The organism is Salinivibrio sp. YCSC6 (assembly GCF_004916735.1).
GTDB lineage: Bacteria > Pseudomonadota > Gammaproteobacteria > Enterobacterales > Vibrionaceae > Salinivibrio > Salinivibrio proteolyticus.
On sequence record NZ_CP039516.1, the window covers coordinates 2,535,530 to 2,650,872 of the forward strand.

A 115,343-nucleotide genomic window follows, 5' to 3' on the forward strand; every position below is an offset into this window, starting at 1 on the left:
GCTCGCATGGTTTTAACCAGGTCATAGGGGGCACACAGTTCCGTGATATCGCTAGCATCGACATGGACAGAGCCATTGCGGCTGACTTTTGCCCCAAGGCGCGATAATAGCGCCATAGTGGTATCGATATCGCGCAGTTTAGGCACATTGGCCACTTCAACAGGCTCTTCAGCCAACAGTGAAGCAAATAAAATAGGGAGAGCTGCATTTTTCGCGCCGGAAATGGCCACGTCACCTTTAAGCGGGCCATTGCCCGTCACTCGAAACTTTTGCATCTGACCCTCTTACAACTGCATCAGCTTTTTATCGCGCGCCCACTCTGCGGGGGTCATCGCTTTAATGCTCACAGCATGAATATCGTTACGCGCAATGTGCTCCATCAGCGGACCGTAGATGGTTTGCTGTTTTTTCACACGCGACATCCCGTCGAACATCTCTGCCACGGCAACCACTTCAAAGTGGCTTCCGTCGCCTTTCACGTGCAGCTCGTCTAGTGACAGAGCCGCGTCTAAAATGGCTTTAACTTCGCTCGCTTCCACGTTTAAACCCCTTCTTGATGCTCAGCATCGTCAAAAAATGCCTCGATGTTGCTTAGCGTCAACAACAGTTTGAGCTGCTCTGGCATGCCACTGTAGCGCACGGTCTGACCTTTATCTTTCAAGGCTTTATCCAAGTGCAACAACATGGCCATGCCGGCAGAGTCGACGCGAGATAGCCCGCTTAAATCCAGGCTCAGCGCCGAATCATTGGGTAGCCACTGGCTACGCTGGCGCCAAAAAGCGGGCACTGTGTCACGATCTAACCGTCCTGACAAGTGGTAATGCTGTCCGCCGCTGGTAGTTAACTCGACACTCATGACTCGCCCTGTTTCTGTTTATCCTCGCGACGAATCGGTTTTGCTGCCAGCTCTTTGAGCTGTTCAATCACAGAATCAATGCCATCACGACGCAGCGGCGCTTTCCACTCTGATTGTTTAGATTGGATCATACTCACCCCTTCCGCCGTTACGTCATAGGCTTGCCAATTTCCTGTCCGAGTATTTTTACGCAGGCTGAAATCAAGGCGAATCGGCGGACGTGAGGAATCGGTGATATCCACGCGCACTTTAACAATCTTGTCGTCATCACCAATGGCTTGGTCACGTTGCACGTTGACATCTTGGTTGTCGTACTCGAGCAGGATTTGTGCGTAGGAGGCAATCATGTATTCGGTGAATGCCTCGGTGAATGCATCACGCTGTTCGGGGGTGGCTTGGCGATAATGCTGCGCACCTAGCACCAACGACGCCGCATAGCGGGTGTGGATATAGGGCAGTAGTTCGTCTTTGACTACGTCACGCAGCAAATCCGGATCGGCGCGGAACAAGGTGCGATCTTTACGCAGGCGAGTAAAGGTGTTGTCAGCCACTTGCTCAATCAACCGGTAGGGGTTAGTTTGGTCCACCGGCTCACTGGCATGCACAAACGAACTGACACTGGCGACAAACACGATCAGCGCTGATGACAGTGTGATCAAAACCTTTTTCATCTGATTACTCCTTATCGCCCACGCTATACAAGAACTGTCCAATCAAGTCCTCGAGTACCAACGCAGATTTGGTGTCTTCTAACTTACCGCCGTCTTCAAGGTAGCCAATGCCCAATGCTTCATCGACAAACCCAGGCGTAATACCAATGTACTGCTCACCGAGTAAGCCTGCGGTGTAAATCGACGCTGAGCTCGACTCAGGGAAATATCCCGCACTGCTGTTAATCTGTAGGGTGACTTTTGGCACATAGGTTTCTGCATCCAGCGAGATAGCCGTCACCTGCCCCACGGTCACGCCCCCGACTTTGACCGGTGAGCGCACTTTCAGGCCACCAATATTGTCAAATTCTGCGGTTAAGGTGTAGGTATCCGCTCGTCCCCAACGTTGAACATCCGCTACCTGGAACGCCAACACCAATAATGCTGCAATCCCTGCGATGACAAAGCAGCCTACCCAAAATTCTGTTTTTCGACTCTGTTGCATGATTAATTCCCAAACATGAGTGCAGTAAGGACAAAGTCAAGGCCAAGTACGGCCAATGAAGAGTGCACCACAGTGCGTGTGGTGGCGCGGCTGATACCTTCCGAGGTCGGCGTGGCATCGTAACCGTTAAACAGGGCAATCCAAGTCACTGCGATAGCAAATACCACACTTTTGATCAGTGCGTTGCCAACGTCATAACCCAAATCGACCGATGCTTGCATCACAGACCAGAAACTACCGTGGTCGATGCCTTTCCAGTCTACCCCGACGAGCTCACCGCCCCAGATACCCACCAGCATAAAGATCACCGCCAACAACGGCATCGCAATCACACCGGCCCAGAAGCGCGGTGCGATCACGCGGCGAAGCGGGTCAACCGCCATCATCTCTAAGCTGGATAGCTGCTCGGTGGCTTTCATCAGACCAATTTCCGCGGTCAGCGCTGAGCCAGCCCGTCCGGCAAACAGCAGTGCCGTTACTACCGGACCTAATTCGCGTAACAGCGACAAGGCGACCATTTGTCCAAGGCTGGTTTCCGCACCAAAGTCGGACAACACTAAATAGCCTTGCAAACTCAACACCATGCCAATGAATAGGCCAGATACGATGATGATCGCCAATGAGCGAACGCCCACCGAGTAAAGCTGTTTAATCAAGAGCGGAAAAGTCTTGCTCGGCTGTGGTTTGCCCACCAGCGCGCCGGTCATCACAAAGGTGGCGCGTCCCATCGACTCGGCCACGCCCATCGCGCGGCGACCCACATCCGCAATCTGCGTTTTTATCACCGGTAAATCTCCTGCTCTAGCTGACCCGCAGGATAGCGGAATGGTACAGGGCCATCTGCGTGCCCTTCGAGGAATTGTTTGACCCAAGGATCTTGATTATCACGCAGCGATTGCGGGGTGCCACTGGCGATGATCCGGCTGTCTGCCAACAGATAGACCTTGTCCGCGATGCTCATCACTTCAGGCACATCGTGGGACACCACCACGCAGGTCAGGCCCAAGGCTTGGTTAAGCTGACGAATCAAGGTGACCAAGACTCCCATGGTAATAGGGTCCTGCCCCACAAACGGCTCATCAAACAAAATCAGTTCTGGGTCGAGGGCAATGGCACGCGCCAGTGCGGCACGGCGGGCCATCCCCCCAGAGAGATCACTGGGCATTAACGCGGCCGCCCCGCGAAGTCCTACCGCCTCAAGCTTCAACATCACAATGGTATGAATGAGGGATTCATCCAACTGCGTGTGCTCACGCAAGGGAAAGGCCACATTGTCAAACACCGACATATCGGTGAACAAGGCGCCAGATTGAAACAACATGCTCATCCGTTGGCGCACATCAAATAAACGACGACGCCCTAAGGTGGGAATATTGTGGCCATCAAAAACAATGTCGCCGGCATCAGGCTTTAGCTGGCCAGCAATCAAACGTAATAGGGTTGTTTTACCGATGCCAGATGGTCCCATGATGGCGGTCACCTGACCACGCGGCACCTGCAAATCAATATGATCGAAAATGCACCGGCTGCCCCGTGAGAATGTCATCCCGTTAATATCTATCAGGCTCTGTGCTGCCATTGCCGCATTCTCATGGTTAGATAGGATAAAAATTAAGTGGCTGATAATAAGGCGTCCCCTATGCTAACACAAGCAACGCCCGCTCCCTGCCTGATAGGACGTGATATAGCCCTGATAATGGCAGTATAGCCATTCACCCGCTCAGCGAGGAAGAATGGCCTATATGGACCGAAAAAGTGCCAACGAGTTCCCGTTCATGAATGAAAAGCGACGCATTCACGGCGATGGTGGGGGCTTTTCGCTTCACATTTGCCACGTTAGCCGTCAGAATTGCACCTCATTTACGCCAATTAAAAAACGCAAAGGACAGGTGTCATGGTAGAAGCGGTTGCCATACTTATTGTGGGATTAGTGTTACTGGTTTGGAGTGCTGACCGACTCGTGTTCGGTGCGGCCGCGATCGCGAAAAACTACGGCGTCTCTCCTCTTGTGATCGGCATGACGATTCTGGCCATGGGCTCTTCCGCGCCTGAAATGATGGTATCGGCCAATGCCGCGCTCGCGGATAAAACCGACACCGCAGTGGGGAATGTTTTAGGGTCAAACATTGCCAACATTGCCCTCATTCTTGGCTTTACCGCCCTGATTAAGCCTTTGTCGATTAGCTCTATCATTTTGCGCCGCGAACTACCATTAATGTTGGCGGTCACCTTGCTCGCCGGCGCCCTTTTGTGGAACAACCACCTCGGCTTTTTCGAAGGCGTGGGTCTGTTGGTCTTATTCGTGGTGTTTATCCTTGCCATGATCAAAATTGGCAAAGACTCAGGCGGGACCGATCCTATGCTGGCGGATCAGGAATCGGACATTCCGCAAGATGTCAGTAATCTAAAAGCGGTCATGTGGATTTTAATCGGTCTGCCTTTGCTCTTGCTGTCGTCCGATCAAGTGGTCGACTCGGCAGTCACCATTGCCCAATACTTTGGTATGAGCGACTTGGTGATTGGCTTAACCATCATTGCTATCGGCACCAGCCTGCCCGAACTCGCCGCCTCGATTGCCGGCGTGATGAAAGGGGAAGACGATCTCGCTGTCGGCAATATTATCGGCTCGAACGTGTTTAATATCTTGGCGGTGATGGGGATCCCAGGCTTGCTCAACCCATCACCAATCAGTGAATTTGCAATGGGGCGGGATTACTACATCATGCTCGTTCTCTCTGTGATGCTACTTATCTTCGCATTAGGCAAATCACGCAGTATCAATCGCATTGAAGGGTCGATCTTTTTGATGTGTTATATCGCCTATCAAGGCTATCTCTTTGTTAACGCTGCCGCATAACGGACATGGTGATGAGTGAATTTGATTTTCGTCGCGCAGGGCTTGATGTGCTTACCATTGAGCAAGATGCGATTGCACAACTCAAAACGGCGATTGACGAGCATTTTGATGCCGCCTGTCGATTAATCTTGAACGCCACTGGCAAAGTGGTGGTGATGGGAATGGGCAAATCGGGCCATATCGGCCGTAAGATTGCAGCCACCCTTGCAAGCACAGGAACCCCTGCGTTTTTCGTCCATCCGGGTGAGGCAAGTCACGGTGACCTCGGGATGATCAATCAAGGCGACGTGGTGTTAGCCATTTCCAACTCGGGCGAAGCCGGTGAAATTCTTACCTTACTGCCGGTGATTAAACGTCTCGGGATCCCGTTAGTCTGTATGACGGGCAACCCCGACTCGAGTATGGGGCAACTCGCCAAGGTCCATCTCAATATTCACGTCCCCAAAGAGGCGTGCCCCCTTAAGCTTGCGCCTACATCGAGCACCACAGCCACCTTGGTGATGGGCGACGCGCTCGCCATGGCACTGATGCAAGCAAAAGGTTTTACCGCCGATGACTTTGCCCTGTCTCATCCGGGCGGCGCATTAGGACGCAAACTACTATTACGTATTAGCGATCTGATGCATCAAGGCGAGCGTTTACCCGTGGTGCCAGACAATGCCACCGTGCGCGATGCGTTACTGGAAGTGTCCGAAAAAGGCCTCGGAATGACCGCCGTGGTCGATGCAGAGCAACAGTTAGCCGGTGTCTTTACCGATGGCGATCTACGCCGCTTACTCGATCAACGCATTGATTTACACACCACCGCCATTGGCGAGGTGATGTCCGCCAACCCGATCACCATTGAACCGGAACTGCTGGCGGCAGAAGGACTCAAACTCATGGAGGAGCGTAAAATTAACGGGCTGCTGGTAGCGAAAAATGGCCAGCTTCTTGGCGCCCTCAACATGCATGACCTTTTGAAAGCCGGAGTAATGTAATGTCCGCACCTGTGACTGACACCTTATATGGCCCTGTTGCCACCACCCTGTTCGAACGCGCGGCGACGATCCAGCTACTGATTTGCGATGTCGATGGCGTTTTCTCCGATGGTCGCGTGTATATGGGCAATCAAGGCGAGGAGCTGAAGGCCTTTCACACCCGTGACGGGTACGGCATCAAAGCCTTGATGAACGCGGGCATTGAGGTCGCAGTGATCACAGGTCGACAGTCTAAGATTGTCGAAAATAGAATGAACGCCTTAGGGGTCCGTCATGTCTATCAAGGACAAAGTGACAAGCTAGCTGCGTACGACGATCTTTGTCAGCAATGCAACGTTGACCCTGAGCACACCGCGTATATCGGTGATGACTTGATTGATTGGCCCGTCATGGCAAAAGTCGGCCTCGCGGTCTGTGTGGCAGACGGTCACCCGCTATTACAACGACGCGCCGATCTGGTGACCCAAATTCGTGGTGGGTTCGGCGCAGTCCGTGAAGTCTGCGATCTGATCCTCGAGGCTCGAGGCGAGCTCGATCAGCATAAGGGCTTAAGCGTATGATGCAGCGGCTCAGCATGCTGGTGCTGATAGTACTGTGTGCCCTAACCGGCTATTATCTGCTTTCTCAACATGTCTGGGAGCGTACAGTACAAGTGGAGCCGGACGCAGAAAAGCCTCTGTTTACCGGTGAACAAATTAAAACCGTGCAATACAACGCCGATGGGATACGCAGCTATACCGTTGACGCTGAGCACTTAGAGCACTACGCCAATATTGATGAAACCCACTTTAACGAGCCTGTCTTGTGGACCTATCATAATGGCAAAGACGAAGAGTGGCGCATCAGTGCAAACTATGCGGTGCTGTCTGATAAGCACATATTGACGATGACAGGCAAAGTGCGAATTTTTAACTTGCTACCGAACGCGCAAATTCATTCGGTAGCCACCGAAACCGTGACGTTGGACCTGACCACGCGAGACTTTTGGTCCGACCGTCCCACCACCATCACTGGCGTTGGCTTTCAAACCGAAGGACAACGCGTGAAAGGGAACTTCGGTAACCACCAGATGGAACTGTTAAACGATGTTAAAGGCCGATATGAAACGACCCCTCGTTAAAGCACTGGCAGGTGCCATGTTGCTGTTTTCGCACTACTCATTAGCATTGAGTAGCGACACAGAGCAGCCTATTTATATTCAATCTGAGAGCCAGCATTTGGACATGGCCACCAACACGGTGACTTTTACCCAAGATGTTGTGCTGACCCAAGGTAGCATTAAAATTCTGGCCGACAAGCTGGTCGTGATCCGCCCTCAAGGCCAAGAAGGCGATGAAACCATTGAAGCGTTCGGTAAACCCGCAACCTTCGAGCAGACCATGGATGATGGTAAAAAGCTGCACGGTGAAGCCTATAAGTTGCGCTATGAAGTGGGCAACGAGTTTTTGAAAATGTCGACCAATGCCATGCTGGAACAGGCGGGTAATCAAGTCGAAGGCAATGTGATCACCTATCAAATTGATAAGCAGCAATTGGTCGCAGAAAGTGACAGCAATAAGCGAGTCACAACCATCTTGCAGCCGACCACCAAAAGCCCATCTGAGTCAGAATCGCAATAAGAGGCCCTATGGCAACGTTAAAAGCGGCCAATTTGGCGAAAAGTTATAAAGGACGAAAAGTCGTCGCCGATGTCAGTCTGGAAGTAAAATCCGGCGAGATCGTCGGGCTACTCGGCCCAAATGGTGCAGGTAAAACCACATCGTTTTACATGATCGTCGGTCTTGTCGCTCGCGACGAAGGGGCAATTTTTATCGACGATCAAGACATTAGCATTCAGCCGATGCATAACCGTTCACGTCTTGGCATCGGTTATTTGCCGCAAGAGGCCTCGATTTTTCGCAAGCTCACCGTCTACGACAATTTGATGGCGGTACTGCAAACGCGAAAATCCCTCACCAAAGAGGAGCGTCAAGATAAAGCCGAAGATTTGTTGGATGAATTTAATATTCAGCATATCCGCGATAGTCTTGGCATGGCGCTGTCAGGGGGCGAACGACGCCGTGTCGAAATTGCACGAGCCCTCGCCGCTAACCCGAAATTTATTTTACTTGATGAGCCGTTTGCAGGCGTCGATCCGATCTCCGTGATCGACATTAAAAAGATCATCGAACACCTACGCGATCGTGGCTTGGGCGTGCTGATCACCGACCACAATGTTCGTGAAACCTTGAGTGTCTGTGAGCATGCTTACATTGTCAGCCAAGGACACTTGATTGCGCACGGCACCCCTGATGAAGTGCTGAATGACGAGCACGTCAAACGTGTCTATCTCGGTGATCAGTTCAAGCTATAGTGGACTCGCTCACGCTAAAATCTGCCAATCACGGCTATAGTTATTAATAGAGCGCTTGCCCTGCATCTCAGAGCAAGCGTTTTTAACCTCATTGGTCGTTGTAAAAGGAAAGGTGTAACGCCCCTATGAAACCCACGCTTCAGCTCAAGCTTGGACAACAACTCGCAATGACACCGCAGCTACAGCAGGCTATTCGCCTGCTGCAGTTGTCGACGCTAGATTTGCAGCAAGAGATCCAAGAAGCGTTGGAAACCAACCCGCTGTTGGAACAAGACGAGGGTCAAGAACAAGAAGCCGCGGAGCGTAACGATAACGACACCACGGAAACCGCCACCGCCAGCGCCGACACGTTAGAAACCTCAGACGCCTTCGAGAAAAACGAAATGCCTGACGAGTTGCCGGTGGATACCACTTGGGATGACGTCTATAGCGCAGGGACAGGCAGTACTGGCATTGCCTCGGGCGGCGACGAGCTTCCCGTGTATCAAGGTGAAACCACCGAAAGCCTTTACGACTACCTAAAATGGCAGCTCGACCTCACCCCCTTCTCGGAGACGGATCAAGCCATTGCCTTGGCGATCATCGATGCGGTGGACGATCAAGGCTACCTGTCAGTCACCACTGATGAGATCTTAGAAAGCTTGGGCAGTGATGAGATTGAGCTTGACGAAGTGGAAGCCGTATTAAAACGTGTTCAACACTTTGATCCATTGGGTGTAGCCTCTCGCTCGCTACAAGAGTGCTTATTGCTCCAATTAGCGACATACAACCCAGAAACGCCCTGGCTGGATGAGGCACGTACCGTGCTCACCCAACATATGGATTTGCTCGCCAACCGCGACTATCGTCAACTGATGCGAGATACCCGTCTAAAAGAGCCGGATCTGAAAGCCGTGATGCAACTGATCCATAGTCTTGAGCCACGTCCGGGTAACCTGATCGTGACTAACGAAGCGGAGTACGTGGTCCCCGATGTCTCCGTGTTTAAGCACCACGGCAAATGGGTGGTTCAAATCAACCCAGATAGCGTTCCTAAGCTTAAGGTCAATGAGCAATATGCCGCTTATGGTCGTAACGGCTGTAGCCCGTCAGACAGTCAGTTTATTCGCTCCCATTTGCAAGAAGCCAAGTGGCTGATTAAAAGCCTCGAAAGCCGCAATGAGACCCTATTGAAGGTGGCCCGCTGTATTGTCGAACATCAACAAGATTTCTTTGAGTATGGCGAAGAAGCCATGAAACCCATGGTACTTAACGACATCGCCATGGACGTCGACATGCACGAGTCGACCATCTCTCGTGTCACCACCCAAAAATTTATGCATACGCCACGCGGTATTTTTGAGTTGAAGTACTTCTTCTCAAGCCACGTGAGCACGGACAATGGCGGCGAATGCTCTTCGACAGCCATTCGTGCCCTGATCAAAAAGTTGGTGGCAGCGGAGCCTGCCAACAAGCCCCTCAGTGATAGCAAAATTGCCGCCTTGTTAGCTGAGCAAGGCATCAAAGTTGCACGACGGACCATCGCTAAGTATCGGGAGTCGCTCGGTATTGCGCCGTCAAACCAGCGCAAGCGCCTGCTTTAGGCGCCTCAACAGAAGGAAGATGTGTATGCAAATCAACCTGACCGGACATCATGTCGAAATCACGCCACCAATACGCGAGTATGTGGATACAAAGTTTGCTAAACTCGAGCGCTTTTTCGAGCACATTAATAATGTCCACGTTGTGTTGACGGTCCAAAAGCTCGACCAAATTGCTGAAGCGACGCTCCATGTCAACAATGGAGAGATTCATGCTAAAGCGCAGTCGCAAGATATGTATGCGGCCATTGATGGGTTGACCGACAAGTTGGTCAAGCAATTGAGTAAACACAAAGAGAAGCTCAAACAGCATTAAGCTATGGAACTTAAAGACGTACTCACAGTGGACTGCACGCGCAGTGCCGTCCACTGTTCCAGCAAGAAACGCGCCCTTGAAATCATTAGCCAAGTGGCTGCGGACAAGTTGGGGATCAACGCGCAACAATTGTTTGAATGCATGCTAAGTCGTGAAAAGCTGGGCACCACAGGTATCGGCTCAGGGATTGCCATTCCACACGGCCGTATTACGGACAGTGATCATGCCATTGGCGTGCTGTTGCAATGTGCAGAGCCGATTGAGTTCGACGCTATCGACAAGCGCCCCGTTGATTTGCTCTTCGCGCTACTCGTTCCGGACGAACAGTGTAAATACCACCTCCAAACCCTCTCGGCCATCGCCGAAAAGCTCAATGATAAACAGCTATGCCGACAGCTTCGCAATGCAGACTCGGACCAAGAGCTGTACAATATCATGACTCAATAACGAGTAAGGGCTGACGGGAGTCTATTATGATGCTGAAAATTGTCAGTGGCCGTTCGGGGTCAGGCAAGTCTGTGGCGTTGCGGGTGCTCGAAGATCTCGGGTATTACTGCGTTGATAATCTCCCTGTGAATCTGTTGCGCGACTTCGTCACGTCGCAAGAAGATGCCGAAGCCAAAATTGCGGTCAGCTTGGACATTCGCAACCTGCCTAACGCGAATGAGCCTATTGCTGACACCCTGGCCGCGTTGCGGGAAGTGTGCGATGTCACCTTGTACTACCTGGATGCAGATGACAAGGATCTGATTAAACGCTTTAGTGAAACACGCCGCTTGCATCCCCTGTCGCGCCAAAACCTGTCTCTTGAGCAAGCCATTCAAGCCGAAAAGCAACAAATGGCGCCCATCAAAGAACATGCCGACCGCGTGATTAATACCACGGGGCTGTCGATTCACGACTTAAGTGAGTCGGTGCGCTCACTGGTATTGGGCCGCGCCAGTGGCGATTTGGTGATGGTGTTTGAATCGTTCGGTTTTAAGCATGGCTTACCCGCCGATGCCGACTATGTGTTTGATGTTCGCTTTTTGCCCAACCCGCATTGGGAGCCGACCCTGCGCCCTCATACCGGCTTAGAAAAGCCCGTACGCATGTTCCTCGCCGCGCAACCCGATGTCGCAATGGTGATTGCACAAATCAAAGGCTTTCTTGAATCTTGGCTGCCCGCATTGAAAAACAATAATCGTAGTTATGTTACCGTTGCTATTGGATGCACGGGCGGTAAACACCGCTCTGTGTATATAGCGCAATATCTGGCTGACTATTTCACGGAGCTCGGCGAAAAAGTGCAAATTCGCCATCGCACCTTGGAGCAATCGTCATGACCACCCTGCACACGGATGTGTGTGTGCGTAACCGACTGGGCTTACATGCGCGGGCCGCGATGAAGCTGGTTGAGCTGATCCAAGCCTATGACGCCACCATTGAGCTGCAAAGTGGCGATAAGCGCGCCACGGCCGATAGTGTGATGGCAATGCTGATGCTGGAATCGGCTCAAGGACAAACCATCACTCTCACCGCCACGGGTCCACAAGCCGAACCGGCTTTAAACGCGGTAAAAGCGCTGTTCGATGCCGGATTTGACGAAGAAAGTTAACCGCCCACTGCGCTGAACAGCACGCAATTCCTTTCTTATACTGACACGCAACCCATTTGTCATGCGACAGACTCCCCTGATTGCGTTAGAATTTCAGACATTGCAATGGGGGATGTTGCCTATGGCAGAAACGACAGAACAAGAACAAAGCAATCAAACCCACCAACGGCTACAAGAAGTTAGCCAACTGCTGGAACAAGGCATGTTTGTCCGCGTGCGCCGCATGTTGGAAGACATGGAGCCGGAAGACATCGCCCACCTTCTTGAGGCCTCGCCGCCCAAAGGCCGTTTAGTTCTCTGGCAACTGACGGATCCCGAAGACCAAGGTGAAATCCTCGATGAGCTGTCTGAGGATGTGAAAGACGGCATCATGGTGCGTATGGCGCCTGAGCAACTTGCCGCCGCCACCGAGGGGATGGAAACCGACGACGTCGCTTATCTACTGCGTAGTTTGCCTCAAGACGTCTCACAAGATGTGCTGGCGGAGATGGACGCACAAGACCGCGCGCGCATCCAGCAAGCGCTCTCCTACCCGGAGGACTCTGCGGGCGGGATGATGAACACCGACGTGGTCACGATTCGGGGCGACGTCACTGTGGATGTCGTGCTGCGTTATCTGCGCATGCGAGGCGAGCTACCCGATACCACAGATGCGCTTTATGTGATTGATCCGAATGGCCGACTGATTGGCAATCTACCCATTGCCGCCTTGTTAGTTAACCAACCGGATACCGAAGTGGTCGACATTATGGACGATCCGGATGAAGCCATTAGCGTGACCATGGACGATGGTGATGTGGCAAGCCTCTTTGAGCGTCGTAACTGGGTTTCAGCCCCCGTCGTCGACCAACAAAATCACCTTGTCGGCCGTATTACCATCGATGATGTGGTCGATATTATTCGTGAAGATGCCGAGCACTCGATGATGGGCTTGGCCGGTCTGGACGATGAGGAAGACACCTTTGCGCCCGCCTTTAAAAGTGCGCGTCGTCGCAGCATCTGGCTGGGGATCAATGTGCTCGCGGCACTGACCGCAGCCTCCGTGTCGAACATGTTTGAAGGCACGCTTGATAAGATGGCAGCGATTGCGGTGTTGATGACCATCGTCCCTTCGATGGGCGGTGTAGCTGGGAATCAAACCGTTGCCTTGGTCATTCGCGGGTTAGCCGTGGGTCACATTGGTGACTCCAACACACGCTGGCTGCTCGCCAAAGAAGCCACCGTCGGACTGATCAATGGCTTGGTATGGTCGATGATTATTGGCGGCGTCGTAGTGCTATGGAAAGGGAATCTTGAGCTTGGGCTGATCATTGCCGGTGCGATGATGATGAATTTATTTATCGCTGGGATTGCTGGGGTCGCTATCCCGACTCTGTTAAAAAAATACAATATTGATCCGGCACTGGCCGGTGGCATGGCATTAACTACCGTTACTGATGTGGTTGGACTCCTTGCCTTTCTTGGCCTTGCCACCCTGTTTATTACCTAATCTGACCGCGATTAAAAAAGGCGAGCCATTGGCTCGCCTTTTTATTGGGCAATGCAAAACGCTTACCGCTTACTCGTCCAAGAAGCTACGTAATGTCTCTGAACGGCTTGGGTGACGCAGCTTACGCAGTGCTTTCGCTTCAATCTGACGAATACGCTCACGCGTAACATCAAACTGCTTACCGACTTCTTCCAACGTGTGGTCGGTATTCATATCGATACCAAAGCGCATACGTAGCACTTTTGCCTCACGCGGTGTCAGACCGGCCAATACGTCATTGGTCGCCATTTTCAGGTTGTTAGACGTCGCTGAGTCCATCGGTAGCTCAAGGGTGGTATCTTCAATGAAATCGCCCAGATGTGAATCTTCATCATCACCGATAGGGGTTTCCATTGAGATTGGCTCTTTCGCAATCTTGAGGACTTTGCGGATTTTATCTTCCGGCATCATCATGCGCTCCGCCAACTCTTCAGGCAGTGGCTCACGGCCCATTTCCTGGAGCATTTGACGCGAGATGCGGTTAAGCTTGTTGATGGTCTCAATCATGTGCACCGGAATACGAATCGTCCGGGCTTGGTCTGCAATCGAGCGAGTAATCGCCTGACGGATCCACCAAGTCGCATAGGTTGAGAACTTATAACCACGGCGATATTCAAATTTATCCACCGCTTTCATCAAGCCAATGTTACCTTCTTGAATCAAATCCAAGAATTGTAAGCCACGGTTGGTGTATTTCTTAGCAATCGAAATAACCAGACGTAAGTTGGCTTCCACCATCTCTTTCTTCGCGCGACGTGCTTTCGCTTCACCGATAGACATGCGACGGCTAATGTCTTTGATACGCTCAACAGACAGGCCCGTCTCTTCTTCGATGATTTTTAATTTCTGCACACAACGACGCAGATCTTCTTCGTAACGCGCCACACGCTCTGCATACGGCTTACCGGATGATAGCGCTTCATCAATCCATGCATCGGATGATTCGTTACCGGCAAACAATTGCACAAAGGTTTTCTTCGGCATTTTGGCCTGATCGACACACAGACGCATTACCAAGCGTTCTTGGGTACGCACTTTGTCCATGGTCTGGCGCATTTCGTTAACCAGACGATCAAACTGCTTAGGCACCAAGCGGAACTGCTTGAAGGTTTCCGACAGCTCTTCGATAGACGCTTTAGTGCGGTCATCGTAACGACCATACTGGTTGATTGCCGCTTCCATATTGGAATACGTACGACGGAGCTCGCTAAACTTCTCGCGTGCAAGCTCAGGATCGATACCGACATCTTCTTCGCTATCACTATCACCATCATCGTCGTCGTCATCAGCGTCGTCGTCATCTTCTTCTGCGAGCTCTTTCTCACTCAGCTCAGAGCCGATGTGGGTGGCGGTCGGGGCCATGTCATCTTGGGTTGGATCAATAAACCCAGAGATGATGTCAGTCAGGCGTAGCTCTTCCGCTTCCACCTTATCGAACTGGTCAAGCAGTGAGGCAATCGAGGCCGGGTATTCCGCCACCGAGCACTGTACTTGGTTAATGCCGTCTTCGATACGCTTGGCGATATCGATCTCGCCCTCACGGGTTAGAAGCTCTACCGTGCCCATTTCACGCATATACATGCGCACAGGATCGGTGGTACGGCCAATTTCACTTTCCACACTGGACAGCGCTGCCGCTGCGGCTTCTACCGCGTCTTCGTCGGCCACGGTCTCAGACATCATCAATTCATCAGCATCGGGCGCGGCTTCTACCACTTGAATGCCCATGTCATTGATCATCTGAATGATGTCTTCTATCTGGTCGGAATCGACAATGTCTTCCGGGAGGTGGTCGTTAACTTCGGCATAGGTCAGATAGCCTTGTTCCTTGCCTTTTGCAACAAGCAACTTTAGCTGTGACTGCGGATTTTGATCCATAGACGATATCCAACTTCGGGTCTGAGTGAAGAATTTAGTATGCGGAAACGCAAACCGCCAATTTTAACAAATGTCGCCTTTGCTGGCTACTTTCTAAACGGACTGGCTCTGTATCAGTAGCATCAGTTCCCGCTTCTCTTCGACTGATAAGCCGACGGTATTTGACTTCGCTTGCAACTTGGCTATTTGTTGTTCGACACACTGGGCGAGTATTTTATCCAGTGAATCGCAAAAAAGTTCTGACGCATTATCATCGTCAATATAAAGATCCCAGCCGGCTAACCGCGCCAGCAAGGCTTCTTGTTTTGTCCCCCGCCAGTGCTCTAGCAACTGACCGGTAGTGATATTGGGGCGCGCTCGACAGATCTCAAGGATCGAATTGAGTAACGCCAAACCGGGCAAATCAATCGACTCCGCTGATGGCAACGGCGGTACTTCTTGGCCCAAGTACGGGTACTGGACCAGCAACGCAATCACCTCACGCATCGGCGTACGCTTAATCTCTGATTGCCCATGTACTTTAACGGGCTGTCCTTGGCGGCGGATCAAGGTCTCTAGCTGATGGTCATCCATGATGCCCAATTTCTGCCCCAGTGTATTACGCAGGTAAAGGCGTAACGTATCTCCGGGCACTTTTTCAATCAAAGGCACCGCCAAGTTCGCCAGCTTGGCTTTGCCTTCTTGGCTGCTGGTGTCGACTTGCTTAAGCAAAGTGGTGAACATAAAGGTGGAGAGGGTTTGTGCCTCATTCAACCGCTGTTCAAACCCTTCTTTGCCCTCTTGGCGGATCATCGAATCCGGATCTTCACCGTCGGGCAAAAACATAAACTTGAGCTGTCTGCCATCCGTCATGTAGGGCAGTGCTTGTTCCATCGCCCGCCATGCCGCTTCTCGGCCTGCCCGATCGCCATCGTAGCAGCAAAGTATAGTACTACTTTGCCGAAACAGGGTTTGCATATGCTCCCCTGTGGTCGATGTCCCCAGCGAGGCCACAGCGTAATCGACGCCAAATTGTGCCAGTGCCACCACATCCATATAGCCTTCAACCACGAGGATACGCTCAGGGTGGCGATAACGTTGCATCACTTCATACAAGCCATACAACTCTCGACCTTTATGAAAGATCGGCGTTTCTGGCGAGTTCAGGTATTTCGGGGTGCCATCCCCTAACACCCGTCCACCAAAGCCAATCACACGGCCTCGGCGATCGCGGATAGGAAACATCACGCGACCACGAAAACGGTCATAACTGCGACCATTGTCGTTTTCAATCAACATGCCGGCGGTGACCAGCTGGCGTTGCTCCGCTTGGCTACGACCAAAACGTCGCTTAATGGTGTCCCAATGATCAGGGACATACCCAATACCAAACTGTTTTACCACTTCACCGGATAAACCACGTTGTTTGAGATAATCCACCGCCACCTGTCCGGCTTCCGTTCGCAGCTCGCTGCTGTAGGTCCGTGCAATGGCTTCCATGGTTTCATAAATCTGACGTTTATCGTCCGTGGGAATGCTGGGGCGTGCTGTCCCGCCATTCGCTTGTTCACGGGGCACGTCTAAACCCAGTGTGTTCGCTAACTCTTCGATCGCATCGGGAAACTCCAATCGATCAAATTCCATCACAAAATCGATGGCATTACCGTGCACACCACATCCGAAGCAGTGGTAAAACTGCTTTTCTTGGCTAACGCTAAATGAAGGCGTTTTTTCGTTATGGAACGGACAACAGGCGCTGTAATTCTTGCCCTTTTTCTTGAGCTTGACCCGTGCGTCTATGATCTCAACAATGTCGAGACGTGAGAGCAAGTCGTCAATGAATGCGCGCGGGATTCTGCCTGCCATAACCTGAAATTTATAGGGAGAGAAGCAAACAAGCCGCGCCGTCCATTACGGAAAGCACGGCTTGTTGTAAGGTCTGGAAAAACTTAGCTTAAATTCGCTTTCACGAGTTGGCTAACTTTTCCCATATCAGCTCGGCCTTGGATTTGAGGTTTTAGCACCCCCATCACCTTGCCCATGTCTTGCATGGAGGCGGCGCCGGTTTTTTCAACGGCAGCTTTTACCAATGCATCGACCTCTGCTTCGCTCAGTGGTTGAGGAAGAAACTCTTCAATCACTGCAATTTCTGCGAGTTCTGCATCGGCAAGGTCATCACGACCGGCTGACTGGTATTGGGCTACAGAATCACGGCGCTGCTTTACGCTTTTTGTCAGCACCGCAAGAATGTCCTCGTCACTCAATGACTGACGGGTATCCACTTCTTGCTGTTTAATGGCTGACATCAGAAGGCGAATCGTACCAAGACGCGTCTTGTCTTTCGCTTTCATCGCCGCTTTTTGGGCATCTTTTAGACGTTCAAGCAATTCCATAGCACCTACCTAATCTGACTAAATTAGTACAGACGTACGCGACGTTGGTTTTCGCGTGCCAACTTCTTCAGGTGACGTTTTTGAGCAGCGGCTTTAGCGCGTTTGCGAACGGTAGTTGGCTTTTCGAAGTGCTCACGACGGCGAACTTCAGAAAGAATACCTGCTTTTTCACAAGAGCGCTTAAAGCGACGCAATGCTACGTCAAATGGTTCGTTTTCACGTACTTTAACTACTGGCATGTGCCTTTCACCTCAGGGGTTATCAGTTATCGCTGGCGAATTATTGGCCAGCCTTGATTAAAAATGGTGCGAAATTCTAATCCGAATAGGGGGGCATTGTAAAGCACATCTGGCGAATTACTTCCAAGCCATGTAAGATTGCGCGCACCGCCAGCCTGTGCTGGCAACGTCTTCTCGCTTCGGTCTTCACGCTCAGCGTGCTCATTTATCCTAAGCGTTCAATCTATCGGCTGTTTTCCTGAGGTTATGATGCGAATTTTAGGCATAGAGACATCGTGTGACGAAACTGGCGTGGCGATCTACGACGATCAACGCGGGCTTTTGTCACATAAACTTTACAGTCAGGTAAAGCTTCATGCCGATTATGGCGGGGTTGTCCCTGAGTTAGCCTCTCGCGATCATGTTAAAAAGACCTTGCCGTTAGTCAAAGCAGCGATGGCAGAGGCACAGCTGACACCCGCGGATATCGATGGCGTGGCCTATACCGCCGGTCCCGGATTAGTCGGTGCCCTGCTGGTCGGTGCCACCATCGGTCGCAGCCTGGCGTACGCATGGCAAGTGCCAGCGGTGGCAGTGCATCATATGGAAGGCCACTTACTTGCACCTATGTTAGAAGATACACCTCCTCCCTTTCCTTTTGTGGCGTTGCTCGTCTCCGGCGGACACACGCTGTTAGTCGAAGTAAAAGGCATTGGCGAATACCGCATTCTTGGTGAGTCGATTGATGACGCAGCCGGTGAAGCGTTTGATAAAACCGCGAAGCTGATGAATCTTGATTATCCCGGTGGCCCCTTACTGTCAAAACTGGCAGAAAACGGCACCCACGGTCGCTTCACCTTCCCGCGTCCGATGACCGATCGCCCCGGTCTCGATTTCAGCTTTTCCGGCTTGAAGACATTTGCCGCGAATACCATTGCTGCCAATGACAATGATCCGCAAACCCGTGCGGATATCGCGTATGCCTTCCAAGACGCAGTGGTGGATACGCTGGCAATCAAGTGTAAGCGAGCGTTAGAGCAATGTGGCATGAATCGATTAGTGGTTGCTGGCGGCGTTAGCGCGAATCGTCATTTACGCGACAAACTCGACACCCTCACGCGCAAACTGGGCGGTGATGTTTTCTATCCACGTCCCGAGTTCTGTACCGATAACGGCGCCATGATTGCCTATGCGGGGATGCAGCGACTCAAAAACGGGGAGCATATGGGACTGGGGGTGAAGGCACAGCCTCGCTGGCCGATTGATACCTTGCCACCCTTGACTAAATGATGCAAAAAAGCAGCCTTGGGCTGCTTTTTTTACGTCCGTTAACGTCGCCAGCGCCTGAGTACAATGGGCTTTTCCTCGCCATCGAGTAGGCGACGAATATTTTCATAGTGACGAAATAAAATCAGGCAAGAAAGCATCGCCACTGGCATCGTAAATTGCGGTTTAATCCACCAAGTGAAAAGCGGTGCCAAAATGGCGGTGACGATAGCACTTAATGACGAATAGCCAGTGATCACCAACACCACTCCCCAAGTCAGCACTAACAAGCCGGTGAGACTGAGTCCTATCGGGGCCATGGCGCCCAGCGCCGTCGCTACACCTTTGCCGCCTCGAAAATGAAAGAACACCGGATAGATGTGCCCAAGACAGGCGGCGATGCCAATCAAGCCAAGCAAAAACGGATTAATCCCGATAAGATAACTGAGCCAAACGGGGATCGTCCCTTTGAGCATGTCGCACACTAAGACCAATGCCGCGGCCGTGCGGCCGCCAAGGCGATACACATTGGTCGCGCCCGGATTTCCAGACCCTTGTTCGCGAGGATCCGGCAGACCATAGGCCCGGCACACCAGCACCGCACTGGAAACAGAGCCGAGCAAATAGGCAGCGATGATGATGGCAATGGCCAGTGCAGTCATGTGAAATTCCTAGAGTTTGTGCTGCATTCGTTGCTATAGTGCGCCCACGATCTTGATTAGACGCAACATGGATCGGAACGCATCGCGCATCCAAGTGTCAATCGATAAGCTCGATAATACGGGCTTTCTTACCACAGTGGTATCCGACCTGTCACGGAGTGTGAAAAAACATGGATTCCGTCTTTATAGAACAACTCGACGTTGTGACCACCATCGGTGTCTACGATTGGGAACAAACCATCCAACAAAAGTTGGTACTTGATATCGAAATGGCGCACGACAATCGTCCCGCCGCCCAAAGTGATGATGTCAGTTTAGCGCTGGATTATGCCAGTGTCAGTGAGGCTGTGATTGCACATGTTCAAGCCAGCCGCTGTGCACTCATCGAGCGTGTCGCCGAAGAGGTCGCCGCGCTAATCCAGTCACAATTTGGCGTCAGCTGGGTAAAAGTGCGTGTGGCCAAACCTGGCGCCGTCGCCCAAGCGCGTAATGTTGGCGTAGTGATAGAGCGAGGCACACGGTGACAAAAGCATTAGTCAGTATTGGCTCAAACATCGATCGCGACCTGCATATTCAAGCCGCGGTTAAGGCGTTACGAGCCTTAGACCCACACTGCCGTTTTTCGCGCATTTTTGAGGCCGAACCCGTCGGCTTTGAAGGGCCGAATTTCTATAACCTTATCGCTGAGCTCGACACGGCACTCGATCTGGAAACCTTTTGGCAAACCATACGCGATATCGAAAGTCGATATGGGCGACAGCGCGACGACGTTAAGTATCGCGATCGTACCTTGGACATCGATTTATTGACCTTTGGCGATCAGTGTCAGTCCAGCGGACCGGCCTTACCGCGCAACGATATTTATAAATTTGCATTCACCCTTTGGCCGCTCGCTGAACTGTGTCCCGATCAAGCAATTCCCGGGGATGGACGAACATTTGCGCAGCTTTGGCAGCAATTTGACCAAGCCCAGCCACTATGGCCTATCGAGACCCCTGCGTATTTGAAGGAATAATCATTACCATGAGCATGTTTGAAGCCTTTTTCCTTGCCCTTATTCAAGGCTTAACCGAGTTTTTGCCCATTTCCAGCTCTGCCCACCTCATTTTGCCATCGCAGATTTTTGGCTGGGCCGACCAAGGCTTAGCCTTCGATGTGGCCGTTCATGTCGGCACACTTGCCGCGGTGATTGGCTATTTCCGCCGTGAAGTTGTGTCACTGTTAGGTGCCTTTTTCGCGTCGTTCACAGGTAAACACAGCCGGGATAGTCAATTGGCTTGGATGATCGTATTGGCGACCATTCCCGCCTGCGTAGCTGGCCTGTTTCTTAAAGATTTAATTGAGCTTTACCTGCGTTCAGCGTGGGTGATTGCCGCTACCACCTTACTATTTGGCGCACTGCTTTGGTGGGCTGACCGCCATGCGCGTCAACAATGCGATGAGTACCAAACCACCCGATCGCGTGCGCTGTTTATCGGGATCGCTCAAGCACTTGCTTTGATCCCAGGTACCTCACGTTCGGGCGCCACCATTACCGCTGCGTTGATGCTAGGCTACACTCGAGAAGCCGCCGCACGGTTCTCGTTTTTGATGTCGATTCCGATCATCACCCTCGCCGGATCGTATCTGGGCTTACAGCTGGCCACCAGCCCAGTGCCGGTTGAGTTTGCCCCCATTGGGGTTGGCGTTTTGGTCTCGTTTGTCAGCGCCTATGCGTGTATTCATGCGTTTTTAAAGCTGGTCACCCGTGTGGGCATGTTACCGTTCGTGATTTACCGCCTGATTTTAGGTGTGGGTCTCATTGCGCTATTGATGAGCCAATAAAACTCGCTAATCCAATGCCATCCGAGGGCAGACCACATTGGCTGCCTTCAGGTGGTACATCTCCACCTCAGGATGGCTAAAAAAGCCCACTTCCCACGGGTTTTTCGCCACAAAACGCTCTCGTATCTCATCAAACATCATCGACGGTTTAGGTACGGTATAAACCTCGCCGCGAATAATGCTGTAGTTCCATTCAATCGCCTGTTCAAAGGTAAAAGTTGCACGGCTATCAATCGCAAAGTAACAGCGGTTGTCGCGTTTTAGCAGCAACGATTTGAAAGTACTGGGAAAGGTGATAAAGAAAATGTCATCCTCAACCGACGATAAAAACGCCATCACCGTCGTATGTGGCTGACTCGGTGCATAGGTCAAAAGCACACCGATTTTATTATCATACTCACTGTCATCCATCGCCGGGACTTGCGATAAAGGTGTGGTGGGTAACGCCACGGTCCGACGCGTATCTAACGGATAAGCATAATCAGGGGCTTGATAAGACTTCACCACGCCCATCCCATAGGCCACCTGATATTCGAGCGCATCAATCATGACCTCAAAGGCGGATGTGGCAATCACCTTGCCCTTAAACGACAAACGATACACCTTAAGGTCGGCGTCATAATCACTCACCCCGGTGCGGTTATCGAGATGTAACGTGACCCATTGACCGTCTTTCAATTGATGCCCTTTGGGAAAGATCGTGCGCAACCGGGTATCACTGAGCGGCTCCACGCCGCAAATCGACACCGCCATACTGCCCATCTTCTCTGGGGTGGAATACGTGCCTAGCACGCCCAATACACGCGCTCCAATCAGATCACGCAACGGCCTTGTGTTCATGCCTCGCTCCCTCGCTGCTCGACTAACAGCTATTAGCATGGCAGTAAACTAAAAAGGGCGCCAATCGGCGCCCTAAGGGAAGAAGTGATGGGTATTATTCGCCAGCCACTTTCATTGCATCAATAATGATTGAGCCGGTTTGAATTTGGCTGCGCGTCTCAATATCTGTGCCGATAGCAACAATATTGGCGAACATCTGGTTTAAATTCCCCGCGATGGTAATGCCGCTGACTGGATATTGGATTTCACCGTTTTCCACCCAAAAACCCGCAGCGCCGCGCGAATAATCGCCAGTGACCGGGTTCACCCCCTGCCCCATTAACTCAGTCACCAACAGACCGGTGCCCAAGGTTTTCAGCATGGCATCAGCATCTTGGCCGGTGTGGCTGACATACCAGTTATGGATACCGCCAGCGTGGCCAGTGGGCTCCATATCGAGCTTGCGAGCCGCGTAGCTGGTCGCTAGATAGGTTTTTAATACCCCTTGTTCCACGATGCGTCTGTCTTGGGTCTTGACCCCTTCGCTATCAAACGGCGAGCTGGCCGACCCTTTAAGTACGTGGGGTAACTCATTGATCGTGAGCCAGTTAGGGAAGATTTGTTCATCCTTTTTATCCAGTAAAAAGGATGATTTGCGGTATAACGCAGAGCCACTGATCGCCATCACCAAATGACCAAACAGGCCGGTCGCCACACTGGCATCAAACATCACGGGGACTTCACACGTAGCCAGACTACGTGGGTCTAAGCGCGCTACCGCGTGTTTTGCCGCTTCGATACCGACTGAGGTTGGGGTCCATAAATCGGCTTTATCGCGCGCAACCGTGTAGCTCATATCGCGCTCCATGCCATTGGCACTTTCCGCGATCACCGAGCAGCTTAGCGCCTGACGGCTGGAGGCATAACTGCCTAGCATGCCGTGGCTATTGCCATACACACGGACTCCGTAATGGCTGTCGTAACTGGCTCCATCACTGAATTTGATCCGCGAGTCATAACCTAACGCGGCTTGTTCCGCCTCAATGGCTAATGCGGCTGCAGCATCGGGCTCTGGCTCGTCAGGGTAAAACAGATCAAGATCGGGATACTCAAAGGCCATTAAGTGTTTTGGTGCTGGGCCACCAAAGGGATCCGGTGAGGTATAGCTGGCAATTTCCAACGCGGCTTCGACCGTTTTGGCAATCGCACGCTCGGACAGATCTGTCGTGGATGCGCTACCTTTACGCTGATCGCAGTAGACAGTCACTCCCAAGGCACCATCGCGATTAAACTCTACGTTCTCCACTTCACCCATGCGTGACGTGACGCTGATCCCTGTGCTTTTGGTGATCGCTACCTCTGCGGCATCACTGCGTTGCGCGGCCATGTCCAACGCACGGCTGACGGCTTGGCGTAGGTGTTGCTCTTGCTCCGCGACCTGCTGTTTTACACTCATAGTTGACCTTTCTGATTAAAATTCGAATTTAGAATACGGGGCCACGCGAGCCGGTGACAAAAAAGCCCGCGTTTGTGCGCGTTTCTTGTTAACATAAGTGTCATTGCACATTCTCATTGAGGTTGAACATGGGCCGTAAAAATAAACCTGCTCCTTGGGAGGAAGAGGAAGAAATCATCTGGGTGAGTAAATCCGAGATGAAGCGCGATATGCTCGCCCTGCAAGAGCTTGGCGAAGCGCTGGTTAAGCTCAAGCCTGCCGTGTTGGAAAAGTTTCCACTCGACGACGACTTATACACCGCCATTGTTGACGCACAACGCTTAAAAAACGAAGCACGTCGTCGCCAATTGCAATATGTCGGCAAGCTCATGCGCTCTCGCGACCCTGAGCCGATTCAAGCGGCGCTGGATAAGCTACAAAACAAGCACGCGCAACAGAGTGCTGAGCTGCATAAGCTCGAAAAGCTGCGCGACCGTGTTGTCGATGAAGGCGACGACGCTATCAACGATGTGATGTTGCAGTATCCAGAGGCCGACCGCCAACGCTTACGCCAGCTTGCCCGTCAGGCTAAAAAAGAGCGACAACAAAACAAGCCGCCCAAGGCGTATCGCGAGATCTTCCAATACATTAAAGGCTTTTACGACCAAAGCCTGTAAAACCTCACGCCAGTGTTCTCCACTGGCGTGTTTGTTTATGACTCCGTGCCACCCACTGTCATGGCATCAAGTTTCAGCGTTGGCTGACCCACGCCAACCGGCACACTTTGCCCTGCCTTACCGCAGACGCCGACGCCTCGGTCAATCGCGAGATCATTACCCACCATCGACACTTGTTGCATCGCCTCAATACCACTGCCAATCAAAGTGGCTCCTTTCACGGGCGTGGTAACTTTGCCGTTCTCAATTAAATAGGCTTCAGAGGTCGAGAACACAAATTTACCCGAGGTAATATCCACTTGTCCGCCACCAAAGTTCGGCGCATACAAACCGTGCTCAACACTAGCAATAATATCACTCGGCGTACTGTCGCCACCCAGCATGTAGGTATTGGTCATACGAGGCATGGGTAAATGCGCGTAAGATTCGCGACGGCCGTTTCCGGTCGGTGCCACTCCCATCAAGCTCGCGTTGTGCTTATCTTGCATATAGCCTTTAAGCACCCCGTTTTCGATCAGGACGTTATATTGGCCCGGCACGCCTTCATCATCGATATTGAGCGAGCCGCGACGGTCCGCCATCGTGCCATCATCAACAATGGTGCAAAGCGGTGAGGTCACTTGCTCACCGAGGCTGCCGGTGAAGACAGACGATTCTTTACGGTTGAAATCGCCCTCCAAGCCATGCCCAACCGCTTCATGCAATAGTACGCCCGGCCAACCCGCGCCTAACACCACAGGCATGGTGCCAGCAGGGGCGCCTTCTGCACGCAAGTTCACCAGCGCTAAACGAATCGCTTCATCAGCAAACTGTAACGCCGTGCTTTTTCCGTCTTGCTCTTGCAAGAACACCTCGTAACCATAACGGCCACCGCCGCCAGCACTTCCCCGCTCACGGCGTCCATCCTGCTCAACGAGCACAGACACAGATAAACGGACCAGGGGGCGGATATCCGCGGCATAGGTTCCATCCGTGGCGGCAATCAATACTTGCTCGTACAAGCCATTAATACTGGCACTGACTTCTTTCACTCGCGGCTCTTTGGCACGAATGTAGCTGTCGATTTCTTTCAGCAATGCGATTTTTTGCTCGCGGGTTAGGCTACCGAGCGGATCAAGCGGGCCATAGTATTGACCACCTCGAACCGTGCGAAAGGCACTGACTTGACCCTGCCCACCTTTGGGTGCAATCCCGCGTGCGGCGGTCGCACTTTGCATTAAGGCATCAGCGTTAAGTTGGTCCGAGTAGGCAAACCCGGTTTTCTCACCCGTGATAGCACGTACACCTACACCTCGATCGATATTGAACGAGCCGTCTTTGATGATGCTATCTTCCAAGACGAGCGACTCGTGCCACGTTGATTGGAAAAAAACGTCGCCGTAGTCAATTTGACGACCACTCAGGTGAGCCAGTGTCTCTTGGAGATGCGACTCACTGATCCCCGCAGGGCGCAATAAGGTTTCTTCGACCTGTTCCAGACTCATTCGCTTACTCTTGGTTGAGGCTATTTATGCTAGCCAAAGATAAAAAGATGATGCGCCGAGGGTGCGCTATTTCAATTGGGTTTGCAACCGAGCGTGGTCGAGCACCGGCATTTTACGGCGAATGGATTCACCGATGCTTAGATCAAGCTCCGCCCACGTCACACCGGGGTCGTCCCCTAGTGACGCGACCACTTGCCCCCAAGGGTCGATAATCATCGAATGCCCCCACGTTTGACGGCCTTTACTGTGCTCACCACACTGCCCGGCAGCAATCACCCAGCATTGGGTTTCAATCGCGCGGGCGCGCAACAATGCCTCCCAGTGCGCCTGTCCCGTAACGCGCGTGAACGCCGCCGGCACAGTTAAAATATCGGCGCCTTGCGCGCGCAACGCATGATAGAGCGGCGCAAAACGCACGTCATAACAGATGCTTAACCCCAAGCAACCAAATGGCGTGTCCACGGTGGCAAGTTGATCACCGGCTTGAAAGTAGTCCGACTCCCGATAACGTCCATGGGCATCCGCCACGTCCACATCAAACATATGGAGCTTATCGTAGCTACCTCGCAAATGTCCGGCGTTGTCGAACACCAAGCTTGCGCTACTCAAACGGCCATTGTCGTTTTGGATCGGAAAAGCCCCCACCACCAGCCAGATATCGAACTGGTGCGCCATTTCTGCCAGTTGGCGCTGGATAGGGCCATGTCCTAACGGCTCGGCATGCCGTTGGTAATCTTGTTTGTCACCAAATACCAAGGCATTTTCTGGCGTCAGTGCCAGTTTGACGCCTTGTTGATGCAACCGCTGCAAACTGGTTTGCAGTACGTCCATGTTCTGCACCGGATCGGCGCCCGAATTCATCTGGATGATGCCGACTTTCATCATGCTCACTCCTTGGCTTGTTCTGCCTGTTGGCGCAATCGTTCCGTGGCATCGGCGGGCAAGGTTAGCGCCTCTTGATTACGGGAGATTTCCCGAATATCAGGCGTACCAATCGGCCCAGTGACTTGATAGCGAACCTGTGTAAAGACATCCACAACCGGCGAAATCGCCGTGGTGACGGCCAATACGTAGAGCGCCGTTTGTGGCGTAACAGCAAACGCGCTGAGCACAGGGATCCCAGAGGTAATATCTGGCGTAAAGCGCACATCCGCGTTGACTTGGTTGCTGACCAAGTTAGCGATACCTCTGATAACCATATCACCTGCTAATCCATCCATGCGGATATTATCGGTCACCACCACGCCATTTGTGATCACCGCACGGCCCGTAATGTCATCAAACGCCAGTCCATCTTCGAATACGCCAGAAAAGTCGAGTTGGATTTTGCGTAGAATAGAATCCAAGCTAAATAAGCCCAGCAGTTTGCCCGCTCCCCCGACCCCACTGATGTAACCATCTTGGATATCGGCACGGACTTCACCATTTAAACTCGTGATATCCGCTTGCCACGGCAGTCCCCCATAAGAGATATCCGCTTGCGAGGTAAAACGCGCATCTTGGATCCCACCGCTGACCCCAAAGCGCCCCATTAAATCCGACGTGCTATCGCCATTTAACTGTATGGAGAGCGCCGTTTGATTGCGCTGATCCTCATCGATTAACCAACTGCCGCTTACCGCCGCTTGGTTTTGACCGCTCTCGATGGTCAATGAGGTTAAGTCTATGCGTTCTTCTTGCTTGTCGAGTGATGCAGAAACTCGCCCAAGTCGATAGCCTTGTAGCCACAAATCTTTGATCAATATATCGGTGGATGGCACCGCCGCCAATAGCGCCTTGTCAGCGACAGAGGCTCGGCTGTCCACCGGTGCGAACAGGGGCGCATTAGGATCGTTTTCGGCGGTATCGGCGATCATATTGATATGCCAATGATCGACATCGATCGCTAATCGTCCTCCCGTCGGCCACTGGGCGCGGCCGCTAAGCTCATTGCTACCGAGTAAGGCGTCCCATCCTTGTGGCTTTTTGCGCACAGCAAGAGACACTTGATTAAACCTCAGTTTGTCGGCATCTAAGCGAGCGATGCGTGCGTTCACTTTAGTGGGCACCGGTAAGGTCGGAAAATCACTTTGCCCTTGTGGCCATTGCGGCGTAACGTCACGCCATAGGTCACGCCACGGCATTATATCTAGCTGTGCCAAGTCAATATCCAACCGATGCCCTTGCGTCGCCAAGAGTGAAGTGGGCTGTTCGCCCACATGCCATTGGCTTGCAGTGATCACGGGACGATCGCCTTGGGTATTAACACGCGCTTGATAGCTAACCGCCGGTAACTGAATTCGCCCTTGTAGCCCTTCGCTGTTGCCCGTTGCCGCCAGCGAGGCGCTGCCGGTTGACCAACGCGATTTAGCCAGTGGCGCGGGCAATGTTGACTGCAAAGGCGTGGTGTCGATATCAACACCCAGTTGGTAGTCAAAACCGATGTCATGCAGCGTCAGGCCCAAGGTCGCCTGCCAACGGGCACCACCAGCAAGATAATCCTCGAGCGGTAACGACAGTTGAGCCAGCAAAGGGGCGACGTCCCAGTCCGCATCCAGATTAAGATCCAGCTGATAACCTGCCGCATCGGTTTGTCCGTCAAAATCGACCTTGATGGGCTGGCCCAGCCATTGGGCCGTCAGCGCCCGAGTGCGGATGGTATCATCGTCAAAGCGCAGCCTACCTGCGACATTATCCAGTTGCATGGACGGTGCCTGAATCAGCACTTGGTTCCCCGCAAAGCGCACTTCACCTGTGGCGTGCGGCTGACTGCCGTCGAGAGGGATATCGAGCGCTAAATTGGCATCTACCAATCCCTTAACTTGAACGTGCGTCAACGCCGCACCCACTGAGTCGACGAGTGGGGTCGCCAACATATAACGACGGACCGCATCCCCGGTGGCCGATAAATCTGCCGCCAGGGTTAATGTGCTATCCGGCGCCTCCATATCCGCGATATCGGCGCGAACCTGACGGCTGATCGCATCGCCAAGACGTACATGAGCGCCCTGAATGGTTAGCCGTGCGTTTTCAAACAAGAGCGCAGCATCCAATTCGGTCAGAGTAGGCCATGCGGTATTAAAACTGAATGCGCCTTGACGCAGCGGCACTCGCGCTTGGAAGACACCGTCATGTTGACGGTAGGGAAACGCATTTAACGCGCCAAACCATAAAATGTCACTGCCTTGCGCCTGCCCGCCTTGAATCGCACGAGAGAGGTAATCAGTGAGTGAATCTGGCATCGCACGGATGGGTAAATAGCGCCACGTTTGGCCTGCATCGTGCACATCGGCGTTAGCATAGAGCGCCAGAAACGGTGAACCTTGTGCAGGAATGTCTAAGCGAAACGCGCCGCGCGCCGCCAAGTCTGCCGCTTGGAGGGCAATCGCATCACTCCAAACCGTCAAAGTCTCGCCACGATCCGCCCATTGCACCGTCACCTCCCCATGTTCAAGCGGTAACGGCGCTTGAAAAAAATCACCATAGGGGAGTGATTGTTGCCCTAATGCTAGGGTCGCCTTGCCTTGATGTCCCTGACCGGACACGGTGACATTTAACCCCTCAAAGGCTGGGAAATAGCCCCATTGATTGGCGCGAATGTCAGAGAAAGAGGCTTGATAGCGCAGCGGCGTATCAGGGGACTGACTCATTGCCAGCGTGTCCACCATACCGGTCGGTGAAAGGGCGTCTATCAGTTGATGCTGACGGTCAGACTGGCTCAACAATCCAACTAACGGACGTAATGCCGCGATGTCGATGTGACGGGCATTCAGCTGCCAGTTGGACACGTTTCCTTGCCAAGATAGCTGATTGAGCGCCGGCAGCGTGGTATCCCCTTGCTGAACCCAAACCCCATCGCTATCCACACGCCATTGCTGATCCTCTCTTGCCTGCAGTTGCACGCGGCTATCTTTGATCGCCCATTGCTGCGAGGTCCCTTGCTGATCGCGCCACGTCAAAGCCAAAGTATCGACACCCAGCAAGGCATTCGCCACTTGCCCTTTCTCAACCCGCAGCCATGCATTGGCATCTAAGCGCGCATTGTCAATCGTCACTGACGGCGTGAAGCGCTTCATCAGCCACGGTGCCAAGTCCATGTTTTCGCTAGCCAGGTAAAAATCACCACTGAGCGAGTCCAACCCGTCGGTCTCGGTAAAGGCCGCATTGACGCGGATTTTTTCCAGCTCTGTCCCCGCAATCCCAATGGTGCCTTGCGCATGATGCTGGCCATTTTGATTACGCCACAACAAGTTATCGATATTCAGCGTCTGCGCCGCCAATGAAGGTGTGACAAGAACAAGCCGGGCGTTGGTGACAGAGAACTGGCCAAGGCGAGCTAAAAACAAATCTTCAAGGCGCTCACGTACCCCGGTGCTATCTTTTTTATCGGGAAGTTGACCACTGTTAAAGGTCAGCCCATCGAGAGTAACATGGGAAAACACCGGTTGACGGCGGGATAGGCTCGCAAAAACATCCAATTTTAGATCAATATGGTTTGCGGTCAGTAACGGCGGGCTGTTATCACTGGTGGTCAAGGCGACATGATTGAGTTGCAATGACGGCGTAAGGTTGCGCCATTGGCCAGCAATGGTCCCAAGACGCGCGCTAAAGCCCGTTTGCTCGCTAACCCATTGTCGTAGCGGCTCACGCACCATATCCACGTTGGGCAATAAAAAGCGCAAACCGCCAATAAAGACGGCGGTTAACAGAATAAGACTCACGACGCCAGCTAGCAACCAGCGTCCAATTTTCACGGCCCAGGTCATGGATTACATCATTACTACGTCAAACTGCTCTTGGGTATACAAAGGCTCGGATTTCACCTTTACCTGCTTGCCAATAAAGACTTCAAGCTCTGCGACTAAGTGGGAGTCCTCTTCGACCAAAGCTTCCACCACAGCAGGCGAGGCATATACCACAAATTTGTCGGCATCATAGGCACGGTTCACCCGAGTGATTTCTCTTAGCACTTCATAGCAGACGGTTTCTACCGTTTTCACCGAGCCTCGGCCTTCACACGTTGGACACTCACCACACAGCACATGTTCAATACTTTCGCGCGTGCGTTTGCGGGTCATTTCCACTAAGCCGAGTTGGGTAAAGCCATTAATGTTGGTTTTTACCCGATCATGACTTAACGCTTGTTCCAGCGAGTGCAACACGCGGCGGCGGTGTTCGTCGGTACTCATATCGATAAAATCGATGATAATAATACCGCCCAAATTACGCAGACGCAGTTGACGAGCAATGGCCCGTGTCGCTTCAACATTAGTATTAAAGATAGTCTCATCAAGGTTACGGCGCCCAACAAAGGCCCCGGTATTGATATCGATGGTGGTCATGGCCTCGGTTTGATCAATGATCAAATAGCCCCCCGACTTCAACTCCACCTTACGTTCCAACGAGCGCTGGATTTCGTTTTCGGTGTCGTACATATCAAAAATCGGTTGCTGACCATCGTAGTAAGCAAGCTTGCCGGCAAGCTCGGGGACAAATTCAGAGGTGAATTCTTCCAATGTATCATATGCTTGACGAGAGTCGACCCGAATCAAATCCAGCTCGGTGCCAACAAAATCACGCACAATGCGCTGCGCTAATGCCAACTCACCATAGAGCATGGATTTTGATTTATACCGTGCGCGCCGCTCTAAGACCTTCTTCCACAACCGTTTTAGAAAAGCTGCATCTTGCGCCATTTCTTTATCCGTCGCGCCTTCAGCCGCGGTACGGATAATAAAGCCGCCCAACTCATCGCAATAGTCACTGACAATACGTTTTAGACGACTGCGCTCCTCTTCACTTTCGATACGCTGTGACACGCCAACATGCGACGCGCCCGGCATAAAGACCAGATACCGCGACGGCAGAGTGATGTCCGTGGTCAGACGAGCGCCTTTGGTGCCCAAGGGGTCTTTGACCACCTGAACCACAATGTCTTGTCCTTGGCGTACCAATTCAGAAATATCGCGCACTTGAAATTGCTGCTTCTCATTCTCAGAGACACACTCAGTGTGCGGCACGATATCCGAGGCGTGCAAAAAAGCCGCTTTATCTAAGCCAATATCGACAAAGGCTGCCTGCATCCCAGGCAAGACACGACTCACTTTCCCTTTGTAGATATTGCCTACGATGCCGCGCTTCGCTTCTCGCTCAATATGGATTTCTTGAAGGTTGCCACCTTCGATCATCGCCACCCGCGTTTCGCTAGGTGTGACATTGATTAACAGTTCCGCACTCATGGTTTCCCCGACATCTCAAAAGGGGCCTGACGATTGATCAGGCCATAAATTGCTTGAGCAGTTGCTCGGTTTCATACAATGGCAAACCAACGACCGCGTGATAACTGCCGTCGATACGGGTGACAAACTTGCCGCCAAGGCCTTGAATGGCGTATCCGCCCGCTTTATCCATAGGTTCTTTCGATTGCCAATACGCGCGAATATCGTCATCGGTCAACTCACGAAACCACACCCGTGTCGTCACCACAGTGGTCACTTGCTTCATCGCATTGGCAACGGTCACCGCCGTCATCACTTGATGCTCACGGCCAGATAGCTGTTTGAGCATACGCGCCCCATCCGCTTCATCGCGCGGTTTTTCCAGTACCTGCTCGCCATCGACGACGATCGTATCGGCGCCTAATACAGGTAAATGACCACCGGTCTTTGCGACTCCCGCACGTGCTTTGTCTTGTGATAAACGAGACACATAAGCATAAGGCGATTCACCGGCTTTTTGCTGTTCTTCAACATCCACCACTACCCGCGAAAAGTTGATGCCCATATCGGTCAACAACGCTTGGCGTCGCGGTGAGCCTGAGGCCAGATATAAATCAATGCTCATGATATCCCTCTAACGAATTGCAAAACGACGACGCACCCGGCGGAGCAGCAAGAAAAGCCAAGGCCACAGTATAAAGTTAAGCACACCTGCCCAGAGCTGCTCTGGATTAAACTGTACGTCAGAGACGAGGTACTCCGCCCAGAACTCGATCAACTTTCCCGCGAGGGTTAACAGCGACAGTAGCAACGCTTGTTGCCAGTAAGACATGTTGCGCAAAAGTTGAAAGTTGAGCGCGACAAGATAGACCAAGATCGCCATCATTAAACCGCGCACCCCTAATGTTGACCCTAACATCAGGTCCCACAGCAAGCCCAGCACGAGTGCCGTGCCGACATTGACCCGGTGCGGCAAAGCCAACACCCAGTAGAAGGTCACCAGCAACACCCACGATGGTCGAAAAGGCGCGAGTTCGCCAGGCCAAGGCGCTGCTTGTAAGATAAGTGCAGCAATAAAAGTCAGCCAAATAACCAGATGGCCGCGAAATATTGAATTTGCCACTATTGCGACTCTCCTTTTTCGTTAGATGCCACGGCATCCTCGGGTTGAGAGCCTGCTTGTTCGCTATCTTGCTCAGGATCCGCTTGCTCAGGCGTCGGCCAGACCAACAGCAAATACCGGAGACGATCAAATTTCACCGCCGGCGTTGCCTTGACCTGAGCAAATGGCCGTTTGTTGTCAAACGAAAACTCCGTCACCGTACCCACCGGATAACCTTCCGGAAAAACACCGCCCAATCCCGACGTGACCAGCTTGTCACCGACCTTAATATCGGTACTGCTCGGAATGTTGTCCAAGCCGATATACGCTGTCGAACCCCGCCCGGAGGCAATCACTCGAATATCATTGCGCATTACCTGCACAGGAATCGCGTGGGTAGGATCGGTTAATAGCAGCACCCGACTATTGTGCGCGCCCACATAGGCAATTTGCCCCACCACACCGTGCTCATTGATCACCGGTTGGCCTTCGTAAACACCATTGGTGCGCCCTTTATCCAGCATCACTTGATGTTTATAGGGATCGGAGTCGACCGCCATAACCTCAGCGACCATTTTTCGCTCATCGCGAACAAACGGCGAGCCGAGTAACTCCCGTAAGCGTTGGTTTTCGCGCTCTGTTTGCGCTAACAACAACTGATCACTTTCAAGGCGCAATACTTGCGTACGCAGCGCCTCATTTTCGGCCACTAGACGCCGGTGAGATTGAAACTGCGTCACCAACGCATCTAGCGTGTCCCTTGGAACGTTCGACGCATATTGCAGCGGTGCAACCAGTGTATTGAGGAAATAGCGAACGCCAGCAAAGGCGTCAAGACGACTATCAGCCAGCATAAGGCTGACTGATAGTAAGAGAGCGAAAAACAGGCGTAGTTGCAGAGACGGGCCTCTGCCAAACATAGGTTTCATGATGAAAACAACCTGTTTGTTGGCACGATCACCTTAGTCTTCGCTAAAGAGGTCGCCGCCGTGCATGTCAATCATTTCAAGCGCTTTACCGCCACCGCGTGCCACGCAGGTCAATGGATCTTCTGCCACCACCACAGGGATGCCGGTTTCTTCCGTCAGCAAACGGTCCAAATCACGCAGCAGCGCACCACCGCCTGTGATCACCATACCGCGCTCAGAGATGTCAGACGCTAGCTCAGGTGGACATTGTTCTAGCGCGACCATCACGGCTGAAACAATTCCGGTCAGCGGCTCTTGCAGCGCTTCAAGAATTTCATTCGAGTTCAGGGTAAAGCTACGCGGCACCCCTTCAGCGAGGTTACGACCACGCACTTCAATCTCACGCACTTCATCGCCCGGATACGCCGAGCCAATTTCGTGCTTGATGCGCTCTGCCGTCGCTTCACCAATCAAGCTACCGTAGTTACGGCGCACGTAGTTGATGATGGATTCGTCAAAACGGTCACCACCGATACGCACCGATGAAGAGTACACCACACCATTTAGCGAGATCACAGCCACTTCAGTGGTACCACCGCCGATATCGATCACCATCGAACCTGTGGCTTCTGATACCGGCAGGCCTGCACCGATCGCCGCCGCCATTGGCTCGTCAATCAAATACACTTCACGAGCACCCGCACCGAGTGCTGACTCACGAATCGCACGGCGTTCAACTTGGGTCGAACCACAAGGAACAGCGACCAGCACACGCGGGCTTGGGCGCATATAGCTGTGATCGTGTACCGATTTGATAAAGTGCTGCAGCATTTTCTCAGTCACGTAAAAGTCGGCAATCACACCATCTTTCATCGGGCGAATGGCCGCAATGTTTCCAGGCGTACGACCCAGCATTTGTTTGGCGTCGTGACCCACAGCAGCCACACTTTTTGGCGAGCCCGCTCTGTCTTGGCGAATGGCAACAACAGAAGGCTCATCAAGAACAATGCCTTGGCCTTTTACGTAAATCAGCGTATTGGCGGTTCCCAAGTCAATCGATAGATCGTTGGAAAACATCCCGCGAAGTTTCTTAAACATGATGGTCGGTTAATCCTGCAAGCTGTGAAATCAGACAAATTGAGCTAAATGTATCAACGCGCACGGTAAGCGGCAAGATACGGCGCTGTAAACCTGAATGAGATCTGAGTTTTTTTTCATTGCGCTGTCATTTTGATGATTTTTTCATCGAAAAACATGCCAGCTTCCTATTTTGTCCACTTTGCTATTGCGACATCGGTGCCTCTTGGCAAGAGGGACGGATGACTAATTCGGTCTTCGCATGCTGTGTCGGTGTTGCTTCATAGTAACTGAGGTAACAAGACGGTGCGGGATTATCATGATACACCCACACGTAATCGACGCCGGCTTGGCTGTCATGCGGCTTGGGCAGCCAGCGCTCTTCTTCTTTAAGCACACCAATCAATTGCGGTAAGTCATTGGCTACAGGATACCCAAACTGCACATCAATGGTGACGCCTTCGACCGTCAACGTTCCGCGAGGCTGATCCGCGATATTCGAGGCTTGCGCTTGTTCATAGGTCTGTACCATCACATTATCAATGGCGCTTTTTAGCCCTTTTAACGCCGTTACGTTCGCGTCCGCCTCATAATCATAGAATTTGGGCACCGCAACAACCACAAGCAAACCTAAGGTACACAACAGAAGAATAAATTCGAGCCATGTTCGCCCTGCCTGTTGCTTACGATTCACTTGATTCTCCTCTGTTGTCATCGTTTCCCCCAGCGGCGGCGTTTCTTTTGCGCAGGATGAGGCGACATTTCCGCACCGAGTAAGCGCCCTTGTCCCCCCACGACGCCCAGCTCTTTGACCACCTGCCACTCTAGATCCGTTTCCACACCTACTGCCAAGACGTCGGTGGTAGTGGCTTCACACGCCCCCAGCATACTGCGTAAGTACAATTGGTTTTCAGGGCGCTGATGAATATTACGCACTAAGCTACGATGTAACTTGATATACGCTGGCTGAATATCTTTTACATAGTGAGTGCTCACTACTGTTCGACCAGCTTGGTCGACCACGAGTCGGCACCCTAACGCGGCTATCATTCTCAAACAAGGGCGCGCCGCGTCAAATTGCGCCACTAAGGCACCTTCAGACACTTCCACCAACAAACGATTGAGGATACTTCGGGGTGTTTGCAATAACGCATCACGCAACCAAATCACAAATTCGCGTTGACAAAGTGAGTGAACACTTACATTTATAGCATAATTGTCGATATGATCAGCGGTTTTTAACCACCACAGCGCACGGCTTACCGTCGCTTTATCAAACACCACATCCATACCGACCAACTCGACCCCAGGCCAGAATCGAGAGGCTTTTAACACCTTGCCATTTTCGTCTTTGATCCGACCTAAAAGTTCATAGTGAAGACGGGTTTTGCCATCCCGCGCATAGACAGGTTGGCGATACAGCATCGGCCCTTCCCCCGCCATCACCGATTCCAACAGCGTACGCCAGCGCACACTGCCGCGTTTGTCTAAGCGGCGAATGTCTTTGTCAAATTGCGACCAGCCGCTATGCCCTTCCAGTTGGGCCGCTCGCAGCGCACGCTCGGCTTCATCCATCAAACGACCTCGACGCTCTCCCGCCCCAAATGAGGTCATCCCCATATGGAACCAGTTGTCGGCATCCAGCGTATCTGGCGGGCTAAGCTTGTTAAGTGCGTTGGTAAGTTGAGACAAAAAGGGATGGACTTCTTCCCCAGCTTGGTTAACCAACAGAATGGCAAAATCCGAGGCAAAGTAGCGAGCCAGTACCGCATCAGGAAAGCGTTGGATCGCATTCGATAACACACTGCCCATGCCTTGAATCAGCGCATCAGCGCCTTCTTGACCCTGCTGTTCAAGCAAGTCTTCCCAATCGGCGACACGCACTAAAATCAAGCTGCCTTGGCTCGCATCATCGCTGGCTAACGTGTGCAACCGGTTATCAAACATGACCCGGTTCGCCGCCCCAGTCAGCTGATCAAGGAAAGTATTGGTGCGAATAAAGGTATCAAAGCGACTTCGCTCTTGGCGGGCTTCTTTCAATTCCTCGATTAATTGCGTCAATGCAGCACTGGCAGGAATCGGCCACTCGTGAGCATCGCCATGCTGCGCTTCGTCAAGCCTGCCAGCTAAGATTAAGCGCCCTCGCTGCTCCAAGACCTCACTGCCATAAAGCTGGCGGCGTAACCATTGGATCCCCCACGCCAAGCCCAGCACAATCACCAAAATAGCCGCGGAAAGTGACGACAGTGGCCCAATGGAGTAGGCAAACTCCGCATACGGGGGCACAAAAGTCAGCTTCACAGCAAAGCCGGGATTGTTGGCCAGCGGAATGTCTCGGGTAATCGCTTGTTGCGTGGTTGGGGCTTGATAATGAATTTGTTCGTACTGATAAAGGATGCCCGCATCGGAGTAGATAGTCAGCGAAGTGACATCACTCGCCTTGAGCATTTTAGGCAGCCAACGAGAAAAATACTGGTTGTCCCGTTGCTCGGTGGCCATTTCCTGATCGATCACTTCCACCATGCCATCCACATAGTGTGAGATAAAATCGATACCTAATTGACGAAAGCTAATTGCCCCACCGATAAATAAGACAAAAATGGCACACACCACAATCAGGGTGACAAACGCCACTAATCGATTGGTAAGCTTCATGCCGCTAACTTTGATGGCGTTGGCTGTTCTTTCCATGATTCTCTGCTGATTCAGGTCGCCTTGATGGTCGAGTAATCGGTATTATCAGGCTTGGTTATCATAATGTGAATGCTTGTCTGACGATTGGTTATCACCTTTTTCACTATTAAGAGGTTTCATGGACTGGATTACCTGCACGCAAAGCTTTATCTGTGTGGTTGAACAAGGCTCTTTGGCACAAGCCGCCACCAAGTTACACACCTCAAGTTCTGCACTGTCAAAGCGGTTAAGCTGGCTTGAGAGCCAGCTAGGCGTGCAGCTGTTAAAACGCACCACCCGAAGCCTATCGATGACCGATGCTGGCGATCTGTTTTATCAACGCGCCAAAGCGTGGGTAGATGATTGGCAACAGCTGGTCAGCGAGACCGCATCCACGTTTGGCGAAGTCAGTGGCATCCTGCGTATCGGTGCGCCATTGGTGACAGGGAACCGCTTCTTGGTCAACTTTATTGCTGAGTTTCTTGAGATCTATCCGAAAATCAAAGTCGAGTTGACCACGCTAACTCCCGGCCAATTGCCCGATCTGAATTTAGATGTGGTGATCAGCCGTGAGCTCGACTACTTCAACTCAGCCAGCTACATCGCCGCCAAGCTGTTTGATTTTCAGCCCGGCTTTTTCGCCGCTCCCAGTTACCTCGCGCGTCACGCGCCGATCACCTCACCCACGCAACTGACCGAACACAACGTCCTGCTATATGGCAATTCACACCAACCTCAAGAACGTGTTTTTGAAGACGGAACGCGCTTGCAGTTATCCGGTAACTTTGTCTCTCCCAATCCCGAAGCGCTAGTGAGTGCGGCTGTGATCGGGATGGGGATCATTCTTGGCGGCGCGGGCACCGTCCAAAAAGAGCTCGATCAAGGGTTACTGGTCCCCGTTTTGCCAACCCTGAAACAGCCCCGCACATCTGCCTATGCCTACTATCCAAAGTTGGACTACAACCATACCAAGACCAAATTATTTATCGATTTTATCAAGCAAAAAGTTAAGAATTTGTATATCTAAGGGAATACCACGGCTTAAAAAGCGATAGCGCATGCGCGGCTTTGCGCGATTTTGGAAAAAGTATTTTATTTTTTGTCTATATATCGATAACAACTGCCGCGCTAAGGTAAGGGTCTTTACTCACCTCACAAAACGGACGCGAGATCCATGTCTTACTACAATCCTAAATATCCCGACACACCGGCACTCAAACGTGCGGCCAAAAAGCGTATTCCCGCCTTTGCCTTTGATTATTTATGTGGTGGATGCCACGACGAAATCGGTCTCGCTCATAATTTTGATCGCTTTAAAGACGTCAAGCTACAGTCTGATCTTTTGGCTCCCACCCCTGACATTGATTTATCCGTTGAGCTCTTCGGCCACCGCTATGCCGCGCCCTTTGGCATTGCGCCTGTTGGCTTACAAGGTTTGATGTGGCCTAAAGCGCCTGAAATCCTTGCCAAAGCCGCACTGGAAGCCAATGTGCCCTACGTACTTAGTACCGTGTCGTCGGCAAGTCTTGAAACCATTGCCGACATTTCTGAGGGCACGGCGTGGTATCAGCTCTATAACCCAACCGATGCCAAGATCCGCGAAGATCTGATGGGCCGCATTAAGCGTGCAGGCTACAAGGTTCTCCTTGTCACCGTCGATGTACCAACCTTTGGTTATCGCCCTCGCGACATCAAAAACGGCTTAGCCATGCCACCCAAAATGAACCTACGCAATATTGCACAAATGATGCAATGTCCAAGCTGGTGTTGGCATACCTTGCTGGCGGGGGTTCCGGAAATGCAAACCCTCAAACCCTACATGCCGAAGAACATGCCCACCAGCGAGTTGGCAAACTTTATGAACAATACCGTGATGGGTGCAGTGGATTTTGAAAGCCTGAAAGTGATCCGTGACAACTGGGATGGCCCCTTGATTCTCAAAGGACTGGTCAATCCTGAAGACGTCGCTCAGGCCGTTGCCCTAGGTGCTGATGGGGTAGTGCTATCCAACCATGGAGGTCGTCAGTTAGATATCGGCGAATCGCCGCTCGATACCATTCGCACTATCGACAAAGCCTATGGGGATAAAATTAAGCTGTTGCTAGACAGCGGCGTACAAAGCGGTGGCAACGTTGCGCAGGCTATGGCCATGGGAGCCGACTTTACCTTACTGGGCCGTACCTTTGTTTATGCGTGCGGCGCCGTGGGGCATCATGGTGGCGAGCACGCGATTGAAATGCTCAAACAACAAATGACGCAAGTCATGGGGCAGCTAAAGTGTCCAACGCCGACACAACTGCCACATTTCCTCAAAGCCGGCCCCGGCGTTTAAGTTCATCAGATAAAGAAAAGCCCCGTAACAACGGGGCTTATCGCTTTTCGAGTAAACCGTTTTTTAGAACGGAATATCGTCGTCAAAGTCAGGCAGATCGTTGTACTGCTGCTGAGGTTGCGATTGTGGCTGAGATTGCGGTGCGGCTTGCTGCTGAGGCGGCTGCTGGTTGAAGTTGTTTTGTGGCTGTTGAGGCTGGCCCCACCCACCTTGTTGCTGCGACGGCTGCATTGGCTGACCTTGACCTGGTCCGGCACGGCCACCAAGCATTTGCATGCTACCGTTAAAGCCTTGCACCACGACTTCTGTTGAGTAGCGGTCTTGACCACTTTGATCTTGCCATTTACGCGTTTGCAGCTGCCCTTCAATATAAACTTGCGAGCCCTTACGCAAATACTCGCCAGCCACTTCTGCGGTCTTACCAAACAGAACCACGCGGTGCCATTCGGTTTTTTCACGCATCTCGCCAGTGCTCTTGTCGCGCCATGACTCCGAGGTCGCTAGGCTTAAGTTCGCCACTGCACCACCGTTCGGGAGATAACGGATTTCCGGATCATTGCCCAAATTACCAATCAAGATGACTTTGTTTATGCCACGGCTGGCCATAGGTGACTCCCACTCTTGTTACACGCGAAAACATTTTCGCCTACTGGATAAATAAACACGAAGTCTAGCACGAGCGCCCAAGAGGTTCGATGCTTTTCCACGCGATCTGGTTCCAGAATCTGCATTCACGCTGCGAACCTAAGAATGGTCATACGCTTACATATACGTAGACAACAAAAATAGTTTAGACTGAATAAAGTCCCCGCGTGAGCGCCTCTCTGCGCTGAATTATGCAATAATACGCACATCGGTGAGCACGCTTTACGTCAGATAAGTAGGAACTTTATGAGCAAGGCAGAAACCACGTCCGATTCTTACACACTGCTTCTCATCTCTCAGCCCAGCATGTCTGTCTCTGCATTGATCGCGTGTTTAGAAAAAGAAATCCGCGGCACCGTTGAACTCGTGAGTCCAGATACGATTCACGAAAAGCTTACCGAGCGTTCTGGGTTAGTCCTGATTGATTTAAGTGCCTTCGACGACACCGCCACCGAGCGTCTTAAACATGCACTCACACCGTATGCCGATCAGCATGTGTTTGCTCTCCTCAATGCCCATGATCTTACCGCGAAGGAATTGGCAAGCTGGCCCTTTATTAAAGGGGTATTTAAGAAAGACGATGAGCTAAGCCATCTGTGCTACGGCGTTGAGAAGATGTTCTCGGGAGAATATTGGCTCCCCCGCCACAAAATGGCGGCGCTGATTCACTACTATCAACAGCATTACCAGCAAACTATCGATGAACAAGCCATCGTGCTCACCAACCGTGAGCAAGAAATCTTACGGCATCTGGTCACAGGCGCATCGAATCAAGATATTGCCAATGCGCTTGCGGTCAGCGAGCACACGGTTAAATCGCATTTGTATAATGTTTTCAAAAAGATAAATGTAAAAAATCGCGTACAAGCTGTTTTTTGGGCGAAAAACAACTTATCGTTAATCGGATCGGTCGGGCTCGAACTCGGTCCTGACAGTTACGATGATTAATCGCGAATACATCCTCCCGATCCCAACGGCGCACTCGCGCCGTTTTTGCAATAAGGAAGTCGCAAATGGCCTTTGATGTTTTTAATGGCGATGCCGACGGGCTAACCGCACTGGTACAGTGGCGCCTCGCTTATCCTCAAAACACCACCCTCATCACTGGTGTGAAGCGGGATATTGCGTTGTTGCAACACGTCCCAGTTGAGACCGAACAGGTCAATGTGTTTGATATCTCGATGGCAAAAAACCGTCCTGCCTTAGAGGCCTTATTGCAGGCGGGAGCCAGCGTTTTTTATGCAGACCATCATGACAGTGGGCCGCTTCCGACCTCGCCGTTATTGGATGCGCACATTCATACTGCATCGAATACCTGTACCGCGCTGATTATTGACGCCCTACTCGGTGGCCAATATCGTCACTGGGCGCTCGTGGGCGCTTATGGTGACAACCTGAACCGCAGTGCTGACGCCCTAGTGAAGCAAAGCGAGATCGATGCCGCCACGCGCGACCGCCTACAGCGCTTAGGGGTGTATCTAAACTACAACAGTTATGGTGCCAGTTTGGATGATCTACTCATGCCGCCTGCGGTGCTTTATCGCCACATGGCCGGATTTGAAACACCTGACGACTTTATGCAAGCCTATCCAGATATCGTGATGGCGCTCGCGGAGGGATACCAAACCGATCGTGCTCATGCAGAACAACTTACTGCCGAGTATGACTATGCCGGTGGTGCCGTCTATCTACTACCCAATGCGCCTTGGGCGCGGCGTATCAGCGGCATGTTCGGCAATCAGCTTGCCAACCAATCGCCCGATAAAGCTCACGCGGTATTAACGCCAACACCGGATGGAGACTGGATGGTTAGCATTCGCGCCCCCTTAAACCGTCCCCTAGGCGCAGTGGCTCTCGCACAACAATTTGCCACTGGCGGAGGACGAGAAGGCGCGGCTGGAATCAATGCCTTGCCACAAACAAAGCTATCCGACTTTATATCGGCTTTCAGTCGCCACTACCCGTAAGTTTGCTCAGCCTCTTAACTCTGTCTCGCGTGAGCATGGGTAAAGAGTGTGAACTAACGCATATTCATGTCGTCAGAGTCTGGGTGAGCGATGAGTGAGGGCGTGCGTTTCGCTATACTGGAGCGATCGCGGCTTGCTTCCCTGCGCGTCGCCCAGCAAAATAATGCCCAACCTATTGCTGTGGATGGTGTATTTGATTGCCATTCACGTAAATCACGCTGCGGCCTGTATGGCCACATCAGTGACGAATAAAGGATCCAAGATGATTAACAAATGTCTGTTCCCCGCCGCCGGTTATGGTACGCGCTTTCTACCCGCGACCAAGTCCATGCCCAAAGAAATGATGCCTGTCGTCAATAAACCATTGATTGAGTACGGTGTTGATGAAGCACTTGAAGCGGACATCCACGGCATGTGCATTGTAACGGGTCGCGGTAAGCATGCGATCATGGATCATTTCGATAAGAACTATGAGCTGGAGCATCAGATCAGCGGCACCAATAAAGAAGTGCTGTTGGATGATATCCGTAACACCATCGAAAAAGCCTCGTTTACCTATATTCGCCAACATGAAATGCGTGGCTTAGGACACGCCATTTTAACCGGGCGTGAACTGGTGGGTGATGAAGCATTTGCGGTCGTGCTGGCGGATGACCTGTGTATCAACCCGGGGCATGGCGTGCTTAAACAAATGGTGGCGCTATACAAACAATTTCGCTGTTCTATCGTCGCGGTGGAAGAAGTACCCGAAGACGAGACCCATAAATACGGGGTTATTTCCGGGCAAGAGATCAAAGACGACCTTTTCCGCGTAGACAACATGGTGGAAAAACCTGACCCGGGTACAGCGCCGAGCAATTTAGCCATTATCGGCCGTTATATTTTAACCCCTGATATTTTTGAACTGCTCGAAAACACACCACCGGGCAAAAACGGTGAAGTGCAAATCACTGACGCCTTGCTCAAGCAAGCGCAAGCCGGATGTGTGTTGGCCTATAAATTTAAAGGGGAGCGCTTTGACTGTGGCAGCGTGGAAGGCTTTATCGAAGCCACTAATCACTGCTATCAAAACCTCTACTTAGGCGGCAAAAACAAAGACGAAGCCACGGTTAAAAACCCGTAACCCCCGCTCTGCGTTGCGTCTCGACGTAAGGACTTTCCACCTTGGCAAAAGGCTGTGTAAATATACAGCCTTTTTTGTTTGGTCACAGCGCCGTCTGTGCGATACTGGGCACCGGTGACCAATAAGTGAGCTGACTGAGAAGTAGGATAACAATGGATAATATCGACGTCAGAGGCGCGCGTACGCACAACCTCAAAAACATCAACCTAACTATTCCCCGCGATAAGTTGATTGTCATCACCGGGCTCTCTGGATCCGGAAAATCATCTTTAGCCTTTGATACCTTGTATGCAGAAGGACAACGTCGCTATGTTGAGTCTTTGTCGGCTTATGCGCGCCAGTTCCTCTCTTTGATGGAAAAGCCCGACGTTGATCATATTGAAGGCTTGTCCCCCGCTATCTCCATTGAGCAAAAATCAACCTCGCATAACCCGCGCTCAACCGTGGGTACCATCACCGAAGTGTACGATTACTTACGCTTGCTGTATGCGCGTGTCGGCGAGCCTCGCTGTCCGACCCATGATGTGACCTTGGCCGCTCAGACGATTAGCCAAATGGTCGATAAAGTGCTTGCCCTACCAGAGGGCAGTAAACTGATGTTGCTCGCCCCGATTATCAAAAACCGCAAAGGCGAGCACGTTAAAACTCTCGAAAACCTTGCCGCACAGGGCTTTATTCGCGCACGTATTAATGGCGAAGTCTGCGATCTGTCCGATCCACCGACACTCGAACTACATAAAAAACACACCATTGAAGTGGTGGTGGATCGCTTTAAAGTCCGTGAAGATCAACAGCAACGCTTAGCGGAGTCGTTTGAAACCGCCCTCGAGCTCACCGGCGGCAGCGCGGTGATAAGCTGGATGGATGGCGACGGCGAAGAGCTGATCTTCTCTGCCAATTTTGCCTGCCCGCACTGCGGTTACAGCATGCAAGAGTTAGAGCCACGCCTGTTTTCCTTTAATAATCCGGCTGGCGCTTGCGGCACCTGTGATGGCTTAGGCGTACAACAGTACTTCGATCCTAAACGGATTATTCAGAACCCTGCGGTCAGCCTCGCCGGTGGGGCGATTCGAGGCTGGGATCGACGCAATTTCTACTACTTTCAGATGCTACGCTCACTCGCTGATCACTACGACTTTGATCTCGAGCTGCCTTGGCAAGATCTGTCTGGCACCATTCAAGACATTCTGCTTTACGGTTCAGGCCCGAAAGAGATCGAGTTTAAATACGTCAACGATCGGGGCGATATTCGTGTGCGCAAACATCCCTTTGAGGGGATCCTCAACAATATGGAGCGTCGCTACCGTGATACCGAATCTAATGCGGTACGTGACGAGCTGGCTAAGTACATTGCGACTAAACCGTGTGCAAGCTGTGGCGGGTCACGATTGCGTCAGGAAGCACGCCATGTATTTATTGATGGCCGCAACTTACCTGAAATTTGCGAGCTGAGCATTCAACAAGCCCTCGACTTTTTTGAACAACTAACCTTATCGGGTCAACGTGCCAAAATTGCCGAAAAAGTCATGAAGGAGATCCATGACAGATTACGCTTTTTGGTCAATGTCGGGCTTAATTATCTTAACTTGTCACGAAGCGCCGATACGCTTTCTGGCGGGGAAGCACAGCGTATCCGCTTGGCGAGTCAAATCGGGGCTGGCCTGGTCGGAGTAATGTACGTGCTTGATGAACCCTCCATTGGTTTGCATCAACGAGATAACGCACGCTTACTCGATACGCTGGAGCATTTACGCGATCTCGGAAACACCGTGCTTGTGGTCGAGCATGATGAAGACGCCATTCGCGCCGCCGACTATGTGATTGATATTGGTCCAGGCGCTGGTGCTCACGGCGGACAAATCGTGGCCGAGGGCAGCCTCGACGATATTCTCAACAATGACAACTCGCTAACCGGACAATACCTCAGCGGCAAGCAGGCGATTGCCGTTCCAGAGACCCGTCGCCCTCGAGATCCCGACAAAATGTTGGTGCTTAAAGGCGCAACAGGGAACAACTTAAAACATGTCGATTTACACTTACCCGTAGGCTTATTCACCTGTGTCACCGGCGTATCTGGGTCAGGAAAGTCGACGTTAATTAACGATACCTTCTTTAAAGTGGCCCACCAGCAACTCAATGGTGCCACCACCGCCGAACCCGCGCCTTACGAGTCTATTGACGGGTTAGGACATTTCGACAAAGTGATCGATATTGATCAAAGCCCCATTGGGCGTACTCCACGTTCAAACCCAGCCACTTATACGGGGATCTTTACGCCGATACGTGAGCTCTTCGCCGGCACGCAAGAGGCTCGGGCACGCGGGTATAAAGTGGGTCGCTTTAGCTTTAACGTACGCGGCGGTCGCTGCGAAGCCTGCCAAGGCGATGGGGTGATCAAAGTAGAAATGCACTTCTTGCCCGATGTGTATGTGCCTTGTGATGTGTGTAAAGGGAAACGCTACAACCGCGAAACACTCGAAGTGCGCTATAAAGGCAAAACTATCGATGAAGTCTTGGAAATGACCGTCGAAGACGCACGTGAATTTTTCGACGCTGTCCCCGCTATCAAGCGTAAGCTACAAACGTTGATGGATGTCGGTCTGAGTTATATTCGTCTAGGCCAAGCCGCCACCACCTTATCTGGCGGCGAAGCACAGCGGGTAAAACTGGCCCGTGAGCTATCTAAGCGCGATACCGGTAAAACGCTATATATCCTTGATGAACCGACAACCGGCTTGCACTTCCATGATATTCAGCAGTTGCTGAATGTGTTGCATCGCTTACGCGAACAGGGCAACACCATTGTGGTGATCGAACATAACCTAGATGTGATTAAAACCGCAGATTGGATCATCGATTTAGGACCTGAAGGCGGTAACGGCGGCGGTGAAATCATTGCTCAAGGCACGCCAGAAGAGATCGTCAATGTGGTTGGTAGCCACACGGCCCACTTCTTGAAGCCCATGTTGGAGCGATAATGACACAGGCGTTACCCACCCACCGAGTGAAACGAAAACCGCTTACGGTGCCCTTTTTAGGGGCACTGGCGGCGTTATGGCTGATCTGTTTGCCATTGTATTCGGTCGACTTGCCGTTGGTGGGTATTCGCCATCCTGCTGCCGCTCTATCGTTACTCACGCTTAGCTTGGTATTGGGGTTCGCCGGACTGGAAGTGTGGCGACAGCACACATGGCGCGTCACTCACTTAACCTGGGCGTTAGTGGCCGCCACGCTCTGTGCCAGTGTGCCATATCTTTATCCACAAGCGGCAACGCTAAATAGCGGCTATGCCATCGCCGCATTGGTTCTCAGCCTCGGTTTTTTCTCCAGCTTACAGCAGTTTATTTTTAATCATGCCCAGCGACAAAAGCTACTGGCCGTCTTGATGCTTGCCTCTTGGTTGGCCATCCTCTCCGTCTTAGGCAACCAATCGCCACCGGGCATAGCGCCTTTTAAGTTTGAACATTGGGTGCCGCATTTACCCGCTGCCGTGACCCATGCGTTATTACTCACCGGCCTAAGTTTGGCGGCTTATCTGCTCGCCCGAGAGCCAAGTAACCGCTACCGCCATCCCATAACGCAAAGCGTGTTGGTGTTCACGCCAGTGGTTATCCTGCCCGTGCTTGCCATGCAAGGACGACCGCTACTGCTCCTGTTTGCCCTTTGCGCCATTGCCTTGCAACAAGTTTATCTCAGTCGCTTTGCGACGCGGCGCCAGCATCTTGCGTGGCTGGCCGCCATGTCTGCCGGTGCGTTACTCGCGGTGTTCGGGCTGACCGGGCAAGAAAGCTGGCAATGGCTCACGCCTCAAGATAAACGCGTACTGTGGCTTGCCTGGCAGCAGTTTCAACAAACGCCTTTTTTTGGCGTTGGCATGGGTCATGGACAAACGACTCTACTGCTCGCATCGGCGGCACATCCGGGACACACTGGCCCCGTGAAATTACCGAGTGCGCTAGCATTGTGGTTATTGGAAGGTGGGCTTGTGATAGCACTGGCGTATCTTGCGGTGATACTGCCACTGGCGCTTCGCATTATCCGCGCCCCTTCAGGCACGCGGCGTATGCTCGTTGCGCTCGTGCTTCCGCCACTCACTGGCTTGCTTATCTATCCGGCCAGCGGTACGCAGTGGTTTAACGGCATTCTACTGCTCATGTGGCTGTACTGGCTGGATAATTTAACCAGCAAATACCAACGAATCACATTTTCTACCGCCGAATATGGGCAGCGTATCGCGACACGCAGTATTGTCACTGTAATGATCTTGGTGGGATTGTTGTGCCTATCATCGGTGTATTTAGCCAATCGCTACCTGCGTGACTCTTTATTAACCTCTCAGCGTATTGCGCTCTACCAGCAACATCCATGGTGGCAAAGCAAACTCACCCAAGGGCTCGCGGAACAGCACTTTCAGCACACCCTAGAGACACTGTCGGATGCCGAGCGCCACCAGCACCTGAACCTATGGCTGCAGCATGTGGCACAACACCCCACGTTTGCGGGTTACCAGCATGCTTACCAGATTGCACTGCAAATTGGCGATACGCAGCGGGCGCGCGATATTCAGCAAGAGGCGCGATATTTGTTTCCGCAAGCCGCCAAGGTGTGGACCACTCGCCACACCTTACCGATGCGCACTCCGCCGGAATAACGTACGCTTAGCGCAGTGCGTCGCCCAATGCTTTTAAGCATAGCGCGATGTTTTCTTCACGCGCACTGTAGCCCATTAAGCCAATTCGCCATGCCTTACCAGCGAGATCGCCCAAGCCAGCACCGATTTCGAGGTTATAGGTGTTGAGCAAATGTTGGCGTACCGCGCCATCATCGACACCATCCGGAATGTACACCGCGTTCAATTGCGGCAAGCGATAAGGCTCATCCACCACAAAGCGGATACCTAAATCGTCCAACCCCGCTTTTAAGCGTTGATGCATGGTTTGATGACGCTGCCAAGCATTCTCAATTCCCTCTTGATATAACTTGAGCAATGATTCATGCAATGCATACAGACTATTAACCGGTGCCGTATGGTGATAACTGCGTTTGCCGTCACCGCTCCAATAGCCCAGCACTAAACTTTGATCGAGAAACCAGCTTTGCACCTTGTGGGTGCGCGCTTGCATTTTTTCAACGGCTCGCGCCGAGAAGGTGACCGGCGATAGGCCCGGAACACATGACAAGCATTTCTGACTACCAGAGTAGACTGCATCAAGTTGCCATTCATCGACTTTCAAGGGTACACCGCCAAGTGATGTTACGGCATCAACAATGGTAAGGCAGCCGTGCTCGCGCGCCAGCGTCGCCAGAGTTTGCGCATCTGAGCAAGCGCCCGTGGAGGTTTCAGCATGAACAAACGCGACGATGCTAGCCTCTGGGTGCGCTTTTAATGCCGCTTCCACCTTTTCAGGGCTGACAGGCTCGCCCCATGCATCGTCAACCATCACCGCGTGTGCACCACAGCGTTCAACGTTTTCTCGCATTCGGTCGCCAAACACCCCATTGCGGCAGACAATCACGGTATCACCGGGCTCTACAAGGTTAACGAAGCACGCTTCCATTCCTGCACTCCCGGGGGCAGAGACCGCAATGGTAAACGGATTCTCGGTCTGAAAGGCATATTGTAAGAGCTGTTTGACCTCATCCATCATCGCAATAAAAAGGGGATCGAGGTGTCCCAACGTCGGACGACTCAACGCCTGCAAAACTTGCGGAGAAATATCAGACGGGCCAGGGCCCATCAGGGTGCGCTCTATCGGCTGAAATGAGCGGATATCGGAAATTGAAGTTGCCATAACCTATCCTTGTGTCTGCTAAATTTGCGCTTTCCGTTATAGCATACTTTGTGTTCATCGCCCCATTGTCACATTGCGAACTTACGTGCTAGAGCGCATATTCAACAGGTGGCGGATAGCAGCGATATAGGTGCCTGATCGTCGCTTTGCAACTCAATTGGCGGTTGACAACCACTCACCAGCGCCCGTAATGTAACCACTCACCATGTGGATCAACACATGGCCGAACATACAGAAGAGGTGCATCACTCAGGCAGTTATCACGCGGAGCCCTACTCCAAGGCGTGATAATCAGGGGAGGCGATGCCGAGGGGGTTCCGACAGGGTAAGGAGCCGCCGGCCATGAAGGCTGAATCCTTCAGGCTGTCACTTGTCATCCATTTGGACAGACAGGTGGAGCGCTTCTGGCAGAATGCCTGCCGTTTGCTCTTCCTTTTTGCTCGCGTTTGCGACGTGACTTCTGATGTTCCCCACTGACTTTTAAATATGTTGAATCAATGAGCACGAGCTCAAAAGGGGAAAAGGACGTGAACCCGTTACCATCTATTTCAGTCGCTAAATTTGGCGGCACCAGTGTTGGCACCTTTGCCGCCATGCAACAAAGTGCCGCAGTGATTATGCGCCATCCCGAGACCCGTTTTGTAGTAATTAGCGCATGTGCCGGCGTCACTAACCATCTTGTCGCCTTAGCCCAAGGCATAAAAAACGATGTCTTACGCCAAAACACACTGGATGCAATAGACGCTATCCACCAGCAAATACTGGCAGCTTTGCCCGCTTGTCATCACACCCAAGAAGCAGTGCGAACGCTCCACCAGCAGATTATCTCCTTGAGTGAGCAAGCCTGTGAGGCCCCGAGCGAAGCGCTTACCGATGCCTTGGTTGCCTGTGGCGAGCTTACCTCTACGCACCTGTTTACTCGCTTGCTCGTCCACCTTGGCCTGCCCGCAGCTCGGATTGATGCCCGCGAATATTTGAAAACGGATAGCCAATTTGGTCACGCTATTCCAGATATCGCCCTGACTCAGCAACAGTGTCAGCGCTTGAATGCGCAGCTAGACAATCACATTCTCGTGACCCAAGGATTTATCGGTGCCGACAAAGAAGGACGAACGACCACTCTTGGCCGAGGAGGCAGCGACTACAGTGCCGCTTTGTTTGCCGAAGCGCTCGGGGCAACAAGCTTGGCGATTTGGACCGATGTACCGGGCATTTATACTACCGACCCACGCCTCGCTGCCAAAGCACGTCCTATTGCTGAGATCAGCTTTAGTGAAGCATCGGAGATGGCGACGTTTGGCGCCAAAGTGCTCCACCCGTCCACGCTATTACCCGCGGTACGCCAGCATATTCCTGTCTTTGTCGGGGCGGCCTGTGCGCCGGAAAAAGGCGGGACTTGGATTCGAGAACACGCGGAATCATCCCCCCTATTCCGCGCCATTGCGTTGCGCCGAAATCAAACCATGGTGACCTTGACCAGTTTGACGATGTTCCAAGCGTATGGCTTTCTTGCCAACGTCTTCGCGATCCTAGCGCGCTATCAGATCTCCGTCGATCTGATCACGACCTCCGAAGTCAGTGTGTCTTTGACGCTCGATCAAACCAATACACAAGGTGAGGTGCCCCGTTTGCCTGATGCCGCCTTGGAGGAACTCTCGACCTTGTGCCATGTTGACGTTTGCCAACACTTGGCTGTGGTCGCCTTAATTGGTAATGAGATGCGTCATACTCCGGGGGCGGTGACGCCGGTATTTAACGCCTTAGATACCGCCACCTTGCGCATGATTTGTTATGGCGCGAGTAATCACAATGTCTGTATGGTGGTTGATGACGACAGTGCCACCGAGGTGGTGCAGCGTTTACATACACAGCTTTTTGAGTAACACCCAAAAGAAAAGCCAGCGTGCGCTGGCTTTTCTCGGTTAGGCATTCAGATTAGGGCCTAGCCACTTTTCAGCTTCTTCAAGACACCAGCCTTTACGTGCCGCGTAGCTATCACGTTGATCGTTTTGAATTTTCGCTACCGCAAAGTAACGTGACTCTGGATGGGAAAAATACCAACCCGAAACCGACGCGCCCGGCCACATGGCATAGCTTTCGGTAAGTGTCATCCCCGTATGCGCTTCTACCGATAGCAATTGCCAAATCTTGCCTTTCTCACTGTGTTCAGGACAGGCGGCATAACCTGGCGCTGGCCGGATCCCTTGGTATTGTTCGCGGATCAGGGCGTCGTTATCAAGCGTCTCATCGGGCGCATACCCCCACAAGGTGATCCGAATTTGCTGGTGAAGATATTCCGCAAAGGCTTCTGCGAGTCGATCCGCCACCGCTTGGATCATGATCGCGTTGTAGTCATCCCCTTTCGCTTTGTACTCTTCCGCCAAAGCATACTCACCAATGCCGCCTGTCACCGCAAATGCACCAACCCAATCCGGCTGACCGCTGCTTTTCGGCGCAATAAAGTCTGACAAGCAATAGTTCGCACCACGCGGCTTTTGTGTTTGCTGACGCAAGTGATTCAATATCGTGCTCACCGTTTGTCGTGACGAGTCGGTATACACTTCAATATCATCATCCACGCTATTGGCAGGAAAGAGGCCACACACCCCTTTTGCCGCTACCAAGCCTTCTGCCTCGAAACGATCGAGCCAAGCATTGGCGTCTTGATACAAGCGACGGGCTTCCTCCCCCACCAGCTCGTGATCCAAAATCGCGGGGAATTTGCCACTGAGAGACCACGTCATAAAGAAAGGCGTCCAGTCGATATACTGACGTAAGGTCGCTATCGAAACATCATCGTAAACATGGATGCCTGGCTTAGCCGGTTGCGGAGGCATATAGTTTGCCCAATCCGTTTGCCACTTGTTATCGCGAGCCTGCTCCAAGGTCACCGGTGGCGTGCGGGGCGCTTTACGCTGATGCTGCTCACGCACAGTGTCATACTCTTTGGCCAAACGCGCGACAAAATCAGGTCGCTGCGTCTCGGATAATAACGAGGAGCACACCCCAACCGCACGCGACGCGTTGGGTACATAGACCACGGGCGCATGGTAATGCTGCTCAATTTTCACCGCGGTATGGGCTTTGGAGGTGGTCGCACCGCCAATCAACAGAGGAATATCAAACCCTTGTCGCTCCATCTCTTTCGCCACGTTCACCATCTCATCTAACGACGGGGTGATCAGACCCGATAGACCAATAATGTCGACGTTTTCTTCTCGGGCCACCGACAGGATTTTATCGGTCGGCACCATCACACCGAGATCAATAATCTCAAAGTTATTACACTGCAGCACCACGCCAACAATGTTTTTGCCAATGTCATGCACATCGCCTTTGACGGTGGCAAGCAGGATCTTGCCATTGGTCTGCCCTTGCTGCTTTTCAGCGTTGATGTAAGGTTCAAGGTACGCCACCGCTTGCTTCATCACCCGAGCCGACTTCACCACTTGTGGCAGGAACATCTTGCCTTCGCCAAACAAGTCCCCAACCACGTTCATGCCCGCCATCAGCGGGCCTTCAATGACTTCTAGGGGTTTACTCGCTGCCACGCGAGCCAGCTCGGTATCTTCAACAATAAATTCTGTAATGCCTTTGACCAGTGCATGTTCCAGCCGCTTTTCTACTGGCCAGCTACGCCACTCCGCGGTTTCCGCGACCTCGCTCTCACCACTATCACGATAGCTGTCGGCGATCTCTAATAAACGCTCCGTGGCGCCATCATCTTTGTTGAGCACCACATCTTCTACTGCCAAGCGCAGCGATTCAGGCAAATCATCATAGATGGCTAACTGGCCCGCATTGACGATCCCCATGTCCATGCCATTTTTGATGCAGTGATACAAAAACACCGCATGAATAGCCTCACGGACGGGGTTGTTGCCTCGAAACGAAAACGACACATTTGAGACACCGCCTGAGATCATGGCATGCGGTAAAGTTTGCTTGATATCAGCCACGGCGTTGATGAAGTCGACCGCGTAGTTATTGTGCTCATCAATGCCGGTGGCAACCGCAAAGATATTGGGATCGAAGATAATGTCTTCCGGCGGAAAACCGACTTGCTCGACCAGAAGATGATAGGCCCGCGTACAGATTTCTACTTTTCGTGCCTGAGTATCGGCCTGTCCTTGCTCATCAAACGCCATCACTATCACCGCTGCACCATAGCGGCGGACTAAACGTGCTTGGTGAAGAAAGGCTTCTTCTCCTTCTTTGAGCGAAATAGAGTTGACGATGCCTTTCCCTTGAATGCACTTAAGGCCGGCTTCAATCACCTCCCATTTGGAAGAGTCAATCATCACGGGCACACGGGCGATATCCGGCTCGGCCGCGCAAAGATTGAGAAATCGCACCATGGCCTTTTCGGCATCCAACATGCCCTCATCCATATTGATATCGATGATTTGGGCGCCGTTCTCCACTTGCTGCAATGCTACTTCAAGCGCTTCGTCATATTGCTCTTCAACGATTAAACGTTTAAAGCGTGCTGAGCCGGTCACATTGGTGCGCTCACCCACATTAACGAACAAGCTATCGGCATTAATGGTTAGTGGCTCGAGTCCAGATAAGCGACAGGCGACGGGATGAGCCGGCAAGGGGCGAGGAGGATGCGTCGCAACAACATCACTGATCGCTTGAATATGTTCGGGGGTGGTCCCGCAACAGCCACCGACCAAGTTGATAAAGCCAGATGCCGCCCACTCATCAATGTGTGTCGCCATCTCTTCAGGAGAGAGATCATATTCGCCAAAGGCGTTGGGCAACCCCGCGTTCGGGTGAACAGAGACAAAGCCCTCACAAATGTCGCTCAGATCTTTAACGTACTGGCGCAATTCCGCCGGCCCGAGCGCGCAGTTCAAGCCAAAAGACAGTGGCTCGACATGACGCAACGAGTGATAAAAAGCGGCGGTGGTTTGTCCGGATAAGGTACGCCCAGATGCATCAGTGATGGTGCCGGAGATCATAATGGGCAGGCGCAAACTACGAGCATCAAAGACCTTCTCCACCGCAAACGCACAGGCTTTGGCATTCAAGGTATCAAAGATGGTCTCTAACATGATGATATCTACACCGCCCTCAATGAGGGCTTCGGTAGACTCAGCATACACGCCGACTAACTGATCAAAACTGACATTGCGAAAGCCCGGGTCATTCACATCCGGTGAAATTGAGCACGTTCGGTTAGTGGGCCCTAACACACCCGCGACAAAGCGGGGTTTAGTTGGCGTTTTCGCCGTCCACGTATCAGCAACCTCACGCGCAAGCCGAGCGGCCGCTAAGTTGATTTCCGCACTCAGCGCTTGCATGTCGTAATCGGCCATCGCGATTTGGGTGGCGTTAAAGGTATTGGTTTCAATAATGTCCGCGCCCGCAGCCAGATAATCACTATGTAGGGCAGCGATTTTATCGGGTTGAGTCAGCACCAGAAGGTCATTGTTACCTTTTACATCACAGTGCCAATCTTTAAAACGCGCGCCACGATAATCGGCCTCATTGAGCCCTAGCCCCTGAATCATGGTGCCCATACCACCATCGATTACCAAAATACGTTCGCGCAGTTGCTGTGTCAGTCGGTCCATACTCATTACGCTTATCATCTTCCTCATTGCGATAATTTCATCCTACCACAGCGAAAATGGAAATCTAGACGTCTATTTAAATGAATTAATATTGATCTATTTCAAATCTGCTGTTCGTTTTGGAAGCGATTTCTATTAATATTTTGTAACTCTTTTTTCCACTCCCTAGCCGTATCAGGAATGATGTATGTCAACCTACGCTATCCTCAGCTTTATGGCCGCTGCCGCCATTATCATCGCGTTTATTAACAGTAAAATTAGCCGCGTCCAAACCACCATCGCAATCACGGCGGGTGCACTTTTACTGTCTTTAGGGATAGTGATTGCCGGTCAGTATCAAGCCCTGCCTCTAAAGGCGATTGCCGCGCAAACCTTAGGGGATATTCATTTTGAGGAGTTTCTCCTTGAGGGCGTGCTTGGCTTTCTACTTTTTGCTGGAGGGCTGGGCGTCAAACTGCCTTCGTTTTCAGACCAAAAATGGGAAATCACCACTCTTGCACTCGGTGCGACACTGATCTCCGTGTTTTTAGTGGGATCCGGTGTGTGGGGCGTGTTCCAACTGATTGGGGTACAATTTGATTATATTTACTGCTTACTTTTCGGCGCCCTGATCTCACCCACGGACCCCATTGCCGTGCTTGCGATTGTCAAAAAATTACATGCCCCCATGCGTATTACCACCCAAATCGAAGGCGAGTCGTTGTTTAACGATGGTTTTGGCTTGGTGGTGTTTGTGACTATTTTCACCCTCGCATTCGGACACCAAAACCCAACCTTGGCGGGCACCCTGTCGCTGTTCGCGCAAGAAGCGATTGGCGGCATATGTTACGGCCTAGTTTTAGGCTATGCCTTTCACCGTTTGATTTGTGCCACTAACGACCACTCCATGGAGCTGTTGCTCACTTTAGCCATTCCCAGTGCTGGCTATGTGCTCGCCGATATGCTGCATGTTTCCGGTCCACTGGCAATGGTCGTCTCCGGGATCATGATCGGTAACTGGACCCGCTTTATTGGCTTTTCCAAAGAAAGTGAAGATCACCTCGACCATTTCTGGGAACTGGTCGATGAATTTCTTAACAGCTTACTGTTCTTGCTCATCGGCTTAAGCTTGTTGCAAATCACCTTTCATGAAGAGGACTGGATTGTAATGGGTTGTGTCGTGCCTTTAGTGCTAGCGGCTCGCTATTTGAGTGTAAAAGCCTGCTATCTCGGTTTCCGATGCTTTCGCGAATATAACCCGTGGGCTGTGCGCATTCTCACATGGGGAGGATTGCGTGGAGGCCTCGCCTTGGCCATGGCCATGGCGGTACCAGCTGGTATTATTGTGGTCCCAGAAAAACAAATCGATGTCAGAGAGCTGATTTTGGTGATGACTTACGCGGTGGTGGTGTTTTCTATTTTGGTACAAGGCTCAACCATGACCGGCATGGTTGATAAAGCAAACGCAGCTCAAGACGAGATGGACAAGCGCCTTCAATGAACTCCGCTCCTTTGTCTATCATAAAGGCGCCAGATGGCGCCTTTTTTATTCATCAAGCGTAAAGTTAGACGCTGAAAATGTATCCAAATCGAAGGGGGTTTGCTGATAGACACAATAGTTCAGCCAATTCGCAAACAGCAGATGCCCGTGACTGCGCCAGCTCACATACGGTGGCTGAGAAGGATCGTCATCCGGATAATAGTTAATGGGGATCACCGGCTCCATCCCCTCCTCTAAATCACGGTGATACTCATCATGCAAGGTATGCGCATCATACTCAGGATGCCCAGTGACAAACACATTGCGCTTATCTTTGGTCGCGGCCAGATACGTACCCGCCTCATTAGAGGTGGCTAAGATATCCAGATCGGTATGTTCATCCAAATAATGGGGAGAAAAATCTGCATAACGTGAATGAGGCGCTAAGAAGCTATCGTCAAAGCCGCGTAATAGCGGATGCTTAGATAACTCCCTATTTACCTGATGGCGATAAACACCTGATAGCTTTTCTTTGCGGGTTTTCTTAGGCAAATCGTAAAGTAGCTTTAATCCTGCTTGCGCTGCCCAACAGATATAGAGTGTGGAGGTGACATGTTGGTGTGCCCAATTCATCACATCCTGTAAATGCTCCCAGTAAATCACGTCCTCAAATTGCACTAAGCCGAGAGGCGCGCCTGTCACAATCAAACCATCAAAGTTACGCCCCCGCACAGCCTCAAACTGGCGATAGAAGGTATCAAGATGTTCAGTCGGCGTATTCTTGCTTGGTCGGTTGTCTATCCGTAAAAGCTCAACATCCACTTGCAAAGGGCTATTAGAGAGCAGGCGCATAAATTGCGTTTCTGTCTCGATTTTCTTTGGCATCAGGTTTAGAAGCAGGACTTTCAGCGGACGGATGTTTTGGCTTACCGCGCGCGTTTCTGTCATCACAAAGATATTTTCACGCCGCAGAATATTGGTCGCGGGAAGTTGGTCCGGAATTTTAATCGGCATCACTGCCTCCTAGAGATGTTTAGACGTCCAGATATCTAATAACATAACGCAGCCCATTATGGAGCTCAAGCAATAATCAAGTGGGATAAAGCAATACTCTATTGAGAATAGAAAGGAATCGGTATGGAAGGACAATACGTAAAAACGAAAAAGCCCCCCGCAAATGCGGAGGGCTTAAAAATAACTCTTGGCAGTGACCTACTCTCACATGGGGAGACCCCACACTACCATCGGCGCAGCAACGTTTCACTTCTGAGTTCGGCATGGGTTCAGGTGGTGCCGTTACGCTATGGCCGCCAAGAAAATACTGGTGCTGATAGGCAGATTTGAACTGCCGACCTCACCCTTACCAAGGGTGCGCTCTACCAACTGAGCTATATCAGCGAAAACGCTTCATCAAAGTCTTACTTTTTATCTGCTTTGATAATTAAATCACTTCTCATCAAAGTCTTACATATATCCGCTTTGATGCTTAAATTGTGTCTGTGTGATGGGAGTTTTGAAGCGAGACGCGCAGTGTACGGTCAGTACATGAGCATCGCAGCTATCAAAAATCGCAAGCAACAGTCACAATTTATAATCAAAGCCTGGCGATGTCCTACTCTCACATGGGGAGACCCCACACTACCATCGGCGCTGCTTCGTTTCACTACTGAGTTCGGCATGGAGTCAGGTGGGTCCAAAGCGCTATGGTCGCCAAGCAAATTCGGTAATCTAGAAAGCTGTTTGTTCTCGCCACAATCAACTGGCTTTATTTTAAGTCCAACCCAAAACCTCTTGGGTGTTGTATGGTTAAGCCTCACGGGCAATTAGTACAGGTTAGCTCAACGCCTCACAGCGCTTACACACCCTGCCTATCAACGTCGTAGTCTACGACAACCCTTTAGAGAGCTCGAAGCTCTAGGGATGACTCATCTCGGGGCCAGCTTCGCGCTTAGATGCTTTCAGCGCTTATCTGTGCCGAACTTAGCTACCGGGCAATGCGTCTGGCGACACAACCCGAACACCAGCGGTTCGTCCACTCCGGTCCTCTCGTACTAGGAGCAGCTCCCCTCAATCATCCAACGCCCACGGCAGATAGGGACCGAACTGTCTCACGACGTTCTAAACCCAGCTCGCGTACCACTTTAAATGGCGAACAGCCATACCCTTGGGACCGACTTCAGCCCCAGGATGTGATGAGCCGACATCGAGGTGCCAAACACCGCCGTCGATATGAACTCTTGGGCGGTATCAGCCTGTTATCCCCGGAGTACCTTTTATCCGTTGAGCGATGGCCCTTCCATTCAGAACCACCGGATCACTATGACCTACTTTCGTACCTGCTCGAGCCGTCACTCTCGCAGTTAAGCGGGCTTATGCCATTGCACTAACCTCACGATGTCCGACCGTGATTAGCCCACCTTCGTGCTCCTCCGTTACGCTTTGGGAGGAGACCGCCCCAGTCAAACTACCCACCAGGCACTGTCCTCACCCCGGATAACGGGGCTAAGTTAGAACATCAAACATACAAGGGTGGTATTTCAAGGATGGCTCCACAGCAACTGGCGTCGCCGCTTCAAAGCCTCCCACCTATCCTACACATGTAGGCTCAATGTTCAGTGCCAAGCTGTAGTAAAGGTTCACGGGGTCTTTCCGTCTAGCCGCGGGTACACAGCATCTTCACTGCGATTTCAATTTCACTGAGTCTCGGGTGGAGACAGCGTGGCCATCATTACGCCATTCGTGCAGGTCGGAACTTACCCGACAAGGAATTTCGCTACCTTAGGACCGTTATAGTTACGGCCGCCGTTTACCGGGGCTTCGATCAATGGCTTCTCTTGCGATAACCACATCAATTAACCTTCCGGCACCGGGCAGGCGTCACACCGTATACGTCATCTTTCGATTTTGCACAGTGCTGTGTTTTTAATAAACAGTTGCAGCCACCTGGTATCTGCGACTGCCCATAGCTCCATCCGCAAGGGACTTCACCGCGGGCAGCGTACCTTCTCCCGAAGTTACGGTACCATTTTGCCTAGTTCCTTCACCCGAGTTCTCTCAAGCGCCTTGGTATTCTCTACCCGACCACCTGTGTCGGTTTGGAGTACGGTTGCTACTTACCTGAAGCTTAGAGGCTTTTCCCGGAAGCATGGCATCAATGACTTCACCACCTTGGTGGCTCGACATCGTGTCTCGGCCTTGATTTCCCGGATTTGCCTAAGAAATCAGCCTACGCACTTGAACCTGGACTACCATCGCCAGGCCCACCTAGCCTTCTCCGTCCCCCCATCGCAGTAAGCAGCAGTACGGGAATATTAACCCGTTTCCCATCGACTACGCCTTTCGGCCTCGCCTTAGGGGCCGACTTACCCTGCCCCGATTAACGTTGGACAGGAACCCTTGGTCTTCCGGCGAGGAGGTTTTTCACCCCCTTTATCGTTACTCATGTCAGCATTCGCACTTGTGATACCTCCAGCATGCCTCTCAGCACACCTTCAACAGCTTACACAACGCTCCCCTACCCAATACCCATAAGGACATTGCCGCAGCTTCGGTGTATCGCTTAGCCCCGTTACATCTTCCGCGCAGGCCGACTCGACCAGTGAGCTATTACGCTTTCTTTAAATGATGGCTGCTTCTAAGCCAACATCCTGGCTGTCTGAGCCTTCCCACATCGTTTCCCACTTAGCGATAACTTTGGGACCTTAGCTGGCGGTCTGGGTTGTTTCCCTCTCCACGACGGACGTTAGCACCCGCCGTGTGTCTCCCGGATAGTACTTACTGGTATTCGGAGTTTGCAAAGGGTTGGTAAGTCGGGATGACCCCCTAGCCTTAACAGTGCTCTACCCCCAGTAGTATTCGTCCGAGGCGCTACCTAAATAGCTTTCGGGGAGAACCAGCTATCTCCGAGTTTGATTGGCCTTTCACCCCTAGCCACAGGTCATCTCCTAACTTTTCAACGTTAGTGAGTTCGGTCCTCCAGTTGATGTTACTCAACCTTCAACCTGCCCATGGCTAGATCACTCGGTTTCGGGTCTAATGCTAGCAACTACACGCCCAGTTAAGACTCGGTTTCCCTACGGCTCCCCTATGCGGTTAACCTTGCTACTAACATTAAGTCGCTGACCCATTATACAAAAGGTACGCGGTCACCCCACAAAGGAGGCTCCCACTGCTTGTACGTAGACGGTTTCAGGTTCTATTTCACTCCCCTCACAGGGGTTCTTTTCGCCTTTCCCTCACGGTACTGGTTCACTATCGGTCAGTCAGGAGTATTTAGCCTTGGAGGATGGTCCCCCCATGTTCAGACAAGATATCACGTGTCCCGTCCTACTCGTTTTCACGACTAAAGCGTTGTCGGTTACGGGGCTATCACCCTTTATTGCCAGGTTTTCCAACCTGTTCACCTAACGCCTAAGCCGCTTAAGGGCTGCTCCGGGTTCGCTCGCCGCTACTGCCGGAATCTCAATTGATTTCTTTTCCTTCGGGTACTTAGATGTTTCAGTTCCCCGAGTTCGCCTCTTAGCGCTATGTATTCACGCTAAGATACCTGCTTATGCAGGTGGGTTTCCCCATTCGGAAATCCCAGACTCAAATGGCTTTTACTGCCTTATCTGGGCTTATCGCAAGTTAATACGTCCTTCATCGCCTCTGACTGCCAAGGCATCCACCGTCTACGCTTAGTCACTTAACCATACAACCCCAAGAGGTTTTATTTACGGCGAGATTGTCTAAAAAAGAAATCTGCGTCGCAAAACCACTGAGTGTTGAATCATCAACTAATTAAGATTTTGTTTTTGCCGGACTCAAAATAGAGACTTTGCTTATCACTAAGACAAAGCCCAAGCACACTTGATTGTGTGAGTGACATTTCTGTCACTGATTGAGAACTTTACTGTCATTCTTTAAAGAATGACTTGTCAGCTTTCCAGATTGTTAAAGAGCATGGGTTTGCCATCAGGCAAGCCACTTTTTAAAGATTCTTAAGGAAAAACCTTTAAAGAGTGGTGGAGCTAAGCAGGATCGAACTGCTGACCTCCTGCGTGCAAAGCAGGCGCTCTCCCAGCTGAGCTATAGCCCCACATTGATATTGCTTTGACCAACACATTTGGGGATGTGTTGGTGGGTCTGAGTGGACTTGAACCACCGACCTCACCCTTATCAGGGGTGCGCTCTAACCACCTGAGCTACAGACCCATCATAAGCAATGATGCTCTCTTTAATTTTGACCGTGCAATCTGTGTGAACACTCGCAAGAATAGCGTCAGTAAGGAGGTGATCCAGCCCCAGGTTCCCCTAGGGCTACCTTGTTACGACTTCACCCCAGTCATGAACCACACCGTGGTAAACGCCCTCCCGAAGGTTAAGCTATCTACTTCTGGTGCAGCCCACTCCCATGGTGTGACGGGCGGTGTGTACAAGGCCCGGGAACGTATTCACCGCAGCATTCTGATCTGCGATTACTAGCGATTCCGACTTCATGGAGTCGAGTTGCAGACTCCAATCCGGACTACGACAAACTTTAAGGGATTCGCTTAACATCGCTGTCTCGCTGCCCTCTGTATCTGCCATTGTAGCACGTGTGTAGCCCTACTCGTAAGGGCCATGATGACTTGACGTCGTCCCCACCTTCCTCCGGTTTATCACCGGCAGTCTCCCTGGAGTTCCCACCTTTACGTGCTGGCAAACAAGGATAAGGGTTGCGCTCGTTGCGGGACTTAACCCAACATTTCACAACACGAGCTGACGACAGCCATGCAGCACCTGTCTCAGCGCTCCCGAAGGCACTCCTCTATCTCTAAAGGATTCGCTGGATGTCAAGAGTAGGTAAGGTTCTTCGCGTTGCATCGAATTAAACCACATGCTCCACCGCTTGTGCGGGCCCCCGTCAATTCATTTGAGTTTTAACCTTGCGGCCGTACTCCCCAGGCGGTCTACTTAATGCGTTAGCTCCGAAAGCCAAAGTCTTAAACCTCAACCTCCAAGTAGACATCGTTTACGGCGTGGACTACCAGGGTATCTAATCCTGTTTGCTACCCACGCTTTCGCATCTGAGCGTCAGTCTTTGTCCAGGGGGCCGCCTTCGCCACTGGTATTCCTTCAGATCTCTACGCATTTCACCGCTACACCTGAAATTCTACCCCCCTCTACAAGACTCTAGCCTGCCAGTTTCAAATGCGGTTCCGAGGTTGAGCCCCGGGCTTTCACATCTGACTTAACAAACCGCCTGCATGCGCTTTACGCCCAGTAATTCCGATTAACGCTCGCACCCTCCGTATTACCGCGGCTGCTGGCACGGAGTTAGCCGGTGCTTCTTCTGCAGCTAACGTCAAGCAATGCACGTATTAAGTACACTACCTTCCTCACTGCTGAAAGTGCTTTACAACCCGAAGGCCTTCTTCACACACGCGGCATGGCTGCATCAGGGTCTCCCCCATTGTGCAATATTCCCCACTGCTGCCTCCCGTAGGAGTCTGGGCCGTGTCTCAGTCCCAGTGTGGCTGATCATCCTCTCAAACCAGCTAAGGATCGTCGCCTTGGTAAGCCATTACCTTACCAACTAGCTAATCCTAACTGGGCCCATCCCGACGCGATAGCTTACATGTAGAGGCCACCTTTGGTCCGTAGACATTATGCGGTATTAGCCGTCGTTTCCAACGGTTATCCCCCTCGTCAGGGCAGGTTCCCAGCCGTTACTCACCCGTCCGCCGCTCGACGTCCAGTAAATCCACCGAAGCTTCAATACTGCCGTTTCCGCTCGACTTGCATGTGTTAGGCCTGCCGCCAGCGTTCAATCTGAGCCATGATCAAACTCTTCAATTAAAGTTTTTTCGAAACCGAAGTTTCAGCTCAATGAATACTGATTACTGTTTATCTCCGAAGAGAAAAACGAATTGACTGTGCCGAATAACTAAAAGTTATCGTTTGGTCACTCAGTTCATCGAATAAATCTTTTTGTCTATTCTCAACGAGTGCCCACACAGATTGCATAGGTCAAATTGTTAAAGAGCGTCGCTCAATCTTGAGCGGGAGTGGCATTTTACGCCACCGAGGCAGTGAGTCAAGCTTTTTGTTTACTTGGCTTTGCTGCCGTTTGTTAGCGCGGTTTGCCGTGCCAACGAGGAGCGCATTATAGAGAGGTATTTTTGTGACGCAAGGGGTTTTTAAAGAAAAAATACCGACCGAACAAAAACCCAACAATTCGCAAGTTTTCTCGCCAATTTAGGCGGTATAGCCATAAAAAAGCCACCTAAAACGGTGGCTTTTTTGCGATTTGGTTCGATTAGCTTTGTTTAGCAATAATTTGTTCATTCTCGACATCGAGAACAACAGGGCGTCCAGGCAGGAGATCGCCACTCAGTATTTGCTGAGCAAGTGGGTTCTCTATCGATTGCTGAATTGCCCGTTTGAGTGGTCGCGCGCCATAGACTGGATCAAAGCCTCCTTTCGCGACCATGGCTAACGCCGCTTCTGTCACTTCAAGGGTAAAGTCTCGTTCCGCCATACGACGTGCAACTTCTTGCATCTGCAATCTAGCAATATTCTTAATATGGTCTTCCGCTAAGGGATGGAAAACCACCGCTTCATCGATACGGTTAATGAATTCAGGACGGAAGTGATGTGCAACGACATCCATCACCGTCTGTTTCATACCTGCGTAGTCAAGTTCACCGAAGTGCTCTTGAATACGATCAGAGCCTAGGTTAGATGTCATGATCACGACCGCGTTACGGAAGTCGACTGTCCGACCTTGGCCATCGGTAAGACGCCCATCATCCAACACTTGCAGCAAGATGTTGAATACATCTGGGTGAGCCTTTTCCACTTCATCGAGCAAAATAACGGAATAAGGTCGCCGCCGCACCGCTTCGGTGAGATAGCCGCCTTCTTCATAGCCGACATAACCCGGAGGTGCCCCAACAAGGCGAGCCACTGAGTGCTTCTCCATAAACTCGGACATATCAATCCGTACCATGGCATCACGACTATCGAACATGAACTCGGCAAGCGACTTACATAGTTCGGTTTTACCCACCCCTGTTGGCCCAAGAAAAAGGAAGGAGCCAATCGGGCGATTTGGATCTGCCAAACCGGCACGACTACGACGAATAGCATTCGCAACCGCACTTACCGCTTCATCTTGCCCGATAACATGCTCATGCAGTGCTGCTTCCATATTGAGCAGTTTTTCTTTCTCGCTTTCTAGCATGCGCGCAACCGGAATGCCGGTTTGGCGCGAGATAACATCCGCGATCTCGCTATCGGTCACGCGGTTTTTCAGCAAGGTCATTTCTTGCATTTCGGCTTGGCTAGCAAGATCCAACTGTTTTTCGAGCTCAGGAATTTTGCCGTATTGCAGTTCCGACATGCGGCTCAAGTCGCCAGCACGACGGGCAATCTCCATATCTGTACGCGCCTGCTCGAGCGCCGCCTTGATGTGTTGTGTCCCCGATACTGCCGCTTTTTCTGTATTCCAGACTTCTTCCAATTCAGCGTACTCGCGCTCTTTGGTATCAAGCTCCTCTTTCAGACTATCAAGACGCTTGCGGCTGGCAGTATCTTCTTCTTTCTCTAACGCTTGCTGCTCAATTTTAAGTTGCACAATGCGGCGCTCTAAGCGGTCGAGCGATTCGGGCTTAGAGTCGATTTGCATACGAATGCTCGACGCAGCTTCATCAATCAAGTCAATGGCTTTGTCGGGCAGTTGCCGATCAGCAATATAACGGTGCGATAAACTTGCAGCCGCAACAATCGCTGGGTCGGTAATTTCAACGGCATGGTGCAGCTCATAACGCTCTTTGAGTCCGCGTAAAATCGCCACCGTGTCTTCCACTGTAGGCTCGTTGATCAACACTTTTTGGAAACGGCGCTCGAGCGCAGCATCTTTTTCTACATACTGGCGATACTCATCAAGTGTGGTTGCGCCAACACAGTGGAGCTCCCCGCGAGCCAACGCCGGCTTCAACATGTTGCCCGCATCCATCGCTCCTTCGGCTTTGCCTGCACCGACCATGGTGTGTAATTCATCAATGAATAGAATGACATTGCCTTCTTCTTTCGCAAGTTCATTCAGCACCGCTTTTAAACGTTCTTCGAATTCACCACGGTATTTCGCACCGGCCACCAACGAACCCATGTCTAGCGAGAGAACGCGTTTTTTGCGTAGCCCTTCAGGAACCTCACCGTTGACGATACGCTGAGCTAAGCCTTCCACAATGGCGGTTTTACCGACACCGGGTTCACCGATTAACACGGGATTGTTTTTGGTGCGCCGCTGCAACACTTGCACGGTACGACGAATTTCATCATCGCGACCAATCACAGGATCCAGTTTGCCCTGCTCCGCTCGCTCAGTAAGATCGATGGTGAATTTTTCAAGCGCTTGTCGATTTTCTTCCGCATTAGGGTCATCCACTTGTTGCCCACCGCGGACTTTCTCAATCGCCTCTTCCACTTTTTGACTGGTTAAGCCATGGCTGCGCAACAACTCACCTAATGGTCCTTTATCTTCCACCGCGGCTAACACAAATAACTCAGACGAGATGTACTTGTCTTTAAGCTGAACTTCGCCGCCCGTCCCTGTCACTTTCGGTAAGCGATCAAGTAATTCAGAAAGGCTAGAACGCAGTTGGCTCACATCTACGTTCATCATGGTGAGTAAAGGGCGAATCGCACTACTATCTTGATTGAGCAATGCGCTCATCAAGTGAACGGGTTCGATATATTGATGATCACGTCCTAATGCCAGTGACTGTGCATCAGAAATGGCGATTTGAAATTTACTGGTAAAACGATCAAGGCGCATAGCTCCTCCCACTTAACACCTTAGCTTGATGAATAAATGGGCACCATCAGTGAGGTTTTCAACCATCGCCACTGACTTTATTTTGTCAGCCAAATACAACTGGCCATACGGCCTGTTTGCCCATCACGTCGGTAAGAATAGAACTGATCTCGTTGCCGGTAAGTACAATGGTCGCCACCATACACGTCCGTGACGCCCATTTTGGCAAGGCGCTGTTTAGCCAGCAGATACAAGTCGGCAAGATACTTCTGATGCGGTTGACGAACGAAAGCTGAGCGAGCCGCCGGGCAGTCGCGCGTAAAAGCGTCATAAACCTCCTGTCCGACCTCAAAACGCATGGGACCGATTGCCGGCCCCAGCCAAGCCATACATTGGGTCGAGTCCGTAAACGTGGCGACGGTTGTCTCTATGACTCCATCGAGTAGCCCTCGCCAACCCGCATGTACAGCCGCAACTTGTGATCCCTGCCGATCGGTGATCAAGACAGGTAAACAGTCAGCGGTCATCACTGTACACACCTGACCAGATACGTCCGTCACCGCCGCATCCGCGTTTGGCAAGCTCTCAACACACGGTAGCCGTACTACCTGTGTACCATGAACTTGATTAAGCCAGGTGATAGGCCCACCAACCAGCGCTTGAAGAATGGCCCTATTTTGCGAGACAACTTCGGCGTCATCCCCCACATGTAGGCCAAGGTTCCAGCCCGAAAAGACGCCCTGACTCGTCCCACCGAGGCGAGTGGTGGTCAGTGCCTTTACATGACGCGGCGCAGGCCAGTCAGGCTGGATACATTCCATTAATAGTCCTCTTCACCGTATTTCGCTTGGTCATCTCTGAGTAGCTCGGTCAACGCGACCATATCCTCAGGAACCGGGGCATGCCATTCCATTTGCTCGCCCGTCACCGGATGATCTAAGCGTAGCATCGCTGCATGCAAAGCTTGTCGTTTGAACTGACGCAAACCTTGAACCAACACATCGTCCGCCTGACGCGGTGGCTTAGCCTTTCCTCCATATAAAGGATCGCCTACCAAAGGATGGTTCAAATAGGCCATATGGACACGAATTTGGTGAGTGCGTCCGGTTTCTAATCGCAGCCTTAGCCGCGTATGACCTCGAAAATGCTCCGCAACCCGATAGTGGGTGATCGCGGGCTTGCCTAACTCGTGTACCGCCATATGGGTGCGCTTGGTGGAGTGACGACCAATGGGCTTATCCACCAATCCGCCTCCGGTCATATTCCCGATCGCAATCGCCTCATATTCGCGAGTAATTTTACGCTTTTGCAAGGCACGCACTAATCGCGTTTGCGCTGGGATGGTTTTAGCGACAACCATCAACCCTGTCGTATCTTTATCAAGCCGGTGCACGATACCTGCGCGAGGCACATCGCCGATCTCAGGATATAGATACAATAATCCGTTTAAGATAGTGCCATCTGGGCACCCAGCGCCCGGATGCACGACTAAACCTGCAGGTTTGTTAATCACCAACAAGTCATCATCTTCGTAGACAATATCTAGAGGGATGTCTTGCGGGATCCAGCGATTATCATCTTCCACTTCCGCTTGGATCTGTATCGCTTCTCCCCCCATCACTTTATGGCGAGGCTTATCCATTACCTCCCCGTCTAAGCGCACTTGCCCTGCTTGGATCCATGTTTTGATCCGAGAACGCGAGTAGTCAGGGAACAACTCTGCAATTGCTTGGTCGAGTCGCTGGCCCAGTTGGTGGTCTTGAATGTGGTGAGATAATTCTATCTGTTGTGCCATATCGAACTTTTCTGTGATTTCTATGACTAATCCCTCGCGACAGTCGTTATGGCGGCGTGTGGCGTATCGCCCGCTCTCGCCTTTTGCTATAGTCGCCTGTCACTGGATAAAATAGCCGGAATAATGACATTGTATCTGTTTGCCGCTGCGACCGTAATCCAGATGGCATAAAAACTTTTCAAGGAAGTGCGATAACCCATGAAACGCCTTACGCTTACTGCGCTGTTAGCCACCTCAATACTCGCGGGCTGTTCAAGTAACAACCAAGTCGTTCAAGATGATCCGCCATCTAAGCTGTATCAAGATGCAGAGGCGCAGTTAAACAAAGGCGCTTGGATCACTGCGATCGAAAAACTCGAAGCGCTAGATTCACGCTATCCGTTTGGCGCATACTCCGATCAAGTCCAGCTTGATCTGATCTACGCCTATTACAAAAACGACGATCTCGCGCTCGCAGAAGCCACCATAGATCGTTTTATCCGTATGCATCCAGCTCACCCAGAAAGCGATTGGGTAGTCTATATGCGTGGTTTGGTTCACATGGCGCAAGATCGCAGCCTGATCCACGATATTCTCCGTATGGAGCGTAACGATCGCGATCCAGAACCTGCCAGAAAGGCCTTTGCCGATTTTCGTCGCTTACTCGAACGCTACCCTAATAGTGAATATGCTGCAGACGCGAGAGCACGGATGGTGGCACTGAAAAACCGCTTAGCTAACTATGAATTGGCCACTGCGGATTTCTATATTCGTCGCGAAGCTTGGGTTGCCGCCGTGAATCGTTGTCAAGCTATACAGCGAGACTTTCCAGATACAGAGGCCGCGCGCGCTTCTCTACCGTTAATGTTAAAAGCCTACGAAAAGCTGGGACTTGAAGAGCCAGCCCAGAGGACGCGTGAACTCATTGAGAAAAACCCACGCTAAAAGAGAGCGAAGCACTCAGGCTAAAGCCTCCAAAATTGGGGGCTTTTTTGTGCCTGCCGGATACGGATAAAAATAATGGCTGCCGCCCACACCTCAGCGTATCTATATGTAGATGCCACAACGCCCAACGCATCGCGTCCCCCGTACCAGTCTTACGCAAGATTACTGCGATAAGAATTGGCACCGACTGTCAGTTCAGAGCGTAGAGGTTGAGCTTAACGTCTTATGGTCATCTGCTTTGATGATTGAGTTATGTCTGTGTGACGGGAATTTTGCAGCAAGGCGCGCAGGGCTGATACACCCTCAAGATACAAAAAAGCCCCGACCATCAGGTCAGGGCTTGGTGTTTTCTCATCAAAGTCTTACGCATATCTGCTTTGATGCTTAAATTGTGTCTGTGTGATGGGATTTTTGAAGCGAGACGCGCAGGGCTGATACACCCTAAAGATAAAAAAAAGCCCCGACCATCAGGTCAGGGCTTGGTATTTCTGCTAATCAAAGTCTTACATGTCGCTGCTTTAATTAGATTATCTTATTTGATGCGATGAGGATGTTGAATCGAGACGCGCAGTGTACGTCAGTACATGAGCATCGCAGATATCAACAGCATCGAGCTATTAATAAGATAAGCAATCAAAGCCTGGCGATGTCCTACTCTCACATGGGGAGACCCCACACTACCATCGGCGCTGCTTCGTTTCACTACTGAGTTCGGCATGGAGTCAGGTGGGTCCAAAGCGCTATGGTCGCCAAGCAAATTCGGTAATCTAGAAAGCTGTTTGTTCTCGCCACAATCAACTGGCTTTATTTTAAGTCCAACCCAAAACCTCTTGGGTGTTGTATGGTTAAGCCTCACGGGCAATTAGTACAGGTTAGCTCAACGCCTCACAGCGCTTACACACCCTGCCTATCAACGTCGTAGTCTACGACAACCCTTTAGAGAGCTCGAAGCTCTAGGGATGACTCATCTCGGGGCCAGCTTCGCGCTTAGATGCTTTCAGCGCTTATCTGTGCCGAACTTAGCTACCGGGCAATGCGTCTGGCGACACAACCCGAACACCAGCGGTTCGTCCACTCCGGTCCTCTCGTACTAGGAGCAGCTCCCCTCAATCATCCAACGCCCACGGCAGATAGGGACCGAACTGTCTCACGACGTTCTAAACCCAGCTCGCGTACCACTTTAAATGGCGAACAGCCATACCCTTGGGACCGACTTCAGCCCCAGGATGTGATGAGCCGACATCGAGGTGCCAAACACCGCCGTCGATATGAACTCTTGGGCGGTATCAGCCTGTTATCCCCGGAGTACCTTTTATCCGTTGAGCGATGGCCCTTCCATTCAGAACCACCGGATCACTATGACCTACTTTCGTACCTGCTCGAGCCGTCACTCTCGCAGTTAAGCGGGCTTATGCCATTGCACTAACCTCACGATGTCCGACCGTGATTAGCCCACCTTCGTGCTCCTCCGTTACGCTTTGGGAGGAGACCGCCCCAGTCAAACTACCCACCAGGCACTGTCCTCACCCCGGATAACGGGGCTAAGTTAGAACATCAAACATACAAGGGTGGTATTTCAAGGATGGCTCCACAGCAACTGGCGTCGCCGCTTCAAAGCCTCCCACCTATCCTACACATGTAGGCTCAATGTTCAGTGCCAAGCTGTAGTAAAGGTTCACGGGGTCTTTCCGTCTAGCCGCGGGTACACAGCATCTTCACTGCGATTTCAATTTCACTGAGTCTCGGGTGGAGACAGCGTGGCCATCATTACGCCATTCGTGCAGGTCGGAACTTACCCGACAAGGAATTTCGCTACCTTAGGACCGTTATAGTTACGGCCGCCGTTTACCGGGGCTTCGATCAATGGCTTCTCTTGCGATAACCACATCAATTAACCTTCCGGCACCGGGCAGGCGTCACACCGTATACGTCATCTTTCGATTTTGCACAGTGCTGTGTTTTTAATAAACAGTTGCAGCCACCTGGTATCTGCGACTGCCCATAGCTCCATCCGCAAGGGACTTCACCGCGGGCAGCGTACCTTCTCCCGAAGTTACGGTACCATTTTGCCTAGTTCCTTCACCCGAGTTCTCTCAAGCGCCTTGGTATTCTCTACCCGACCACCTGTGTCGGTTTGGAGTACGGTTGCTACTTACCTGAAGCTTAGAGGCTTTTCCCGGAAGCATGGCATCAATGACTTCACCACCTTGGTGGCTCGACATCGTGTCTCGGCCTTGATTTCCCGGATTTGCCTAAGAAATCAGCCTACGCACTTGAACCTGGACTACCATCGCCAGGCCCACCTAGCCTTCTCCGTCCCCCCATCGCAGTAAGCAGCAGTACGGGAATATTAACCCGTTTCCCATCGACTACGCCTTTCGGCCTCGCCTTAGGGGCCGACTTACCCTGCCCCGATTAACGTTGGACAGGAACCCTTGGTCTTCCGGCGAGGAGGTTTTTCACCCCCTTTATCGTTACTCATGTCAGCATTCGCACTTGTGATACCTCCAGCATGCCTCTCAGCACACCTTCAACAGCTTACACAACGCTCCCCTACCCAATACCCATAAGGACATTGCCGCAGCTTCGGTGTATCGCTTAGCCCCGTTACATCTTCCGCGCAGGCCGACTCGACCAGTGAGCTATTACGCTTTCTTTAAATGATGGCTGCTTCTAAGCCAACATCCTGGCTGTCTGAGCCTTCCCACATCGTTTCCCACTTAGCGATAACTTTGGGACCTTAGCTGGCGGTCTGGGTTGTTTCCCTCTCCACGACGGACGTTAGCACCCGCCGTGTGTCTCCCGGATAGTACTTACTGGTATTCGGAGTTTGCAAAGGGTTGGTAAGTCGGGATGACCCCCTAGCCTTAACAGTGCTCTACCCCCAGTAGTATTCGTCCGAGGCGCTACCTAAATAGCTTTCGGGGAGAACCAGCTATCTCCGAGTTTGATTGGCCTTTCACCCCTAGCCACAGGTCATCTCCTAACTTTTCAACGTTAGTGAGTTCGGTCCTCCAGTTGATGTTACTCAACCTTCAACCTGCCCATGGCTAGATCACTCGGTTTCGGGTCTAATGCTAGCAACTACACGCCCAGTTAAGACTCGGTTTCCCTACGGCTCCCCTATGCGGTTAACCTTGCTACTAACATTAAGTCGCTGACCCATTATACAAAAGGTACGCGGTCACCCCACAAAGGAGGCTCCCACTGCTTGTACGTAGACGGTTTCAGGTTCTATTTCACTCCCCTCACAGGGGTTCTTTTCGCCTTTCCCTCACGGTACTGGTTCACTATCGGTCAGTCAGGAGTATTTAGCCTTGGAGGATGGTCCCCCCATGTTCAGACAAGATATCACGTGTCCCGTCCTACTCGTTTTCACGACTAAAGCGTTGTCGGTTACGGGGCTATCACCCTTTATTGCCAGGTTTTCCAACCTGTTCACCTAACGCCTAAGCCGCTTAAGGGCTGCTCCGGGTTCGCTCGCCGCTACTGCCGGAATCTCAATTGATTTCTTTTCCTTCGGGTACTTAGATGTTTCAGTTCCCCGAGTTCGCCTCTTAGCGCTATGTATTCACGCTAAGATACCTGCTTATGCAGGTGGGTTTCCCCATTCGGAAATCCCAGACTCAAATGGCTTTTACTGCCTTATCTGGGCTTATCGCAAGTTAATACGTCCTTCATCGCCTCTGACTGCCAAGGCATCCACCGTCTACGCTTAGTCACTTAACCATACAACCCCAAGAGGTTTTATTTACGGCGAGATTGTCTAAAAAAGAAATCTGCGTCGCAAAACCACTGAGTGTTGAATCATCAACTAATTAAGATTTTGTTTTTGCCGGACTCAAAATAGAGACTTTGCTTATCACTAAGACAAAGCCCAAGCACACTTGATTGTGTGAGTGACATTTCTGTCACTGATTGAGAACTTTACTGTCATTCTTGAAGAATGACTTGTCAGCTTTCCAGATTGTTAAAGAGCATGTCGTTTATTGCTAAATAAACCACGTTCTAAAGATTCTTAAGCAAAAACCTTTAAAGCGTGGTGGGCGATACCGGGCTCGAACCAGTGACCCCCTCCTTGTAAGGGAGGTGCTCTCCCAACTGAGCTAATCGCCCACAATATAGTGGTGGGTTGTACAGGATTCGAACCTGTGACCAATTGATTAAAAGTCAACTGCTCTACCAACTGAGCTAACAACCCAAGTGGCGTCCCATAGGGGAGTCGAACCCCTGTTACCGCCGTGAAAGGGCGGTGTCCTAGGCCTCTAGACGAATGGGACGCATCGATATGTTTGGGAACATATCCTCTTTAATACTTCAACCTATACAATCTGTGTGAACACTCGCAAGAATAGCGTCAGTAAGGAGGTGATCCAGCCCCAGGTTCCCCTAGGGCTACCTTGTTACGACTTCACCCCAGTCATGAACCACACCGTGGTAAACGCCCTCCCGAAGGTTAAGCTATCTACTTCTGGTGCAGCCCACTCCCATGGTGTGACGGGCGGTGTGTACAAGGCCCGGGAACGTATTCACCGCAGCATTCTGATCTGCGATTACTAGCGATTCCGACTTCATGGAGTCGAGTTGCAGACTCCAATCCGGACTACGACAAACTTTAAGGGATTCGCTTAACATCGCTGTCTCGCTGCCCTCTGTATCTGCCATTGTAGCACGTGTGTAGCCCTACTCGTAAGGGCCATGATGACTTGACGTCGTCCCCACCTTCCTCCGGTTTATCACCGGCAGTCTCCCTGGAGTTCCCACCATTATGTGCTGGCAAACAAGGATAAGGGTTGCGCTCGTTGCGGGACTTAACCCAACATTTCACAACACGAGCTGACGACAGCCATGCAGCACCTGTCTCAGCGCTCCCGAAGGCACTCCTCTATCTCTAAAGGATTCGCTGGATGTCAAGAGTAGGTAAGGTTCTTCGCGTTGCATCGAATTAAACCACATGCTCCACCGCTTGTGCGGGCCCCCGTCAATTCATTTGAGTTTTAACCTTGCGGCCGTACTCCCCAGGCGGTCTACTTAATGCGTTAGCTCCGAAAGCCAAAGTCTTAAACCTCAGCCTCCAAGTAGACATCGTTTACGGCGTGGACTACCAGGGTATCTAATCCTGTTTGCTACCCACGCTTTCGCATCTGAGCGTCAGTCTTTGTCCAGGGGGCCGCCTTCGCCACTGGTATTCCTTCAGATCTCTACGCATTTCACCGCTACACCTGAAATTCTACCCCCCTCTACAAGACTCTAGCCTGCCAGTTTCAAATGCGGTTCCGAGGTTGAGCCCCGGGCTTTCACATCTGACTTAACAAACCGCCTGCATGCGCTTTACGCCCAGTAATTCCGATTAACGCTCGCACCCTCCGTATTACCGCGGCTGCTGGCACGGAGTTAGCCGGTGCTTCTTCTGCAGCTAACGTCAAGCAATGCACGTATTAAGTACACTACCTTCCTCACTGCTGAAAGTGCTTTACAACCCGAAGGCCTTCTTCACACACGCGGCATGGCTGCATCAGGGTCTCCCCCATTGTGCAATATTCCCCACTGCTGCCTCCCGTAGGAGTCTGGGCCGTGTCTCAGTCCCAGTGTGGCTGATCATCCTCTCAAACCAGCTAAGGATCGTCGCCTTGGTAAGCCGTTACCTTACCAACTAGCTAATCCTAACTGGGCCCATCCCGACGCGATAGCTTACATGTAGAGGCCACCTTTGGTCCGTAGACATTATGCGGTATTAGCCGTCGTTTCCAACGGTTATCCCCCTCGTCAGGGCAGGTTCCCAGCCGTTACTCACCCGTCCGCCGCTCGACGTCCAGTAAATCCACCGAAGCTTCAATACTGCCGTTTCCGCTCGACTTGCATGTGTTAGGCCTGCCGCCAGCGTTCAATCTGAGCCATGATCAAACTCTTCAATTAAAGTTTTTTCGAAACCGAAGTTTCAGCTCAATGAATACTGATTACTGTTTATCTCCGAAGAGAAAAACGAATTGACTGTGCCGAACAACTGTAAAAGTTGTCGTTTGGTCACTCAGTTCATCGAATAAATCTTTTTGTCTATTCTCAACGAGTGCCCACACAGATTGCATAGGTCAAATTGTTAAAGAGCGTTGACTTGCGAAGCGTTGCTTCGCTCGGTCAGGGCTGCGTATATTACTCGCCTTGCCGATGAAGTCAAGAAGAAATTTTATCTTTTTGTTGATGCCAACCGGCGAAAACAAAACCTCTTTTTGACTCCCCTAACGCGTTGTCGGCGTTAAGTAGGGCGGCATTCTATAGAAATTGTGACCCCCGTCAACACTAAATCACATCTTTTTTATCAAATGTGCTCTTTTTGAGCACTGTGCGCGAATAAGCAACGAAAACAGCTTAAATGACGCTTTTAATACCTATATTAAGCATGGTTGGGCATAAAAGCGGATGGGTTGCGCTAAAGAATTGACGAAACACCTGATAGATAGATAAAGAAAAAGCCAGGCACTAGGCCTGGCTTTTCTAGCTTATCTGCAAGAGTAAAGAATTACTCTGCAGCTTCCTCAGCTTTTTGCTCTGGGCGATCAACGAGCTCGATGTAAGCCATAGGGGCTTTATCACCTGAGCGAACACCGCATTTAAGAATGCGAGTGTAACCGCCAGCACGTGAAGCAAAACGTGGGCCGAGTTCATTGAAAAGCTTCGCTACAACTTCGTCGTTACGAGTACGAGCGAATGCAAGACGACGGTTAGCAACACTGTCGTTCTTAGCTAGGGTAATCAACGGTTCAATGACGCGACGCAGCTCTTTTGCCTTAGGCAGAGTTGTTTTGATAACTTCGTGAGTTACCAGCGAGCTAGCCATGTTGCTGAACATCGCTTTACGATGGCTGCTGTTGCGATTGAGTTGACGACCACTCTTACGATGGCGCATGACCTAATCCTTCTAACTAAATAATCAGTATCTGATTAATCTTCAGCGATTGATGCTGGCGGCCAGTTTTCTAGGCGCATGCCTAGAGACAGACCACGTGAAGCCAGCACGTCTTTAATTTCAGTCAAAGACTTCTTACCAAGGTTTGGCGTTTTCAGAAGCTCAACCTCAGTACGCTGTACCAGATCACCGATATAGTGAATCGCTTCTGCTTTCAAACAGTTGGCAGAGCGAACAGTTAGTTCAAGATCGTCTACAGGACGCAGTAGGATCGGATCGAACTCTGGCTTCTCTTCTTTCTCCTCAGGGACGCGCACGTCTCGCAGGTCAACAAACGCATCTAGCTGTTCAGCTAGGATGGTTGCTGCACGGCGAATCGCTTCCTCAGGATCCAGTGTACCGTTAGTTTCCATATCGATAACAAGCTTGTCGAGGTCAGTACGCTGTTCAACACGTGCTGCTTCAACTTTGTAAGCAATACGGTCTACTGGGCTGAACGTTGCATCAACAAGCAAGCGGCCGATTGGACGCTCGTCGTCTTCGCTGTGAATGCGCGCAGACGCTGGTACATAGCCACGACCACGTTCTACCTTGATACGCATGCTAATTTCAGCGTTTGCATCAGTCAGGTGGCAGATAACGTGTTCTGGGTTCGCAATCTCAACACCACCATCATGGGTGATGTCGCCTGCAACAACAGGGCCTGCACCAGACTTGGTCAGAGTAAGGATAACTTCATCTTTACCCTCAACCTTAACGGCTAGGCCTTTAAGGTTAAGTAGGATTTCCAGGATATCTTCCTGAACCCCTTCTTTGGTGCTGTACTCGTGCAGTACGCCGTCAATTTCAACTTCCGTCACCGCACAGCCTGGCATTGATGAAAGTAGGATACGACGTAGCGCATTCCCCAGAGTATGGCCAAAGCCACGCTCTAGAGGTTCAAGAGTTACTTTTGCGTGCGTAGAGCTGACTTGTTCGATATCAACCAGACGCGGCTTAAGAAATTCTGTTACAGAACCCTGCATTATGTCCTCTCTTTAGTTTAGCCTTACTTAGAGTAAAGCTCGACGATCAGGTGTTCGTTGATGTCAGCAGACAAATCAGAACGCTCTGGTAGGCGCTTGAATGTGCCTTCCATCTTCTTGCTGTCTACTTCGATCCAAGTTGGCAGCTCGCGCTGTGCAGCGATTTCTAGTGCTGCTTTGATGCGCGCTTGGTTCTTAGCTTTCTCACGAATGCTAACAACGTCGTTTGCCGAAACCTTGAAAGAAGGTACGTTAACAACTTTGCCGTTAACTAGGATCGCTTTGTGGCTTACCAGCTGGCGAGCTTCGGCGCGAGTTGCACCAAATCCCATGCGGTAAACTACGTTGTCTAGGCGACCTTCAAGAAGCTGAAGCAGGTTTTCACCTGTGTTACCTTTAATACGGGCAGCATCTTTATAGTAGTTACGGAACTGCTTTTCCATTACGCCGTAGATACGACGTACTTTTTGCTTCTCGCGAAGCTGAACGCCATAGTCAGACAGACGGCCGCGACGCTGACCGTGAACGCCTGGGACGTTATCAATTTTACACTTGGTATCAATCGCGCGTACGCCTGACTTAAGGAACAAGTCAGTACCTTCGCGACGGCTAAGCTTCAGCTTAGGACCCAAATATCTTGCCATGATCTTTCTCCAATATTCTAAGAAACAGCACTAAGCGTGATTAAACGCGGCGTTTCTTAGGTGGACGACAACCGTTGTGCGGGATCGGAGTCGCATCAACAATGTTAGTGATGCGGAAGCCCGCCGCGTTCAGGGCACGAATAGTAGATTCGCGGCCTGGACCTGGACCTTTAACCATCACTTCGAGGTTTTTCAGGCCGTATTCTTTCGCCATCTCACCACAACGCTCTGCAGCAACCTGTGCAGCATATGGAGTCGACTTACGAGAACCACGGAAACCTGAACCACCGGCAGTAGCCCATGCTAGAGCGTTGCCTTGACGGTCAGTGATCGTAACGATTGTGTTGTTGAAAGACGCATGAATGTGCGCAACGCCATCAGCAACTTGCTTGCGTACGCGTTTACGTGCGCGAGTTGGTTGTTTAGCCATAGTACTTACCTACCCCGATTATTTCTTGATCGGTTTGCGCGGACCCTTACGGGTACGTGCGTTGGTCTTCGTACGCTGACCACGAAGTGGCAAGCTGCGACGATGACGCAAACCGCGGTAACAGCCAAGGTCCATAAGACGCTTGATGTTCATGGAAATTTCACGACGTAGATCGCCTTCTACAGTGTACTTGGCTACACCGTCACGCAACTGGTCGATCTGCTCTTCTGATAGTTCACTGATCTTAGTGCTTTCAGCAATACCTGCTTCGGCTAGGATAGCCTGAGAGGTAGTTTTGCCGACACCGTAAATCGCAGTCAGTGCGATTACAGCGTGCTTTTGATCAGGAATGTTAATGCCTGCTATACGGGCCACTATTCACTCCTAGTACTTTTCAAGTAGAACCGCTGCAGAGCCCGTTGAGGATACGCAGCGGCATAACCACTTCTTTTGCACATACAAAAGGTGGGCTGGCTAATGTAGCCAGCCTGACCTCATTTTGCAAGAAAAATATTCTGCTATTAGCCTTGGCGCTGCTTGTGCTTAGGCTCACTGCAGATCACGCGAACGACACCGTTACGCTTGATCACTTTACAGTTACGGCAGATTTTCTTAACGGAAGCACGAACTTTCATTGCTAAACTCCGTAAATAGACAACCTATTAGCGGCCGTAGCCTTTAAGGTTGGCTTTTTTCAACACGGACTCATATTGTTGAGACATCAAATGAGTCTGAACTTGAGCCATAAAGTCCATGATTACGACTACTACGATAAGTAGTGATGTACCACCAAAGTAGAAGTGGACATCCCACGCAATCATCATGAACTCGGGGATCAGACAGATAAAGGTAATGTACATGGCGCCCGCGAGGGTCAAACGTGTCATCACTTTATCAATGTATTTAGCAGTCTGCTCACCCGGGCGAATACCAGGTACGAACGCTCCTGACTTCTTCAAGTTATCTGCCGTTTCACGAGGGTTAAACACCAACGCTGTATAGAAAAAGCAGAAGAAGATAATCGCCGCCGCATAAAGTATTACGTAAGCCGGTTGGCCAGGACTTAGTGCCAAAGACACGTCGGTCAGCCAGCTTGTCTGATCACCCTTACCAAACCAGTTAGCAAGTGTGCCAGGGAACAAAATAATACTTGATGCAAAGATCGCTGGGATAACCCCTGCCATGTTAATTTTCAGTGGCAAGTGCGTGCTTTGCGCTGCAAAGACACGACGACCTTGTTGGCGCTTCGCATAGTTAACGACGATACGACGTTGACCACGCTCCATGAAGACCACAAAGTAGATTACCGCCAACGCGATAACAGCAATACCTAGCAAGAGAAGCGGAGACATGTCGCCTTGACGCGCTTGCTCTATTGTCTGTCCAATTGCCGGTGGCAGACCTGCGACAATCCCGGTGAAAATAATCAGCGAGATACCATTACCAATACCGCGTTCGGTAATTTGTTCACCCAACCACATCAAGAACATGGTGCCTGTGACCAAACTGACTACCGCAGTAAAGTAAAAAGCAGGACCTGGATTAATCACCAGACCTGGCATCATACTTGGTAACCCGGTCGCAATTCCAATTGCTTGGAAGGTTGCCAACACAAGCGTGCCGTAGCGGGTGTACTGGCTTATCTTACGACGGCCAGATTCGCCCTCTTTCTTCAACTCCGCTAACGCGGGGTGAACCACTGACAGTAACTGGACAATGATCGATGCCGAGATGTACGGCATGATCCCCAGTGCCAGTATCGAAGCACGCTCAAGGGCACCACCAGAGAACATGTTTACCAAGTCAATGATGGTCCCTTGTTGCTGTTCGAACAGATCGGCAAGTACAGCAGCGTCAATACCAGGAATTGGCACAAAAGAGCCGGCACGGAATACCAATAATGCCATAGCTACAAAAAGTAGACGGCTTTTCAGCTCCGCGATCCCGCCTTTTGCACTACTGAAGTTTTGTCCTGGTTGTTTTGCCATCTGTACCTCGTCCTCGAGCTAAATTATTCCTCGATTTTACCGCCTGCAGCTTCGATTGCCGCTTTAGCGCCTTTAGTGACACGAACACCTTTAACAGTCACAGCGCGAGCGATTTCACCAGACAGTACGATTTTCGCCGTACGGGTGTCTTGTGCAATAACGTTCGCTGCTTTTAGTGACTCTAGGCTTACCACGTCACCTTCAACTTTTGCTAGTTCGCTTAGGCGAACTTCAGCAGAAGTTAGGCTCTTGCGCGATGTAAAACCAAATTTTGGCAGACGCTGTTTCAAAGGCATTTGACCGCCTTCGAAACCTGGGCGTACAGAACCACCTGAACGTGATTTCTGACCTTTGTGACCGCGGCCACCAGTTTTACCCAGACCTGAACCAATACCACGGCCTACACGCTTAGCAGAAGGCTTTGAGCCTGCAGCCGGAGATAGAGTATTCAAACGCATGTGATTACTCCTCCACTTTAACCATGTAGTTGACTTGATTGATCATACCGCGCACGCACGGAGTATCTTCAAGTTCAACAGTGTGGTTGATGCGACGTAGGCCCAAGCCACGCAGGGTCGCTTTGTGCTTCGGCAAACGGCCGATAGCGCTACGAGTCTGTGTTACTTTAATTGTCTTAGCCATGTCGTATTACCCCAGAATTTCGTTAACAGGCATGCCACGCTTAGCAGCTACCATCTCTGGAGACTTCATACCACCCAGACCATCGATCGTTGCACGAACGATGTTGATTGGGTTGGTAGAACCGTATGCTTTGGCCAGAACGTCTTGAACGCCCGCAACCTCAAGCACAGCACGCATCGCACCACCGGCGATGATACCCGTACCTTCTGATGCTGGCTGCATGTACACTTTAGAACCAGTGTGGCGGCCTTTAACAGCGTGGTGAAGAGTACCGTCTTTCAGCGCTACAGTAATCATGTTACGGCGCGCTTTTTCCATTGATTTCTGAATCGCTGCTGGTACTTCACGGGCTTTACCGTAACCGAAACCAACGCGACCGTTACCATCACCAACCACAGTCAGGGCGGTGAAGGTAAAGATGCGACCACCTTTAACCGTTTTAGATACACGGTTTACAGCGATCAGCTTTTCATGCAAATCACTTTGTTGTTTATCGTTAGCCATCTTCCACCTACCTTAGAATTTCAGACCAGCTTCACGGGCAGCATCTGCCAGTGCAGCCACACGGCCGTGGTATTGGAAACCGGAACGGTCAAAAGCAACAGCTTCGATGCCTTTTTCCTTCGCACGCTCAGCAATGATTTTACCTACTGCTGCTGCGGCGTCTTTGTTACCGGTGCTCTTAACTTGTTCACGGATCGCTTTTTCTACGGTAGAAGCGGCGGCGATGACTTCCGCGCCGTTACCAGCGATAACCTGTGCGTACACATGACGTGGAGTACGGTGTACCACCAGGCGAGTCGCACCCATTTCCGCGATCTTGCGTCGTGCTTTGGTCGCACGACGGATACGAGATGCTTTCTTATCCATAGTGTTACCTTACTTCTTCTTAGCTTCTTTAGTACGCACAACTTCGTCAGAGTAACGAACGCCTTTGCCTTTGTAAGGCTCTGGCTTGCGGTATGCGCGGATTTCAGCAGCGACCTGGCCAACCGCTTGTTTATCAGCACCGCTGATAACAATTTCAGTTTGGCTTGGGCACTCTGCCTTAATACCCTCAGGTAGAACGTGTTCTACTGGGTGAGAGAAGCCAAGTGTCAGGTTAAGTTTGTTACCCGCAACAGTTGCACGGTAACCAACACCCTTCAGGATTAGCTTCTTGGTAAAGCCTTCTGTCACACCAACAACCATGCTGTTAACCAGTGCGCGGGCAGTACCAGCATGAGCCCATGCTTTAGCGTGCTCTACACTTGGTGCAAAGGTAATGGTGTTGTCTTCTTGGTTTACTTTCACCATATCGTGAAGCGTACGGCTTAGTTCGCCTTTGCTTCCTTTTACAGTGATGTCCTGACCGTTAAGTTTCACCTCTACGCCGGCAGGAACTACGACAGGTGCTTTTGCAACACGAGACATTTCCTACTCCTTATTACGCTACGTAGCAGATGATTTCACCGCCCAGACCCGCTTTGCGAGCTGCGCGATCGGTCATCAAACCTTTCGAAGTTGAAACAACTGCAATACCAAGGCCACCCATCACAGAAGGAAGCTCATCTTTCTTTTTGTAGATGCGCAGACCTGGACGGCTAACACGTTGGATTTGCTCGATAACTGGTTTAGATTCGAAGTATTTCAACGTCACTTCCAGTTCAGGCTTGGCATCGCCACTTACAGCGTACTCAGCCACGTAACCTTCTGCTTTTAGTAGCTCAGCAATTGCCACTTTCAGCTTTGACGAAGGCATTTTTACAGCAACTTTTTTTGCTGCCTGACCGTTGCGAAGGCGGGTCAGCATATCCGAGATCGGATCTTGCATGCTCATAAGTCTTTACTCCCGTGATTCAATTACCAGCTTGCCTTACGCAGACCCGGAATCTCGCCTTTCATGCAAGCTTCACGAACCTTGATTCGGCTTAGGCCGAATTTGCGTAGGTAGCCATGTGGACGACCAGTCTGGTTACAGCGGTTACGCTGACGAGACTTCGCAGAATCACGTGGTAGCGACTGAAGCTTCAGGACTGCGTCCCAACGCTCTTCGTCTGACGTGTTTACATTCTTAATGATCGCACGCAGGTTATCACGCTTTTCAGCGTAACGGGCTGCGAGCTTCGCACGCTTTACATCGCGTGCTTTCATGGATTTTTTAGCCATAACAGTAACCCTTCACCTTACTTACGGAATGGGAAGTTAAAGGCAGCCAGCAGAGCTCGACCTTCCTCATCAGTACCTGCAGTGGTAGTGATAGTAATATCAAGACCACGGATACGATCGACTTTATCGTAGTCAATCTCAGGGAAGATGATTTGCTCGCGAACGCCCATGCTGTAGTTACCGCGACCGTCGAACGCTTTCGGGTTCAGACCACGGAAGTCACGGATACGAGGAACTGCGATTGCGATTAGACGCTCAAAGAAGTCCCACATACGCTCGCCACGTAGGGTTACTTTACAACCAATCGGGTAGCCCTCACGGATCTTAAAGCCTGCAACTGACTTACGTGCTTTGGTGATCAGCGGCTTTTGACCAGAAATCGCGGTCATATCAGCAGCTGCATTTTCAAGCAGTTTTTTGTCGTTCAGAGCTTCGCCCACACCCATGTTAAGGGTGATCTTTTCGATCCTTGGGACTTGCATGATGCTCTTGTAGCCAAATTGCTTAGAAAGCTCAGCTACAACGGTCTCTTTGTAGTAATCATGCAGTTTCGCCATTGTACTACTCCAGAATTACTTAATAGTTTCGCCAGTCGATTTGAAAAAACGTACTTTTTTGCCGTCTTCAAATCGGAAGCCTACACGGTCACCTTTACCAGCTGCTGCGTTAAAGATTGCCACGTTTGAAACGTCAATAGCGGCTTCTTTTTCTACGATGCCACCTTGAACGCCCAGAGCCGGTACAGGCTTCTGGTGTTTCTTAACGAGGTTAATACCTTCAACGATAACTTTACCGGTCGGTAGAACCTTAGATACTTTACCTTTCTTGCCTTTGTCTTTACCGACAAGAACGATAACTTCGTCGTTACGACGGATTTTAGCTGCCATGAGATCGCTCCTTACAGAACTTCAGGCGCCAGAGACACAATCTTCATGAACTTTTCAGTACGAAGTTCGCGTGTCACAGGGCCAAAGATACGTGTGCCGACTGGTTGCTCGTTCGTGTTGTTCAACAACACGCAAGCATTACGGTCGAAGCGAATGACAGAGCCGTCTGGACGACGTACGCCTTTACGGGTGCGAACTACCACCGCCTTAAGCACATCACCTTTTTTCACTTTACCGCGTGGAATTGCTTCCTTAACGGTAACTTTGATGATGTCGCCAACATGGGCGTAACGACGGTGAGAGCCACCCAGAACCTTAATACACATTACACTGCGAGCGCCGGAGTTATCGGCTGCGTCCAGCATACTTTGCATTTGGATCATTGTTAGTGCTCCGCTGTTATTACATCTAGACCCATCTCGGGTCGGGCTGCCTTATTACAAGGGCGGCGAATAATAACACTATTTTGACCGGATGGGTAGATAAAAAAATAAACGGCCCCCCAAATGAGAGCCGTTTGACTTATATTGTTTGAAAAATCGCTTAGATGCGCGCTTTTTCAACAACGCGAACCAATGTCCAAGACTTAGTCTTAGAGATTGGACGACACTCACGAACTTCTACAGTGTCACCTTGGTTACACTCGTTAGATTCATCGTGAACGTGCAGCTTGGTCGTGCGCTTGATGTACTTACCGTAGATAGGGTGTTTCACAAAACGCTCGATAGCAACAACGATAGTCTTATCGCCTTTGTCGCTGACAACGCGACCTTGCTGAGTGCGGATGTTCTCGCTCATTATGCGCTAGCCTTCTCAGTCAATACGGTTTTAACACGTGCGATATCGCGACGAACAGCTTTAAGAGTGTGAGTTTGCTGAAGCTGGCCAGTAGCCGCTTGCATGCGCAGGTTAAACTGCTCACGCAGCAGACCCATCAGCTCTTCGTTCAGCTGCTCAACAGTCTTTTCACGTAGTTCTTGTGCTTTCATCACATCACCGCCTTAGTTACGAAAGTGGTTTTGATCGGTAGCTTACGTGAAGCCAGTTCAAACGCTTCGCGAGCCAGTGATTCAGGAACACCATCCATTTCGTACAGGACTTTACCTGGTTGGATTTGGGCAACCCAGTAATCTACTGAACCTTTACCCTTACCCATACGAACTTCCAACGGCTTACCAGTAATTGGTTTGTCTGGGAAGATACGGATCCAGATTTGACCCTGACGTTTAATGTGACGAGTCATCGCACGACGAGCCGCCTCAATTTGACGCGCAGTGATACGACCGCGACCAACAGCTTTCAGGCCATAGGTACCGAAGCTTACGTCAGTACCGTGCGCCAGACCGCGGTTACGACCTTTAAAAGTCTTGCGGAACTTAGTACGTTTTGGTTGAAGCATCGATAGACTCCTTACTTACGGCCTTTACGCTGCTTCTTCGGCTTGTCAGCCTTTTGCTCCACTTCAGCCATTCCGCCTAGAACTTCACCTTTGAAGATCCAGGTTTTAATGCCGATAACACCGTAGGTGGTGTGAGCAGAAGAAGTTGCGTAATCAATGTCAGCACGAAGTGTGTGCAGTGGCACACGGCCTTCACGGTACCACTCGGTACGAGCAATTTCAGCACCGCCAAGACGGCCGCTTACTTCTACTTTGATACCTTTGGCACCTAGACGCATTGCGTTTTGTACCGCGCGCTTCATCGCACGACGGAACATAACACGGCGCTCTAGCTGAGAAGCGATGCTGTCGCCAACAAGTTGTGCGTCCAGCTCTGGCTTACGTACTTCAGCGATGTTGATTTGCGCTGGTACACCGGCTAGTTTCGCAACATGTGCGCGTAGCTTCTCAACGTCTTCGCCTTTCTTACCGATAACCACACCAGGGCGTGCAGTGTGAATGGTCACACGGATGCTCTTGGCAGGGCGCTCGATAACGATGCGAGATACTGACGCTTTTTTCAGTTCGTTAGTCAAGAACTGACGTACCTTAAAGTCGCCGTCTAGGTTGTCAGCGAAATCTTGGTTATTAGCAAACCAAGTGGAATTCCAAGGCTTTACGATGCCTAGACGAATACCATTAGGATGTACTTTTTGACCCATTGCTTTATCTCCTCGTCTCTTAGCGGTCTGCTACAACAACAGTGATGTGGCTAGAACGCTTCAAGATGCGATCGGCACGGCCTTTTGCACGAGGCATAATACGCTTCATGATTGGGCCTTCATCAACGAAGACTTTGGCGACGCTTAGATCGTCGATATCCGCACCTTCGTTATGCTCGGCGTTTGCAATAGCAGATTCCAACACTTTCTTAACCAGATCAGCCGCTTTTTTGTTGCTGAAAGTCAGAATTTCTAGTGCTTGTGCTACGTCTTTACCGCGCACTTGATCCGCAACCAAACGTGCTTTTTGAGGCGAGATACGAGCAAAGCGATGTTTAGCAATAGCTTCCATTTCTTACCCCTTAACGCTTCTTAGCTTTCTTATCAGCAGCGTGGCCGCGATAAGTACGTGTTGGTGCAAACTCGCCCAGCTTGTGACCGATCATTTCTTCAGAAACGAAAACGGGTACATGCTGACGACCATTATGGACAGCGATGGTCAATCCGATCATCTGTGGGATGATCATTGAACGACGGGACCAAGTCTTTAAAGGCTTCTTGTCACCGCTTTCCACCGCTTTCTCTACCTTCTTCAGCAAGTGCAGGTCAATAAAAGGACCTTTCTTGAGAGAACGTGGCATAGCTTATCCTCTGATAATAATTACTTGTTACGACGACGTACGATGTACTTGTCGGTACGTTTGTTCTTACGGGTCTTGAAGCCTTTAGTTGGCATACCCCAAGGTGATACTGGGTGACGACCACCTGAGGTACGGCCTTCACCACCACCGTGTGGGTGGTCAACTGGGTTCATTGCAACACCACGTACGCTTGGACGTACGCCTTTCCAGCGTGACGCACCGGCTTTACCCAGTTCGCGTAGCATGTGCTCTGAATTACCCACTTCGCCTAGGGTCGCACGACCTTCAGCAAGAACTTTACGCATTTCACCGCTGCGCAGGCGGAGTGTGACATATGCACCGTCACGAGCAACGATCTGAGCATAAGCACCCGCAGAACGTGCAAGCTGGGCGCCTTTACCAGGTTTCAGCTCGATGTTGTGGATAGTAGAACCCACTGGGATGTTACGCATTGGCAGGGTGTTACCTACCTTGATAGCTGCATCTGCACCAGATTGGATCTGATCACCGGCTTTTAGGCCTTTAGGTGCAATGATGTAACGACGTTCACCATCCGCATAAAGTACAAGCGCGATGTTTGCACTGCGGTTTGGATCGTATTCAAGACGCTCAACTTTCGCTGGGATACCGTCTTTAGTACGTTTGAAGTCAATTACACGGTAATGATGTTTGTGACCACCACCGATATGACGCACTGTGATTCGACCGTTGTTATTACGACCACCAGACTTAGAGTTTTTCTCTAGTAGTGGTGCGTATGGCTTGCCCTTATAAAGATCTGGGTTAACCACTTTAACAAGGTGACGACGACCCGGTGAAGTCGGCTTACATTTGATAATAGCCATTTGCTGTTACTCCTCCGTCTTACTCTGCGCCGCCAACGAAGTCGATGTCCTGACCTTCTTTCAAGATAACGTACGCTTTTTTCCAATCGCTACGGCGACCTTCGCGCATACCTTGACGTTTGGTCTTACCCTTAACTACTAGGGTACGAACAGACTTAACTTCAACTTCGAACAGTTTTTCAACTGCCGCTTTGATCTCTTTCTTAGTTGCTTCTTTAGCTACTTTAAACACGATAGTGTTCGCGCTTTCAGCAGCCATCGTTGCTTTTTCAGAGATGTGCGGAGCACGCAGAACTTTTAGGATACGCTCTTCAGTGATCATGCCAGCATCTCCTCAACTTGTTTAACTGCTTCAGCAGTCATCACGACTTTGTCGAAAGCGATCAAGCTAACTGGGTCGATGGTACCTGCATCGCGTACGTCAACCTTGTACAGGTTACGTGCAGCAAGGAACAGATTCTCATCAACTTCTGCAGTTACGATCAGAGCGTCGTTCAGCTCAAGCTCTTTCAGCTTAGCGACAAGCTCTTTAGTTTTTGGTGCTTCAACAGAGAAGTTATCAACAACGATCAAACGCTCTTGACGAACTAGCTCTGACAGAATGCTCTTCAGAGCACCACGGTACATCTTTTTGTTAACTTTCTGGCTGTGGTCCTGAGGACGAGCTGCGAAAGTGACACCACCGCTGCGCCAGATTGGGCTGCGGATTGTACCTGCACGGGCGCGACCAGTACCCTTCTGACGCCATGGCTTAGCACCGCCACCAGATACGTCTGAACGAGTTTTCTGAGCGCGAGTACCTTGACGGGCACCAGCTGCGTATGCAACGACTACCTGGTGAACCAGGGCTTCGTTGAATTCACGCCCGAAGGTAGTTTCGGAAACAGTTAGCGCGTCGGCGCCTTTGACTACCAATTCCATTACTATCTCCTCGACGTTACGCTTTAACGGCTGGTTTAACGATCACGTTGCCACCTGTAGCACCTGGGACTGCACCTTTGATAAGAAGCAGATTGCGCTCAGTGTCAACACGTACGATCTCTAGGTTTTGAGTCGTTACACGCTCAGCACCCATGTGACCTGCCATTTTTTTGCCTTTGAATACGCGACCTGGAGTCTGACATTGACCGATAGAACCAGGAGCACGGTGAGACAAAGAGTTACCGTGGCTCATGTCTTGAGTACGGAAGTTCCAACGCTTAACGCCGCCTTGGAAGCCCTTACCTTTTGACGTGCCAGTAACGTCTACTTTTTTGATTTCAGCGAATAGATCAACGTTTAGCTCAGCGCCAACTTCGAACTCTTCACCATTTTCCAGACGGAATTCCCACAGACCGCGGCCCGCTTCAACACCTGCTTTCGCAAAGTGGCCAGCTTGTGCCTTGTTTACACGGTTTGCTTTCTTCGCGCCTGTAGTAACTTGAATTGCGGCATAACCGTCAACTTCAGGCTTACGCACCTGAGCAACACGGTTCGCTTCAACTTCAACTACGGTTACCGGGATAGATACGCCATCTTCGTTGAAGATACGAGTCATACCGACTTTACGACCGACTAGACCAATCATTATCTACTCCCCCTTAGCCCAGGCTGATTTGAACATCAACGCCCGCAGCAAGGTCAAGACGCATCAGAGCGTCAACAGTCTTGTCTGTTGGCTCAACGATGTCGATCAGACGTTTGTGAGTACGAATCTCGTACTGGTCACGTGCGTCTTTGTTTACGTGCGGAGAAATAAGAACGGTGAAGCGCTCTTTACGAGTAGGTAGAGGGATTGGACCCTTAACCTGTGCGCCAGTGCGCTTAGCGGTTTCAACGATTTCCGCGGTAGACTGATCGATCAAGCGATGATCGAACGCCTTTAGGCGGATACGGATACGTTGGTTCTGCATGAGACAGAGCTCCAAATTCAAAAATTTTTACACAAACAATATCGCCATTCTACCTCACTAGAGCGAGGGAATGCCGATTAATTTATGTGAAACCGTAGTGCCAAAATTAGGCACATTGTCAGCCATTATATTATGACTGCGAACATAAGCGGAGTATACATTAAACGAACAGTTTACTGTTCCATTCCTCGATGCTCATTGGTTCACAACTGCGTCGGAAGTCCGAAGACTTAAGCAGTGCGCAGCATTATACCGATGCCGCACCCTATTGCAAGTCTTGGTTAAAAAATAAGCCCAAACAAAAACGCACCCATGGGGTGCGTTCATCTACCGCGATAGCGTAAGCCTCGCCTTAGTCTTTATCGCTCGCATCTTCAATCATCTGCGCTTGGTTATAATTTTCGAGTCCCACTTTCTCAATCAGACCTAGCTGAGTCTCCAGCCAATCAATGTGTTCTTCCTCATCATCGAGAATATACTGGAACAAATCTCGCGAGACGTAATCGCGTATGCTTTCGGTGTAGGCAATGGCTTCTTTCAAGTCTTCGTGTGCCTGCATCTCTAGCGCGAGGTCACACTCAAAAATTTCTTGCGTATCTTCGCCGATACGTAATTTACCTAAATCTTGTAAGTTCGGCATCCCTTCTAAGAACAAGATGCGCTCAATCAACTTGTCCGCGTGCTTCATCTCATCAATCGACTCTTCATATTCTTTATGAGCAATGACTTTTAAGCCCCAGTCTTTGAACATACGTGCATGAAGGAAGTACTGGTTGATGGCAATAAGTTCATTGCCGAGCACGGTATTTAAAAACGCAATCGATTTTGGGTCGCCTTTCATGGCAAAAGCCTCCTTATGGGTTCTATTTATCAACTGTAGAACCCATAAGGAGGCTGTCAAATTTTACTCAGTACTCCTGAGTTAGCTCGCTTGCTGTAACGTAATCACTTGCACCTGATTGTGAATCACCTCTTTGGCCTGACGCACACATTTACCACACTGTGAACCCAGCGGAGTGAGCCGACGCAGTTCGCGAATGCTAGTCACGCCTTGTTGATTCACAAGCTGCTTAATGGTTTTATCCGATACAGCATGGCAAATACATACAAACATTATTCTCACCCTACAACATAAACTATAACGAGAATAGTTTGCATTGCGCTTCAGGTAAAGGGTTTTTATATAACAATTGATTATTTACGTAATAGCCACACAAGCAAAAAAGATCGCGTAAAGCCAAAGCGCCATAAGGTCAATGTCTGGGGTGCAGCCATAAAAAAAGGAGCGCAATGCGCTCCTTTTTCAGTGGTATGTTTAACTCAACGCATTACGCGATGATGTTAGCAACAACACCAGCGCCTACGGTACGGCCACCTTCACGGATAGCGAAACGTAGACCTTCGTCCATCGCGATTGGCGCGATCAACTCAACAACCATCTTGATGTTGTCACCAGGCATTACCATCTCAACGCCTTCTGGCAGTTCGATAGTACCGGTCACGTCAGTTGTACGGAAGTAGAACTGTGGACGGTAGCCTTTGAAGAACGGAGTATGACGGCCGCCTTCGTCTTTAGACAGTACGTATACTTCTGACTCGAACTTAGTGTGCGGGGTGATTGAACCAGGCTTCGCCAGTACTTGACCACGCTCAACTTCGTCACGCTTAGTACCACGCAGAAGAACACCAACGTTCTCACCAGCACGGCCTTCGTCTAGAAGTTTACGGAACATTTCAACACCAGTACAAGTGGTCTTGGTGGTGTCTTTCATGCCCACGATTTCTACTTCGTCACCAACGGTGATGATGCCTTGCTCAACACGACCAGTTACTACAGTACCACGGCCTTGGATTGAGAATACGTCTTCGATTGGCAGAATGAACGGCTTGTCGATCGCACGCTCTGGCTCTGGGATGTAAGAATCCAGTGCTTCCGCTAGCTCAATAATCTTCTGTTCCCACTGCTCTTCACCGTTCAGAGCACCTAGTGCTGAACCTTGGATTACTGGGCAGTCGTCACCTGGGAAGTCATACTCTGAAAGCAGCTCACGTACTTCCATTTCAACTAGCTCAAGCAGCTCTTCATCATCAACCATGTCACATTTGTTCATGAATACGATGATGTATGGGATGCCTACCTGACGGCCTAGCAGGATGTGCTCACGAGTCTGTGGCATTGGGCCATCAGTCGCTGCTACTACTAGGATACCACCGTCCATTTGCGCTGCACCGGTGATCATGTTTTTCACGTAGTCGGCGTGCCCTGGGCAGTCAACGTGCGCGTAGTGGCGAGTTGGCGTATCGTATTCTACGTGCGAAGTCGCGATGGTGATACCACGCTCACGCTCTTCTGGTGCGTTATCGATTGATGCGAAGTCACGCGCTGCACCACCGTGTACTTTTGCAAGTACAGTACAGATAGCGGCAGTCAGAGTAGTTTTACCGTGGTCAACGTGGCCGATAGTACCAACGTTAACGTGCGGTTTCGTACGTTCAAATTTTTCTTTAGACACGATCGTCTTCCTTCCTAGTTGTGAGCTAAAGGTATCAACACCTAACTAGCTCAGAAGTCAGTATTGGATGCCGACAACACGCCGGCATCGAGACTAATAAAAATTAGCTACGCTCTGCAATCAGGGCGTCGGCAATGTTCTTAGGCACTTCGCCATACTCGCTGAATTCCATTGAGTATGAAGCACGACCCTGAGTTGCACTACGCAGGTCAGTGGCGTAACCGAACATTTCAGACAGTGGTACCTGAGCACGTACGATCTTCAGACCCGCTGGGCCTTCGTCCATACCGCCAATCAGGCCACGGCGACGGTTCAAGTCACCAACAACGTCACCCATCCACTCTTCTGGCGTAGTTACTTCTACTTTCATCAGTGGCTCAAGCATAACAGGTTGCGCTTGCAGTGCACCTTTCTTGAATGCCATTGATGCAGCGATCTTAAACGCCATTTCGTTGGAGTCAACATCGTGGTAAGAACCATCGTACAGGGTTGCTTTAACGTCGAGCACTGGATAACCGGCAAGTACACCGTTTTTCATTTGCTCTTCAACGCCTTTCGCTACCGCGCCGATGTATTCACGAGGAACCACACCACCAACGATTTCGTCAACAAAGACAAAGCCTTCGTTTGGCTCAGATGGCTCAAGCTTCAGCCATACGTGACCAAACTGACCACGACCACCTGACTGCTTAACGAACTTACCTTCAACTTCCGTGCTACCACGGATAGTTTCACGGTACGCTACCTGAGGCTTACCAACGTTACATTCAACGTTAAACTCACGACGCATACGGTCAACGATAACGTCTAGGTGAAGCTCACCCATACCAGAGATCAAGGTCTGGCCAGACTCTTCGTCAGACTCAACGCGGAAAGATGGATCTTCTGCTGCTAGTTTACCTAGCGCGATACCCATTTTCTCTTGGTCTGCTTTAGACTTAGGCTCAACCGCGATCTGAATAACTGGATCAGGGAATTCCATACGCTCTAGGATTACTTTTGAATCCATCGCACACAGAGTATCACCCGTGGTTACGTCTTTTAGACCAACCGCGGCCGCGATGTCACCAGCGCGAATTTCTTTGATTTCTTCACGCTTGTTCGAGTGCATCTGTACGATACGGCCTAGGCGCTCACGCTTCTGCTTAACAGAGTTGTAAACAGTGTCGCCTGAGCTTACAACGCCCGAGTAAACACGCATAAAGGTCAGCGTACCTACGAATGGGTCAGTTGCAATTTTGAATGCCAGCGCGGAGAACGGTTCTTTGTCGTCTGCGTGACGCTCAATTGGGTTGCCGTCTTCGTCTTCACCTTTGATTGACTTAACGTCGATTGGTGAAGGTAGGAATTCGATAACCGCATCCAGTACCGCCTGAACACCTTTGTTCTTAAATGCAGAACCACAGGTTGCCAGTACGATTTCGTTATCCAGAGTACGCTGACGCAGCGCCTTCTTGATTTCTTCTTCAGACAGTTCACCTTCTTCAAGGTACTTGTCCATCAGCTCTTCAGACGCTTCTGCAGCAGACTCAATCAAGAAGTTGTGCCACTCTTCTGCTTGCTCTTGAAGTTCAGCTGGAATCTCTTCATAGGTATAAGTCATACCCATGTCTTCTTCATTCCAGTTGATAGCTTTCATTTTGATCAGGTCAATAACGCCCTTGAACTCGTCTTCAGCACCGATGTTCAAGTGAATTGGCACAGGGGTCGCGCCAAGACGGTTTTTGATTTGATCAACAACGCGTAGGAAGTCTGCGCCCGCACGGTCCATCTTGTTGACGAAAACCATGCGTGGAACTTCATATTTGTCAGCCTGACGCCATACGGTTTCAGACTGAGGCTCAACACCAGAAGAACCACAGAAAACAACAACCGCACCATCAAGAACACGCAGTGAACGCTCTACTTCGATAGTGAAGTCAACGTGTCCTGGGGTGTCGATGATGTTAATACGGTGTTGTTCGAATTGGTGATCAGAACCTTGCCAGAAAGTGGTGGTTGCTGCAGAGGTGATGGTAATACCACGCTCTTGCTCCTGCTCCATCCAGTCCATGGTAGACGCGCCGTCGTGGGTCTCACCAATCTTGTGGTTAACGCCTGTGTAGAACAGGATTCGTTCGGTAGTGGTGGTTTTACCGGCGTCTACGTGAGCACAAATACCGATGTTACGGTAGCGCTCGATAGGGGTTTTACGAGCCACAATAGTATCCTCTTACTAAGGTTAACCTTAGAAAATGGGTTCGGCGCGCCACCGAAGTGACGCGCCATGAAGGCATTACCAGCGGTAATGTGCGAACGCTTTGTTCGCGTCTGCCATACGGTGAACGTCTTCACGTTTCTTAACAGCAGTACCTTTGTTTTCAGACGCATCAAGCATCTCGTTGGCCAGGCGCTGAGCCATAGATTTTTCACCACGCTTACGAGCAGCTTCAACCAACCAACGCATAGCCAGCGCGTTACGACGCACAGGACGTACTTCTACTGGTACTTGGTAAGTTGAACCACCTACACGGCGAGATTTAACCTCGACCGCTGGGCGTACGTTTTCAAGAGCTTGTTCGAATACAGCCAAGTGCTCTTTACCAGAACGCTCAGCCATGATGTCTAGTGCACCATAAACGATTTTTTCAGCAGTTGACTTCTTACCGTCAACCATCAGGATGTTCACAAATTTTGCCAGCAATTCTGATCCGAACTTAGGATCTGGAAGAATTTTACGCTGACCAATTACGCGACGACGTGGCATGGATTATCTCCGTTGTCTTCTTCAGGTTTTATCCAAAACTTTTCAGTTTTTTCAAAATTCAATTGTTTGAGTGTTTGGCCTTACTTAACGGAATCCATTAAGACTTAGGACGCTTCACACCGTACTTAGAACGACCTTGTTTACGGCCGTTAACGCCTGCACAGTCAAGTGCGCCACGAACAGTGTGGTAACGCACACCCGGCAAGTCTTTTACACGACCGCCGCGGATAAGCACAACGCTGTGCTCTTGCAGGTTGTGGCCTTCACCACCGATGTATGAGGTTACTTCGTAACCGTTAGTCAAACGCACACGGCATACTTTACGCAGTGCTGAGTTTGGTTTTTTTGGCGTAGTGGTGTAAACACGAGTACAAACACCACGTTTTTGCGGACACGCTTCCAGCGCAGGCACGTTGCTTTTCGCAACTTGCTTCAGGCGTGGTTTGCGTACCAGCTGGTTAATAGTTGCCATTAAATAGCTCCTGATATTACTTAACGTATAAGTGTGAAAAATCTATCCCCAATAAAACGGGGACGCGAAATTTTAGGCGCCGACTTATAGGGTGTCAAGATTTATACAGAGATCTTTGCATCGTCTGTTTTTTCACCGATAGCAAAGAAGGCATTTTTATCCTTCGATAGCCTAGTCGATCACCATGTCATTTGCGTGACGTGATCCTCAGTGAGTTGAACCAAGCCTTGCATATCAATCTGTTTAACTTGCGGATGTAGATGCGCTTGCACCCCGCGGGCCATCACATCTTCTTCTAGCACATAAACCGAACGGTTATCTGTAAAAAGCGCCGCCCCCAGAGGGCTATCGGCCAGTGCGCCGAGGACAGCATCATTGATCAAGACGATGACACTGTCAGGAGTGGCATACGCCAAACAGTGCGACAGCGCATGCGTTGCATAAGGGGACGATTTGATAATATGTAGCATCTGACTCTCTTAAAAATGCAGGATGCGATCGCAGCGAGCGAGCTTTGCCTGAATATGCTCACGTTCCAGCACTTCGCCCGTCAACACACGCGCCGCATCACCCATGCCTCTCGCCATCAGTGACGCTTGGCAAATATAGATATCTTCTACATCACACAGCGGTAGCATTTTAAAGCTGGCAATATAATCGCGACTCAGCACTGCGCTTGGGCGCTGCCCATCAATCAATTGCATCACCCCATCGCCAATGAAGAACACGCTAATCGTTTCGCAAAAAGCGGATGTCGCTAACAGCGCATCTAACCCCTCACGTCCGCTCGCTGAACCATGCGGTGCGGTTGAAAAAACAAACCCGAGTTGCATACGTCCTCTTAAAATTGCAGTACACGATCAGCAGTCAACAAGGCTTCTGCCAAGGCTCCGAGACCGGCTTGTTGATACCCATCTGCTAGGTTCGCTTGTGACAAGCCATGCTGCATCGCTTCTTGCTCGCTCACAATACCGCGGCGCAATGCGGCAGCCACACAGGTTTCGAGTTGTACCTGATGTTCATTGGCTAAAGTCTGCCATGCATTAACCAAGTCAAATTCGTCATTCGCAGGCACCGTTGTCGCAGCCCCGTTTAATACACCATCTTGGTAGAAAAACACTTTGCTGACACTGTGCCCTTTGGCAATGGCCGCACACGCAAATTGATAGGCCGTACGCGCAAGTTGCGTCCCATAAGCCGGCTCTGAGACCACGAGTACGTAATTGAGGCTCATTTTTCCCCATCTCCCGTTTTGCGTTGGCGTACGTAAAGATACACAGTGTGCTTCGATATGTTGAGCCTATCAGCGACACGATGAATAGCATCTTTGATATCAAAGATCCCTTTATCATAAAGCGCCATCACAATTTGGCGGTTTTTGGTGTTATTAGACACACTTTTATCCGCGTTGACTTCTTCAATGGTACGCTCAACAGTTTGGTCCACCAGCTCTTCTACATCACTGGCAAAGTTAACCGATGACGCGGCTTGCTTGGCTTGATCATCAGGCATAAACGCTTGCAGCACCTGAGAGAAAGGGGCATCCAAGTTTATATTGATACATAACAGCCCGATAATGCGGCTTTCACCATTGCGGATGGCCACCGTGATCGATTTCATTAAGGTGCCGCTTTTCGCGCGCGTAAAGTAGGCGCGAGAAAAATTACGCTCAGACCCTTCAATGTCCCGCAACATCCGTAAGGCCAAATCCGTGATGGGTGACCCCACTTGGCGACCGGTGTTTTCACCATTGGCAATTTTGATTGCTGACTTGTTCAAGTCTTCTAGCGAGTGCAGTACGATTTCACAATGCTCGCCAATCAGCGCAGCCAAGCCGTCTACGACCGCGGCATAAGAGTGTAAAATCACACTGTCTTGCGCAGTAAATGGATTCGGCTCAATGAGCTCGCTTTCTGTCATGATTTCTGCGCCAAAATGCTCTGTCGGTACCACGTACGCCTATCCTTATTCGACAGTGAATCTGTGTTTATCTCAGCCAAGTTTAACAGAATCCCGCCCTAAAAAAGCAAAAGCCCCGGCAAAGCCGAGGCATTTTGGCGCGAAAACAAGCGTCAGGTTTACCCTTCACTCGCCTTCTCTTTGTTGGCATCGTCTTTGATTTCCAGTAGCTCAACATCAAACACAAGCGTTGAGTTCGCAGGAATGGACGCCGTATCTTGGTCACCGTAGGCCAGCTCTGGCGGGATCACGAAGGTAAATTTAGATCCAACTGGCATCAGCTGCACCCCTTCGGTCCAACCTGGGATCACACGATTAAGCGGGAAGGTTGCTGGCTCGCCACGATCGTAAGAGCTATCAAATTGGGTACCATCTGTTAGCGTGCCTTTGTAGTGCACCACCACAGTGTCTTCCGCCGCGGGTTTTTTACCGTCACCTAAGCTATCCACTTTGTATAACAAGCCAGATTCGGTTTCTTTCACGCCCTCTTGGCTCGCAAATTCAGTGCGATACTTTTCACCGTCAGCCAGCGCAGCTTCTGCTTTTTCTTTGGCTTGTTGCTGGGCCAGCTCAGTCACGCGTTGATCGAGTGACTGCAGTGCCGCTTGCGCTTGCTCGTCGGTCAGCTTGGATTCGCCATTAAAGACGTCCTGCACCCCTTGCAATACCAACTCTTTATCTAAATCCAAACCGATGTCGGCTTGTTGCTCTAGGTTGGCGTTGAGGTATTGCGCTAAAGACGCACCAATCGCGTAGGCTGCCTTGTCGTCATCATTAGCAAACGACGCTTCCGCTTGCGCCTGCTCAGCGGCTTGGTTCGTCTGCTCGACGTTGGCGTCGTCTTGTTGACAGCCGACGGCAAGGGCAACGGTTGCCGCGAGTAGCGACATCTTCATTACTGATTTCATTGGGTACTCCGTTGATGGTAAGGATAAATCCTCGTATGGTTGTCACTGACGCATCAACAATGCGAAAGCCTGATTCTATCAATATACTCGTGGTTATATGGCTGCACGTTTCGGAACTCAAGCATCATGCCCAAAATTCGCCACATTGTTTGCATTTTTCTCATCGCCATCACGCTAACTGGCTGTTGGCAGTCTGGCAAAGAAGCCCAGCGTTGGTCAATCCATCCTGAAGGCGCCACCAGCTTTAGCCTGAGTAGAGACGGGCGATTTGCGCTGCTCGCCTCCGAAGAAACCGACATTGTGCTGTGGGATCTGGTCACCAACCAAAAGCTGGCGGATCTTGGGCCCCAAGATCCCAATGCGAACCCTGTGGTGGTCAGCCATATCTCCGACAATAAACGCTATGCCATCACCGCGACCGCGCAAAATTTTGCTGTCTGGGATCTTGCCTGGAGCCAAGCCGAGGGCTTGTGGTCGGTCTCTGAAGGCATTATCCGTGATGCGGCTATCAGCAACAACGGCCAAAAAGTGGTCCTCGCGATGTCGGACGGCAAAGCGCTATTCATCGACTTAGGCACAGGAAGACGCTTAGAGTTCCTTGCCCATCGCGATAAAGTCAATGCAGTCGCCATTTCCCCGAACGGCGCTTACGTCCTCTCAGGGGGCAATGACCATCATGCCTATTTTTGGGACACTAATTCCGGGCAAATTATCAACGACTTTCCTTATGACCAACGGGTGAAGCAAGTGGCGCTGCAACGGGAAGGAAAGTATGCCTTTGTCTCAGATGGCAGCAATCAAGCGATTATCTGGGCCTTACCCAGCGGTGAAAAAGTCAGTCAACTAGATATCTTTGCGCGCCAAGCGATTTATGCCAGTGCACGCTTTTCCGATGACGGCCGCCGACTCGCCACAGGCACCCCCTCACAGCGGGTCGAGCTTTGGAATGTTCAGACCGGTGAGAATCTAGGACGTTGGGAGGCATTGGCACAACCCAATACTCGCCCTCCCAGCGCGGTCGTGTATGATGTCGCCATCGACCCAACCGGCCGTGTGATATCCGGTACCTCGGCGGGTATCGCCCAGGCTTGGTTAACCGACACCCCTTAATGCAGTGAGAAACAAAAATGAGTGAGATTGGCAAATTACAGCAACAAATTGACGATCTGGAGTGCAAGGTCGCGTTTCAAGAAGACACAATAGAACAGCTCAATGACGCTCTCACCCAACAGCAAGGCGATATTGAGCGTATGACAGTGCAAATTCAGTATTTGGTCGGCAAACTGAAGGACGTTGCGCCGGCCAACATCGCCAGCCAATCGGAAGAAACCCCACCGCCGCATTATTAATTGCCAAGCGCTGGTGTCGATACACGCCTAAAGACGGCGGATATGAAATAAAAAAAGGCGCCAAACCGGCGCCTTTTCTCGTTGCTAATCACTGATTAGTGATCGTGACCGCAGCCACCTTCTTGGTGAATATGGCCATGAGCAATTTCGTCTTCGGTTGCTGCACGTAGATCAACCACTTCCACAGAGAATGACAGAGTTTGGCCTGCCAGCATGTGGTTGGCATCAACAACAACTTCGTCACCGTCAACTTCGGTGACTTCAACCGGGATCTGACCTTGGTCAGTTTCCGCCATAAAGCGCATGCCGACTTCCACTTGGTCTACGCCTTGGAATACGTTCGCCGGTACGCGTTGTACCATGGCTTCTTGATACTCACCGTATGCATCGTCAGGACCTACGGTCACTTCAAACGCGTCGCCTTTCTCACGACCTTCCAGTGCCTTTTCCAGACCAACGATCAGGTTACGGTGACCGTGTAGGTACTGGAGGGGTTCTTGCGCTGTTGATTCATCAACTAACGCACCGTCTTCATTTTTTACTTGGTAGGCCAGGCTGACCACCACATCATTTGCAATTTTCATGCTCGCTCCGAGACCGGAAGGTTAATGGACTGCCGATGATAACGGATTCCCTACTCCGGTTTAAAGATCCCAATGACATTCTCTGCCGGCGGGGTTTCAGACTGTGACTGCTGTGCCGAATCCGGAAGCCGACTCTCATGGTAATCGCAGCTGACACATTCCACTTTGTCAATATTGTTTTCGCGCCAGACTCGCAAGGTGTCTTGACGCTGACATTTGGGGCACGCCGCCCCGGCAATAAAGCGCTTTTTCACAATTCCATCCTATTCATCTCGGTTCCAACTCTGGTGGCGCTCAATATCACCACGCATTTCCCGATCAAAGATCTCTTCCAATTCTTTACGCGCCTCTTTCACGCGTGAAGCGGCAGCCATATCTTCATTGTGCTGGGGTAAGAGGTCTTGCAATACCCGCATATCTAGCTTGCGGAACAACACCTCGGCACGTTTTGCTTTGTAAGGGTGCATTCCCAAAGACTCTAGCGTCTGTCGACCTAAATCAAGCGCGCCAAGAAATGTCTCCCGCGACAAGGTTTCGACGCCTAAGCCCATGAGCTGATAAGCCTCCACCCGACTTCGTGCTCGCGCTAATATCTTTAAGTTAGGGAAATGCCGCTGACAAAGATCAACAATCTCCATCACTTCATCCGGCGAGTCGGTGCAAATCACAATCGCCTCTGCGCTTTGCGCCCCTGCCGCCCGAAGTAAATCAAGCTGCGTCGCATCACCGTAATACACATCATACCCGAACTTGCGTAACAGTTTGATTTGGGTGGGATCACGTTCCAAGATGGTGACACCAATTTTGTTGGCAAACATCAACCGACCGACCACCTGACCAAACCGACCAAAGCCCGCGATGATGACGCGCGCGTCATGTTGATCAAATTGCGTCTGTGGCGGTAACTCTTCCGGTTCATTAAAAGTGCGTTCAAACCAGCGTTGCTGCAAGGTAAGCATCAAGGGGGTGGTCATCATCGACAGACTCACCACCACCAGCAAGAAGGCATTCAATTCTTGGCTGAGTAACCCTTCTGCGCGTGCCGCCGTAAAGATCACGAAAGCAAATTCACCGCCTTGGCTAAGCAACACCGCCATTTGACTGCGCGCTTTAGGTGCCACACCAAATAGACGCGCAAGCAGATAGATAAGTAACGCCTTACCGCACACCAGTGCAAGTACCGCACCGAGCAAAGTCAGCGGATATTCAAGCAGTAGACCTAAATCCACCGCCATCCCGACCGCAATAAAAAACAGCCCTAACAGCAACCCTTTAAAGGGGTCGATGGCGGTTTCGAGTTCGTGGCGATACTCACTCTCCGCAAGCAGCACACCTGCTAGGAACGAACCTAACGCCATCGAAAGACCCAACTGCTGCATCGCAAGCGCAATGCCAATCACCAAGGCCAGTGCTGCCACGTTAAACAGCTCGCTGACCCCGCTCATGACCACCAAACGGAATAGAGGCCGAAGCAAGAAGTGCCCGCCAACCAACAGTGCGCCAATGCCCATAAACATCCATAGCACATCTAACCAGCTGCCGAGGCTGCCTCCTGCCAGTGCGGGCATCATCGCCAACATAGGGATGACCGCGATATCTTGAAACAACAGAATCGCAAACCCTGCTTGACCGGATTCACTGCGCATAAGGCGCTGATCTTCCATAATTTTCATCGCAATGGCGGTAGAGGAAAGCGCCATGGCCATACCCACAATAAAGCCCTGCCGTTCCGTCAGTCCGAACATCACCCCGACGGCACCTATCACCAAGGTAGTCACCACCACTTGGCTGCCGCCCAGGCCCAGTATCGGCCGGCGCATCTGCAGCAGTTTTTTAGGATTTAGCTCCAAGCCAATCAGAAACAGCAGCAATACCACCCCGAATTCAGAAAAATGGAGAATAGACTCCACATCGCTGATAAGCCCGAGCCCCCATGGACCAATCACGATGCCGGCCATCAGATAGCCTAATACCGAGCCCATCCCTAACCGCTGCGCGAGTGGGACGGCAATCACCGCCGCTAACAGGAAAATAAAGGCCGCGGACAGCAAGTTATGCTCCATGCTCACCTCCCGCATGGACGAGCGGATCACGAATCCAATCGGCATACAGTTCCGCAAACGCATCCCGATCGGCATCACTAACACGGCGTGCCCAGTGCAAGACCAGCGGCGGGAGCCACGTCATGCGGCATAGGGCGGCAGTCAGCTCAAACGGTTGGAGAAGCTCTTGCATCGAATACTTGTTGTATCCGCTTTTGGTGAATGCCTCAGCCGCCCCTCCGGTGGTGACGACAAAACGGCAGGTTTTTCCTGCTAGCGCATCGCCTCCCTCGCCATGCGCAAAGCCTTTGCCTAGCACCACATCAATCCATTCTTTCAATAACGCCGGACAGGAATACATTTGTAGCGGGTGCTGAAAAACGATCACATCAGCTTGTTGCACCCGTCGGCGCTCATCGTGCACATCAACCACAAAGTCGGGATAAGTTGCGTAAATATCGTGAACAGTCACATGCGGAAACGAAGAGATGGCGGTAAGCAGACGTCGGTTCGCCACCGACTGATCGGGGTCGGGATGGGCAAAGATCACCAACACCGACGCGGGGTCTTGGTGTGCATCCTTGTCATTGGGCATAGGCATCCTTGTTATCACGGCAAGAGTCAGTTTTCATGCTTGTTTTTAACCTTAACACACAAAACACACAACACAGATCGCGCCAGTTAGGCCGACTGACGGGGAAATTTGGCAATCCCCGCACCAAGCTGGTATAACGACGACGCACCCAAACCACACTAGCGCACTGAATAATCATGATTAGCTTTTCTGACATCCAATTACTGCGCGGTGGCAAGCCACTGCTCGATCATACCTCTGCTACCATCCATCCCGGCGACAAAGTCGGATTGGTCGGCAAAAACGGCTGTGGCAAATCCAGCTTGTTTGCACTGCTTCGCCACCAGCTGGCGTTAGATGCGGGCAGCTATCATTATCCTAGCCAATGGCAAGTAGCATGGGTGGCACAAGAAACGCCTGCACTGGAAAAAAGTGCGCTCGAGTATGTCATTGATGGCGATGCCGAATACCGTGAACTGCAGATGGCCTTAGCGGATGCCGAACAACGTGATGACGGTCATGCCGTGGCGACCTTACACGATAAACTGGATGCCATTGGTGGCTACAGTATTGAGGCGCGCGCCGCCAGTTTGCTCGATGGTTTGGGCTTTAGTCAGGCGCAAATGCAATGGTCACTCACGCAATTTTCGGGCGGCTGGCGGATGCGCTTAAACCTTGCCCAAGCACTGCTGTGTCGTTCCGACCTGTTGCTGCTTGATGAGCCAACCAACCACCTCGATTTAGATGCCGTGATGTGGCTGGAAAAATGGCTGCAGCAATACCCCGGTACCTTGGTGCTGATTTCCCACGACCGGGACTTTCTTGACCCTGTGGTCAACCGCATTATTCACATTGAGCATCAACAGCTAAATGAATACACGGGCAATTATTCCGACTTCGAGCAGATGCGGGCGCAGAAGCTGGCGCAACAACAAGCGCAGTTTGAAAAGCAAAAAAAGCAAATTGCCCACATGCAATCTTACATCGACCGCTTTCGTTATAAAGCCTCAAAGGCGCGCCAAGCGCAAAGCCGGATTAAGGCACTGGAGCGGATGGAAAAGGTGTTGCCGGCGCAATACGATAATCCATTTAGTTTTACCTTTTTCACCCCAGATGCGCTCCCAAATCCTATCTTGATGATGGACAAGGTCGCTGCGGGGTACGACAAGACACCGATTGTGGAAAATATCCGCCTCAACCTGGTCCCTGGCGCGCGTATTGGTTTGTTAGGCCGCAATGGTGCGGGTAAGTCTACGCTGATCAAACTTCTTGCTGGCACCTTGCCAGCCATGGCCGGTGAGCTCAGTTACTCCCAAGGGGTAAAAATTGGCTATTTTGCGCAGCATCAACTCGATACCTTGCGCATTGACGAAACCCCACTGCAACATATGAATCGCCTTGCGCCCACCACAGCCGAGCAAACGCTACGTGACTTCTTAGGGCGCTTTGGCTTTCAGGGTGATAAAGCGCTTGAGACCATTGGTCCCTTTTCGGGAGGCGAGAAGGCACGCTTGGTATTAGCGTTATTGGTGTGGCAAAAGCCTAACCTGCTGCTGCTTGACGAACCGACCAACCACCTTGATTTAGATATGCGCCAAGCCTTGACGCTTGCCCTACAATCGTTTGAAGGGGCGATGGTGATCGTAAGCCATGATCGCTTTTTGCTGCGCGCGACCACCGACGATCTTTATCTTGTCGACAACGGCGCGGTGCAACCCTTTGACGGTGACTTACACGACTACCATCGCTGGCTTGGCGAGCAACAGCGTGCCGACCGTGCGGAAAGTAAAAAACAAAACGCCGATGACAAAGCCGCCCCCCAGCAACGTCAGGTCGATCGTAAGGCACAAAAGCGTCGCGAGGCAGAACTTCGCCAAAAAACCGCGCCACTTCGTAAAAAAATTGACAGCCTAGACACAAAAATCGAACAGCTCTCTGCCATTATTGCCGATGCAGAGACCAAACTGGCCGACCCAACAATTTATGGCGCAGACCAAAAAGCCCAACTCGCGGAACAATTACAACGCCAGGCTGATGCCAAATCAGCGCTGGAAGAGGTAGAGCAAGAATGGATGGAGCGACAGGAAGAACTGGAAGCCATGGAGGCGGCATTCAATCAAGCCTAATTCCCGGCCAAGCGAATGCAGCCGACCTGTGGCAGTTTTGTTTGCAACACTATGGCAAGCAAGACGTCAAACAGGCGTGTCTTAAATTGCAAGATCAGCATCAGGGTAACGTCAACCTTGCCCTGTTGCTGGCTTGGTTGGAAAGCCATGGCTATGGCCTTGCCCCAGAGAGCCTCAGCCAACTTAAACAATCGCTCAGCCGCTCTGAGCATTTGCTGATTGCCTACCGCAACCTACGTCGCGATATCAAACCGCGCGTTGGCGCGGGACAATATAAAAAAATGCTGAATTTCGAGCTCAGCCTCGAGAAGTTCCAACAACAAGACCTCATCCACGCCTTGAATCAACAAACATGGCTGACCGAGTCGCCCTCGCCGTTGGCGTATTATTGCCGTCAGCTCTCGCCCTCGGCCAAATCGCTCTATCCCGCTCTGCGCGCCAGTGTGATCAAAGACGATGAGCAAGGAGACGCTGATGACGCCCTTTGAACCGATTCCCAGCGCCCGTAATCCTCATCTACAAACCATCATGCCACGGCTGATGCGGCGGCAACCCGTGATCTCTCCTTTATGGCAGCAGCTGGATTTACCGGATGGTGATTTCGTCGATCTCGCTTGGACACAGACGCCTCAGCCCGGCCAACCGATAGTGGTCCTTTTTCATGGCCTCGCTGGCAGTTTTCATAGCCCGTACGCGAATGGATTACTGGCTGCTTTTCAGCGCCAAGGCTGGTGCGGTGTGGTGATGCACTTTCGTAGTTGCAGTGGCCGCTTAAACCGCGTCCCGCGCACTTATCACTCAGGCGAGACACAGGATGCGCGCTATTTTTTGACCACATTACGCATGCGTTATCCTCAGCATCCCATTCATGCCGTGGGCGTATCGCTAGGCGGCAACATGCTGGTGCGCTATTTGGCAGAGTATGCGGACGATCCGATTGTCTCCAGTGGCTGCGCAGTGTCACCCCCCTTAGACCTTGCCGCCTGCTCGTTACGCATTCAGCAAGGGTTCTCACGTGTCTACCAAGCGTACCTACTCCGCTCGATGCGGCAAACCCTGTCAGATAAGCTCACGCGACACGCCCAAGTGGGTCGTTGGCAAGCTGGCGAGCAGCCCCGTATTTCGACCTTATTCGAGTTTGATCAAACCGTCACCGCACCACTGCATGGGTTTGAGGACGCACATCATTACTACCAGCAATGCAGTGGCCTATCCGTGTTGCCTGCGATCCGCGCCCCTTTGACCATCATTCATGCCAAAGACGATCCTTTTATGACTGATGCGGTGATCCCAACCACGCCATTACCGGCCAATATACGCTATCAACTCACTGACCATGGCGGACATGTTGGGTTTGTCACTGGCCGTTGGCGTGCACCGCGTTTATGGTTGGAAGAGGCAGTGCCCGCGTGGATAGCTGAGCAACTCGACACCTGATGCCCCAATCGTCACGATAAATTGTGATTAAATCGACATAGATGCACTGCACCTACACGCATAATTCGGTAAAATGGGAGCTAATTCACAACCTAAGCATGGAGATGGCGTCCGTGCCATCCCGATGTCAGCAAAAGGTGATGTAGTATGATGGTTCCATGGCAATCTGTGCCAGCCGAAACCTTGACCAATTTAATTGAACACTTTGTGTTGCGGGAAGGGACAGATTACGGTGAGCAGGAAGTCAGCTTTGCTGAGAAAGTTGAACAAGTGCGTGAACAATTAAAATCCGGCGACGCCGTGATTGTATACTCTGAGCTGCATGAGACAGTGGATATTCGTCGTCAGCGCGATCTCAGACCGTAACACCGCCTCACCTTGTGGGCTGCGGTGTAAATTCAGACTGATCAATGACAGGGCTCGTCATGTCGGCTAAACACCCAATCATCGCTGTGACCGGTTCATCCGGCGCAGGCACAACCACGACCTCCGAAGCGTTTCGTAAGATGTTCAATATGATGAACATCAAAGCCTCTTGGTTAGAGGGCGATAGCTTTCACCGCTTCACGCGGCCAGAAATGGATGTTGAGATCCGTAAAGCCCGTGAACAAGGTCGTCATATTAGCTACTTTGGCCCCACGGCCAACGACTTCCCACGCCTTGAGCAATTTTTTAAAGAATATGGCGAACAAGGCACAGGTAAATACCGTCGTTATCTACACACCTTTGATGAAGCCGTGCCTTATAACCAAATGCCGGGCACCTTCACCCCCTGGCAAGATCTGCCTGAAAATACCGACGTATTATTTTATGAAGGCTTGCATGGCGGGGTGGTGGATGGTGACGTCAATGTCGCCCAACATGTTGATTTACTGATCGGCATGGTGCCTATCGTTAACTTGGAGTGGATTCAAAAGTTTGTCCGCGATACGCGCGACCGAGGCCATTCCCGCGAGGCTGTCACGGACTCGATCGTGCGCTCCATGGATGATTATTTGCACTACATTACGCCGCAGTTTTCTCGCACACATATTAACTTCCAACGTGTCCCGACCGTAGACACATCCAACCCGCTGAATGCAAAAGGGATCCCTTCACTCGACGAAAGCTTTGTTGTGATCCGCTTTCGTGGCATGAAGAACGTCGATTTTCCTTATTTACTGCAAATGATCAGTGGCGCCTTTATGTCTCGGCACAACACGCTGGTCGTGCCCGGCGGTAAAATGGGATTTGCGATGGAGCTGATTATTCGCCCCTTGATCCAACAGTTGATTGAGAAAGGCAAGATAGGTTAACCGCCGTAGCGCACTTAACGTGTATTACTTCTCAGGTCGTGATCTTAGCCACATTTTTGCCGATTTTTTAGGCGGTTGGCTTAGATCAAAATCAAGAAATCCAGATAGAAAAAAGATACACTCTTGTTAACATACAGTGAGCTTGTAGCCTGCGCCAAGACCTCGTATTCTGTGCATTGGACTGATGGGTTTCCATTCAGACAAAGACAGGACGTCGTTGCCGGGCAACACATGCAGAGGAAATAAGTTATATGGTTCCAGGAAAACCTCAAACAGACCCTACACTCGAGTGGTTCCTTTCACATTGTCATATTCACAAGTACCCGTCCAAAAGTACTCTGATCCATGCAGGGGAAAAGGCGGAGACCTTGTACTACATCGTGAAAGGTTCTGTGGCCGTACTAATCAAAGATGAAGAAGGCAAGGAGATGATCCTGTCTTACCTTAACCAAGGTGACTTCATCGGCGAACTTGGTCTGTTCGAAGAGGACCAAGAGCGCACCGCATGGGTACGTGCGAAATCACCTTGCGAAGTAGCAGAAATTTCATTCAAGAAATTCCGCCAGCTGATCCAAGTTAACCCAGACATTTTGATGCGTCTATCCTCTCAGATGGCGCGTCGCCTGCAAGTGACCAGCCAGAAAGTGGGAGACCTTGCCTTCCTGGACGTGACCGGCCGCATTGCGCAGACCCTACTGAACTTGGCGAAGCAACCTGACGCCATGACTCACCCTGACGGCATGCAAATCAAGATCACGCGTCAAGAGATTGGTCAGATTGTTGGCTGTTCGCGTGAGACAGTTGGGCGTATCCTTAAAATGCTGGAAGAGCAGAACCTTATCTCAGCTCACGGTAAAACCATTGTGGTTTACGGCACACGCTAATCCTCGCGTGTTGCGACAAAACCGGCGCTTTTGCGTCGGTTTTTTTATTTTTATTGACTGGAAACTCATTACCTAAGTTCTACACTTCAGAAACGACCCATCTAACAACTGATTAACAGGATGTCGTTTATGAGAAGCTTACGTCAAACCCTTGCTGCATTGCTACTCGCGGCGGTTTCTTCAACTGCTGCGGCGAATATCACCATTGTCCATCCAGAACCACGGGCTGGCTCTGCCCTCGATTTATACGCTATCGACTTGATTGAGTTTTTAGCGGAAAAATCAGGTGAGTCTGTCACTTTACAGGCCTTTCAAGGCCAAATTGGCTCTCAGTCTCGTAAAGTGGAAATGCTAAAACAAGGACGACTGACGGTAGATTGGCTCGGGGCCGACCGTACCCTTGAGTCAGAGTTACTTCCCATCCGTTATCCAGTCTTTCGGGGTCTATTAGGCCATCGCTTGTTCATTACCAATCAAGCCACCGAACCCAAGCTTGCACAAATCAGTGACCAAGCTGGGCTCAATAATCTGACCATGATCCAAGGGCAAGGCTGGGCGGATGTGAAGGTCTTGCAGTCGGCGGGATTTCGGGTTCGAGAAATCTCAAGCTTTGAGAATATCTTTAAAGGCGTCGATACCGGACGGGCCGACCTCTTCCCGCGTGCGCTTATCGAACCTTTTAGCGAGCTGGCAGAGCGACCTCAATATACAAATCTGTTGGTTGATCCGCACTTAATGCTAATCTACCGCTTCCCAATGTTCTTGTTTGTATCGCCCCAAAACCCAGAGGTAGCGACCATGCTCAACGATGCCTTTGCGGCCGCCTATCAAGACGGATCCTTCATCGAATTTTTTGAGAATGCCCCTCTGGTAAAAGAGACCTTTGAGAAAGCCAATATTGGTGAGCGCACCTTTATTCGGGTCGACAACCCACATCTGAGTAATGAGACTCAGGCAATTGACGATACATTCTGGCTCGATATTGAAAGTCGCTAAACACCGCCAACCAAAAAAGGAGAGCATCGCTCTCCTTTTCTTCTCTCGCCACTATTGATGCGTACTTTCAAAAATTTTATCGGCCGAGGCGGCGACAAAACCTTGATAAAGTTCACCGTCCGGAAGCGGATACCGTTTCGCAAACTCGTAGAAACCACCCGGAATATCATGGCGTGCATCGCTAAATTGCACCGGCACGCGATCAGCCATCGTCGAGGATTGCTCCAAAAAGACTGACGCATCCCCTTTGACCTCCCCGCCAGATTCGTTAATGGTAAACCCATTTTGGCGCAAGGTATCGTTGACCGCTTGACAGCTATCATGGTTATTCAGCTGATTCACACTGACCGTAAAGTGGTTCGCCCCATAGCCATGCGCTGCCACCCAAGCTGCATATTCACTTTCATCTGCTAACGTCTTGTAGGTTTGCCAGTCCAAGTCCCACAAACGTCCTTGATGAAGAAAATCGCTCCCTTTCAGCGCATCATCATCCACATTCGCCACTAAGTCGCGCACGATAGATTGCAATGTTGTCGAGCATTGGCCCACCATCAATTCACTAATAAACACTTTCGGCATCAAGGGATCGGGATGCTCGTAGTGACGTGCGTTGAGCTTCTTCGCTTCAAAGGTATACTCACCTTTCGGCTCATAGCCCAACGCAATAAAAGGACGGGCAAGCTTGTCCAGCCCTACATTAGGCAGTGCAAAGGTGCGCAGTGCAATGTGATCATTGATCAGGGGTTGGCCTTCTTCGAGCAACCCATGCACTTTCTGCGCAGAAGGGCAAAGACGCTGGGTGTAGTCTTGCCACAATCTGTCAAATAACGCTTGGCAACTATCCATGTTGTTCTCCTTAATCAAGAGGCGTGATCCCCGGCGCAAAGCTCTCGGGCAAGGTGACCTGCTCGCCTTCCATCGATGCCATAGGGTAGGCACAATAATCGGCGGCATAATAAGCACTTGGACGCAGGTTACCCGACGCGCCCGGACCACCAAATGGTGCATCCCCACTGGCACCGGTCAATTGACGGTTACGGTTTACAATACCGGCGCGAATATGGTCAAGGAAGTATTGCCATTCACCATCGTCGTCACTGATAAGGCCTGCCGATAAGCCATAGCGGGTATCATTCGCTTTCGTCAATGCATCAGCCATATCGGTGTAACGCTGCACCTGCAATAAAGGACCGAAGTATTCTTCATCGGGTAACTCGGCGATCCCGCTAACATCAATGATCCCCGGCGAGATCACGGCATCATGGCGATGTTCACACGCCACGACTGGCTTGCCTCCGAGATCGATCAGTTTTTGCTGAGTGGCTAAGATCCCTTCGGCCGCCGCCACAGAGATCTGTGCGCCCATAAATGGCGCCGGATCATCGAACTGGCCGCCCACACGGATCGTTTTAGTCCACGCCGCTAAGCGCGCCAAGATCTTGTCACCCACCTCCCCTTCAGGAAGAAGCAGACGACGTGCACAGGTACAACGCTGACCGGCACTGAGGTAAGCCGATTGAATAATGGTATAAACCGTGGCATCCACACCACTGTGTTTATCACTGATAACCAGTGGGTTATTGCCCCCCATTTCCAATGCCAGCATTTTGTCCGGTTGGCCGGCAAACTGGCGATGGAGGATGTGTCCGGTGTTGGCGCTCCCGGTAAATAGAAGGCCATCAATACCTCGAGCTTGTGCTAGCGCTTCGCCGGTATCACGGCCCCCTTGCACCAAGTTAATTAGCCCAGCAGGTAGACCGGCTTCTAACCAGTAGCCAAGAGTTTGTTCAGCCACTTTAGGCGTCAGTTCAGACGGTTTGAAAACCACACTGTTTCCGGCCAATAGTGCCGGGACAATATGGCCATTAGGCAAGTGACCGGGGAAATTATACGGCCCAAACACTGCCATCACACCAAGGGGGCGATGACGCAGTACAGCTTGCGTGCCATTGACGTCTTTTTCCCGCGATCCTGTACGTTCATGGTAAGCGCGCAGCGAAATGGCAATTTTACCCACCATGGCGCCCACTTCGGTTTTGGTTTCCCAAAACGGCTTACCGGTTTCTTCAGCGATGGTACGCGCCAGATCGTCGGTATTGGCTTTCACAATTTCAGCGAAGCGTTCTACCAAGGCTTGGCGCTCGGCAAAATCGGTATTCCGCCAAGTAAGAAAGGCTTGTCGTGCCGCGCTTACCGCTTGTTCAACCTGCGGTTTCGTAGCTTCATTGCCTTGCCAAATACAACGGCTATCAAAAGGGTTTAGCGAAGTCATGACGTCGCCTTCACCCGGCGTCCATTCACCATTGATCAAATGGCCTGCGGTTTGATGTGTCATCCTTACTCCTCCATCGCGATCAAACGGAGTCGATCGCCGTCTTTAACTTGCAGCGCTTCGGCAACCTCTGGCGCAATCACGACGTGATTGGTTTCCGGATCAAGTGCCGCTTTCGCCGCAGTTGCGCGGAAGCCCGCAAAATCGGTATTCGAAATTAAGTAGTGCTGAGCACTGCTATGCTCACGCACGCTAGCAGTCGCATTAAATGAATGGCGGACCGATTCGATATTGTGGCGCAAACACTCGACCGTTGGACCGGCATCAAAGATGTCGACATATCCTCGACACGAAAAGCCTTCTTTCTCCAACAGACGCAGTGCCGGCCGTGTTTTCGGGTGCACCTGTCCAATCACAGCACGCGCTTCTTCACTCAACAGACTGACGTAAATCGGCAACTTAGGCATTAAATCGGCAATAAACCCTTTCGCACCGATACCGGTTAGGTAATCGGCCAAAGTAAAGTCAATCGAAAAGAAGTTGTCCTTAAGCCACTGCCAGAACGGCGAGTTGCCATCATCATCAGACACGCCACGCATTTCGGCAAACACCACATCCGCAAAGCGCTCAGGAAACTCGGCGAGCATCAAGAAGCGACACTTGGAAAGCAGTTTACCGTTGAGGCCACCCCGAAACTCAGGACGCAAAAACAGGGTGCAAATTTCCGTTGCTCCGGTGTAGTTATTGCCAAACGTCAGCACTTCAACAATGTTATGGACATTGAGCTTGCGCGATGAATGCACCACTTTGGTTAAGTGATAACTATAAAAGGGATTATCGAGGCCGATTGCCGCCTCGATCCCTGTGGTACCTGCAACCTCGCCCGTTTCGGTATCTTCGGCCACCATCAGGTAGCCTTCCATGCCCGGGCTAGTGACATGCTTGGCAAAGCTTTCTAGCGAATTGTTGATACGTCCTTGTAGCAAATCGGCATCAACCGGCAATGAGGTAAATCCATGACCGGACTCTTCCGCACACAACATCAGTGCATCAAAATCTGACGCACGGATAGGCCGAATAACTAACATCTCAAATCCCTCCGAGTGTAAAGGCCGCCTTATGCAGCAACGACCTTCGCAATAGCACGATCAAGGCGCGCCATGCCTTCTTCAATATCCGCTTTGGTAATCACCAATGATGGGGTGAAACGCACCACATTCGGGCCCGCGACCAGCACCAGCAAGCCTTCCTCACCTGCCGCCACTAAGATGTCACGCGCACGCCCTTCCCACGCTTTGTTGAGTGCTGCGCCAAGCAACAAACCTTTACCGCGCACTTCACTGAAGATGCCGTATTTATCGTTAATCGCTTCTAGGCCATCGCGGAACCACTGTTCGCGCTCAATAACACCGTCAAGGACCTCGGGTTTGGTCACTTCTTCCACCACCGCTTCTGCGACCGCACATGCCAAGGGGTTACCGCCATAGGTTGAGCCATGCGTCCCCGGTTTCATGTGTGCCGCCAGGGCTTCGGTGGTCAACATGGCACCAATTGGGATCCCCCCACCCAGTGATTTAGCGGTGGCTAAGATATCGGGAGCGACGCCCGATTGTTGATACGCATAGAAGGTGCCCGTACGGCCGTTACCGGTTTGCACTTCATCGAAGATCAGCAAGGCATTGTGTTTGTCACACAGCTCACGTACACCTTCCAAGAAACCCGGCTCTGGAGGAATAATGCCGCCTTCACCTTGCAGTGGCTCCATCATCACCGCACAAGTGCGATCAGAGATATGGTCAGCCAGCGCGGCTAAGTCATTGTATGGCAGGTGGGTAATATCACCCGGCTTAGGACCAAAACCGTCAGAATAAGCCGGTTGACCGCCCACGGTGACCGTGAAGAAGGTGCGACCATGGAAACCTTTGCTAAACGCAATGATTTCGCTTTTATGCTCTCCGTGTTCTTCTTTTGCCCAGCGGCGTGCCAACTTTAGTGCTGCTTCGTTCGCTTCGGCGCCAGAGTTTGCGTAGAAAACACGATCCGCAAATGACAGCTCAGTGAGGCGCTTTGCGAGACGCAATGCAGGTGCATTCGTCATGACGTTGCTTAAGTGCCAAAGCTTTTGAGCTTGCTCAGTCAACGCATCCACCATGACGGGATGACAATGGCCCAAACAGCTCACCGCAATCCCACCCGCAAAGTCGACGTACTCTTGCCCTTCTTGGTCCCAAATGCGGGAGCCTTTGCCGTGATCTGGGATCATGGGCATCGGGTTGTAGCAAGGTACCATCACTTCATCAAAGAGTTTACGTTCTACTTTTTTGTCCATCGTCATCACTCAATCCTTCTGTGTTTTTTCCATGACGCATAGTATTTACATTCTTTTAACCGCGGCAATAGCAGATTATTTTTTCTTTTCAGCAGAATAACAAATACCATGCAGATTAGAGATATAGTTATGCACAAAGTGTGAGGCGAAAGAAGCGCCTAATCAGCAAGGCTGAGATGCCTGTAAGGCATGAGTGGTGCGGGATGACGGTGATGGCTGCATAAGGTTGCAGCCACTGATAATCACGTCAGAAAAAACGAAATGTGAAAATAGTGATAAAGATCGCTATTTTTTGTAACTATTGCTGTAAGAAATTCGCCAGTAAGTCATGGCCGTGTTCAGTCAAAATGCTCTCCGGATGGAATTGTACCCCCTCAATTGGCAGGGTTCGGTGCTTCAATCCCATAATGATTTGGCGACCATCGGGCTCAGTGGTGGTTGCTGTCACGGTCAAACAATCAGGCAGGGTTTGCGGGTCAACCACCAACGAGTGATACCGTGTGACGGTAAACGGACTGGGTAAGCGGTTAAATACCCCTTGATGATCATGTTCGACCAAAGACGTCTTACCGTGCATCACCGCATTGGCGCGGATCACCGACGCACCAAAGACCTGTGCAATGGACTGATGGCCAAGACATACGCCTAAAATCGGTATCTGTCCGGCAAAATGGCGAATGACCTCGAGAGAAATCCCCGCCTCATTCGGCGTACAAGGACCAGGAGAGATCACTAAATGGGAGGGCTCCATCGCCTCAATGTCTGCGATAGCCAACTCGTCATTGCGTTTAACACACACGTCCACGCCTAGTTGGCAAAAGTACTGATAGAGGTTGTAGGTAAAGGAGTCGTAATTATCGATGATAAGAAGCACTGTGCTGCGCCATCCGATTGAAAACCGGAATGATGCTAACACAGTGCCTGACAAGCGTCATCCGCGGGCGGTGTTGCCACTGCCCGCAGTGATTAAATTAACGTAGTTGGCAACGGAAGCCGGTGTAACGGACCGACATGGGCTGACTCGCCGGCGCACTGCCACAATGGACGGGGATCAAACCCAGCGCTTTCACAGTGACCTCGATACGATCATCTTTATCAAGCTTCAGCCCTTGTACCAATGGGCTTTGCGTATCAAAGGTGCGTTGTGAGCGCCATTTCATCCAAGCGTGATCAGGACTTTTTTGTCCATTCAGCATCGGAATAATCGGCAAAATACTGCGGTTATTGATGGTAACCGATACAGGCACAACCGGATCCGGATACGCCAAAGACACAATCACAGGGTCGTGATCTGACGAAGAGAACGGATTTGTCGATTTCACCAAATCCCCAGTGTACTGACGACTGTATTCAAACAAGGTACTTTCAACCGAGTTAATGTGCCAGTCTTCCACACCGACGACTTTTTCCGCCAAGCTAGCGCTGGCGATGGCATGGTCGAGACTCCCCAATTCACCCGAGTACGAGTAGGAATAGGCTTTATCACCCAATCGCGCC

At 51.1% G+C, this 115,343-nt stretch carries 115 protein-coding genes, 6 tRNA genes, 7 rRNA genes, 1 pseudogene and 1 riboswitch (2 of these 130 running past the window's edge); of the genes and pseudogenes, 36 read left to right on the forward strand and 93 right to left on the reverse strand.

Features of this window, described 5'->3' with window-relative positions; genetic code table 11:
• The 7 genes in view from murA to mlaF are tightly spaced (at most 9 nt apart) and all read right to left on the reverse strand, a layout consistent with a single transcriptional unit that may run on beyond the window.
• On the reverse strand, positions 1–275 hold the beginning of the coding sequence (gene murA / locus E8E00_RS11720; RefSeq protein WP_077456382.1) for a UDP-N-acetylglucosamine 1-carboxyvinyltransferase. 985 nt of this gene lie to the left of the window's left edge; 275 of the gene's 1,260 nt are visible here — the first part of the coding sequence; it begins with the start codon at positions 273–275; the stop codon falls past the left edge of the window.
• Positions 276–284: 9 nt separating this feature from the next.
• Positions 285–539 carry a BolA family iron metabolism protein IbaG gene (ibaG, locus tag E8E00_RS11725; protein ID WP_077456380.1) on the reverse strand — a complete coding sequence of 85 codons (255 nt, stop codon included), beginning with the start codon at positions 537–539 and terminating at the stop codon, positions 285–287.
• 2 nt (positions 540–541) lie between these two features.
• Positions 542–856, reverse strand: coding sequence for a lipid asymmetry maintenance protein MlaB (locus E8E00_RS11730; protein WP_096630718.1), 315 nt, complete (start codon positions 854–856; stop codon positions 542–544).
• Positions 853–1,527, reverse strand: a complete 675-nt coding sequence (gene mlaC / locus E8E00_RS11735; RefSeq protein ID WP_077479453.1) for a phospholipid-binding protein MlaC — start codon at positions 1,525–1,527, stop codon at positions 853–855. Before mlaC ends, E8E00_RS11730 begins: the two co-directional genes overlap by 4 nt.
• 4 nt (positions 1,528–1,531) lie before the next feature.
• Positions 1,532–2,011, reverse strand: a complete 480-nt coding sequence (gene mlaD, locus E8E00_RS11740) for an outer membrane lipid asymmetry maintenance protein MlaD (protein ID WP_069588113.1) — start codon at positions 2,009–2,011, stop codon at positions 1,532–1,534.
• A gap of 2 nt (positions 2,012–2,013) precedes the next feature.
• Complete coding sequence (mlaE, locus tag E8E00_RS11745; RefSeq protein WP_175418646.1) at positions 2,014–2,793, reverse strand: lipid asymmetry maintenance ABC transporter permease subunit MlaE; 780 nt, start codon at positions 2,791–2,793, stop codon at positions 2,014–2,016.
• Positions 2,793–3,590, reverse strand: a complete 798-nt coding sequence (gene mlaF / locus E8E00_RS11750; protein WP_077456374.1) for a phospholipid ABC transporter ATP-binding protein MlaF — start codon at positions 3,588–3,590, stop codon at positions 2,793–2,795. The genes mlaE and mlaF overlap by 1 nt, the downstream gene beginning before the upstream one ends.
• A 315-nt stretch (positions 3,591–3,905) precedes the next feature.
• Between mlaF and E8E00_RS11755 the strand changes: the two genes are divergently transcribed.
• The 12 genes from E8E00_RS11755 (at position 3,906) to mgtE (ending at position 13,183) form a co-directional block, all read left to right on the forward strand.
• Positions 3,906–4,868, forward strand: a complete 963-nt coding sequence (locus tag E8E00_RS11755) for a calcium/sodium antiporter (protein ID WP_069588117.1) — start codon at positions 3,906–3,908, stop codon at positions 4,866–4,868.
• A gap of 11 nt (positions 4,869–4,879) precedes the next feature.
• Positions 4,880–5,848 (forward strand): KpsF/GutQ family sugar-phosphate isomerase, encoded by a 969-nt coding sequence (locus E8E00_RS11760; protein ID WP_069588204.1) that lies wholly within the window; start codon positions 4,880–4,882, stop codon positions 5,846–5,848.
• Entirely contained in the window at positions 5,848–6,408 is a 561-nt protein-coding gene (kdsC, locus tag E8E00_RS11765) for a 3-deoxy-manno-octulosonate-8-phosphatase KdsC (RefSeq protein WP_096630714.1), read from the forward strand. The genes E8E00_RS11760 and kdsC overlap by 1 nt, the downstream gene beginning before the upstream one ends.
• Complete coding sequence (gene lptC / locus E8E00_RS11770) at positions 6,405–6,968, forward strand: LPS export ABC transporter periplasmic protein LptC (RefSeq protein ID WP_096630711.1); 564 nt, start codon at positions 6,405–6,407, stop codon at positions 6,966–6,968. Before kdsC ends, lptC begins: the two co-directional genes overlap by 4 nt.
• Positions 6,949–7,467 (forward strand): lipopolysaccharide transport periplasmic protein LptA, encoded by a 519-nt coding sequence (gene lptA, locus E8E00_RS11775; protein WP_077662373.1) that lies wholly within the window; start codon positions 6,949–6,951, stop codon positions 7,465–7,467. The genes lptC and lptA overlap by 20 nt, the downstream gene beginning before the upstream one ends.
• Positions 7,468–7,475: 8 nt before the next feature.
• Positions 7,476–8,201, forward strand: a complete 726-nt coding sequence (gene lptB / locus E8E00_RS11780; protein WP_069588123.1) for an LPS export ABC transporter ATP-binding protein — start codon at positions 7,476–7,478, stop codon at positions 8,199–8,201.
• A 125-nt stretch (positions 8,202–8,326) separates the two neighbouring features.
• Entirely contained in the window at positions 8,327–9,784 is a 1,458-nt protein-coding gene (locus E8E00_RS11785; protein ID WP_096630708.1) for an RNA polymerase factor sigma-54, read from the forward strand.
• Between the two features lie 25 nt (positions 9,785–9,809).
• Positions 9,810–10,097 (forward strand): ribosome hibernation promoting factor, encoded by a 288-nt coding sequence (gene hpf, locus E8E00_RS11790; protein WP_069588127.1) that lies wholly within the window; start codon positions 9,810–9,812, stop codon positions 10,095–10,097.
• A gap of 3 nt (positions 10,098–10,100) precedes the next feature.
• Positions 10,101–10,544: a PTS IIA-like nitrogen regulatory protein PtsN gene (gene ptsN / locus E8E00_RS11795; protein WP_069588129.1), complete on the forward strand. Its 444-nt coding sequence runs from the start codon at positions 10,101–10,103 to the stop codon at positions 10,542–10,544.
• A gap of 26 nt (positions 10,545–10,570) precedes the next feature.
• Positions 10,571–11,422, forward strand: coding sequence for an RNase adapter RapZ (gene rapZ / locus E8E00_RS11800; protein ID WP_069588131.1), 852 nt, complete (start codon positions 10,571–10,573; stop codon positions 11,420–11,422).
• Positions 11,419–11,694, forward strand: a complete 276-nt coding sequence (locus E8E00_RS11805) for an HPr family phosphocarrier protein (RefSeq protein WP_069588134.1) — start codon at positions 11,419–11,421, stop codon at positions 11,692–11,694. Before rapZ ends, E8E00_RS11805 begins: the two co-directional genes overlap by 4 nt.
• 121 nt (positions 11,695–11,815) lie before the next feature.
• Positions 11,816–13,183, forward strand: a complete 1,368-nt coding sequence (mgtE, locus tag E8E00_RS11810; RefSeq protein ID WP_069588135.1) for a magnesium transporter — start codon at positions 11,816–11,818, stop codon at positions 13,181–13,183.
• Positions 13,184–13,252: 69 nt separating this feature from the next.
• Here mgtE and rpoD read toward each other — a convergent pair.
• The 4 genes and pseudogenes from rpoD to rpsU all read right to left on the reverse strand — a co-directional run.
• Positions 13,253–15,112: pseudogene (gene rpoD, locus E8E00_RS11815) on the reverse strand (RNA polymerase sigma factor RpoD); the annotation flags it as partial.
• An 81-nt stretch (positions 15,113–15,193) separates the two neighbouring features.
• Positions 15,194–16,945 carry a DNA primase gene (gene dnaG / locus E8E00_RS11820; protein WP_096630706.1) on the reverse strand — a complete coding sequence of 584 codons (1,752 nt, stop codon included), beginning with the start codon at positions 16,943–16,945 and terminating at the stop codon, positions 15,194–15,196.
• Between the two features lie 83 nt (positions 16,946–17,028).
• A complete protein-coding gene (locus E8E00_RS11825; RefSeq protein WP_069588140.1) occupies positions 17,029–17,472 on the reverse strand; it encodes a GatB/YqeY domain-containing protein in 444 nt (147 codons plus the stop codon).
• A gap of 23 nt (positions 17,473–17,495) precedes the next feature.
• The gene (gene rpsU, locus E8E00_RS11830) at positions 17,496–17,711 is read right to left on the reverse strand and encodes a 30S ribosomal protein S21 (RefSeq protein ID WP_069588141.1); all 216 of its coding nucleotides are present in this window, start codon (positions 17,709–17,711) and stop codon (positions 17,496–17,498) included.
• Positions 17,712–17,960: 249 nt separating this feature from the next.
• Here rpsU and tsaD point away from each other — a divergent pair, with 249 nt between their 5' ends.
• On the forward strand, positions 17,961–18,980 hold the full coding sequence (gene tsaD, locus E8E00_RS11835) for a tRNA (adenosine(37)-N6)-threonylcarbamoyltransferase complex transferase subunit TsaD (RefSeq protein ID WP_069588143.1): 1,020 nt from the start codon (positions 17,961–17,963) through the stop codon (positions 18,978–18,980).
• Positions 18,981–19,018: 38 nt separating this feature from the next.
• Here tsaD and plsY read toward each other — a convergent pair whose 3' ends face one another.
• A complete protein-coding gene (plsY, locus tag E8E00_RS11840; protein WP_069588145.1) occupies positions 19,019–19,618 on the reverse strand; it encodes a glycerol-3-phosphate 1-O-acyltransferase PlsY in 600 nt (199 codons plus the stop codon).
• Between the two features lie 170 nt (positions 19,619–19,788).
• Between plsY and folB the strand changes: the two genes are divergently transcribed.
• From folB to E8E00_RS11855, 3 genes are read left to right on the forward strand one after another with little or no spacing between them, the layout of a single operon-like run.
• The gene (gene folB / locus E8E00_RS11845; RefSeq protein ID WP_069588147.1) at positions 19,789–20,142 is read left to right on the forward strand and encodes a dihydroneopterin aldolase; all 354 of its coding nucleotides are present in this window, start codon (positions 19,789–19,791) and stop codon (positions 20,140–20,142) included.
• Positions 20,139–20,633: a 2-amino-4-hydroxy-6-hydroxymethyldihydropteridine diphosphokinase gene (folK, locus tag E8E00_RS11850; RefSeq protein WP_077456352.1), complete on the forward strand. Its 495-nt coding sequence runs from the start codon at positions 20,139–20,141 to the stop codon at positions 20,631–20,633. The genes folB and folK overlap by 4 nt, the downstream gene beginning before the upstream one ends.
• An 8-nt stretch (positions 20,634–20,641) precedes the next feature.
• Positions 20,642–21,442 (forward strand): undecaprenyl-diphosphate phosphatase, encoded by an 801-nt coding sequence (locus E8E00_RS11855; RefSeq protein WP_077479466.1) that lies wholly within the window; start codon positions 20,642–20,644, stop codon positions 21,440–21,442.
• A 6-nt stretch (positions 21,443–21,448) separates the two neighbouring features.
• Here the strand turns inward: E8E00_RS11855 and E8E00_RS11860 are convergent, their stop codons facing one another.
• Together E8E00_RS11860 and pmbA are read right to left on the reverse strand one after the other, a co-directional pair.
• Positions 21,449–22,282, reverse strand: a complete 834-nt coding sequence (locus E8E00_RS11860; protein ID WP_077479467.1) for a hypothetical protein — start codon at positions 22,280–22,282, stop codon at positions 21,449–21,451.
• Positions 22,283–22,376: 94 nt separating this feature from the next.
• The gene (pmbA, locus tag E8E00_RS11865) at positions 22,377–23,717 is read right to left on the reverse strand and encodes a metalloprotease PmbA (RefSeq protein ID WP_069588153.1); all 1,341 of its coding nucleotides are present in this window, start codon (positions 23,715–23,717) and stop codon (positions 22,377–22,379) included.
• Between the two features lie 128 nt (positions 23,718–23,845).
• Between pmbA and yjgA the strand changes: the two genes are divergently transcribed.
• The gene (gene yjgA / locus E8E00_RS11870; RefSeq protein ID WP_069588156.1) at positions 23,846–24,373 is read left to right on the forward strand and encodes a ribosome biogenesis factor YjgA; all 528 of its coding nucleotides are present in this window, start codon (positions 23,846–23,848) and stop codon (positions 24,371–24,373) included.
• A gap of 35 nt (positions 24,374–24,408) precedes the next feature.
• Here yjgA and tldD read toward each other — a convergent pair whose 3' ends face one another.
• The 10 genes from tldD to csrD form a co-directional block, all read right to left on the reverse strand.
• Positions 24,409–25,857, reverse strand: a complete 1,449-nt coding sequence (gene tldD / locus E8E00_RS11875; RefSeq protein ID WP_077641062.1) for a metalloprotease TldD — start codon at positions 25,855–25,857, stop codon at positions 24,409–24,411.
• Positions 25,858–25,923: 66 nt separating this feature from the next.
• The gene (locus tag E8E00_RS11880) at positions 25,924–26,742 is read right to left on the reverse strand and encodes a carbon-nitrogen hydrolase family protein (protein WP_096630703.1); all 819 of its coding nucleotides are present in this window, start codon (positions 26,740–26,742) and stop codon (positions 25,924–25,926) included.
• 2 nt (positions 26,743–26,744) lie between these two features.
• Complete coding sequence (locus E8E00_RS11885; RefSeq protein ID WP_096630700.1) at positions 26,745–30,602, reverse strand: YhdP family protein; 3,858 nt, start codon at positions 30,600–30,602, stop codon at positions 26,745–26,747.
• Between the two features lie 3 nt (positions 30,603–30,605).
• A complete protein-coding gene (gene rng, locus E8E00_RS11890; RefSeq protein ID WP_069588168.1) occupies positions 30,606–32,075 on the reverse strand; it encodes a ribonuclease G in 1,470 nt (489 codons plus the stop codon).
• Between the two features lie 37 nt (positions 32,076–32,112).
• Positions 32,113–32,682: a nucleoside triphosphate pyrophosphatase gene (locus tag E8E00_RS11895; RefSeq protein WP_096630698.1), complete on the reverse strand. Its 570-nt coding sequence runs from the start codon at positions 32,680–32,682 to the stop codon at positions 32,113–32,115.
• 6 nt (positions 32,683–32,688) lie between these two features.
• Positions 32,689–33,177: a rod shape-determining protein MreD gene (gene mreD / locus E8E00_RS11900; RefSeq protein ID WP_069588172.1), complete on the reverse strand. Its 489-nt coding sequence runs from the start codon at positions 33,175–33,177 to the stop codon at positions 32,689–32,691.
• A complete protein-coding gene (gene mreC / locus E8E00_RS11905) occupies positions 33,177–34,085 on the reverse strand; it encodes a rod shape-determining protein MreC (protein ID WP_069588174.1) in 909 nt (302 codons plus the stop codon). The genes mreD and mreC overlap by 1 nt, the downstream gene beginning before the upstream one ends.
• Before the next feature lie 33 nt (positions 34,086–34,118).
• A complete protein-coding gene (locus E8E00_RS11910) occupies positions 34,119–35,162 on the reverse strand; it encodes a rod shape-determining protein (RefSeq protein ID WP_069588176.1) in 1,044 nt (347 codons plus the stop codon).
• A 184-nt stretch (positions 35,163–35,346) separates the two neighbouring features.
• The gene (locus E8E00_RS11915) at positions 35,347–35,835 is read right to left on the reverse strand and encodes a hypothetical protein (RefSeq protein ID WP_136588387.1); all 489 of its coding nucleotides are present in this window, start codon (positions 35,833–35,835) and stop codon (positions 35,347–35,349) included.
• A gap of 17 nt (positions 35,836–35,852) precedes the next feature.
• A complete protein-coding gene (csrD, locus tag E8E00_RS11920; RefSeq protein WP_077662382.1) occupies positions 35,853–37,832 on the reverse strand; it encodes an RNase E specificity factor CsrD in 1,980 nt (659 codons plus the stop codon).
• A 121-nt stretch (positions 37,833–37,953) separates the two neighbouring features.
• Here csrD and E8E00_RS11925 point away from each other — a divergent pair, with 121 nt between their 5' ends.
• Both E8E00_RS11925 and E8E00_RS11930 read left to right on the forward strand, forming a co-directional pair.
• Positions 37,954–38,841 (forward strand): LysR family transcriptional regulator, encoded by an 888-nt coding sequence (locus tag E8E00_RS11925; RefSeq protein WP_077479477.1) that lies wholly within the window; start codon positions 37,954–37,956, stop codon positions 38,839–38,841.
• A 147-nt stretch (positions 38,842–38,988) separates the two neighbouring features.
• Complete coding sequence (locus E8E00_RS11930) at positions 38,989–40,146, forward strand: alpha-hydroxy acid oxidase (RefSeq protein WP_096630696.1); 1,158 nt, start codon at positions 38,989–38,991, stop codon at positions 40,144–40,146.
• 63 nt (positions 40,147–40,209) lie between these two features.
• Here the strand turns inward: E8E00_RS11930 and E8E00_RS11935 are convergent, their stop codons facing one another.
• Complete coding sequence (locus E8E00_RS11935) at positions 40,210–40,752, reverse strand: single-stranded DNA-binding protein (RefSeq protein WP_096630692.1); 543 nt, start codon at positions 40,750–40,752, stop codon at positions 40,210–40,212.
• Positions 40,753–41,037: 285 nt separating this feature from the next.
• Here E8E00_RS11935 and E8E00_RS11940 point away from each other — a divergent pair, with 285 nt between their 5' ends.
• The 5 genes from E8E00_RS11940 (at position 41,038) to E8E00_RS11960 (ending at position 48,532) form a co-directional block, all read left to right on the forward strand.
• Positions 41,038–41,739: a LuxR C-terminal-related transcriptional regulator gene (locus E8E00_RS11940; RefSeq protein WP_069588187.1), complete on the forward strand. Its 702-nt coding sequence runs from the start codon at positions 41,038–41,040 to the stop codon at positions 41,737–41,739.
• A 65-nt stretch (positions 41,740–41,804) separates the two neighbouring features.
• Positions 41,805–42,758, forward strand: a complete 954-nt coding sequence (locus E8E00_RS11945) for an acetyltransferase (protein ID WP_096630689.1) — start codon at positions 41,805–41,807, stop codon at positions 42,756–42,758.
• Positions 42,759–43,020: 262 nt separating this feature from the next.
• Positions 43,021–43,881, forward strand: coding sequence for a UTP--glucose-1-phosphate uridylyltransferase GalU (galU, locus tag E8E00_RS11950; RefSeq protein WP_069588192.1), 861 nt, complete (start codon positions 43,021–43,023; stop codon positions 43,879–43,881).
• Positions 43,882–44,033: 152 nt separating this feature from the next.
• On the forward strand, positions 44,034–46,859 hold the full coding sequence (uvrA, locus tag E8E00_RS11955; RefSeq protein ID WP_069588194.1) for an excinuclease ABC subunit UvrA: 2,826 nt from the start codon (positions 44,034–44,036) through the stop codon (positions 46,857–46,859).
• Positions 46,859–48,532, forward strand: coding sequence for a Wzy polymerase domain-containing protein (locus tag E8E00_RS11960; RefSeq protein ID WP_096630686.1), 1,674 nt, complete (start codon positions 46,859–46,861; stop codon positions 48,530–48,532). The genes uvrA and E8E00_RS11960 overlap by 1 nt, the downstream gene beginning before the upstream one ends.
• A 7-nt stretch (positions 48,533–48,539) precedes the next feature.
• Here E8E00_RS11960 and E8E00_RS11965 read toward each other — a convergent pair whose 3' ends face one another.
• Entirely contained in the window at positions 48,540–49,673 is a 1,134-nt protein-coding gene (locus tag E8E00_RS11965; RefSeq protein WP_096630683.1) for an alanine--glyoxylate aminotransferase family protein, read from the reverse strand.
• A 227-nt stretch (positions 49,674–49,900) separates the two neighbouring features.
• Positions 49,901–50,085, forward strand: a riboswitch (Lysine riboswitch).
• A gap of 85 nt (positions 50,086–50,170) precedes the next feature.
• On the opposite strand from E8E00_RS11965, the gene lysC reads away from it, so the two are divergent.
• Positions 50,171–51,556 carry a lysine-sensitive aspartokinase 3 gene (lysC, locus tag E8E00_RS11970; protein WP_077641071.1) on the forward strand — a complete coding sequence of 462 codons (1,386 nt, stop codon included), beginning with the start codon at positions 50,171–50,173 and terminating at the stop codon, positions 51,554–51,556.
• A 39-nt stretch (positions 51,557–51,595) separates the two neighbouring features.
• On the opposite strand, the gene metH is transcribed toward lysC, so the two are convergent.
• The gene (gene metH / locus E8E00_RS11975) at positions 51,596–55,261 is read right to left on the reverse strand and encodes a methionine synthase (protein WP_205907421.1); all 3,666 of its coding nucleotides are present in this window, start codon (positions 55,259–55,261) and stop codon (positions 51,596–51,598) included.
• 181 nt (positions 55,262–55,442) lie between these two features.
• On the opposite strand from metH, the gene E8E00_RS11980 reads away from it, so the two are divergent.
• Positions 55,443–56,735 carry a sodium:proton antiporter gene (locus E8E00_RS11980; protein ID WP_077641072.1) on the forward strand — a complete coding sequence of 431 codons (1,293 nt, stop codon included), beginning with the start codon at positions 55,443–55,445 and terminating at the stop codon, positions 56,733–56,735.
• A gap of 45 nt (positions 56,736–56,780) precedes the next feature.
• Here E8E00_RS11980 and metA read toward each other — a convergent pair whose 3' ends face one another.
• From metA to rluD, 11 genes are all read right to left on the reverse strand, one after another.
• The gene (gene metA / locus E8E00_RS11985) at positions 56,781–57,728 is read right to left on the reverse strand and encodes a homoserine O-succinyltransferase (protein WP_077457974.1); all 948 of its coding nucleotides are present in this window, start codon (positions 57,726–57,728) and stop codon (positions 56,781–56,783) included.
• Positions 57,729–57,913: 185 nt separating this feature from the next.
• Positions 57,914–58,029: ribosomal RNA gene (gene rrf, locus E8E00_RS11990) — 5S ribosomal RNA — on the reverse strand.
• 7 nt (positions 58,030–58,036) lie between these two features.
• A tRNA-Thr gene (locus tag E8E00_RS11995) sits at positions 58,037–58,112 on the reverse strand.
• Positions 58,113–58,313: 201 nt separating this feature from the next.
• Positions 58,314–58,429 (reverse strand): 5S ribosomal RNA (rrf, locus tag E8E00_RS12000).
• An 87-nt stretch (positions 58,430–58,516) separates the two neighbouring features.
• Positions 58,517–61,404 (reverse strand): 23S ribosomal RNA (locus E8E00_RS12005).
• Positions 61,405–61,715: 311 nt separating this feature from the next.
• Positions 61,716–61,791, reverse strand: a tRNA-Ala gene (locus E8E00_RS12010).
• Between the two features lie 39 nt (positions 61,792–61,830).
• Positions 61,831–61,907 (reverse strand) — tRNA-Ile (locus E8E00_RS12015).
• 71 nt (positions 61,908–61,978) lie between these two features.
• Positions 61,979–63,533: ribosomal RNA gene (locus tag E8E00_RS12020) — 16S ribosomal RNA — on the reverse strand.
• Together the 16S, 23S and 5S rRNA genes with 3 tRNA genes alongside form the textbook arrangement of a ribosomal RNA operon.
• A gap of 460 nt (positions 63,534–63,993) precedes the next feature.
• Positions 63,994–66,516 (reverse strand): ATP-dependent chaperone ClpB, encoded by a 2,523-nt coding sequence (gene clpB, locus E8E00_RS12025; protein ID WP_136588388.1) that lies wholly within the window; start codon positions 66,514–66,516, stop codon positions 63,994–63,996.
• 77 nt (positions 66,517–66,593) lie between these two features.
• Complete coding sequence (gene pgeF, locus E8E00_RS12030) at positions 66,594–67,316, reverse strand: peptidoglycan editing factor PgeF (protein WP_096630677.1); 723 nt, start codon at positions 67,314–67,316, stop codon at positions 66,594–66,596.
• Positions 67,316–68,290, reverse strand: a complete 975-nt coding sequence (gene rluD, locus E8E00_RS12035) for a 23S rRNA pseudouridine(1911/1915/1917) synthase RluD (RefSeq protein ID WP_096630674.1) — start codon at positions 68,288–68,290, stop codon at positions 67,316–67,318. Before rluD ends, pgeF begins: the two co-directional genes overlap by 1 nt.
• A 198-nt stretch (positions 68,291–68,488) precedes the next feature.
• Here rluD and bamD point away from each other — a divergent pair, with 198 nt between their 5' ends.
• On the forward strand, positions 68,489–69,214 hold the full coding sequence (gene bamD / locus E8E00_RS12040; RefSeq protein WP_096630672.1) for an outer membrane protein assembly factor BamD: 726 nt from the start codon (positions 68,489–68,491) through the stop codon (positions 69,212–69,214).
• A 638-nt stretch (positions 69,215–69,852) separates the two neighbouring features.
• Here the strand turns inward: bamD and rrf (E8E00_RS12045) are convergent.
• The 45 genes from rrf (E8E00_RS12045) to fkpA form a co-directional block, all read right to left on the reverse strand.
• A 5S ribosomal RNA gene (gene rrf / locus E8E00_RS12045) occupies positions 69,853–69,968 on the reverse strand.
• An 87-nt stretch (positions 69,969–70,055) separates the two neighbouring features.
• A 23S ribosomal RNA gene (locus tag E8E00_RS12050) occupies positions 70,056–72,943 on the reverse strand.
• A 311-nt stretch (positions 72,944–73,254) separates the two neighbouring features.
• Positions 73,255–73,330 (reverse strand) — tRNA-Val (locus E8E00_RS12055).
• Between the two features lie 9 nt (positions 73,331–73,339).
• A tRNA-Lys gene (locus E8E00_RS12060) sits at positions 73,340–73,415 on the reverse strand.
• A gap of 3 nt (positions 73,416–73,418) precedes the next feature.
• Positions 73,419–73,494, reverse strand: a tRNA-Glu gene (locus tag E8E00_RS12065).
• A gap of 81 nt (positions 73,495–73,575) precedes the next feature.
• Positions 73,576–75,130, reverse strand: a 16S ribosomal RNA gene (locus tag E8E00_RS12070).
• 601 nt (positions 75,131–75,731) lie between these two features.
• Positions 75,732–76,118, reverse strand: coding sequence for a 50S ribosomal protein L17 (rplQ, locus tag E8E00_RS12075; RefSeq protein WP_069590805.1), 387 nt, complete (start codon positions 76,116–76,118; stop codon positions 75,732–75,734).
• 35 nt (positions 76,119–76,153) lie between these two features.
• Positions 76,154–77,143, reverse strand: coding sequence for a DNA-directed RNA polymerase subunit alpha (gene rpoA / locus E8E00_RS12080; RefSeq protein ID WP_069590802.1), 990 nt, complete (start codon positions 77,141–77,143; stop codon positions 76,154–76,156).
• Between the two features lie 23 nt (positions 77,144–77,166).
• Entirely contained in the window at positions 77,167–77,787 is a 621-nt protein-coding gene (gene rpsD / locus E8E00_RS12085; RefSeq protein WP_069590800.1) for a 30S ribosomal protein S4, read from the reverse strand.
• A gap of 40 nt (positions 77,788–77,827) precedes the next feature.
• Entirely contained in the window at positions 77,828–78,217 is a 390-nt protein-coding gene (gene rpsK, locus E8E00_RS12090) for a 30S ribosomal protein S11 (protein WP_069590798.1), read from the reverse strand.
• Positions 78,218–78,235: 18 nt separating this feature from the next.
• Complete coding sequence (gene rpsM / locus E8E00_RS12095) at positions 78,236–78,592, reverse strand: 30S ribosomal protein S13 (protein ID WP_069590796.1); 357 nt, start codon at positions 78,590–78,592, stop codon at positions 78,236–78,238.
• 146 nt (positions 78,593–78,738) lie between these two features.
• Positions 78,739–78,852: a 50S ribosomal protein L36 gene (rpmJ, locus tag E8E00_RS12100; protein WP_000868186.1), complete on the reverse strand. Its 114-nt coding sequence runs from the start codon at positions 78,850–78,852 to the stop codon at positions 78,739–78,741.
• Positions 78,853–78,879: 27 nt separating this feature from the next.
• Complete coding sequence (gene secY, locus E8E00_RS12105) at positions 78,880–80,205, reverse strand: preprotein translocase subunit SecY (RefSeq protein ID WP_069590794.1); 1,326 nt, start codon at positions 80,203–80,205, stop codon at positions 78,880–78,882.
• Between the two features lie 23 nt (positions 80,206–80,228).
• Positions 80,229–80,663 carry a 50S ribosomal protein L15 gene (rplO, locus tag E8E00_RS12110; protein WP_069590793.1) on the reverse strand — a complete coding sequence of 145 codons (435 nt, stop codon included), beginning with the start codon at positions 80,661–80,663 and terminating at the stop codon, positions 80,229–80,231.
• 4 nt (positions 80,664–80,667) lie between these two features.
• Complete coding sequence (rpmD, locus tag E8E00_RS12115) at positions 80,668–80,847, reverse strand: 50S ribosomal protein L30 (protein WP_069590791.1); 180 nt, start codon at positions 80,845–80,847, stop codon at positions 80,668–80,670.
• A gap of 6 nt (positions 80,848–80,853) precedes the next feature.
• Positions 80,854–81,351, reverse strand: a complete 498-nt coding sequence (gene rpsE, locus E8E00_RS12120) for a 30S ribosomal protein S5 (protein ID WP_069590790.1) — start codon at positions 81,349–81,351, stop codon at positions 80,854–80,856.
• Positions 81,352–81,363: 12 nt separating this feature from the next.
• Positions 81,364–81,717: a 50S ribosomal protein L18 gene (gene rplR / locus E8E00_RS12125; protein ID WP_021024479.1), complete on the reverse strand. Its 354-nt coding sequence runs from the start codon at positions 81,715–81,717 to the stop codon at positions 81,364–81,366.
• A gap of 9 nt (positions 81,718–81,726) precedes the next feature.
• A complete protein-coding gene (rplF, locus tag E8E00_RS12130) occupies positions 81,727–82,260 on the reverse strand; it encodes a 50S ribosomal protein L6 (protein ID WP_069590788.1) in 534 nt (177 codons plus the stop codon).
• Between the two features lie 13 nt (positions 82,261–82,273).
• On the reverse strand, positions 82,274–82,666 hold the full coding sequence (gene rpsH / locus E8E00_RS12135; RefSeq protein ID WP_069590786.1) for a 30S ribosomal protein S8: 393 nt from the start codon (positions 82,664–82,666) through the stop codon (positions 82,274–82,276).
• A 23-nt stretch (positions 82,667–82,689) separates the two neighbouring features.
• Complete coding sequence (gene rpsN, locus E8E00_RS12140; protein WP_069590785.1) at positions 82,690–82,995, reverse strand: 30S ribosomal protein S14; 306 nt, start codon at positions 82,993–82,995, stop codon at positions 82,690–82,692.
• Between the two features lie 17 nt (positions 82,996–83,012).
• Positions 83,013–83,552 carry a 50S ribosomal protein L5 gene (gene rplE, locus E8E00_RS12145; RefSeq protein WP_069590782.1) on the reverse strand — a complete coding sequence of 180 codons (540 nt, stop codon included), beginning with the start codon at positions 83,550–83,552 and terminating at the stop codon, positions 83,013–83,015.
• Between the two features lie 15 nt (positions 83,553–83,567).
• Positions 83,568–83,882 (reverse strand): 50S ribosomal protein L24, encoded by a 315-nt coding sequence (gene rplX, locus E8E00_RS12150; protein ID WP_069590772.1) that lies wholly within the window; start codon positions 83,880–83,882, stop codon positions 83,568–83,570.
• 11 nt (positions 83,883–83,893) lie between these two features.
• Positions 83,894–84,265 carry a 50S ribosomal protein L14 gene (rplN, locus tag E8E00_RS12155; RefSeq protein ID WP_069590770.1) on the reverse strand — a complete coding sequence of 124 codons (372 nt, stop codon included), beginning with the start codon at positions 84,263–84,265 and terminating at the stop codon, positions 83,894–83,896.
• A 160-nt stretch (positions 84,266–84,425) separates the two neighbouring features.
• Positions 84,426–84,680, reverse strand: a complete 255-nt coding sequence (rpsQ, locus tag E8E00_RS12160) for a 30S ribosomal protein S17 (protein WP_069590768.1) — start codon at positions 84,678–84,680, stop codon at positions 84,426–84,428.
• Complete coding sequence (rpmC, locus tag E8E00_RS12165) at positions 84,680–84,871, reverse strand: 50S ribosomal protein L29 (protein WP_069590766.1); 192 nt, start codon at positions 84,869–84,871, stop codon at positions 84,680–84,682. Before rpmC ends, rpsQ begins: the two co-directional genes overlap by 1 nt.
• Complete coding sequence (rplP, locus tag E8E00_RS12170; RefSeq protein WP_069590764.1) at positions 84,871–85,281, reverse strand: 50S ribosomal protein L16; 411 nt, start codon at positions 85,279–85,281, stop codon at positions 84,871–84,873. The genes rpmC and rplP overlap by 1 nt, the downstream gene beginning before the upstream one ends.
• 11 nt (positions 85,282–85,292) lie before the next feature.
• Positions 85,293–85,982, reverse strand: coding sequence for a 30S ribosomal protein S3 (gene rpsC / locus E8E00_RS12175; RefSeq protein WP_069590761.1), 690 nt, complete (start codon positions 85,980–85,982; stop codon positions 85,293–85,295).
• A gap of 19 nt (positions 85,983–86,001) precedes the next feature.
• Positions 86,002–86,334, reverse strand: coding sequence for a 50S ribosomal protein L22 (gene rplV, locus E8E00_RS12180; RefSeq protein ID WP_069590759.1), 333 nt, complete (start codon positions 86,332–86,334; stop codon positions 86,002–86,004).
• Positions 86,335–86,344: 10 nt separating this feature from the next.
• Complete coding sequence (rpsS, locus tag E8E00_RS12185; RefSeq protein WP_021024467.1) at positions 86,345–86,623, reverse strand: 30S ribosomal protein S19; 279 nt, start codon at positions 86,621–86,623, stop codon at positions 86,345–86,347.
• Between the two features lie 20 nt (positions 86,624–86,643).
• Positions 86,644–87,468, reverse strand: coding sequence for a 50S ribosomal protein L2 (gene rplB / locus E8E00_RS12190; RefSeq protein WP_069590757.1), 825 nt, complete (start codon positions 87,466–87,468; stop codon positions 86,644–86,646).
• Between the two features lie 19 nt (positions 87,469–87,487).
• Positions 87,488–87,790: a 50S ribosomal protein L23 gene (gene rplW / locus E8E00_RS12195; protein WP_069590756.1), complete on the reverse strand. Its 303-nt coding sequence runs from the start codon at positions 87,788–87,790 to the stop codon at positions 87,488–87,490.
• The gene (gene rplD, locus E8E00_RS12200; RefSeq protein WP_069590755.1) at positions 87,787–88,389 is read right to left on the reverse strand and encodes a 50S ribosomal protein L4; all 603 of its coding nucleotides are present in this window, start codon (positions 88,387–88,389) and stop codon (positions 87,787–87,789) included. The genes rplW and rplD overlap by 4 nt, the downstream gene beginning before the upstream one ends.
• Positions 88,390–88,405: 16 nt before the next feature.
• Positions 88,406–89,035, reverse strand: a complete 630-nt coding sequence (rplC, locus tag E8E00_RS12205; RefSeq protein WP_069590754.1) for a 50S ribosomal protein L3 — start codon at positions 89,033–89,035, stop codon at positions 88,406–88,408.
• 13 nt (positions 89,036–89,048) lie between these two features.
• Positions 89,049–89,360 carry a 30S ribosomal protein S10 gene (gene rpsJ / locus E8E00_RS12210; protein WP_002541412.1) on the reverse strand — a complete coding sequence of 104 codons (312 nt, stop codon included), beginning with the start codon at positions 89,358–89,360 and terminating at the stop codon, positions 89,049–89,051.
• Between the two features lie 352 nt (positions 89,361–89,712).
• The gene (bfr, locus tag E8E00_RS12215) at positions 89,713–90,201 is read right to left on the reverse strand and encodes a bacterioferritin (RefSeq protein ID WP_077458530.1); all 489 of its coding nucleotides are present in this window, start codon (positions 90,199–90,201) and stop codon (positions 89,713–89,715) included.
• A gap of 81 nt (positions 90,202–90,282) precedes the next feature.
• Entirely contained in the window at positions 90,283–90,474 is a 192-nt protein-coding gene (gene bfd / locus E8E00_RS12220) for a bacterioferritin-associated ferredoxin (protein ID WP_096630669.1), read from the reverse strand.
• 214 nt (positions 90,475–90,688) lie between these two features.
• Entirely contained in the window at positions 90,689–91,873 is a 1,185-nt protein-coding gene (gene tuf / locus E8E00_RS12225; RefSeq protein WP_096630667.1) for an elongation factor Tu, read from the reverse strand.
• Positions 91,874–91,976: 103 nt separating this feature from the next.
• Positions 91,977–94,073, reverse strand: a complete 2,097-nt coding sequence (gene fusA, locus E8E00_RS12230; protein WP_096630665.1) for an elongation factor G — start codon at positions 94,071–94,073, stop codon at positions 91,977–91,979.
• 75 nt (positions 94,074–94,148) lie between these two features.
• Entirely contained in the window at positions 94,149–94,619 is a 471-nt protein-coding gene (gene rpsG, locus E8E00_RS12235; protein ID WP_069589544.1) for a 30S ribosomal protein S7, read from the reverse strand.
• A gap of 97 nt (positions 94,620–94,716) precedes the next feature.
• Complete coding sequence (rpsL, locus tag E8E00_RS12240) at positions 94,717–95,091, reverse strand: 30S ribosomal protein S12 (RefSeq protein WP_069589545.1); 375 nt, start codon at positions 95,089–95,091, stop codon at positions 94,717–94,719.
• A gap of 179 nt (positions 95,092–95,270) precedes the next feature.
• Entirely contained in the window at positions 95,271–95,561 is a 291-nt protein-coding gene (gene tusB, locus E8E00_RS12245) for a sulfurtransferase complex subunit TusB (RefSeq protein WP_077640986.1), read from the reverse strand.
• Between the two features lie 9 nt (positions 95,562–95,570).
• Positions 95,571–95,924, reverse strand: a complete 354-nt coding sequence (tusC, locus tag E8E00_RS12250) for a sulfurtransferase complex subunit TusC (RefSeq protein WP_096630662.1) — start codon at positions 95,922–95,924, stop codon at positions 95,571–95,573.
• An 8-nt stretch (positions 95,925–95,932) separates the two neighbouring features.
• Positions 95,933–96,325: a sulfurtransferase complex subunit TusD gene (gene tusD, locus E8E00_RS12255; protein ID WP_069589550.1), complete on the reverse strand. Its 393-nt coding sequence runs from the start codon at positions 96,323–96,325 to the stop codon at positions 95,933–95,935.
• A complete protein-coding gene (locus E8E00_RS12260) occupies positions 96,322–97,044 on the reverse strand; it encodes a transcriptional regulator (protein WP_069589551.1) in 723 nt (240 codons plus the stop codon). The genes tusD and E8E00_RS12260 overlap by 4 nt, the downstream gene beginning before the upstream one ends.
• A gap of 125 nt (positions 97,045–97,169) precedes the next feature.
• On the reverse strand, positions 97,170–97,958 hold the full coding sequence (gene fkpA / locus E8E00_RS12265) for an FKBP-type peptidyl-prolyl cis-trans isomerase (protein ID WP_069589552.1): 789 nt from the start codon (positions 97,956–97,958) through the stop codon (positions 97,170–97,172).
• 126 nt (positions 97,959–98,084) lie between these two features.
• Between fkpA and E8E00_RS12270 the strand changes: the two genes are divergently transcribed.
• Positions 98,085–99,068, forward strand: coding sequence for a WD40 repeat domain-containing protein (locus E8E00_RS12270; protein WP_096630660.1), 984 nt, complete (start codon positions 98,085–98,087; stop codon positions 99,066–99,068).
• Positions 99,069–99,085: 17 nt separating this feature from the next.
• The gene (locus tag E8E00_RS12275; RefSeq protein WP_069589556.1) at positions 99,086–99,307 is read left to right on the forward strand and encodes a SlyX family protein; all 222 of its coding nucleotides are present in this window, start codon (positions 99,086–99,088) and stop codon (positions 99,305–99,307) included.
• A 95-nt stretch (positions 99,308–99,402) separates the two neighbouring features.
• Here E8E00_RS12275 and slyD read toward each other — a convergent pair whose 3' ends face one another.
• From slyD to kefG, 4 genes are read right to left on the reverse strand one after another with little or no spacing between them, the layout of a single operon-like run.
• Positions 99,403–99,891: a peptidylprolyl isomerase gene (gene slyD / locus E8E00_RS12280; RefSeq protein WP_077455135.1), complete on the reverse strand. Its 489-nt coding sequence runs from the start codon at positions 99,889–99,891 to the stop codon at positions 99,403–99,405.
• Positions 99,892–99,941: 50 nt separating this feature from the next.
• Positions 99,942–100,145, reverse strand: coding sequence for a YheV family putative zinc ribbon protein (locus tag E8E00_RS12285; RefSeq protein WP_077455134.1), 204 nt, complete (start codon positions 100,143–100,145; stop codon positions 99,942–99,944).
• Positions 100,146–100,154: 9 nt separating this feature from the next.
• Positions 100,155–101,954 (reverse strand): glutathione-regulated potassium-efflux system protein KefB, encoded by a 1,800-nt coding sequence (kefB, locus tag E8E00_RS12290; protein ID WP_096630657.1) that lies wholly within the window; start codon positions 101,952–101,954, stop codon positions 100,155–100,157.
• Positions 101,944–102,528 (reverse strand): glutathione-regulated potassium-efflux system ancillary protein KefG, encoded by a 585-nt coding sequence (gene kefG, locus E8E00_RS12295; protein ID WP_096630654.1) that lies wholly within the window; start codon positions 102,526–102,528, stop codon positions 101,944–101,946. Before kefG ends, kefB begins: the two co-directional genes overlap by 11 nt.
• Positions 102,529–102,704: 176 nt before the next feature.
• On the opposite strand from kefG, the gene E8E00_RS12300 reads away from it, so the two are divergent.
• The 7 genes from E8E00_RS12300 (at position 102,705) to E8E00_RS12330 (ending at position 109,245) form a co-directional block, all read left to right on the forward strand.
• On the forward strand, positions 102,705–104,633 hold the full coding sequence (locus tag E8E00_RS12300) for an ABC transporter ATP-binding protein (RefSeq protein ID WP_096630652.1): 1,929 nt from the start codon (positions 102,705–102,707) through the stop codon (positions 104,631–104,633).
• Positions 104,576–105,121 (forward strand): TIGR02444 family protein, encoded by a 546-nt coding sequence (locus E8E00_RS12305; protein WP_096630649.1) that lies wholly within the window; start codon positions 104,576–104,578, stop codon positions 105,119–105,121. Before E8E00_RS12300 ends, E8E00_RS12305 begins: the two co-directional genes overlap by 58 nt.
• A complete protein-coding gene (locus E8E00_RS12310) occupies positions 105,108–106,070 on the forward strand; it encodes a hydrolase (RefSeq protein WP_096630647.1) in 963 nt (320 codons plus the stop codon). The genes E8E00_RS12305 and E8E00_RS12310 overlap by 14 nt, the downstream gene beginning before the upstream one ends.
• A 147-nt stretch (positions 106,071–106,217) precedes the next feature.
• On the forward strand, positions 106,218–106,436 hold the full coding sequence (locus E8E00_RS12315) for a YheU family protein (RefSeq protein WP_069589565.1): 219 nt from the start codon (positions 106,218–106,220) through the stop codon (positions 106,434–106,436).
• 59 nt (positions 106,437–106,495) lie between these two features.
• Positions 106,496–107,365 (forward strand): phosphoribulokinase, encoded by an 870-nt coding sequence (locus E8E00_RS12320; RefSeq protein WP_069589567.1) that lies wholly within the window; start codon positions 106,496–106,498, stop codon positions 107,363–107,365.
• Positions 107,366–107,616: 251 nt separating this feature from the next.
• Positions 107,617–108,249: a cAMP-activated global transcriptional regulator CRP gene (gene crp / locus E8E00_RS12325; protein WP_002535199.1), complete on the forward strand. Its 633-nt coding sequence runs from the start codon at positions 107,617–107,619 to the stop codon at positions 108,247–108,249.
• Positions 108,250–108,378: 129 nt separating this feature from the next.
• On the forward strand, positions 108,379–109,245 hold the full coding sequence (locus E8E00_RS12330) for a hypothetical protein (protein WP_096630644.1): 867 nt from the start codon (positions 108,379–108,381) through the stop codon (positions 109,243–109,245).
• Positions 109,246–109,296: 51 nt separating this feature from the next.
• Here the strand turns inward: E8E00_RS12330 and E8E00_RS12335 are convergent, their stop codons facing one another.
• From E8E00_RS12335 to E8E00_RS12360, 6 genes are all read right to left on the reverse strand, one after another.
• Complete coding sequence (locus E8E00_RS12335) at positions 109,297–110,091, reverse strand: DUF1338 domain-containing protein (protein WP_096630642.1); 795 nt, start codon at positions 110,089–110,091, stop codon at positions 109,297–109,299.
• A gap of 10 nt (positions 110,092–110,101) precedes the next feature.
• On the reverse strand, positions 110,102–111,580 hold the full coding sequence (gene astD, locus E8E00_RS12340; protein WP_077640977.1) for a succinylglutamate-semialdehyde dehydrogenase: 1,479 nt from the start codon (positions 111,578–111,580) through the stop codon (positions 110,102–110,104).
• 2 nt (positions 111,581–111,582) lie between these two features.
• Positions 111,583–112,605 carry an arginine N-succinyltransferase gene (gene astA / locus E8E00_RS12345; RefSeq protein ID WP_069590937.1) on the reverse strand — a complete coding sequence of 341 codons (1,023 nt, stop codon included), beginning with the start codon at positions 112,603–112,605 and terminating at the stop codon, positions 111,583–111,585.
• Positions 112,606–112,634: 29 nt separating this feature from the next.
• Positions 112,635–113,852, reverse strand: a complete 1,218-nt coding sequence (locus E8E00_RS12350; protein ID WP_069590935.1) for an aspartate aminotransferase family protein — start codon at positions 113,850–113,852, stop codon at positions 112,635–112,637.
• Positions 113,853–114,144: 292 nt separating this feature from the next.
• Positions 114,145–114,720, reverse strand: a complete 576-nt coding sequence (locus tag E8E00_RS12355) for an aminodeoxychorismate/anthranilate synthase component II (RefSeq protein ID WP_077640976.1) — start codon at positions 114,718–114,720, stop codon at positions 114,145–114,147.
• 97 nt (positions 114,721–114,817) lie between these two features.
• Positions 114,818–115,343: the 3' end of an ExeM/NucH family extracellular endonuclease gene (locus E8E00_RS12360; protein WP_096630640.1), read on the reverse strand. The gene runs 1,814 nt beyond the window's last position; 526 of the gene's 2,340 nt are visible here — the last part of the coding sequence; its start codon lies beyond the right edge, outside the window — the gene reads right to left on this strand; its stop codon occupies positions 114,818–114,820.

Excerpts from the sequence above, each read along its gene's own strand:
- E8E00_RS11730 (WP_096630718.1), bottom strand. The coding sequence starts at position 856 with ATGAGTGTCGAGTTAACTACCAGCGGCGGACAGCATTACCACTTGTCA.
- mlaC (WP_077479453.1), bottom strand. The coding sequence starts at position 1,527 with ATGAAAAAGGTTTTGATCACACTGTCATCAGCGCTGATCGTGTTTGTC.
- mlaD (WP_069588113.1), bottom strand. The coding sequence starts at position 2,011 with ATGCAACAGAGTCGAAAAACAGAATTTTGGGTAGGCTGCTTTGTCATC.
- mlaF (WP_077456374.1), bottom strand. The coding sequence starts at position 3,590 with ATGGCAGCACAGAGCCTGATAGATATTAACGGGATGACATTCTCACGG.
- E8E00_RS11755 (WP_069588117.1), top strand. The coding sequence starts at position 3,906 with ATGGTAGAAGCGGTTGCCATACTTATTGTGGGATTAGTGTTACTGGTT.
- E8E00_RS11760 (WP_069588204.1), top strand. The coding sequence starts at position 4,880 with ATGAGTGAATTTGATTTTCGTCGCGCAGGGCTTGATGTGCTTACCATT.
- kdsC (WP_096630714.1), top strand. The coding sequence starts at position 5,848 with ATGTCCGCACCTGTGACTGACACCTTATATGGCCCTGTTGCCACCACC.
- lptC (WP_096630711.1), top strand. The coding sequence starts at position 6,405 with ATGATGCAGCGGCTCAGCATGCTGGTGCTGATAGTACTGTGTGCCCTA.
- lptA (WP_077662373.1), top strand. The coding sequence starts at position 6,949 with ATGAAACGACCCCTCGTTAAAGCACTGGCAGGTGCCATGTTGCTGTTT.
- lptB (WP_069588123.1), top strand. The coding sequence starts at position 7,476 with ATGGCAACGTTAAAAGCGGCCAATTTGGCGAAAAGTTATAAAGGACGA.
- E8E00_RS11785 (WP_096630708.1), top strand. The coding sequence starts at position 8,327 with ATGAAACCCACGCTTCAGCTCAAGCTTGGACAACAACTCGCAATGACA.
- hpf (WP_069588127.1), top strand. The coding sequence starts at position 9,810 with ATGCAAATCAACCTGACCGGACATCATGTCGAAATCACGCCACCAATA.
- ptsN (WP_069588129.1), top strand. The coding sequence starts at position 10,101 with ATGGAACTTAAAGACGTACTCACAGTGGACTGCACGCGCAGTGCCGTC.
- rapZ (WP_069588131.1), top strand. The coding sequence starts at position 10,571 with ATGATGCTGAAAATTGTCAGTGGCCGTTCGGGGTCAGGCAAGTCTGTG.
- E8E00_RS11805 (WP_069588134.1), top strand. The coding sequence starts at position 11,419 with ATGACCACCCTGCACACGGATGTGTGTGTGCGTAACCGACTGGGCTTA.
- mgtE (WP_069588135.1), top strand. The coding sequence starts at position 11,816 with ATGGCAGAAACGACAGAACAAGAACAAAGCAATCAAACCCACCAACGG.
- dnaG (WP_096630706.1), bottom strand. The coding sequence starts at position 16,945 with ATGGCAGGCAGAATCCCGCGCGCATTCATTGACGACTTGCTCTCACGT.
- E8E00_RS11825 (WP_069588140.1), bottom strand. The coding sequence starts at position 17,472 with ATGGAATTGCTTGAACGTCTAAAAGATGCCCAAAAAGCGGCGATGAAA.
- rpsU (WP_069588141.1), bottom strand. The coding sequence starts at position 17,711 with ATGCCAGTAGTTAAAGTACGTGAAAACGAACCATTTGACGTAGCATTG.
- tsaD (WP_069588143.1), top strand. The coding sequence starts at position 17,961 with ATGCGAATTTTAGGCATAGAGACATCGTGTGACGAAACTGGCGTGGCG.
- plsY (WP_069588145.1), bottom strand. The coding sequence starts at position 19,618 with ATGACTGCACTGGCCATTGCCATCATCATCGCTGCCTATTTGCTCGGC.
- folB (WP_069588147.1), top strand. The coding sequence starts at position 19,789 with ATGGATTCCGTCTTTATAGAACAACTCGACGTTGTGACCACCATCGGT.
- E8E00_RS11855 (WP_077479466.1), top strand. The coding sequence starts at position 20,642 with ATGAGCATGTTTGAAGCCTTTTTCCTTGCCCTTATTCAAGGCTTAACC.
- E8E00_RS11860 (WP_077479467.1), bottom strand. The coding sequence starts at position 22,282 with ATGAACACAAGGCCGTTGCGTGATCTGATTGGAGCGCGTGTATTGGGC.
- pmbA (WP_069588153.1), bottom strand. The coding sequence starts at position 23,717 with ATGAGTGTAAAACAGCAGGTCGCGGAGCAAGAGCAACACCTACGCCAA.
- yjgA (WP_069588156.1), top strand. The coding sequence starts at position 23,846 with ATGGGCCGTAAAAATAAACCTGCTCCTTGGGAGGAAGAGGAAGAAATC.
- tldD (WP_077641062.1), bottom strand. The coding sequence starts at position 25,857 with ATGAGTCTGGAACAGGTCGAAGAAACCTTATTGCGCCCTGCGGGGATC.
- E8E00_RS11880 (WP_096630703.1), bottom strand. The coding sequence starts at position 26,742 with ATGATGAAAGTCGGCATCATCCAGATGAATTCGGGCGCCGATCCGGTG.
- E8E00_RS11885 (WP_096630700.1), bottom strand. The coding sequence starts at position 30,602 with ATGACCTGGGCCGTGAAAATTGGACGCTGGTTGCTAGCTGGCGTCGTG.
- rng (WP_069588168.1), bottom strand. The coding sequence starts at position 32,075 with ATGAGTGCGGAACTGTTAATCAATGTCACACCTAGCGAAACGCGGGTG.
- mreC (WP_069588174.1), bottom strand. The coding sequence starts at position 34,085 with ATGAAACCTATGTTTGGCAGAGGCCCGTCTCTGCAACTACGCCTGTTT.
- E8E00_RS11910 (WP_069588176.1), bottom strand. The coding sequence starts at position 35,162 with ATGTTTAAGAAACTTCGCGGGATGTTTTCCAACGATCTATCGATTGAC.
- csrD (WP_077662382.1), bottom strand. The coding sequence starts at position 37,832 with ATGGAAAGAACAGCCAACGCCATCAAAGTTAGCGGCATGAAGCTTACC.
- E8E00_RS11925 (WP_077479477.1), top strand. The coding sequence starts at position 37,954 with ATGGACTGGATTACCTGCACGCAAAGCTTTATCTGTGTGGTTGAACAA.
- E8E00_RS11930 (WP_096630696.1), top strand. The coding sequence starts at position 38,989 with ATGTCTTACTACAATCCTAAATATCCCGACACACCGGCACTCAAACGT.
- E8E00_RS11935 (WP_096630692.1), bottom strand. The coding sequence starts at position 40,752 with ATGGCCAGCCGTGGCATAAACAAAGTCATCTTGATTGGTAATTTGGGC.
- E8E00_RS11940 (WP_069588187.1), top strand. The coding sequence starts at position 41,038 with ATGAGCAAGGCAGAAACCACGTCCGATTCTTACACACTGCTTCTCATC.
- E8E00_RS11945 (WP_096630689.1), top strand. The coding sequence starts at position 41,805 with ATGGCCTTTGATGTTTTTAATGGCGATGCCGACGGGCTAACCGCACTG.
- galU (WP_069588192.1), top strand. The coding sequence starts at position 43,021 with ATGATTAACAAATGTCTGTTCCCCGCCGCCGGTTATGGTACGCGCTTT.
- uvrA (WP_069588194.1), top strand. The coding sequence starts at position 44,034 with ATGGATAATATCGACGTCAGAGGCGCGCGTACGCACAACCTCAAAAAC.
- E8E00_RS11960 (WP_096630686.1), top strand. The coding sequence starts at position 46,859 with ATGACACAGGCGTTACCCACCCACCGAGTGAAACGAAAACCGCTTACG.
- E8E00_RS11965 (WP_096630683.1), bottom strand. The coding sequence starts at position 49,673 with ATGGCAACTTCAATTTCCGATATCCGCTCATTTCAGCCGATAGAGCGC.
- lysC (WP_077641071.1), top strand. The coding sequence starts at position 50,171 with ATGAGCACGAGCTCAAAAGGGGAAAAGGACGTGAACCCGTTACCATCT.
- metH (WP_205907421.1), bottom strand. The coding sequence starts at position 55,261 with ATGAGTATGGACCGACTGACACAGCAACTGCGCGAACGTATTTTGGTA.
- E8E00_RS11980 (WP_077641072.1), top strand. The coding sequence starts at position 55,443 with ATGTCAACCTACGCTATCCTCAGCTTTATGGCCGCTGCCGCCATTATC.
- metA (WP_077457974.1), bottom strand. The coding sequence starts at position 57,728 with ATGCCGATTAAAATTCCGGACCAACTTCCCGCGACCAATATTCTGCGG.
- clpB (WP_136588388.1), bottom strand. The coding sequence starts at position 66,516 with ATGCGCCTTGATCGTTTTACCAGTAAATTTCAAATCGCCATTTCTGAT.
- pgeF (WP_096630677.1), bottom strand. The coding sequence starts at position 67,316 with ATGGAATGTATCCAGCCTGACTGGCCTGCGCCGCGTCATGTAAAGGCA.
- rluD (WP_096630674.1), bottom strand. The coding sequence starts at position 68,290 with ATGGCACAACAGATAGAATTATCTCACCACATTCAAGACCACCAACTG.
- bamD (WP_096630672.1), top strand. The coding sequence starts at position 68,489 with ATGAAACGCCTTACGCTTACTGCGCTGTTAGCCACCTCAATACTCGCG.
- rplQ (WP_069590805.1), bottom strand. The coding sequence starts at position 76,118 with ATGCGCCATCGTAAGAGTGGTCGTCAACTCAATCGCAACAGCAGCCAT.
- rpoA (WP_069590802.1), bottom strand. The coding sequence starts at position 77,143 with ATGCAGGGTTCTGTAACAGAATTTCTTAAGCCGCGTCTGGTTGATATC.
- rpsD (WP_069590800.1), bottom strand. The coding sequence starts at position 77,787 with ATGGCAAGATATTTGGGTCCTAAGCTGAAGCTTAGCCGTCGCGAAGGT.
- rpsK (WP_069590798.1), bottom strand. The coding sequence starts at position 78,217 with ATGGCTAAACAACCAACTCGCGCACGTAAACGCGTACGCAAGCAAGTT.
- rpmJ (WP_000868186.1), bottom strand. The coding sequence starts at position 78,852 with ATGAAAGTTCGTGCTTCCGTTAAGAAAATCTGCCGTAACTGTAAAGTG.
- secY (WP_069590794.1), bottom strand. The coding sequence starts at position 80,205 with ATGGCAAAACAACCAGGACAAAACTTCAGTAGTGCAAAAGGCGGGATC.
- rplO (WP_069590793.1), bottom strand. The coding sequence starts at position 80,663 with ATGCGTTTGAATACTCTATCTCCGGCTGCAGGCTCAAAGCCTTCTGCT.
- rpmD (WP_069590791.1), bottom strand. The coding sequence starts at position 80,847 with ATGGCTAAGACAATTAAAGTAACACAGACTCGTAGCGCTATCGGCCGT.
- rpsE (WP_069590790.1), bottom strand. The coding sequence starts at position 81,351 with ATGGCTAACGATAAACAACAAAGTGATTTGCATGAAAAGCTGATCGCT.
- rplR (WP_021024479.1), bottom strand. The coding sequence starts at position 81,717 with ATGGATAAGAAAGCATCTCGTATCCGTCGTGCGACCAAAGCACGACGC.
- rplF (WP_069590788.1), bottom strand. The coding sequence starts at position 82,260 with ATGTCTCGTGTTGCAAAAGCACCTGTCGTAGTTCCTGCCGGCGTAGAG.
- rpsH (WP_069590786.1), bottom strand. The coding sequence starts at position 82,666 with ATGAGCATGCAAGATCCGATCTCGGATATGCTGACCCGCCTTCGCAAC.
- rpsN (WP_069590785.1), bottom strand. The coding sequence starts at position 82,995 with ATGGCTAAAAAATCCATGAAAGCACGCGATGTAAAGCGTGCGAAGCTC.
- rplE (WP_069590782.1), bottom strand. The coding sequence starts at position 83,552 with ATGGCGAAACTGCATGATTACTACAAAGAGACCGTTGTAGCTGAGCTT.
- rplX (WP_069590772.1), bottom strand. The coding sequence starts at position 83,882 with ATGGCAGCTAAAATCCGTCGTAACGACGAAGTTATCGTTCTTGTCGGT.
- rplN (WP_069590770.1), bottom strand. The coding sequence starts at position 84,265 with ATGATCCAAATGCAAAGTATGCTGGACGCAGCCGATAACTCCGGCGCT.
- rpsQ (WP_069590768.1), bottom strand. The coding sequence starts at position 84,680 with ATGAGCGAGAACATCCGCACTCAGCAAGGTCGCGTTGTCAGCGACAAA.
- rpmC (WP_069590766.1), bottom strand. The coding sequence starts at position 84,871 with ATGAAAGCACAAGAACTACGTGAAAAGACTGTTGAGCAGCTGAACGAA.
- rplP (WP_069590764.1), bottom strand. The coding sequence starts at position 85,281 with ATGCTTCAACCAAAACGTACTAAGTTCCGCAAGACTTTTAAAGGTCGT.
- rpsC (WP_069590761.1), bottom strand. The coding sequence starts at position 85,982 with ATGGGTCAAAAAGTACATCCTAATGGTATTCGTCTAGGCATCGTAAAG.
- rplV (WP_069590759.1), bottom strand. The coding sequence starts at position 86,334 with ATGGAAGCTATTGCTAAACATCGCTTTGCTCGTATCTCGCCTCAAAAA.
- rpsS (WP_021024467.1), bottom strand. The coding sequence starts at position 86,623 with ATGCCACGTTCTCTCAAGAAAGGTCCTTTTATTGACCTGCACTTGCTG.
- rplB (WP_069590757.1), bottom strand. The coding sequence starts at position 87,468 with ATGGCTATTATCAAATGTAAGCCGACTTCACCGGGTCGTCGTCACCTT.
- rplW (WP_069590756.1), bottom strand. The coding sequence starts at position 87,790 with ATGATCACTGAAGAGCGTATCCTAAAAGTTCTGCGTGCTCCGCACATC.
- rplD (WP_069590755.1), bottom strand. The coding sequence starts at position 88,389 with ATGGAATTGGTAGTCAAAGGCGCCGACGCGCTAACTGTTTCCGAAACT.
- rplC (WP_069590754.1), bottom strand. The coding sequence starts at position 89,035 with ATGATTGGTCTAGTCGGTCGTAAAGTCGGTATGACTCGTATCTTCAAC.
- rpsJ (WP_002541412.1), bottom strand. The coding sequence starts at position 89,360 with ATGCAGAACCAACGTATCCGTATCCGCCTAAAGGCGTTCGATCATCGC.
- bfr (WP_077458530.1), bottom strand. The coding sequence starts at position 90,201 with ATGAAAGGCGACCCAAAATCGATTGCGTTTTTAAATACCGTGCTCGGC.
- bfd (WP_096630669.1), bottom strand. The coding sequence starts at position 90,474 with ATGTTTGTATGTATTTGCCATGCTGTATCGGATAAAACCATTAAGCAG.
- rpsG (WP_069589544.1), bottom strand. The coding sequence starts at position 94,619 with ATGCCACGTCGTCGCGTAATTGGTCAGCGTAAAATTCTTCCAGATCCT.
- rpsL (WP_069589545.1), bottom strand. The coding sequence starts at position 95,091 with ATGGCAACTATTAACCAGCTGGTACGCAAACCACGCCTGAAGCAAGTT.
- tusB (WP_077640986.1), bottom strand. The coding sequence starts at position 95,561 with ATGCTACATATTATCAAATCGTCCCCTTATGCAACGCATGCGCTGTCG.
- tusC (WP_096630662.1), bottom strand. The coding sequence starts at position 95,924 with ATGCAACTCGGGTTTGTTTTTTCAACCGCACCGCATGGTTCAGCGAGC.
- tusD (WP_069589550.1), bottom strand. The coding sequence starts at position 96,325 with ATGAGCCTCAATTACGTACTCGTGGTCTCAGAGCCGGCTTATGGGACG.
- fkpA (WP_069589552.1), bottom strand. The coding sequence starts at position 97,958 with ATGAAATCAGTAATGAAGATGTCGCTACTCGCGGCAACCGTTGCCCTT.
- E8E00_RS12270 (WP_096630660.1), top strand. The coding sequence starts at position 98,085 with ATGCCCAAAATTCGCCACATTGTTTGCATTTTTCTCATCGCCATCACG.
- E8E00_RS12275 (WP_069589556.1), top strand. The coding sequence starts at position 99,086 with ATGAGTGAGATTGGCAAATTACAGCAACAAATTGACGATCTGGAGTGC.
- slyD (WP_077455135.1), bottom strand. The coding sequence starts at position 99,891 with ATGAAAATTGCAAATGATGTGGTGGTCAGCCTGGCCTACCAAGTAAAA.
- kefB (WP_096630657.1), bottom strand. The coding sequence starts at position 101,954 with ATGGAGCATAACTTGCTGTCCGCGGCCTTTATTTTCCTGTTAGCGGCG.
- kefG (WP_096630654.1), bottom strand. The coding sequence starts at position 102,528 with ATGCCCAATGACAAGGATGCACACCAAGACCCCGCGTCGGTGTTGGTG.
- E8E00_RS12300 (WP_096630652.1), top strand. The coding sequence starts at position 102,705 with ATGATTAGCTTTTCTGACATCCAATTACTGCGCGGTGGCAAGCCACTG.
- E8E00_RS12305 (WP_096630649.1), top strand. The coding sequence starts at position 104,576 with ATGGATGGAGCGACAGGAAGAACTGGAAGCCATGGAGGCGGCATTCAA.
- E8E00_RS12310 (WP_096630647.1), top strand. The coding sequence starts at position 105,108 with ATGACGCCCTTTGAACCGATTCCCAGCGCCCGTAATCCTCATCTACAA.
- E8E00_RS12315 (WP_069589565.1), top strand. The coding sequence starts at position 106,218 with ATGATGGTTCCATGGCAATCTGTGCCAGCCGAAACCTTGACCAATTTA.
- E8E00_RS12320 (WP_069589567.1), top strand. The coding sequence starts at position 106,496 with ATGTCGGCTAAACACCCAATCATCGCTGTGACCGGTTCATCCGGCGCA.
- crp (WP_002535199.1), top strand. The coding sequence starts at position 107,617 with ATGGTTCCAGGAAAACCTCAAACAGACCCTACACTCGAGTGGTTCCTT.
- E8E00_RS12330 (WP_096630644.1), top strand. The coding sequence starts at position 108,379 with ATGAGAAGCTTACGTCAAACCCTTGCTGCATTGCTACTCGCGGCGGTT.
- E8E00_RS12335 (WP_096630642.1), bottom strand. The coding sequence starts at position 110,091 with ATGGATAGTTGCCAAGCGTTATTTGACAGATTGTGGCAAGACTACACC.
- astD (WP_077640977.1), bottom strand. The coding sequence starts at position 111,580 with ATGACACATCAAACCGCAGGCCATTTGATCAATGGTGAATGGACGCCG.
- astA (WP_069590937.1), bottom strand. The coding sequence starts at position 112,605 with ATGTTAGTTATTCGGCCTATCCGTGCGTCAGATTTTGATGCACTGATG.
- E8E00_RS12350 (WP_069590935.1), bottom strand. The coding sequence starts at position 113,852 with ATGACGATGGACAAAAAAGTAGAACGTAAACTCTTTGATGAAGTGATG.